This is a genomic window from Shinella yambaruensis, assembly GCF_050859155.1.
GTDB classification, from domain to species: Bacteria; Pseudomonadota; Alphaproteobacteria; order Rhizobiales; family Rhizobiaceae; genus Shinella; species Shinella yambaruensis.
In genome coordinates, this window is the sequence record NZ_CP150638.1 from 1,973,361 (window position 1) to 2,086,190 (window position 112,830).

General features: G+C 64.0%; 110 protein-coding genes, 2 tRNA genes and 3 pseudogenes (2 of these 115 running past the window's edge). 53 read left to right on the forward strand and 62 right to left on the reverse strand.

Annotated elements, in window-relative coordinates; all coding sequences use genetic code 11:
- From WMC41_RS09775 to WMC41_RS09785, 3 genes are all read left to right on the forward strand, one after another.
- On the forward strand, nt 1-323 hold the 3' end of the coding sequence (locus WMC41_RS09775) for a catalase (protein WP_432348319.1). Its footprint begins 1,795 nt before the window's first position; 323 of the gene's 2,118 nt are visible here — the last part of the coding sequence; its start codon lies off the left edge, out of view; the stop codon is at nt 321-323.
- Nucleotides 324-725: 402 nt separating this feature from the next.
- Complete coding sequence (locus WMC41_RS09780) at nt 726-998, forward strand: helix-turn-helix domain-containing protein (RefSeq protein WP_432347886.1); 273 nt, start codon at nt 726-728, stop codon at nt 996-998.
- Nucleotides 995-1,291 (forward strand): hypothetical protein, encoded by a 297-nt coding sequence (locus WMC41_RS09785; protein WP_432347887.1) that lies wholly within the window; start codon nt 995-997, stop codon nt 1,289-1,291. Before WMC41_RS09780 ends, WMC41_RS09785 begins: the two co-directional genes overlap by 4 nt.
- A gap of 19 nt (nt 1,292-1,310) precedes the next feature.
- Here the strand turns inward: WMC41_RS09785 and WMC41_RS09790 are convergent, their stop codons facing one another.
- Nucleotides 1,311-1,772 carry a hypothetical protein gene (locus tag WMC41_RS09790; protein WP_432347888.1) on the reverse strand — a complete coding sequence of 154 codons (462 nt, stop codon included), beginning with the start codon at nt 1,770-1,772 and terminating at the stop codon, nt 1,311-1,313.
- Between WMC41_RS09790 and WMC41_RS09795 the strand changes: the two genes are divergently transcribed.
- Nucleotides 1,752-2,021, forward strand: coding sequence for a hypothetical protein (locus tag WMC41_RS09795; RefSeq protein WP_432347889.1), 270 nt, complete (start codon nt 1,752-1,754; stop codon nt 2,019-2,021). The genes WMC41_RS09790 and WMC41_RS09795 overlap by 21 nt on opposite strands.
- Nucleotides 1,996-3,585, forward strand: a complete 1,590-nt coding sequence (locus WMC41_RS09800) for an AAA family ATPase (protein ID WP_432347890.1) — start codon at nt 1,996-1,998, stop codon at nt 3,583-3,585. The genes WMC41_RS09795 and WMC41_RS09800 overlap by 26 nt, the downstream gene beginning before the upstream one ends.
- A 135-nt stretch (nt 3,586-3,720) precedes the next feature.
- Here the strand turns inward: WMC41_RS09800 and WMC41_RS09805 are convergent, their stop codons facing one another.
- Together WMC41_RS09805 and WMC41_RS09810 are read right to left on the reverse strand one after the other, a co-directional pair.
- Complete coding sequence (locus tag WMC41_RS09805; RefSeq protein WP_432347891.1) at nt 3,721-5,097, reverse strand: hypothetical protein; 1,377 nt, start codon at nt 5,095-5,097, stop codon at nt 3,721-3,723.
- 97 nt (nt 5,098-5,194) lie between these two features.
- Nucleotides 5,195-5,419 carry a DUF2934 domain-containing protein gene (locus tag WMC41_RS09810; RefSeq protein WP_432347892.1) on the reverse strand — a complete coding sequence of 75 codons (225 nt, stop codon included), beginning with the start codon at nt 5,417-5,419 and terminating at the stop codon, nt 5,195-5,197.
- 208 nt (nt 5,420-5,627) lie between these two features.
- On the opposite strand from WMC41_RS09810, the gene WMC41_RS09815 reads away from it, so the two are divergent.
- From WMC41_RS09815 to tnpC, 10 genes and pseudogenes are all read left to right on the forward strand, one after another.
- Nucleotides 5,628-6,428 carry a hypothetical protein gene (locus tag WMC41_RS09815; RefSeq protein ID WP_432347893.1) on the forward strand — a complete coding sequence of 267 codons (801 nt, stop codon included), beginning with the start codon at nt 5,628-5,630 and terminating at the stop codon, nt 6,426-6,428.
- Between the two features lie 249 nt (nt 6,429-6,677).
- Entirely contained in the window at nt 6,678-7,145 is a 468-nt protein-coding gene (locus tag WMC41_RS09820) for a hypothetical protein (protein WP_432347895.1), read from the forward strand.
- Complete coding sequence (locus WMC41_RS09825) at nt 7,146-8,069, forward strand: hypothetical protein (RefSeq protein ID WP_432347896.1); 924 nt, start codon at nt 7,146-7,148, stop codon at nt 8,067-8,069. It begins immediately after the preceding gene.
- The gene (locus WMC41_RS09830; protein ID WP_432347897.1) at nt 8,062-8,487 is read left to right on the forward strand and encodes a hypothetical protein; all 426 of its coding nucleotides are present in this window, start codon (nt 8,062-8,064) and stop codon (nt 8,485-8,487) included. The genes WMC41_RS09825 and WMC41_RS09830 overlap by 8 nt, the downstream gene beginning before the upstream one ends.
- A 126-nt stretch (nt 8,488-8,613) precedes the next feature.
- Complete coding sequence (locus tag WMC41_RS09835; RefSeq protein WP_288083408.1) at nt 8,614-8,799, forward strand: hypothetical protein; 186 nt, start codon at nt 8,614-8,616, stop codon at nt 8,797-8,799.
- A 99-nt stretch (nt 8,800-8,898) separates the two neighbouring features.
- On the forward strand, nt 8,899-9,081 hold the full coding sequence (locus WMC41_RS09840) for a hypothetical protein (protein WP_432347899.1): 183 nt from the start codon (nt 8,899-8,901) through the stop codon (nt 9,079-9,081).
- 140 nt (nt 9,082-9,221) lie between these two features.
- The gene (locus WMC41_RS09845; protein WP_432347901.1) at nt 9,222-9,671 is read left to right on the forward strand and encodes a hypothetical protein; all 450 of its coding nucleotides are present in this window, start codon (nt 9,222-9,224) and stop codon (nt 9,669-9,671) included.
- A 65-nt stretch (nt 9,672-9,736) separates the two neighbouring features.
- Nucleotides 9,737-10,138, forward strand: a complete 402-nt coding sequence (locus WMC41_RS09850; RefSeq protein WP_288081970.1) for a transposase — start codon at nt 9,737-9,739, stop codon at nt 10,136-10,138.
- Nucleotides 10,135-10,479, forward strand: coding sequence for an IS66 family insertion sequence element accessory protein TnpB (gene tnpB / locus WMC41_RS09855; protein ID WP_109462507.1), 345 nt, complete (start codon nt 10,135-10,137; stop codon nt 10,477-10,479). Before WMC41_RS09850 ends, tnpB begins: the two co-directional genes overlap by 4 nt.
- Before the next feature lie 75 nt (nt 10,480-10,554).
- Nucleotides 10,555-12,069: pseudogene (tnpC, locus tag WMC41_RS09860) on the forward strand (IS66 family transposase); the annotation flags it as partial.
- A gap of 140 nt (nt 12,070-12,209) precedes the next feature.
- Here tnpC and WMC41_RS09865 read toward each other — a convergent pair.
- The 3 genes from WMC41_RS09865 to WMC41_RS09875 are packed head-to-tail and all read right to left on the reverse strand — an operon-like array spanning nt 12,210 to nt 15,369.
- Nucleotides 12,210-13,211, reverse strand: a complete 1,002-nt coding sequence (locus tag WMC41_RS09865; RefSeq protein ID WP_432344164.1) for a tyrosine-type recombinase/integrase — start codon at nt 13,209-13,211, stop codon at nt 12,210-12,212.
- Nucleotides 13,208-14,131, reverse strand: coding sequence for a tyrosine-type recombinase/integrase (locus tag WMC41_RS09870; protein ID WP_432344161.1), 924 nt, complete (start codon nt 14,129-14,131; stop codon nt 13,208-13,210). Before WMC41_RS09870 ends, WMC41_RS09865 begins: the two co-directional genes overlap by 4 nt.
- On the reverse strand, nt 14,128-15,369 hold the full coding sequence (locus WMC41_RS09875) for a site-specific integrase (protein WP_432344158.1): 1,242 nt from the start codon (nt 15,367-15,369) through the stop codon (nt 14,128-14,130). Before WMC41_RS09875 ends, WMC41_RS09870 begins: the two co-directional genes overlap by 4 nt.
- Before the next feature lie 124 nt (nt 15,370-15,493).
- Between WMC41_RS09875 and WMC41_RS09880 the strand changes: the two are divergent.
- From WMC41_RS09880 to WMC41_RS09890, 3 genes and pseudogenes are all read left to right on the forward strand, one after another.
- Nucleotides 15,494-15,625: pseudogene (locus tag WMC41_RS09880) on the forward strand (transposase domain-containing protein); the annotation flags it as partial.
- 73 nt (nt 15,626-15,698) lie between these two features.
- A complete protein-coding gene (locus WMC41_RS09885) occupies nt 15,699-15,854 on the forward strand; it encodes a hypothetical protein (RefSeq protein WP_432347903.1) in 156 nt (51 codons plus the stop codon).
- A gap of 454 nt (nt 15,855-16,308) precedes the next feature.
- Nucleotides 16,309-18,657 (forward strand): SGNH/GDSL hydrolase family protein, encoded by a 2,349-nt coding sequence (locus WMC41_RS09890; RefSeq protein ID WP_432347905.1) that lies wholly within the window; start codon nt 16,309-16,311, stop codon nt 18,655-18,657.
- Between the two features lie 15 nt (nt 18,658-18,672).
- Here the strand turns inward: WMC41_RS09890 and WMC41_RS09895 are convergent, their stop codons facing one another.
- Nucleotides 18,673-19,041, reverse strand: a complete 369-nt coding sequence (locus WMC41_RS09895; RefSeq protein WP_432347907.1) for a hypothetical protein — start codon at nt 19,039-19,041, stop codon at nt 18,673-18,675.
- Between the two features lie 71 nt (nt 19,042-19,112).
- Between WMC41_RS09895 and WMC41_RS09900 the strand changes: the two genes are divergently transcribed.
- The 5 genes from WMC41_RS09900 to WMC41_RS09920 all read left to right on the forward strand — a co-directional run bounded on the left by WMC41_RS09900 (nt 19,113) and on the right by WMC41_RS09920 (nt 23,052).
- Nucleotides 19,113-19,280, forward strand: coding sequence for a hypothetical protein (locus WMC41_RS09900; protein ID WP_432347909.1), 168 nt, complete (start codon nt 19,113-19,115; stop codon nt 19,278-19,280).
- Nucleotides 19,281-19,940: 660 nt separating this feature from the next.
- Nucleotides 19,941-20,480 (forward strand): hypothetical protein, encoded by a 540-nt coding sequence (locus WMC41_RS09905; RefSeq protein ID WP_432347910.1) that lies wholly within the window; start codon nt 19,941-19,943, stop codon nt 20,478-20,480.
- Between the two features lie 213 nt (nt 20,481-20,693).
- Nucleotides 20,694-21,754, forward strand: a protein-coding gene (locus WMC41_RS09910; protein WP_432347912.1) for an IS630 family transposase whose coding sequence is annotated in 2 segments (ribosomal slippage) — nt 20,694-21,186 and nt 21,186-21,754 — 1,062 coding nt in all. Because the reading frame shifts where the segments join, the coding sequence is not laid out codon by codon here.
- 172 nt (nt 21,755-21,926) lie between these two features.
- Nucleotides 21,927-22,403, forward strand: a complete 477-nt coding sequence (locus WMC41_RS09915) for a GNAT family N-acetyltransferase (protein ID WP_432347913.1) — start codon at nt 21,927-21,929, stop codon at nt 22,401-22,403.
- 13 nt (nt 22,404-22,416) lie between these two features.
- On the forward strand, nt 22,417-23,052 hold the full coding sequence (locus WMC41_RS09920; RefSeq protein WP_432347914.1) for a hypothetical protein: 636 nt from the start codon (nt 22,417-22,419) through the stop codon (nt 23,050-23,052).
- Between the two features lie 63 nt (nt 23,053-23,115).
- Here WMC41_RS09920 and WMC41_RS09925 read toward each other — a convergent pair whose 3' ends face one another.
- A complete protein-coding gene (locus tag WMC41_RS09925; protein WP_432347916.1) occupies nt 23,116-23,301 on the reverse strand; it encodes a hypothetical protein in 186 nt (61 codons plus the stop codon).
- 214 nt (nt 23,302-23,515) lie between these two features.
- On the opposite strand from WMC41_RS09925, the gene WMC41_RS09930 reads away from it, so the two are divergent.
- Nucleotides 23,516-24,576, forward strand: a protein-coding gene (locus WMC41_RS09930) for an IS630 family transposase (RefSeq protein WP_432347912.1) whose coding sequence is annotated in 2 segments (ribosomal slippage) — nt 23,516-24,008 and nt 24,008-24,576 — 1,062 coding nt in all. Because the reading frame shifts where the segments join, the coding sequence is not laid out codon by codon here.
- A gap of 47 nt (nt 24,577-24,623) precedes the next feature.
- Nucleotides 24,624-25,730, forward strand: a pseudogene (locus WMC41_RS09935) (IS3 family transposase).
- Between the two features lie 446 nt (nt 25,731-26,176).
- Here the strand turns inward: WMC41_RS09935 and WMC41_RS09940 are convergent.
- Together WMC41_RS09940 and WMC41_RS09945 are read right to left on the reverse strand one after the other, a co-directional pair.
- Complete coding sequence (locus tag WMC41_RS09940; protein ID WP_432347918.1) at nt 26,177-26,353, reverse strand: hypothetical protein; 177 nt, start codon at nt 26,351-26,353, stop codon at nt 26,177-26,179.
- On the reverse strand, nt 26,350-26,664 hold the full coding sequence (locus WMC41_RS09945; RefSeq protein WP_432347920.1) for a hypothetical protein: 315 nt from the start codon (nt 26,662-26,664) through the stop codon (nt 26,350-26,352). The genes WMC41_RS09940 and WMC41_RS09945 overlap by 4 nt, the downstream gene beginning before the upstream one ends.
- Before the next feature lie 110 nt (nt 26,665-26,774).
- On the opposite strand from WMC41_RS09945, the gene WMC41_RS09950 reads away from it, so the two are divergent.
- The 3 genes from WMC41_RS09950 (at nt 26,775) to WMC41_RS09960 (ending at nt 27,873) form a co-directional block, all read left to right on the forward strand.
- A complete protein-coding gene (locus tag WMC41_RS09950; protein WP_432347922.1) occupies nt 26,775-27,002 on the forward strand; it encodes a transcriptional regulator in 228 nt (75 codons plus the stop codon).
- Nucleotides 26,999-27,475: a helix-turn-helix transcriptional regulator gene (locus WMC41_RS09955; RefSeq protein WP_432347924.1), complete on the forward strand. Its 477-nt coding sequence runs from the start codon at nt 26,999-27,001 to the stop codon at nt 27,473-27,475. Before WMC41_RS09950 ends, WMC41_RS09955 begins: the two co-directional genes overlap by 4 nt.
- A 194-nt stretch (nt 27,476-27,669) precedes the next feature.
- Complete coding sequence (locus WMC41_RS09960) at nt 27,670-27,873, forward strand: CsbD family protein (protein WP_244769569.1); 204 nt, start codon at nt 27,670-27,672, stop codon at nt 27,871-27,873.
- Nucleotides 27,874-27,922: 49 nt separating this feature from the next.
- Here WMC41_RS09960 and WMC41_RS09965 read toward each other — a convergent pair whose 3' ends face one another.
- Nucleotides 27,923-28,108, reverse strand: coding sequence for a hypothetical protein (locus WMC41_RS09965; RefSeq protein ID WP_432347925.1), 186 nt, complete (start codon nt 28,106-28,108; stop codon nt 27,923-27,925).
- 190 nt (nt 28,109-28,298) lie between these two features.
- Between WMC41_RS09965 and WMC41_RS09970 the strand changes: the two genes are divergently transcribed.
- On the forward strand, nt 28,299-28,487 hold the full coding sequence (locus WMC41_RS09970; RefSeq protein WP_432347927.1) for a DUF2934 domain-containing protein: 189 nt from the start codon (nt 28,299-28,301) through the stop codon (nt 28,485-28,487).
- A 93-nt stretch (nt 28,488-28,580) separates the two neighbouring features.
- On the opposite strand, the gene WMC41_RS09975 is transcribed toward WMC41_RS09970, so the two are convergent.
- Both WMC41_RS09975 and WMC41_RS09980 read right to left on the reverse strand, forming a co-directional pair.
- A complete protein-coding gene (locus tag WMC41_RS09975; RefSeq protein ID WP_432347929.1) occupies nt 28,581-29,819 on the reverse strand; it encodes a tyrosine-type recombinase/integrase in 1,239 nt (412 codons plus the stop codon).
- A gap of 178 nt (nt 29,820-29,997) precedes the next feature.
- Nucleotides 29,998-30,087: transfer RNA gene (locus WMC41_RS09980), tRNA-Ser, on the reverse strand.
- A 392-nt stretch (nt 30,088-30,479) separates the two neighbouring features.
- Between WMC41_RS09980 and WMC41_RS09985 the strand changes: the two genes are divergently transcribed.
- The 5 genes from WMC41_RS09985 to ybaL all read left to right on the forward strand — a co-directional run bounded on the left by WMC41_RS09985 (nt 30,480) and on the right by ybaL (nt 33,990).
- Nucleotides 30,480-30,692, forward strand: a complete 213-nt coding sequence (locus WMC41_RS09985) for a hypothetical protein (protein WP_244765368.1) — start codon at nt 30,480-30,482, stop codon at nt 30,690-30,692.
- A gap of 190 nt (nt 30,693-30,882) precedes the next feature.
- The gene (locus WMC41_RS09990) at nt 30,883-31,407 is read left to right on the forward strand and encodes a DUF992 domain-containing protein (RefSeq protein ID WP_244765367.1); all 525 of its coding nucleotides are present in this window, start codon (nt 30,883-30,885) and stop codon (nt 31,405-31,407) included.
- Between the two features lie 82 nt (nt 31,408-31,489).
- Nucleotides 31,490-31,753, forward strand: a complete 264-nt coding sequence (locus WMC41_RS09995; protein WP_244765366.1) for a hypothetical protein — start codon at nt 31,490-31,492, stop codon at nt 31,751-31,753.
- A 25-nt stretch (nt 31,754-31,778) separates the two neighbouring features.
- Nucleotides 31,779-32,126, forward strand: coding sequence for a hypothetical protein (locus WMC41_RS10000; protein ID WP_244765365.1), 348 nt, complete (start codon nt 31,779-31,781; stop codon nt 32,124-32,126).
- Nucleotides 32,127-32,205: 79 nt separating this feature from the next.
- A complete protein-coding gene (gene ybaL, locus WMC41_RS10005; RefSeq protein ID WP_432347932.1) occupies nt 32,206-33,990 on the forward strand; it encodes a YbaL family putative K(+) efflux transporter in 1,785 nt (594 codons plus the stop codon).
- Between the two features lie 39 nt (nt 33,991-34,029).
- On the opposite strand, the gene WMC41_RS10010 is transcribed toward ybaL, so the two are convergent.
- The 7 genes from WMC41_RS10010 to pcsA form a co-directional block, all read right to left on the reverse strand.
- Nucleotides 34,030-34,737 carry a FadR/GntR family transcriptional regulator gene (locus tag WMC41_RS10010; protein WP_432348321.1) on the reverse strand — a complete coding sequence of 236 codons (708 nt, stop codon included), beginning with the start codon at nt 34,735-34,737 and terminating at the stop codon, nt 34,030-34,032.
- A gap of 303 nt (nt 34,738-35,040) precedes the next feature.
- Nucleotides 35,041-36,111, reverse strand: coding sequence for a BMP family ABC transporter substrate-binding protein (locus tag WMC41_RS10015; protein WP_244765362.1), 1,071 nt, complete (start codon nt 36,109-36,111; stop codon nt 35,041-35,043).
- Nucleotides 36,112-36,162: 51 nt separating this feature from the next.
- Nucleotides 36,163-37,083, reverse strand: a complete 921-nt coding sequence (locus WMC41_RS10020) for an ABC transporter permease (protein ID WP_432347935.1) — start codon at nt 37,081-37,083, stop codon at nt 36,163-36,165.
- Entirely contained in the window at nt 37,083-38,177 is a 1,095-nt protein-coding gene (locus WMC41_RS10025; RefSeq protein WP_272805555.1) for an ABC transporter permease, read from the reverse strand. Before WMC41_RS10025 ends, WMC41_RS10020 begins: the two co-directional genes overlap by 1 nt.
- Nucleotides 38,167-39,738, reverse strand: a complete 1,572-nt coding sequence (locus tag WMC41_RS10030) for an ABC transporter ATP-binding protein (RefSeq protein ID WP_432347937.1) — start codon at nt 39,736-39,738, stop codon at nt 38,167-38,169. The genes WMC41_RS10025 and WMC41_RS10030 overlap by 11 nt, the downstream gene beginning before the upstream one ends.
- A gap of 48 nt (nt 39,739-39,786) precedes the next feature.
- Nucleotides 39,787-40,758 carry a quinone oxidoreductase family protein gene (locus tag WMC41_RS10035; RefSeq protein ID WP_432347939.1) on the reverse strand — a complete coding sequence of 324 codons (972 nt, stop codon included), beginning with the start codon at nt 40,756-40,758 and terminating at the stop codon, nt 39,787-39,789.
- Nucleotides 40,759-40,782: 24 nt separating this feature from the next.
- Nucleotides 40,783-41,505 carry a phosphatidylcholine synthase gene (pcsA, locus tag WMC41_RS10040; protein WP_244765358.1) on the reverse strand — a complete coding sequence of 241 codons (723 nt, stop codon included), beginning with the start codon at nt 41,503-41,505 and terminating at the stop codon, nt 40,783-40,785.
- 242 nt (nt 41,506-41,747) lie between these two features.
- On the opposite strand from pcsA, the gene WMC41_RS10045 reads away from it, so the two are divergent.
- Nucleotides 41,748-42,956 carry a UbiH/UbiF family hydroxylase gene (locus WMC41_RS10045; protein WP_432347941.1) on the forward strand — a complete coding sequence of 403 codons (1,209 nt, stop codon included), beginning with the start codon at nt 41,748-41,750 and terminating at the stop codon, nt 42,954-42,956.
- On the opposite strand, the gene WMC41_RS10050 is transcribed toward WMC41_RS10045, so the two are convergent.
- Together WMC41_RS10050 and WMC41_RS10055 are read right to left on the reverse strand one after the other, a co-directional pair.
- Nucleotides 42,924-43,886: an AEC family transporter gene (locus WMC41_RS10050; protein WP_432347943.1), complete on the reverse strand. Its 963-nt coding sequence runs from the start codon at nt 43,884-43,886 to the stop codon at nt 42,924-42,926. The two genes, WMC41_RS10045 and WMC41_RS10050, sit on opposite strands and share 33 nt — an antisense overlap.
- Nucleotides 43,887-44,027: 141 nt before the next feature.
- Nucleotides 44,028-44,777 (reverse strand): cytochrome c biogenesis CcdA family protein, encoded by a 750-nt coding sequence (locus WMC41_RS10055; RefSeq protein ID WP_064330188.1) that lies wholly within the window; start codon nt 44,775-44,777, stop codon nt 44,028-44,030.
- Nucleotides 44,778-45,006: 229 nt separating this feature from the next.
- Here WMC41_RS10055 and WMC41_RS10060 point away from each other — a divergent pair.
- A tRNA-Lys gene (locus WMC41_RS10060) sits at nt 45,007-45,082 on the forward strand.
- 58 nt (nt 45,083-45,140) lie between these two features.
- Nucleotides 45,141-45,539 carry a hypothetical protein gene (locus tag WMC41_RS10065; protein WP_432347945.1) on the forward strand — a complete coding sequence of 133 codons (399 nt, stop codon included), beginning with the start codon at nt 45,141-45,143 and terminating at the stop codon, nt 45,537-45,539.
- A 217-nt stretch (nt 45,540-45,756) separates the two neighbouring features.
- Here the strand turns inward: WMC41_RS10065 and WMC41_RS10070 are convergent, their stop codons facing one another.
- From WMC41_RS10070 to WMC41_RS10095, 6 genes are all read right to left on the reverse strand, one after another.
- Nucleotides 45,757-47,310, reverse strand: a complete 1,554-nt coding sequence (locus tag WMC41_RS10070) for a caspase family protein (RefSeq protein ID WP_432347946.1) — start codon at nt 47,308-47,310, stop codon at nt 45,757-45,759.
- A complete protein-coding gene (locus WMC41_RS10075) occupies nt 47,310-48,992 on the reverse strand; it encodes a caspase family protein (RefSeq protein ID WP_432347948.1) in 1,683 nt (560 codons plus the stop codon). Before WMC41_RS10075 ends, WMC41_RS10070 begins: the two co-directional genes overlap by 1 nt.
- Complete coding sequence (locus WMC41_RS10080; RefSeq protein ID WP_432347950.1) at nt 48,989-49,882, reverse strand: OmpA family protein; 894 nt, start codon at nt 49,880-49,882, stop codon at nt 48,989-48,991. The genes WMC41_RS10075 and WMC41_RS10080 overlap by 4 nt, the downstream gene beginning before the upstream one ends.
- Nucleotides 49,883-49,949: 67 nt before the next feature.
- Nucleotides 49,950-53,297, reverse strand: coding sequence for a c-type cytochrome (locus tag WMC41_RS10085; protein WP_432347952.1), 3,348 nt, complete (start codon nt 53,295-53,297; stop codon nt 49,950-49,952).
- A 105-nt stretch (nt 53,298-53,402) separates the two neighbouring features.
- On the reverse strand, nt 53,403-54,662 hold the full coding sequence (locus WMC41_RS10090; protein WP_244765350.1) for a ferredoxin reductase family protein: 1,260 nt from the start codon (nt 54,660-54,662) through the stop codon (nt 53,403-53,405).
- A 239-nt stretch (nt 54,663-54,901) separates the two neighbouring features.
- Nucleotides 54,902-55,123 (reverse strand): hypothetical protein, encoded by a 222-nt coding sequence (locus WMC41_RS10095; RefSeq protein WP_288077692.1) that lies wholly within the window; start codon nt 55,121-55,123, stop codon nt 54,902-54,904.
- A 186-nt stretch (nt 55,124-55,309) separates the two neighbouring features.
- On the opposite strand from WMC41_RS10095, the gene WMC41_RS10100 reads away from it, so the two are divergent.
- Both WMC41_RS10100 and WMC41_RS10105 read left to right on the forward strand, forming a co-directional pair.
- Nucleotides 55,310-56,665, forward strand: coding sequence for a M10 family metallopeptidase (locus WMC41_RS10100; protein WP_244765348.1), 1,356 nt, complete (start codon nt 55,310-55,312; stop codon nt 56,663-56,665).
- A gap of 150 nt (nt 56,666-56,815) precedes the next feature.
- Nucleotides 56,816-57,436 (forward strand): GntR family transcriptional regulator, encoded by a 621-nt coding sequence (locus tag WMC41_RS10105; protein WP_432347955.1) that lies wholly within the window; start codon nt 56,816-56,818, stop codon nt 57,434-57,436.
- A gap of 53 nt (nt 57,437-57,489) precedes the next feature.
- Here WMC41_RS10105 and WMC41_RS10110 read toward each other — a convergent pair whose 3' ends face one another.
- The 5 genes from WMC41_RS10110 to cysG all read right to left on the reverse strand — a co-directional run bounded on the left by WMC41_RS10110 (nt 57,490) and on the right by cysG (nt 62,471).
- Nucleotides 57,490-58,305, reverse strand: coding sequence for a ferredoxin--NADP reductase (locus tag WMC41_RS10110; protein ID WP_272805599.1), 816 nt, complete (start codon nt 58,303-58,305; stop codon nt 57,490-57,492).
- A gap of 212 nt (nt 58,306-58,517) precedes the next feature.
- Nucleotides 58,518-59,018 carry a DUF934 domain-containing protein gene (locus tag WMC41_RS10115; protein ID WP_244765345.1) on the reverse strand — a complete coding sequence of 167 codons (501 nt, stop codon included), beginning with the start codon at nt 59,016-59,018 and terminating at the stop codon, nt 58,518-58,520.
- Between the two features lie 11 nt (nt 59,019-59,029).
- Nucleotides 59,030-60,703, reverse strand: a complete 1,674-nt coding sequence (locus tag WMC41_RS10120) for a nitrite/sulfite reductase (protein WP_432347958.1) — start codon at nt 60,701-60,703, stop codon at nt 59,030-59,032.
- Nucleotides 60,704-60,712: 9 nt separating this feature from the next.
- On the reverse strand, nt 60,713-61,030 hold the full coding sequence (locus WMC41_RS10125) for a DUF2849 domain-containing protein (RefSeq protein ID WP_288077696.1): 318 nt from the start codon (nt 61,028-61,030) through the stop codon (nt 60,713-60,715).
- 1 nt (nt 61,031) lies between these two features.
- A complete protein-coding gene (cysG, locus tag WMC41_RS10130; protein WP_432347960.1) occupies nt 61,032-62,471 on the reverse strand; it encodes a siroheme synthase CysG in 1,440 nt (479 codons plus the stop codon).
- A gap of 197 nt (nt 62,472-62,668) precedes the next feature.
- On the opposite strand from cysG, the gene WMC41_RS10135 reads away from it, so the two are divergent.
- Both WMC41_RS10135 and mazG read left to right on the forward strand, forming a co-directional pair.
- Entirely contained in the window at nt 62,669-63,256 is a 588-nt protein-coding gene (locus WMC41_RS10135; RefSeq protein WP_432347962.1) for a nucleoside deaminase, read from the forward strand.
- 8 nt (nt 63,257-63,264) lie between these two features.
- Complete coding sequence (mazG, locus tag WMC41_RS10140) at nt 63,265-64,101, forward strand: nucleoside triphosphate pyrophosphohydrolase (protein WP_432347964.1); 837 nt, start codon at nt 63,265-63,267, stop codon at nt 64,099-64,101.
- Between the two features lie 188 nt (nt 64,102-64,289).
- On the opposite strand, the gene hflX is transcribed toward mazG, so the two are convergent.
- From hflX to dusB, 9 genes are all read right to left on the reverse strand, one after another.
- Nucleotides 64,290-65,612, reverse strand: coding sequence for a GTPase HflX (gene hflX / locus WMC41_RS10145; protein WP_244765339.1), 1,323 nt, complete (start codon nt 65,610-65,612; stop codon nt 64,290-64,292).
- Between the two features lie 77 nt (nt 65,613-65,689).
- Nucleotides 65,690-65,932, reverse strand: a complete 243-nt coding sequence (gene hfq, locus WMC41_RS10150) for an RNA chaperone Hfq (RefSeq protein ID WP_023514954.1) — start codon at nt 65,930-65,932, stop codon at nt 65,690-65,692.
- A gap of 97 nt (nt 65,933-66,029) precedes the next feature.
- Complete coding sequence (locus tag WMC41_RS10155; protein WP_432347967.1) at nt 66,030-66,893, reverse strand: D-amino-acid transaminase; 864 nt, start codon at nt 66,891-66,893, stop codon at nt 66,030-66,032.
- A 38-nt stretch (nt 66,894-66,931) separates the two neighbouring features.
- On the reverse strand, nt 66,932-68,308 hold the full coding sequence (gene trkA / locus WMC41_RS10160; protein ID WP_244765337.1) for a Trk system potassium transporter TrkA: 1,377 nt from the start codon (nt 68,306-68,308) through the stop codon (nt 66,932-66,934).
- Nucleotides 68,309-68,338: 30 nt separating this feature from the next.
- Nucleotides 68,339-69,703: a sigma-54-dependent transcriptional regulator gene (locus WMC41_RS10165; RefSeq protein ID WP_288077708.1), complete on the reverse strand. Its 1,365-nt coding sequence runs from the start codon at nt 69,701-69,703 to the stop codon at nt 68,339-68,341.
- A complete protein-coding gene (locus tag WMC41_RS10170; RefSeq protein ID WP_244765335.1) occupies nt 69,693-71,966 on the reverse strand; it encodes a sensor histidine kinase NtrY-like in 2,274 nt (757 codons plus the stop codon). Before WMC41_RS10170 ends, WMC41_RS10165 begins: the two co-directional genes overlap by 11 nt.
- 207 nt (nt 71,967-72,173) lie before the next feature.
- Nucleotides 72,174-73,628, reverse strand: a complete 1,455-nt coding sequence (gene ntrC, locus WMC41_RS10175) for a nitrogen regulation protein NR(I) (protein WP_244765334.1) — start codon at nt 73,626-73,628, stop codon at nt 72,174-72,176.
- The gene (locus WMC41_RS10180; RefSeq protein WP_432347970.1) at nt 73,628-74,776 is read right to left on the reverse strand and encodes a two-component system sensor histidine kinase NtrB; all 1,149 of its coding nucleotides are present in this window, start codon (nt 74,774-74,776) and stop codon (nt 73,628-73,630) included. The genes ntrC and WMC41_RS10180 overlap by 1 nt, the downstream gene beginning before the upstream one ends.
- Nucleotides 74,773-75,798: a tRNA dihydrouridine synthase DusB gene (gene dusB, locus WMC41_RS10185; RefSeq protein ID WP_432347972.1), complete on the reverse strand. Its 1,026-nt coding sequence runs from the start codon at nt 75,796-75,798 to the stop codon at nt 74,773-74,775. Before dusB ends, WMC41_RS10180 begins: the two co-directional genes overlap by 4 nt.
- A gap of 146 nt (nt 75,799-75,944) precedes the next feature.
- Between dusB and WMC41_RS10190 the strand changes: the two genes are divergently transcribed.
- Nucleotides 75,945-77,156, forward strand: coding sequence for a bifunctional 2-C-methyl-D-erythritol 4-phosphate cytidylyltransferase/2-C-methyl-D-erythritol 2,4-cyclodiphosphate synthase (locus WMC41_RS10190; protein ID WP_432347974.1), 1,212 nt, complete (start codon nt 75,945-75,947; stop codon nt 77,154-77,156).
- Nucleotides 77,153-77,656, forward strand: coding sequence for a CinA family protein (locus tag WMC41_RS10195; RefSeq protein WP_272805610.1), 504 nt, complete (start codon nt 77,153-77,155; stop codon nt 77,654-77,656). Before WMC41_RS10190 ends, WMC41_RS10195 begins: the two co-directional genes overlap by 4 nt.
- A gap of 1 nt (nt 77,657) precedes the next feature.
- Here WMC41_RS10195 and WMC41_RS10200 read toward each other — a convergent pair whose 3' ends face one another.
- The 14 genes from WMC41_RS10200 to cckA form a co-directional block, all read right to left on the reverse strand.
- Nucleotides 77,658-78,497 carry a hypothetical protein gene (locus tag WMC41_RS10200; RefSeq protein ID WP_432347977.1) on the reverse strand — a complete coding sequence of 280 codons (840 nt, stop codon included), beginning with the start codon at nt 78,495-78,497 and terminating at the stop codon, nt 77,658-77,660.
- Between the two features lie 81 nt (nt 78,498-78,578).
- Nucleotides 78,579-79,028, reverse strand: coding sequence for a type II toxin-antitoxin system RatA family toxin (locus tag WMC41_RS10205; protein WP_244765328.1), 450 nt, complete (start codon nt 79,026-79,028; stop codon nt 78,579-78,581).
- Nucleotides 79,029-79,037: 9 nt separating this feature from the next.
- A complete protein-coding gene (locus tag WMC41_RS10210; RefSeq protein ID WP_432347979.1) occupies nt 79,038-79,604 on the reverse strand; it encodes an AAA family ATPase in 567 nt (188 codons plus the stop codon).
- 180 nt (nt 79,605-79,784) lie between these two features.
- Nucleotides 79,785-80,846 (reverse strand): phytanoyl-CoA dioxygenase family protein, encoded by a 1,062-nt coding sequence (locus tag WMC41_RS10215; protein WP_432347981.1) that lies wholly within the window; start codon nt 80,844-80,846, stop codon nt 79,785-79,787.
- Between the two features lie 58 nt (nt 80,847-80,904).
- Nucleotides 80,905-81,882: a lipoyl synthase gene (gene lipA, locus WMC41_RS10220; RefSeq protein ID WP_432347983.1), complete on the reverse strand. Its 978-nt coding sequence runs from the start codon at nt 81,880-81,882 to the stop codon at nt 80,905-80,907.
- Between the two features lie 218 nt (nt 81,883-82,100).
- The gene (gene lpdA / locus WMC41_RS10225) at nt 82,101-83,546 is read right to left on the reverse strand and encodes a dihydrolipoyl dehydrogenase (RefSeq protein ID WP_432347985.1); all 1,446 of its coding nucleotides are present in this window, start codon (nt 83,544-83,546) and stop codon (nt 82,101-82,103) included.
- 88 nt (nt 83,547-83,634) lie between these two features.
- The gene (locus WMC41_RS10230) at nt 83,635-83,895 is read right to left on the reverse strand and encodes a YdcH family protein (protein WP_244765323.1); all 261 of its coding nucleotides are present in this window, start codon (nt 83,893-83,895) and stop codon (nt 83,635-83,637) included.
- A gap of 66 nt (nt 83,896-83,961) precedes the next feature.
- Nucleotides 83,962-84,603 carry an SGNH/GDSL hydrolase family protein gene (locus WMC41_RS10235; RefSeq protein WP_244765322.1) on the reverse strand — a complete coding sequence of 214 codons (642 nt, stop codon included), beginning with the start codon at nt 84,601-84,603 and terminating at the stop codon, nt 83,962-83,964.
- Nucleotides 84,600-85,040 carry an endonuclease domain-containing protein gene (locus WMC41_RS10240; RefSeq protein ID WP_432347987.1) on the reverse strand — a complete coding sequence of 147 codons (441 nt, stop codon included), beginning with the start codon at nt 85,038-85,040 and terminating at the stop codon, nt 84,600-84,602. The genes WMC41_RS10235 and WMC41_RS10240 overlap by 4 nt, the downstream gene beginning before the upstream one ends.
- An 80-nt stretch (nt 85,041-85,120) precedes the next feature.
- Entirely contained in the window at nt 85,121-86,479 is a 1,359-nt protein-coding gene (locus tag WMC41_RS10245) for a pyruvate dehydrogenase complex dihydrolipoamide acetyltransferase (protein WP_432347989.1), read from the reverse strand.
- A 15-nt stretch (nt 86,480-86,494) separates the two neighbouring features.
- Entirely contained in the window at nt 86,495-87,892 is a 1,398-nt protein-coding gene (locus WMC41_RS10250) for a pyruvate dehydrogenase complex E1 component subunit beta (protein ID WP_432347991.1), read from the reverse strand.
- Between the two features lie 17 nt (nt 87,893-87,909).
- A complete protein-coding gene (gene pdhA / locus WMC41_RS10255) occupies nt 87,910-88,956 on the reverse strand; it encodes a pyruvate dehydrogenase (acetyl-transferring) E1 component subunit alpha (RefSeq protein WP_244765318.1) in 1,047 nt (348 codons plus the stop codon).
- Between the two features lie 149 nt (nt 88,957-89,105).
- Nucleotides 89,106-89,414, reverse strand: a complete 309-nt coding sequence (locus WMC41_RS10260; RefSeq protein ID WP_244765317.1) for an FtsB family cell division protein — start codon at nt 89,412-89,414, stop codon at nt 89,106-89,108.
- A gap of 324 nt (nt 89,415-89,738) precedes the next feature.
- Nucleotides 89,739-92,357, reverse strand: coding sequence for a cell cycle histidine kinase CckA (gene cckA / locus WMC41_RS10265; RefSeq protein WP_432347993.1), 2,619 nt, complete (start codon nt 92,355-92,357; stop codon nt 89,739-89,741).
- Between the two features lie 298 nt (nt 92,358-92,655).
- On the opposite strand from cckA, the gene WMC41_RS10270 reads away from it, so the two are divergent.
- The gene (locus tag WMC41_RS10270) at nt 92,656-93,657 is read left to right on the forward strand and encodes a flagellar biosynthetic protein FliO (protein ID WP_432347995.1); all 1,002 of its coding nucleotides are present in this window, start codon (nt 92,656-92,658) and stop codon (nt 93,655-93,657) included.
- A gap of 176 nt (nt 93,658-93,833) precedes the next feature.
- Here WMC41_RS10270 and dksA read toward each other — a convergent pair whose 3' ends face one another.
- A complete protein-coding gene (dksA, locus tag WMC41_RS10275) occupies nt 93,834-94,253 on the reverse strand; it encodes an RNA polymerase-binding protein DksA (protein ID WP_064330228.1) in 420 nt (139 codons plus the stop codon).
- Nucleotides 94,254-94,614: 361 nt separating this feature from the next.
- Between dksA and WMC41_RS10280 the strand changes: the two genes are divergently transcribed.
- The 5 genes from WMC41_RS10280 to WMC41_RS10300 all read left to right on the forward strand — a co-directional run bounded on the left by WMC41_RS10280 (nt 94,615) and on the right by WMC41_RS10300 (nt 100,624).
- A complete protein-coding gene (locus tag WMC41_RS10280) occupies nt 94,615-96,585 on the forward strand; it encodes a putative bifunctional diguanylate cyclase/phosphodiesterase (protein WP_338341908.1) in 1,971 nt (656 codons plus the stop codon).
- 73 nt (nt 96,586-96,658) lie between these two features.
- Nucleotides 96,659-97,183 (forward strand): SixA phosphatase family protein, encoded by a 525-nt coding sequence (locus WMC41_RS10285; protein ID WP_244769669.1) that lies wholly within the window; start codon nt 96,659-96,661, stop codon nt 97,181-97,183.
- A 158-nt stretch (nt 97,184-97,341) separates the two neighbouring features.
- On the forward strand, nt 97,342-98,817 hold the full coding sequence (locus WMC41_RS10290; RefSeq protein ID WP_432347998.1) for a YcjX family protein: 1,476 nt from the start codon (nt 97,342-97,344) through the stop codon (nt 98,815-98,817).
- On the forward strand, nt 98,814-99,875 hold the full coding sequence (locus tag WMC41_RS10295) for a YcjF family protein (protein ID WP_432347999.1): 1,062 nt from the start codon (nt 98,814-98,816) through the stop codon (nt 99,873-99,875). The genes WMC41_RS10290 and WMC41_RS10295 overlap by 4 nt, the downstream gene beginning before the upstream one ends.
- Nucleotides 99,876-100,075: 200 nt before the next feature.
- Nucleotides 100,076-100,624, forward strand: coding sequence for a hypothetical protein (locus WMC41_RS10300; protein WP_432348001.1), 549 nt, complete (start codon nt 100,076-100,078; stop codon nt 100,622-100,624).
- On the opposite strand, the gene folK is transcribed toward WMC41_RS10300, so the two are convergent.
- The 3 genes from folK to folP are packed head-to-tail and all read right to left on the reverse strand — an operon-like array spanning nt 100,617 to nt 102,389.
- Entirely contained in the window at nt 100,617-101,135 is a 519-nt protein-coding gene (gene folK / locus WMC41_RS10305) for a 2-amino-4-hydroxy-6-hydroxymethyldihydropteridine diphosphokinase (protein ID WP_432348002.1), read from the reverse strand. The genes WMC41_RS10300 and folK overlap by 8 nt on opposite strands.
- Nucleotides 101,125-101,493, reverse strand: a complete 369-nt coding sequence (gene folB / locus WMC41_RS10310) for a dihydroneopterin aldolase (protein ID WP_133035251.1) — start codon at nt 101,491-101,493, stop codon at nt 101,125-101,127. Before folB ends, folK begins: the two co-directional genes overlap by 11 nt.
- A 23-nt stretch (nt 101,494-101,516) precedes the next feature.
- Nucleotides 101,517-102,389, reverse strand: a complete 873-nt coding sequence (gene folP, locus WMC41_RS10315) for a dihydropteroate synthase (protein WP_432348004.1) — start codon at nt 102,387-102,389, stop codon at nt 101,517-101,519.
- A gap of 238 nt (nt 102,390-102,627) precedes the next feature.
- Here folP and WMC41_RS10320 point away from each other — a divergent pair, with 238 nt between their 5' ends.
- Nucleotides 102,628-103,239 (forward strand): DUF922 domain-containing Zn-dependent protease, encoded by a 612-nt coding sequence (locus WMC41_RS10320; protein WP_432348006.1) that lies wholly within the window; start codon nt 102,628-102,630, stop codon nt 103,237-103,239.
- Nucleotides 103,240-103,676: 437 nt separating this feature from the next.
- On the opposite strand, the gene WMC41_RS10325 is transcribed toward WMC41_RS10320, so the two are convergent.
- Nucleotides 103,677-103,997: a 2Fe-2S iron-sulfur cluster-binding protein gene (locus WMC41_RS10325; protein WP_023512203.1), complete on the reverse strand. Its 321-nt coding sequence runs from the start codon at nt 103,995-103,997 to the stop codon at nt 103,677-103,679.
- Nucleotides 103,998-104,321: 324 nt separating this feature from the next.
- Entirely contained in the window at nt 104,322-104,690 is a 369-nt protein-coding gene (locus tag WMC41_RS10330) for an Hpt domain-containing protein (RefSeq protein WP_272805624.1), read from the reverse strand.
- A gap of 54 nt (nt 104,691-104,744) precedes the next feature.
- Here WMC41_RS10330 and WMC41_RS10335 point away from each other — a divergent pair, with 54 nt between their 5' ends.
- The 3 genes from WMC41_RS10335 to WMC41_RS10345 form a co-directional block, all read left to right on the forward strand.
- A complete protein-coding gene (locus tag WMC41_RS10335; protein ID WP_432348009.1) occupies nt 104,745-105,086 on the forward strand; it encodes a hypothetical protein in 342 nt (113 codons plus the stop codon).
- A gap of 133 nt (nt 105,087-105,219) precedes the next feature.
- Nucleotides 105,220-111,936: a kinesin gene (locus tag WMC41_RS10340; protein WP_432348011.1), complete on the forward strand. Its 6,717-nt coding sequence runs from the start codon at nt 105,220-105,222 to the stop codon at nt 111,934-111,936.
- A 204-nt stretch (nt 111,937-112,140) separates the two neighbouring features.
- Nucleotides 112,141-112,830, forward strand: the 5' portion of a protein-coding gene (locus WMC41_RS10345) for a Tim44 domain-containing protein (RefSeq protein ID WP_432348012.1). The gene runs 282 nt beyond the window's last position; only the first 690 of its 972 coding nucleotides appear in the window; its start codon is at nt 112,141-112,143; its stop codon lies beyond the right edge, outside the window.

Below are 112,830 nucleotides of genomic sequence, written 5' to 3' on the forward strand. Positions count from 1 at the left end.
GCAAGCCGCTAGCCGCTCAGCAAATGATCGATGGCGGTCCTTCCGTGCTCTACGACGCGGTGGTCGTGCTGGCATCGGAGGAAGGCGCAGGCGATCTCCTCAAGGAGGCGGCAGCACGCGATTTCGTTGCGGACGCCTTCGCCCATTGCAAGTTCATCGGCTACACCAAGCCCGCCTTTCCGCTCCTGGAAATGGCCGGCGCTGCCGACTTGCTGGATGAAGGAACTGTCGAGATCGACGGCACCGATGCCGTCGCCGGCTTCCTGAAAGGTCTCGGCGCTCTGCGCGTCTGGGCAAGAGAGCCTTCGGTCAAGCTTCCCTGAAAGCGAAGGAAGCCCCGGTTTTGCCGGGGCTTCTCTCATCTGCTGGCAGCGGCGACAAGCAAAAGAAGGCCGCTGCCGTAGCCGCGCGATCATCTGTCCTATGCCTTTGCGCTGGTGTCCATGGCCGCTGCGATGGAAATAACCGACGGTCGCATGAGAAGGGCAGCATAGAAAATCAAAAAATTCTCAATGAAAACAAAGCGCATTGGCGGAAGAGGTGTCTGTCACACCAATACACCTAACCATTGATATATCCTAGCTATTTATTCTCCGATTTATTGAAATACCCCAAAAAATACTCCTAGAAACAAATCTTAGGATATGGAAAAGCACGGTAATTTTCGGAGGGGATTGACAAAAATGTCAAATAGACATATAGTCCGACTCCATTTCAAATAAGAAATGGGTACGCATACAAATCTACGGCTTTCCGTGAACCCTGTCAACCCCCTCGGAGGAAAAATATGGAAGCAGCTAACGACAACCAGCCGGGAGAACTTCTCATGGGCGCCGGCGCACGCCAGACACCTCGGCTTGAGCGCCAGGCAAATCTATCGCCTCGTCTATAACGACGATATCCCGACGTTCAAATTGGGCGGAGCGGTCGCAGCTCGTCGAAGCACTCTCGCCCGCTGGCTCACCGAGAAAGAGTCCGCCGCAAGGGCTGCAGCATGAGTTCCGTCGAGATCACGAACTTCCGCCCAACCGCCGAAGTCAACCTTATCGATCTGAACGCCCTCTTCGACCTGAGGCTCCCAAACGGCACGTTCCTTCGCAATGTCGGAATCGCGGATGACGGCACTTGGATCCGCTTCTCCGGCATCCCCGACGATACCCCCTGGCGAGAAGAAATCATCAGCGCGGCTGGTTATTGGATGCGGCGTCATCGGCGAGACCACGAGAACGCCGAAGCAGCCGCCCGCCTAGTCGCCCCTCAGCCCACGCGGCTCCTGACCGTCAGAGGCTAGCACTCGAACATCCCCAACATCATTTAGACCGCCTCACCGGCGGCATGGAGGAATTATGCTCAAAGAAGATCAGCACGACATGACCATCACCGAGATCATTGAATTCGGGAAAACCGAGCTTTGCGACCTCTATCGGGGGGCGGTAGTCCTCGGCGGCAATGACGGATGCCCCTACGAGGTCTAGCATGATTATGGCAACGCCAACGTCAGCTACTGGGAAACTCACGAGGAAGCGAGAGCCGAGGCGGCCCGGTTGTGGCTGGCGGGAGAAGCCTCTCACATCAACGACTTTATCGTGAAGCGTGCCGGGGGGCTTATTGCCGAGTACGCGCAGGAACTCGAAGAGCGAATTTCCGCTGTGGAATAAGAACTGCGGGAAAAGCGCGCCGCCTAACCCCACAACCCGCATCACCATCACCCCGCCGGCGCTTGTCGGCGGGGTAAATCCTATGGGAGACAAATGCAGATCCTTGATTTCCAACTCATCGACGAGCCTTCCGGCAGGCATCGCGCCGCCGCGGTGTTCGACCTCCAGTTAACCCCAGAATGCAGGTTGTACGGCCTGAGGCTGCTACGCATGGCGGACGGCCGTCTGCTGACGTTCGCGCCGCAATCGGGATACCGGCGCGTCGCCACCTTCGCGGCCCCGCTGGCGTCCGAGATCACGATACTCGCAACCGACAAACTGAGGGCGATGACGGCCAATGGCACCAATTACCAAGCAGCTTGATACCAACATCGAAGAACTGCGGGGAATGCCTCCCCCGCTTAGTAACCCGGCCCCAGACAGCCATGAGAAGATTGTTTTCGGCGTTTATGACCGTCTGCTCGACCACGGCCATGCTACGGTGAACGTCGTTCTGGCGCCGGCGCTGCCGGACGGATCACCGGACTTTGGACACGCCGACCCCACCAATCTGGAGATGCTGCCGGGCGACATCTGGCCAGACAATCCGCAGGACGCGAAGCGCGTCAGTATCGTAGTTGACGAAATCGACGGCTGCGATCCAGCAACGTCCATGCTGGTATTCTTCAGCGACTTCGGGGATCCCTTCATGGAGCAGATCGCAGGCCCAGAGGTCGACGGTGACATCGCCATGCGCATCATCGGCCGCGATATCGGCGCCGCGCCCGCAATCGCAAGCGCACCCACGCCGTTGTCGGAATCGATGGCTAAGCTGCGGGAAGAACTATTCCCGCCCGTCGCGGCGAATGACAACGTGCCGGGCGCGCTCCGTCTGGTCAACCCCGCCGACTGGTTCGGCCGCCCCGTTCCGACACGGGAATGGTACGCTGAGGACCTCATCCCGAGCCGCCAAGTCACGATTGTCAATGGGGACGGCGGCGTCGGGAAATCGCTTTTGTCGCTCCAGATTGCCGCGGCTGGCGCAATGCGTGTCGACACGCTGGAGATAGGTCCGGCAGCCGGCCGCGTGCTCTACGTTGGCGCGGAAGACGAAGAGGAGGAATTCTGGCGTCGGCTCGAGGACATCACCGTGGCCCACGGCCGAAGCCTTCGGGACCTGTCCGACTTTCGGTTAGTTCCGCTCGCTGATCGGGATGCGCTTCTTCTCGTTCCAGACCGCGCAGGCAATATGAGGCCGACGCCGTTGATGGAAAAGGTGATTGAGGCCGCCGCCGAATTCCACCCACGGCTCATCATGCTCGACACGGCGGCCGACCTTTACGGCGGCGACGAAATCAAGCGCGGCCAGGTCCGGCAATTCATCAGCGCCCTTCGGCAGATCGCAATCGGGTTTGATTGCGCCGTGGTGCTTCTGGCTCACCCGTCGCTTCAGGGCATGCAATCCGGCACGGGGTCATCGGGATCGACGGCGTGGAACAACAGTGTCCGCAGCCGCCTCTACCTCACGGCCGACAAGGATGACCCGGACCTCCGCATCCTGTCCACGGTGAAGGCAAACTATGGCCGGAAGGGCGGCGAGATCAAGCTGCGCTGGAAGGATGGGGCATTTGTGTTGGATGACGGGAAACCAACGGCGGCATCGGTGATGGTTCAAACACAAGCCGAACGCGTGTTCCGCGATGCTCTATCCGCTATCAATCGGACTGGCGACCGCGTCGCTCGAACCAAGGGAGTGAACTATGCACCGAAGATTATCGCAGCGCGGCCAGAAGGCGCCGGCGTCACTGTGAAAGCGCTCGAGGTCGCCATGCATGCGATGCTTTCATCCGGTGAGGTAAAGGTCGTGATGGAAGGTCCGCCGTCAAAGTCACGTCAGCGGCTCGTGCTGGCTTCGGAAGATTTCGGTTCCGACAGGCACGCCGCGTAGGCTACCACCCCCGTTCCACCCTACTACCACCCCTATACCACCCCCCTTGTTCCTTCCACCCCCTATAACCCCCTGGGGGGTGGAACACCCACCCCAGGCTGGAACCGGGGTGGAATTCCACTCCCTATTGGGAACTCATTGTTCGTCGACTTCGGGTTCTTTAGGTTTCTTGGCGGACTTACTGGACGCAGCCGCGGACCCAATTGCAGCCGCGGCTACTACCGGGGCGGCGACCGCTGTGACGTCCTTCGTCGGTATAAGCGCGAAGATCTTATCTGTTATGCCAGGTATTCCCTCAAGGCTCTTCCGGATCGATGGATTGCTTAGGAGTTCCTGGAGCGGGGAGCTGTGGGTCTCCTTGTCCATCAGACGGATAGGCGCTTCCTCGAGGCGATCTAGCGCGGATGAGAACAGGCGTGCCTGAAGCGATGGGTCGATCTCAACAGCTTCCTTGCGATAGCCCTCATAGGCCTTCGACACCGCGGCTTTAAAAGCGTAGTCTTCTGCTAGTCTGAGCGTCACCGCACTTTGTTTCGTAGACAGCCATGCGAACCAGATCGGCCCACCTACGCCAAAGATGGTTAGAACGACATTCATCCACACTAAATGGGCTGGGCTATCGTTCTTTAATTGTGTCTGAAGGGCGGCAACGCGATCTGCTCCGATTACGAAAGCCGCCACTAGGGCGCCAATTAGTCCGATAACCCACGCCAAACCAATCCAAGACAGATCCGTTTTTCTTTTTTCGAAGGCATTCGCTAAGCCAACGCCAGTTGACCCTCTTAGTGCCTGCTCACTTCTGGAAATCAGCCGATCGGCCTTGATTTCAGCATCTGAAATCCGGTCCATCGCATGCACCGCATCGTCCTTGGAATTATTGATGCTCGCTACCAGTTTTTGCGCCTGCTCAAGAAGTTTGGCTGCCTGCTCACCGATCTCCTTAACTTCATCGCGTTTTGCGGCGAGTTCCTCAAGGTCTTCTGGAAGTTGCTCAGCCGCAGCATGTGCGGCTTCAATATCTGCAATTTTACGATCTACGTCTATCGATCTTGGCTCTAGCCTAGCCAGTGTTGCCTCTAGCGCGCGAAGCCTTCTTGCGAGATCTCTGGGAATTAGGCTTTTATCTTCGACGTCCTCCCAATCAAGCGGCACTGGCGCTTTCGCTTCGCTTGGGAGCCGCTCGTTGACCATTTGCAAGAGGTTCATCAACCCACCAATGACGATGTCGGCATCATTAGCGAGGTGATTGAACTGTAGAGTGGAAACTGCAGGGACGAGAGCGCTTAGGAACTGTTCAAGGTTGTTCTTTTTGACATCATGGTCGCTAAGCGCTCGAACACGGTTAGCTGTGTAATTAATGTAGTCGTACACAAACAAAATCGAATACGATGGTAAGTAGCCCTGAATTTGATTTAATGGGCCTTCTTCCGTCCACCCTTGGCTATTGAACTGCGTGCTAATCCTCTCACGCAAGCCAATGATGTGATCTGCGATTTCCCCGACAGCCGGCATAAGCCCCTCCACATGCTAGAGGGTAACAATATGTCGCCGAGTTGTGGGAGCACAACTAAAGTTTGCAGAGGTTGGCAGCGGATCCGTAAATTTCGCCCTAAACTCGCTTCCCTCCGCCAACCTTCATCACCGACTCCGGCTTCTCCCGCTCGACCTCGCGACGCGCAGCGGCGTCCGGGGTGTCCTCTTCAAGAACTGGATCGGTCTGGGCTATCTCAGCTTCAGCTTGAAGCCAGAATTCAGCGCCATCTCCGCCGGGAGAACCTGCCGCTTCCCACAATTCGAAGGCTCGGCGTCTAATTCGGTCTTCACGATTGTCCATGGGGCACCTCCGGCGCTCATAACGTGGTGGTGTGATTTTGGTTCCGCGCATCCGTTTTTGATCGCGATCATACTTTTTCTATTTTGTCAATAGAAAAAGTATGACAAATTTGTAAAAAGCATCTATATTTAGAATCAAGCTCGCCGCACGACGGCACATGCGCAAGACCCGGAACGGGCGGCGCCTCTATCCTTGGGAACTCCTGTCTATGACTAATCAGATGGCGTTCGCTCGAACGAGCGTTCCTACTACACTCCGCACCGCATCCGCCCGGAACGCCGCGGAACGCTACGCCACGGAGCTCATAGCCGCCAACGACAACGCGCCGCCGAAAGGCCGCGAACCCGTCTACCGCGGCGGTCGTCCAGCATTCAACTGGGCTGCCAAGCAGGATGAGTATGGGGCGGCCTGCCTATGGATGATCGCCCGCCAGCGGCTCCCAGTATCCTTGGTCGCGGCCAACGACAACGAACCGATGCGGGGCGGCCTCGATGTCAGGCGCAACGGCACGGCCCGCGGCAAGTCAAAGGTGAAGACGAACTTGGGCAAGCACCTTGATCTTCCCGCCGTGATCCCACGCCTTGGCGACGCCGAGCCAGTGCCTGCGGAGCCGTGCGGCTACACTCGCGTTGACATGCGACCGCAGAACGATGTGCGCAAGCTTTCCGACCGCTTCCAGTCTTTCGGTGCCTGCGCAGATGCCGTCGGCGAAGGCGCCATCTTTCTGGGCGCGGAGAGTGGGCTAGGCACACCGCGACCAGGGAAGTCGAAGGGTTCGCCGCTGAAGGCGGAGGAGGCGGACTTTGGGGCTCCTCCGGCAGATGTCGACTACGTGCTCGAACTGCTGCTCGCCGGCGAGAACGTGGCCGGGATCGGCAAGGCCTTCGGTGCGCAAGGCCGGTATCAAGACAAGAAGGGCGCGAAGCTTATGAAGACAGCTATGGCTTGGGCCAAGGCGCAAGTCGGCGAAAGCAATTTCCGCGCTGATGTTACAAATCGCGTAGCTTAGCGAAGCTACGAAGTAGAAGTAGCAAGTGCAGCCCGGCCCCAGCGCCGGGCTTTTCATTTCCACATCGCCGCGTGTCCTTCCTTCCGGCGCGATCTCCCCGTGTGCGCGCCATCGCGCACCGGGCCAGCTTCCCCAATTCGCGGTTCTGGACGTCCCGCGGATTCTGACCGTCCGCCTTCACTTGGCCGCAGGCGGACGGTCATTTTTTAAAGCTTTCATTCCCCAACATCCAAAAATTCAGGATCGCCCATGCGCCTCCATGAAGTCGCGCAACTCATTGCGCACCACCTCCGCCGCGGCCCCGGCCGCATCCAGACCGTAGCCGCCCGCCTGCAGGATGCCGGGCTTCTTTCGAAAACCGAGGGCAGCCGTCGCTACCCTGAAAGCGCTACCCGCGACGAGATCGTCAATTTGTTTGTCGCGGCCATCACCGAAACCAGCCTCGGCGGCGCCGCGGCAACCACGTCAACGTTTGCGGCCCTGACCGACCCCGAAGGCACCCGGTTCGACCACGCGGTGGCCGACCTCCTGTTCCGTGACGATGTTCCCGCCTCCGACGTCGCGGCTCACATCGATCCGCCGGCCGCCACCATCGCAATCGCCGGCCAGGTCGTCGTGTTCGGCGCAGACGAGCCCGCCAGCGGGGCAATCTCGGCCAGATTCGTCGACGCCCACACCATCGCAGCACTGCGTGCTGATCTGAAAAAGGAATCCTAAATGTCGAAACTAGCCAAGCTGTTCGGTGGCCGCCAGTCCTCCACCGACATTGCCAGCGCAATCACCCGCGCCCACGCCGAACTCGAGGCTGCGGAAGCCGCTGTAGTGGCGGCAGAAACAGCATATGACGATGGTCTGCTCACGCTTGATAAGGCTGCACTCCGCAAGCTGCTGGATACCAAGGTCGAGGCTGGGATAGAAATCGATCAGATCCGTGCGAGGCTGGCTAAGCTGGAACGGGAGCACGAAAAGGCCCTCGAAGCCGAAGCCGAGTCCGAGCGCCAGGCGGCCTATGATCGCGCCAAGGAACTGGTGGAAGCGGCCCGCAAGAAACTGCCCTCGTACGAAAAGTCAGCCCTGCAAATCCGCGACGTGCTCCGCTCGATCGCCGAGGCAGACATGGCTGTCGAATTGGCTAACGAGAGCCTGCCGGCCGGTGCCGCTCGTCTTGAGAAGGCTGAGGACATCCGCAGCACCCGACAGCTATATCGCGAAGACCTGAAGCACGAGACTGTCGAACTCTGGGCAGGCATCGGCGACCAGCGCACGCCGATTCCGGATCACATGCAGCGTCAGGTTAACCCGGACGCAAGGCCACGCGCCGGCGTTGCCTCGAATGGGGAAGTTGCCTTCACCGGCCGGGTGCGCACTGATGGCGGTGGCGTGCTGGAGGTCGTCAAGCGGCGGTTCATTCGAACCAAATACCTGCCCGACCGTAGCGGCTGGCATGCGCCAAGTCTCGCTGCTTCCGTTGAACTCCCCCCGTTGGACGCCGGGTCGTCGCCGTTCTGGTCGGCAGTTTCGTATCCTCCGAACTCCATCCTGGCGGCTCTCGACAAGCCATTGCTGCGACGGCCGGATGAGGGTGAACGCACCCCGGAATACTTATACTCGCTCGCCCCGAAGGAGACATTGAATGTCTGATGATGACCGTCGGAAGCAGATGGTCGCGGCTGCTGCCGTGGCTATGGCACGCCGGAATGTCGCCAAGGCCGCGTTGTTGTTCGGGGAGCGGCAAGTTGCCGCTCCTGCGCCTGCTGCCACCGTACCAACGCCTGCGCCAGTCACGGCGCGGAATGACGTCCTCGTGAAAGAAGCGGCACGCCGTCGTGCCGAGCGGGAGGCGGCCGAAGCGGCTGAAACCAAGGCGACCATGGCGCGTGTGGTCGCCCGCATGAACGGGACGGAGACGAAAGACCCCAGCCGCTTGTCCCATGGTTGGTCGAAGGTCGTCGCCGACTTCAACAAGCGGAACGGCTCCGCAGCCGCGGAAGACAAACCGGCGGAGCTCACGGGCTGGGCGAAGGTCATCGCCAAAATGAACGCCCGCGGCGGCCGGTAGCCCCCCCAAGGACAGGGACCGTGCCCCTTCCTGACCGCCAAGCGGTCACGCAGGCCTCGGCCCTGAGCGATTGCACCCTCAAAAAAGGGGGTAACACTGCGGGCAGGTAACAGAACGGAGCGGATTGTGACCGTTACCTACATGAATCAAAGCGAATACGCGGAATACCAGCACGTTAGCCGCAAGACAGTAACTATCTGGAAACAAAAGGGGTTGCTGATTGCAGATGCCTCTGGCCGCGTGAACGTTGCCGCGACCGACGCTCGTCTGCGCGGTCATTTCGGGCTGTTACCCCGTAACAGAAAACCCTGATCCAGGTGCCCGCAACGCGGACACTGCGGACACCTGCACCCACAAACATCATCCCATCATCGCCCGGCCCCTGCGCTGGGCTTTTCATCGGAGACCGTTTTGACCAACGAACCAAGCTGGCAGCTCACCGCTGGCCAAGATGATGACGGCGACGCCTTCGTGGAGGCGCTGATCAAATTCGACGACTCCAGTGTCGTCATCACGGTAGTCGCGCCCAACATGCCAACGGCCGCCTCGCGGCTGTTATCGATCATCGGTGGCATCTCTCAAGACGGCTGCTGATTCAGCGATCCCGGTACTATCGCGTCAATAGAAGAAAGCTTTCCTCGCCAAAGGGTTCCAGTGTCCGGCACGCCGTCGTGCCGAGCGAGTGGACCACGAGCCGCCGCTATGGGCGGAAGGATGAGAATTAGGAACACAACATGTTAAAATTCGAAATCCACGGCGACGGCCTTCGCCTCTTCACCAAGGCAACGGCGGCCCTTAAATCTCCACGCAAAGCCGGGCAAGTCTTCAGCCGAGCGATCAACGAAACCGGACGCATAGGGGGCACGGCCGCTGGCCGTGCCCTTGCCGTTCAGACCGGTCTTCGGAAGCAAACCACTTTGAAGGCCGTGCGCCGGAACGTCACGAAATCCACGCCTTCGACTCTGACTTATGTCATCCACGGTCAGGGTGGGGACATCAGCCTGAAGCACTTCAAACCGCGTGAGACCCAACGCGGCGTGAGTGCCGCTCCTCGCGGCGTTCGGCAGGTCTTCCCGTCCAGCTTTATGAAAGCCGGGTGGTGGCCGAAGCGCGTCGCCAAGCCGAACTGGAACGGCCAGGTCTTCGTGCGAGCTAACACCGACGGCTATTCCGTAAGCGTGTAGGCGATCCCACGTAGCGCGTTTGTTCGCGGAAGCTCATTTTCTGCATGAATCATGCGGAGAGTCATATGAGCGACAAGGTGAATCAGGTCCGGACATTCGAAGTTTTGACGGCAACGCCGTCGCGACGTTCGCCGCGGCATTGGTCTGATGACGAGAAAGCGCGGCTTGTGGCGGAAGCTTTTTCGCCCGGAGGGACGGTTGCGGAGGTTGCGCGCGCCTATGAACTGGACGTGTCGCAACTTTATGCGTGGCGCAGGAAGGCGCTTTCCATGGGGACGATGGCGCCATTGACGGTGCCATTGGGCGGTCGAACCATGATGGAAAGCGAGCCGGCGAAGTTCACGCGCTTTGAGGTGAGCGGCGGCGCGACGGTGGAGATTGTGGTTGGCGATATCGTCATCCGGGTACGCGGCGATATCGATCCGGATCAGTTGGCGGGCATTATCGGCGCGGTGCGCAAGGCATGATCGCTTCCGGCGTTGTGGTTTACGTGTCTTGCCAACCGGTCGACTTCCGCAAGGGAGCCGCATCGTTGATGGCGTTGGTGCGGGATGGCGGCCTCGACCCGTTCAATGGCGCGCTTTACGTCTTCCGGTCGAAACGGGCGGACCGTGTCCGCATTGTCTGGTGGGACGGCAGCGGGGTCTGCCTCTATTCAAAAACCCTGGAAGAGAGCAGCTTCTGCTGGCCGGGCATATCGGCGGCGCGGGTGCGTCTCGACCATTCGCAACTGATGGCGCTTCTGGCCGGAATGGATTGGAAAAAGATCCGTCCAGCCAAGGTCCGGCGACCGCTGCTGACGGGCTGATACCGGCCTGCGGCAAGATGAATCATGTCGCGGGAACGCTTGGGAAAACGGCCGCTTTTGTGCTCTATTCCTCCCATGGTTTTGCCTGTTTCCGAATTGCCAGATGACGTCGATGCGCTGAAGGCGATGGTCCTGGCGATGGCGCGCGAGCAGGCGGCAAACGAGGCGCGGATAGCGGTTACAGAAGCTCGGCTCGTCACCTCCGAGGCAGAGGTTATCCGGTTGCAGGCGGTCGAGGCGGCGGCCAACGAGCGGATCGCCAACCTCACGACGATCATGAAGGTCCTGCAGCGCACGCAGAATGGCACGCGGTCCGAGCGATTGCACCTGGCCGTCAATGACGAGCAGGTGTCCTTTGCCTTCGAGGAGGTCGAGACGGGTCTTTCGGCGATCCAGTGCGAGCTTGATCGCGCTGCCGGGGACAAGCCGAAGCGTGCGCCGCGTCCGCGCAAGGGCTTTGCCGCTCACCTCGAACGCATTGAGGAGATCATCGAACCGGAAATCCCTGCTGAATGCGAGGGTCTGGAAAAGGTGCTGATCGGCGAGGACCGCTCCGAACGGCTGGATGTCGTGCCGCCGAAGTTCCGGGTCATCGTGACGCGCCGCCCCAAATACGCTTTCCGGGGGCGTGACGGCGTGATCCAGGCTCTGGCACCGGCGCGCATCATCGAAGGCGGCCTGCCGACGGAGCGGCTGCTGGCCTATATCGCGGTCTCCAAATACGGCGACGGCCTTCCGCTTTACCGGCAGGAAGCGATCTATCTGCGCGATGGCGTCGAGATTAGCCGGAACTTGATGGCGCAATGGATGGGGAATCTGGGCTTCGAGCTTCAGATATGCGCCGACTACATCCTGGAGCGCGTCAAGGAAGGCGAGAGGGTCTTTGCCGACGAAACGACGTTACCCACCCTTGCGCCCGGTTCGGGCAAGACCATGAAAGCCTGGCTTTGGGCTTACGCACGCGATGATCGGCCCTATGGCGGAACCAGCCCGCCGATGGTCGCCTATCGCTTCGAAGACAGCCGAGGTGCGCAGTGCGTGGCGCGGCATCTCGTTGGCTTCAATGGTATCCTGCAAGTCGATGGATACACGGCCTACACCAGCCTGGCCAAGACGCGGGCCAAAGGCGGCAACAACGAGACGATCCAACTCGCAGGCTGCTGGGCGCATCTGAGGCGCAAGTTTTACGACCTGCACATCACCGGGGTCTCGCAGGCCGCGACGGATACGGTCGTCGCCATGAGCGCGCTATGGAAGGTCGAGGATGAGGTTCGCGGCAGGGACGCCGATACCAGAGCGACGCTGCGACAGCAAAAGTCCGCAGTCATTGTCACCGGCCTCTTCGATCTGTGGGAGAGAGAGCTGCGCAAAATCTCCGGGAAATCCAAGACCGCCGATGCGATCCGCTATGCGCTCTCCCGGCGGGACGCGCTGGAGCAGTTCCTGGCGGACGGCCGTGTCGAAATCGACTCCAATATCGTCGAACGCGCGATCAGGCCTCAAACAATCACGAGAAAAAATAGTCTATTCGCCGGCAGCGAAGGTGGTGGACGCACCTGGGCGACATTGGCCACTCTCCTTCAGACGGCCTTATGCCGCGCGCGGCATAAGCAGGTTTATGCCGACCGGCGAACTATGCCGAATGCCTCTTCTGATAGGAACGGTCCATGGCGCGTTCCCGGCAGGTTCGGCCGGATGCCGGTGGTTGACACTCGGCATAGTTCTCATGCTCAGAGGGCGTTCAGGAATTCCAGAAGCCGGTCGTTTGGTCGAAATCGCTCGGCCTTAGCGCGTTCGTACGGCTTCAGCTTTGCGAGTGCAGATTCCTTCAGTTCAAGATGTGCATGAAGATAGGTCAGGGTTGTTTCCATCGCTTCATGGCCCAGCCACAGGGCAATAACCGAGCAGTCGACGCCAGCCTGTAGCAACTCCATGGCGGCGGAGTGCCGCAAGACATGGGGCGAGACCCGCTTTGAGCGAAGGGAGATGCAGTGCTCACGTGCTTTGGCGACATATTTGTTCAGCAGTGCCTGCACGCCGTCAGCGCTGAGCTTGCCACCGTGCATGTTCGGAAAGAGCGCCGTTGCGCTTCGCTTTCTGGGCTCGTTGAGCCAGTGACGAAGGGCTTGCCGTGCAACCTTTGTGAGCGGCGTACATCGCTCTTTGCGGCCCTTGCCAACGCATCGCACATGCGCGCCCTGGCCGAGCATTACGGAGTCTCGGTCCAGGTCGACAATCTCCGAGACCCGCAATCCGGTTTGCGCGGCCAACAATAGCAGAGTGTAATCGCGGCGTCCCAGCCACGTGCTTCGATCCGTGCAGTCCAGGATCGCTTCAATCTCGGGCCTGGTTAGAAACTGAAGCTGCCGCTTGTCACATCGCTTGCTGGGGATCGCGAGCACACGCTGAATATGGGCGCTATGTGTGGGCTCCTCGAACGCTGCATACCGGAAGAAGGATCGGATGGCTGTGAGGCGGAGATTCCGGGTCCTCACTGAGGCGGATCTCTTCGTCTCAAGGTCCTCCAGGAATGCGCCGATGAAGGGAGCGTCCAAATCCCGCAGCGTCAACTGGGATGGGGATCTCCCAAGGCGCGTCTGTGCGAACGCAAACAGGAGCCTGAAGGTGTCGCGATAGGAGGCGATGGTGTTAGAACTTACACCTCGATGCTTCATAAGCCGATCTGTGAACCACCGCTCGATCAGCACGGCCAAGTCGTTCGTGCGTCTCATGACCGAGCCTCCCAACGCTTATCCAATCGCCGGACCGCATGGTTCATCAGTTCCGGCGCGGCGGACAGGTACCAGTAGGTGTCGCGAACATTGGTATGGCCGAGAAAGGTCGAGAGAACCGGCAGTTCGCGTTCCACATCTTCGCCAGCCCGATGCCAGTTGATCAGGGTCTGGACGGCGAAACGGTGACGAAGATCATGAATCCGTGGGCCATTGCGATTCCCCTCCTGCCGTAATCCGATTTGCCGGGATAATCGCCAGAACACGCGGTGCACGTATTGATGCAGCAATCTGCCGCCCTGTTCGGCGACGAAGAAATAGGGACTGCGCGGCGTACCAAGGTGTGCATCGCGTCGGGCGGCATAGTCTGAAAGGATGGCGATTGTCGTGGCATGTAGCGGCACTAGCCGTGACTTACCAAACTTAGTCTCTCGAATGGTGAGGATGCCCTGGTCGAGATCAACGTCGGTCCGGAGCAGGCCGAGCGCTTCGGAATGGCGCAGCCCGGTCACCGCTATCAATCCGAACAGGCAGTTATATGTCCATCGCCGAAGGGCGCCGGCCGGCGGCAGCGACAGTGCTGCTGCCAGAAGCGCCTGAATCTCGACTTCACTATAGATGTAGGGCTTTGTGCGCCGTGCCGGCGGTACAGCGTCGCTTGGTAGTACTTCCGTCAGAGGATCGAAATGAGCCAGGTGCTGGGCAAAGCAGCGCACGTCAACCAGGCGGACGGACCAACTCGGCTGCCGGCCCATTGAGGTGACCCACTCCATTGCAAGGTCTGTCGTGATGGTCTCGGCGCCGCGGGCTTCCATGAAAGCGACGAACTCCGACAATCGTTTTGCCGGACCGTCATATTTGTATCCCAGCCCTTGGCGCATGCCGACGTAGCGCTCAAGCGCGGTGCGAAGCCGGCTCATTGGGCACCTCCCGGCCAGGGCAGGCTCAGTTCACGCAGCTTCTCGATATCGAGCTTGGCATAGATCCTTGTACTGTCGATGCTTCGATGGCGGAGCAGTTGGCCGATCTCGGCAAAGCTGGCGCCTGACCGCAAAAGGTCGGTCGCGAGGCTGTGGCGGAAAAGATGGGCACCGTGATGCGCATAGCCGTCAATGCCTGCCCGTTCGAGTGCCTGCTTCGCGATCATCGTGATGGCGCAGCCGGACGCAAAACCCACGTGCGGCGCAAGAGTTCGCAAGAAAACTCGCCGACATGCCGAAGCGGGCCGCCCATGCCGGATATAAGCGACGATAGCTGTTCCGACGTCATGACGTAGCGGCATAGTCGCTTGCCGTCGCCCCTTTCCATGTACGAGGATCGTGCCGCACTGCCAGTCGATATCATCGAGATTGAGGGTGGCAACTTCGCTGGCGCGCAAACCGAGCTTGGCAAGGATCATCAGAACCGCATAGTCCCGATGACCCATTGCCGTCGTCCGATCACAGGCATCAAGAACCTTCTGGACCTTCTCTGGCGGTAGGAATGTTGGAAGGCCGGCAAGTCGCCAGCGGCGGATGGACGGCACGCAATCGGCCAACGCCGTCGAAATGAAGCCCTTCAGATGCAAGTAACGCAGAAAGGCACGCACGACTCCGCACATTGCCTTGCCGCTGTCGGCGGAGCCATCGAGCGCATGTCGTTCGACATACCCGATGACAATCTCCGGGGTGAGCGCTTCAAACCCGTCTGCGCCGGCAGGACAGACCTCCCGCAGAAATCGATATGACAGCAGCTTGTGGCTTTCCACCGTCGAGGCAGCGAGTCCTCTCTCATTCGACAAATATACCGCGAATACATCGATAATCTGCTCGTGCTCTGTACGCTCAACCGGGAGGGCAGTTGGTATTAAGCGCTCTTCCCGTAGCGCGGAGAGTAAGCGTCGGAGCGCTGATCGGTCGCCCGTGTCAGGGCTCCAGTGTTCGAAACGATGCTCAAGAAAACGATCGACATGAGCTTCGCTTAAATCCTGCGGATGATGTCCATTGCCAACATACCAGTCCATCAGGTCTCGAAACAGGCTCAGCGAGCGCCGCGTGCAGTGCCGACCCAAACCTTCGTTTGACATCTTGGTGGCGTAAACGCGCGCAAACTCCCGATATGGACCGTGGACCAGCTTCCGATACAGTGCGCTGCGCTTCAAATAGTCACTTGCGATCATATGTCCTCTCCTTCGCGTCAATTACGACGGAGAGACCCTAAGCTATGCCGCTGGGGTTACCGCTATGTTACAGAAAACGTTGGCAAAAGTTTGCTTAATCGGCATAGTTCGCCGGTCGGCATAAACCTGCAAAATGAACAGCGTTGATCCGCTCGCCTGGCTCTGCCAAACCTTGACCCGCATCGCTCAAGGCTGGCCCGCGTCTGACATCGAAGCCCTCATGCCCTGGAACTTCAGGTCCGACGCCATCGGCTGACCGCTTACGCTATTCCTACAACTACACGAAGAACAATCCGTTCGTGTTGTCCGGACAGCAGAAGCGTGAACGCATGGGAACGAAGTTCGAGAAACAGAAATCCGGCGTGTTCATCCCGGTGGAAATGCTGCGTGGTGAGGTGGCCAAGGTCTGGGACCAAACAGCGGAGCGGCTCGAGCCGCGGGTGATCCACCACATCAATCGGATGACGGGCGGGTTGTTCACCTGAGCGGGGCGCGTTCGGGCGCTGCCTGTGGGTTGCCGTCGACGGACTAGGTGCACGCGCCTAGCCTAGAAATTGAATGAGAGCTGATCCGGGTGAGACCGCCAGTGAGCACGCACATGCTCAAGGCGATTAAACCGTCGACGGACATACGCCCGCACTCTCACGAACTTCGACTTCAACATGCGGTTCATGTCGTCGTCCCCTTCCGCTTCTTAGTGGGTGAGAGCCCACCACTCCAGGCCACGATATCGTGGCACCGTGCCCGTGCCGAGTAAGATGCAAGGATCCCAGAAACGAAAGTAGCCGACGGCAACCCGCTGCAACGGTTGCCGATTCGCGCCCTGATTGTCTAGAGCGTGAGCACAATCCACAGCAATCCACAAGGCGAGCCCAGGTACAACTGGCTCCTCGGCCATCTCGGCCCGCTTCCGGCGAGCTTTTTCTTTTCGGAGATTCCATGAATCAGCACCTTCCAACCCGCGTAACTCAACTCCCGATTGCCGACAGTGTCGAAAACCTCGAGGTCTTCGGCCTCAAGGAGGGCCGCACCCACCGTCTCCGCAAGGGCGGCTTTCAGGCTTACGTCAACGACGAGACTGCCCGCCGTGTTGAGGCTGGCGTTGCGCCGTTCCTGGATCTTCTGGCGCAGAAACCGAATGCCGATGCGCTGGCAGACGTAGCGACGTCCGGCAGCTATGTCGATCTGACGAACAGACCAGCACTCGGCACGGCGGCTTCGCAAAATGTCGAAGACTTCCCCAGCCACTCGGACCTGGGTTCGCTTGCTGCGGCAGTGTCCATCGGCACAAAGAACTTCGACACGCTGGCGCTCGCCAATGCCGCCATCGGGGATATTGCCGAAGGCGGCGGCGTGAACATTCTGGCCGACGGCTCCAACAACGGGTTTTACGTCAAGGAGTCTGGCGCGCTCGTTAAGAAGAGCAATGCCAGCTTGACCGGCATGGCGTCTGATATCTCGACTCATACGGCGTCCATCGCTCGGCTTGATCTCGCCGTGCAGGGCGCAGCGCCGAACGTCTTTGCGAACGGCAATCTTGCGGCAGATGGCGCACCGCCGGTCTGGTTTGACAGCCTGCTCAGCACCAATCAGACGTTCGCGTCCACGATTGTGACGACGACGAACCCGGTCTTGGCGGCTCTCGGCATCACGCGAGCGCTCGACGTATCGGCCAACGCGGAAACCGTCGGCCTTACTGGTAATCAGCTGTGCGCCGACGTGCGTCTCCGCGGCGGGCGCATCTACGCGTCAGTGCTCTTGGAATCAGTCACAGGGGGATGGGACCTCGGCTCCAACGGCGAACCGCGCGTCACGTTGCGCTATAGCGACGGCACCCTCGGTAATGTAGTCCTGTCCGCTTATGATAGTCTCGGCAGCAATGTCCGTCGCTACTATGGCACGCTTGCGATCAGTTCCGGCAAAACGGCATATCGCGTGGAAGTAGGCGCCGTTTTTGGTCGACCGCGGGCGGACGCTTTTCGGGCAACCGGTTTCTGGGCCTCGCATTTTTTCACGACCGCGCCGACGATCACAGACACAGCCTATCCCAACTGGTCGCAGGCAGCATATCGCTACCCGTCGGCTCTTGATGCGCGCGTCTCGGTTCTGGAGCGCCCAACCACCTTGGCGCGGCTGCGGTACGCTCTCTATGATGACTTCCGCTCGGTCAATATCTGCCTCTTTGGTGATTCCAAGGTTTGGGGATTGGGCGCTTCCGGCCTATCTCCGTCATCACCGCGCACCGCGCATCTCGACGACCCCCGCAACACCATCGACGCGGCGGTCTCGCCCACATGGGCCAATCTCTTCCTCCGCTACCTCGCGCTGACCTATTGCAGTGGCGCGGTCACAGCTGGAGATCCGGGGGTTGGGTTTGCGCGCAAATGGGCCATCGGCGACGTCTGCTATGACAATGAGCGCTTCAAGGTCCGCGACCGCCGCACCGGCAGCCCCAGACCAAAGAATGTTTTTGCGTTTGCGGCCGGGCCGCTCCTGCTGCGGGTGCTCGATCTTCCGCCAGTCTCTGGAGCGACGGATGATGCGCTGTACTTCGAGTTCACGGGAGACGCATTCAAGATTCGGTTGGCGACCATTTCCACCGACCCGGCGGCCACATATACCGTCGAGATCGATGGCACTGTCGTAGGGGTCTACAACGCTTATTCGTCCCCCTCCGCATGGGGGGCGGAACAGATGATCTCAACAGCCTTCGGGCGACACAAGGTGCGGCTCTGGAACAACGCGACAATCCAAGGCCTGCGGCTGGAGGCGATCCTCCATCATCGCCGTATCCAGGTGCGCAACCAGGGGATCATCGGCACGCAGTCGCAACAGTGGCTGCCAACTGACACGACCTACAATCTCTATCCCGGAATCCTGGACGAAGATGAGTTTGTCATCGGTCAGATCGGCACGAATGACCGCGCAACCACGACCTCTCCCTTGCGCATCAACGCGGGGCAGCGGACCCGCGATAGCCTCAAAACTATCGGCTCGCATCTTGCCGGGCGAGGGAAGCACCTCATCCTGATGACACCGACGCGCGCGACCACCGATTGGCCGGATGCACCCAACATGTCCTTTGACACGCAGGAATTGGCGATGGCCATCAGACAGGCGGCCGGCGACCTCGGCGTGTCCTGCATCGACAATTACGCGATGAGTACGTTCGATCCGGCAGGCGGCTATCTCTCCGATGGGCTGCACGACAACGATAACGGCCATCGCGGGACCTTCCGCAACATCATCACTAGCTTGGGGCTGGTTGGGTTACCGGTACTATCTTAGTCGACCGTAACGGGTTTACTCGCGCGATGATTGGGAGGCGACCATGGTCGCCTCCTGTTCGGCTTCATTTGAGAAGTATCCGAACGTTTCAATAATCTTTCCCTTGAAGAGCAGGGCGGCGCTGCATGCCGCTTCGCCACCAGGGAGTGTGAATTCTCCGGCTGCAAGCTTCGCCTCGATATCGATAATCCCCTTCAACGGCAAGTCTGCGGTTTGACGTGTCTCTTGGCTGCCTACGCGTAGCACTAGCACGACCTCATCCTCCTTCTCATTGAGTGAGGCCAGAATGGCAGCGGTGTCGGCAGAGTCAAATTCAATCGCACCTACGCGAGCGCACTGAGACTTGTTGCCGCAAAAAGCCTCGGCGAGCGCCCTATCGCTCAACCGGGTCTCTCGGCGCGCAGGCATCTAGCCGTCCGCTTTTAACCCCTCACACACACATCAAGGACATCATCATGCTACAGAACCTCGTCTGGATTCTCGACATAGACGGCACGCCGATCGACTTCGGGCCGCCCTACGCGCAGGACGACGTCGGCGACGACAACGCGTCCGACGAGCAAGAGCCCGCCCGCCCTACGGCTGCCGCCGGCAACATCACGGCAACCCCGCAAACACCCTGAAACGCAGGCTTTTGCAGGGCAACGTTGCCGAGCTTTTTGAGCCTGTGGGTGGCCGCCCGCCGGGAGTTTCGACCCGCATCGGCTGTTTTTTGGCTGGAAAGGGACCCGACCCGGAGGGGGGCGCCGGATCGGCGAGCGCTAGCGGTCAGTGCTGGCCGGCCGTGCCTGCGCTCTGATCTCCTCCGCCAGATGGCGAAGGCCGGCGATGATGTCGTCTAGGGTCAGCGGATCGGTGCGCCTGGGGAGACCAGAGCGGCGCCGTTGTCTGCGCTCATGGAAGCCGAACTGCTGAGGGTGGCGGTGGCCATGAATCAAACCGGAAGCATTGCCCTTGATTGTTAGAATGAGTTCAATGACGCCATTGCGATCAACTCTAAATGGTAGTATCACGGCGGCATACTTACTATCGCACTTAGGGACGGCAATGGCAGATATTTCCCACCGACTGAAGATTAAGTATGGTCTCGGATCTGATCCGGGTCCTCGTCTTGTGCAGCAGTGGCACGAGCTAACGTTGTCGTATCTTCGCGAGGGCCGTGATAGCGAAGTGGCGGGCGACCTGGCTGCGAGACGTTTGTTCGTGGATTACAGAACAAGGGCTTTTGCATCCGAGGCAGATACAATCGAAACGCTGTTGCAGCAGGCTGGCAAGAAGTAGAAATGATCTCGGGAGATCTCGCTGATTTTCTCAACTACATCGGCACCGACGGACCAAAATTCCTTGTCGGAGGCATCTTCGGATTCATTGTATCGAGGTTCACCCTCTCCAAAGCCGAAAAGATTGCCTCGGATCAAAAGAAATATGAGAATGCCGACAAGCATGCGGCGAGGCGAATTGAAAAATATAACGAATTTCATCATGCTCTTCAAGCATATTGTGAAAAATCGGATGGGTTTAACCTGGACGATTTCTTTTCTATCTCAAAAGCGGGAGACAATTATTTCAACGAACTTCGACTTATAGCCGACGCTATAATGCAGGACAGAATTCCCGCAAATATGCGCGACAATACATTTGTACCAGATATCATGAGTGCGCTATCAAAAAATATTCCACTATACTATGACACACTTCACAAAATCGCGAAAAAGGTCAAGGCGCCGTATACTGGAAAGTTTGAGGCAAAAAACTACGCGAGCATGATTCACGTCATCGAAAAATACGGGAAAAGTCAGGAACTTGCTCCGATTGGATCATAAGTGAAAGACGTTGATGGGCTTGCCACATATCAATTCGGAAAATTAACGATGCCTTCTTCCTGATGTAAGCTTTAGCGATTTCGACAAGTATAGCGACGCTGAAGCCGCCTACCTTTGCCGCTGCGGCTTTATACGCCGCCTTGCTGACCTCGACTCTTTGGCCTTCCCAAAACGCGGTGAATCTGAATCTCTGGTGCAAACCGGAGGTCTGCGATGCGATCAGGGATTTCATTACGGGTGGATTTTGATGGAGACGGTCTGCGGCGGCTGGCGCGGCAGACGAAGGATGCCGCTCAGGCGCGCCGTCTGTTGGCACTCGCCTCGATCTACGATGGAGGCTCGCGTTCCGATGCCGCGCGCCTCGGCAGCGTCACGCTCCAAATCGTCCGGGACTGGGTCATGCGGTTCAACGAACATGGTCCCCAAGGCCTGATCAATGGCAAGGCTCCGGGTCCGCAATCGCGGTTGAACCATCAGCAGCGTGCGGCCTTGGCGCAAGCAATCGAGCGTGGGCCGACACCCTATCTCGACGGCGTTGTTCGTTGGCGTCTGTGCGATCTGGCGCAATGGCTTTGGGAAGAATTTCGCGTTTCGGTGAGCGAGCAAACGCTGAGCCGTGAAGTACGGGCCATGGGCTATCGCAAGCTGGCTGTCCGACCCAAACATCACGCGCAAGACCCTCAAGCCATTGAGGATTTTAAAAAAGCTTCCCGGCCGCAGTGGCAGAGATTGCTGCCGGAGCGGCCCGAGGAAAACGCATAGAGATTTGGTTTCAGGATGAGGCCCGTATCGGGCAAAAGAACAAGATCACCCGCCGATGGGCCAGGCGTGGAACACGGCCTTCAGCACCGCACGATCAGCGCACAAGATCGGCCTACATCTTCGGCGCAATCTGCCCGAAGCGCGGCAAGGCGGCGGCGCTAGTCATGCCATGGTGCGACACCTACGCAATGACCCAGCATCTGGCCGAAATCGCCCGTCACGTCGATGCCGACGCGCACGCTATCCTCATTATGGATCAGGCAGGCTGGCACATGTCCAACAATCTCGTCGTGCCCGAAAACATCACCATTCTGCCACTCCCGCCGAAATCGCCGGAACTGAACCCGGTCGAAAACCTCTGGCATTTCATGCGCGACAACTGGCTATCAAACCGCGTGTTCAAATCATACGACGACATCGTCGATCATTGCTGCGATGCTTGGCGGAAGCTCGAAAGCCAGCCATGGCGCATCATGTCGATCGGGCGCAGAGAATGGGCGAATGGGTTCTAATCAGTGAGGGGCCGTATTAGTCTGGTCCCGCGCGCCTGGATCTCGGACTGAATTGAGAAAGTCGTGACCCGCAGGATCGCATCAATGAATGGTTTTGTTATAGCCAAAAAAACTACTTGCAATTGAGCGGTTCTTAATATTGAATAAAGCTCCCAAGCTTAGGGAGGACGAGATGCAGTTAATCGTTCGTGAGGCTGACGCTTCTGACTTAGAATACGCCTGGAGTTTGTATCAGCCGTTTATCGTTCAACACATATTTCCGCGCCGCTCCCAATTTCAGGTATCGACTGCCGATGAATGGTCGGCAGCAGAAGGAATTAAGTTTCCGGAGTCGATAAAGAGCACAGAAGTTTACATTATACTTGTGGACGACGCCCGAGTGGGTTGGTGCAATATCGTTAAAATCAACAACAGAATAGTAATACAGAATATTTTTATTGACGAAGAGTGGAAGAGCAAAGGAATTGCTCAGCGCCTCTTCGATGAAATGATTCCTCAATGGAAGTCGGAAAAACGAGTTGTCGAAGTACCGGTGCTGCTGGGTACTCCATACAGCGATCTGATCGCCGGGGCGTTAGAGGCCATTGGCTTCACTGCCGCGGAAGAGGATGGTCTGGTGCGAAGCATGATTGCAAATTGGTCAAAGTAGAGGAGAGACCTACATGCAGATCGATGATCCAACTTATGTTTTTCGTCTTGAAGACGTTGAAGTGGAAACGCTGAGGCGAGCAGCAGAAGATAGAGGACTTCCATTCGATGCTTCCAGACGTGACTACACGACGAGCGAACTTTCCAAGTACGGTATGGTTCGTGAGTCTTACAACTCTCCAGAATTGCGAAAATTCGGTGTCGAACCGAATAAAGTAGTTACATGCTTCGACGAGTGCTCGGATCTCGCCAGGGATCACCTCTTAGTCGACGCGCCTTTTGCGACTGGCATAAGAAAATGGCAGCTTCCCATCGACATTGTTGAATGGCGAGCGTTCATGACGGAGTTCCCCCCGAACTCCTTCGTTTCGCCGCACGTTCATCCCGAAAACACAGTGGACGAGCCTGGCGGTAGCCTTCGAACAGTTTTGAAGGGGGCGATTGAGTATGCTGGCCGAACTTTCGGACCGGGCGACTGGTTCTTTATTCCAAACGGGATCCCGTATTCCTTCAAAACTGATGCGAAGCGAGACACAGTTGTGATGTACAGTTACGCTTTCTTCGCGGCGGGAAAAGGTAATCGCTTCTCGCATCCTATCGATATCGCTCATCACCACAAGCGCGCAGAGGAAAACCTTGAAGTCGCGTAAGCAATTCGGGCATTGGCGACGCCCTATAACAGAGTCGTGATACTCGCGGCTCTGTTACAAACATTAGACCTCATCTTCAGGAGGCCTCTCGTTCAGCTCGATTTGAACAAGGTCGTCGCCTCGGGATTTCACTCGATAGAATTCGAGAGGCGTGCCATTGAGCGTGGCGCCAAAGGTGATTTCCACGTGGTCGCGGTATTCCCGCAACATTGCTCTGAGTTCCCCCACCGTAATGGTCGACACGATCATCTCTCCCTCTAAGTCGCACCACCATCGCACCACGCCGCAGGGTTGTCGAGGTGGGTAAGGCCTATTTCGGGCATACCCCGTGACGCTATTTTGCGTGACGTGCTCCCCTGGAATGTCCTCGGTTTGAGGTTATACGCCGCCTTGCTGACCTCGACTCTTTGGCCTTCCCAAAACGCGGTGAATCTGAATCTCTGGTGCAAACCGGAGGTCTGCGATGCGATCAGGGATTTCATTACGGGTGGATTTTGATGGAGACGGTCTGCGGCGGCTGGCGCGGCAGACGAAGGATGCCGCTCAGGCGCGCCGTCTGTTGGCACTCGCCTCGATCTACGATGGAGGCTCGCGTTCCGATGCCGCGCGCCTCGGCAGCGTCACGCTCCAAATCGTCCGGGACTGGGTCATGCGGTTCAACGAACATGGTCCCCAAGGCCTGATCAATGGCAAGGCTCCGGGTCCGCAATCGCGGTTGAACCATCAGCAGCGTGCGGCCTTGGCGCAAGCAATCGAGCGTGGGCCGACACCCTATCTCGACGGCGTTGTTCGTTGGCGTCTGTGCGATCTGGCGCAATGGCTTTGGGAAGAATTTCGCGTTTCGGTGAGCGAGCAAACGCTGAGCCGTGAAGTACGGGCCATGGGCTATCGCAAGCTGGCTGTCCGACCCAAACATCACGCGCAAGACCCTCAAGCCATTGAGGATTTTAAAAAAGCTTCCCGGCCGCAGTGGCAGAGATTGCTGCCGGAGCGGCCCGAGGAAAACGCATAGAGATTTGGTTTCAGGATGAGGCCCGTATCGGGCAAAAGAACAAGATCACCCGCCGATGGGCCAGGCGTGGAACACGGCCTTCAGCACCGCACGATCAGCGCACAAGATCGGCCTACATCTTCGGCGCAATCTGCCCGAAGCGCGGCAAGGCGGCGGCGCTAGTCATGCCATGGTGCGACACCTACGCAATGACCCAGCATCTGGCCGAAATCGCCCGTCACGTCGATGCCGACGCGCACGCTATCCTCATTATGGATCAGGCAGGCTGGCACATGTCCAACAATCTCGTCGTGCCCGAAAACATCACCATTCTGCCACTCCCGCCGAAATCGCCGGAACTGAACCCGGTCGAAAACCTCTGGCATTTCATGCGCGACAACTGGCTATCAAACCGCGTGTTCAAATCATACGACGACATCGTCGATCATTGCTGCGATGCTTGGCGGAAGCTCGAAAGCCAGCCATGGCGCATCATGTCGATCGGGCGCAGAGAATGGGCGAATGGGTTCTAATCAGTGAGGGGCCGTATTAGTCTGTTCTCCGGAGATGGAGACAGAGAATGAAGCGATCCCGTTTCAGCGACGAGCAGATCATTGGCATTTTGAAGGAGCACCAGGCCGGTTTGTCGGTCGTTGAGCTGTGCCGCAAATACGGGGTCAGCGATGCGACCTTCTACAAGTGGCGCTCGAAGTATGGCGGCATGGACGTGCCGGAGGCCAAACGCCTGAAGGCTCTTGAAGATGAGAATGCCAAGCTGAAGCGCCTCCTGGCCGAAGCGATGCTCGATGTATCGACGCTGAAGGAAATGCTCGGAAAAAACTTCTGAAGCCCGGCTCAAGGAGAAACGCCGTGAACTGGGCTATGAGGGAGAAAGGTTATTCACAGCGCCGTGCTTGCGGTCTTGTTGACATCGCTCCGCGCGTCTTTCGCTATCGATCGACGCGGGGCGATGATGTCGCGATCCGCACGAGGCTAAAAGAACGGGCCAGCCAAAGGCGTCGCTTCGGCTATCGTCGCCTGCATATCCTGCTCAGGCGGGAAGGCGTCGAGATCGACTGGAAGAAGCTGTATAGGCTTTACAAGGAGGAGCGGCTGACCGTGCGCAAGCGCGGCGGTCGCAAAAGAGCGCTGGGAACGCGAGCGCCGATGGCAATCCCACAGGGACCGAACCAGCGCTGGAGCCTGGACTTCGTCTCGGATGCGCTGGTCGATGGCAGGCGCTTTCGTGTCCTTTGTGTCCTCGATGACTTCAGTCGCGAGTGCCTTGCCACCGTGGTCGACAACTCGCTGTCCGGCGAGCGTGTCGGTCGCGAGTTGGACGGGATCGCCCTCAGGACCGGCTATCCCTGCATGATCGTCTCGGATAACGGAGCTAACCTCGAACGCCATCCTCAAATGGCAGCAGGACCATGCTGTAGAGTGGCATTACATCGCGCCGGGTAAGCCAATGCAAAACGGCTTCGTGGAGAGCTTCAACGGGCGAATGCGCGATGAATGCCTCAACGAGCACCTGTTCACCAGCTACCGCCATGCGAGGGAGATTATCGAAGATTGGAGAACCGACTATAACCTGAACCGCCCGCATACCAGCCTCGACGGTCTGACCCCTTATGAGTTTGCAACCCGGTCCAAACAGGACCAAAACCTGAACAGAGCTAACTTATAAACGCGGACATTCAGGGGAGCACGTCACGCGTTATGGTTTGAAATCAAAGGGATGGCGCTTGCTGCTACAAGATAAGCAGCAAGCCTTTGAAAACAGTCGGTCGATTTTTCGGCGGTCCGCGCAGACGCCGCCAAGAGAAAGACTGCCCGCCAGTGATGGCGAGCGGCTTGGCCGGCTGGTGTTCCAGGGTTTACGCATGGCGATCGGCCGGCTGAAGACCGGATGGGAGCGCCCCGTCTTGTGCGGGCGACGGTGGTGATGGGCGCTCCCCGGTGTGCGAAACAGTGGGTGCCGCCGGCGACGTGTTCAAGCGCCGCGGCGACGCCCGACGCCCCGTGTTCACGCGAGGCGCCACCTCCTCTCGGAGGATAAAGACCCCGCGCAGCCTATGGGCGCGCTGGGGCAAAGGCCAGCAGCAACATGCGGCGGAACGGCTGGCGGAAAGATCACGGATACTTAACACCGCTCGCAATCATCGGCACATATTCCGGCGCGATCGTCATGACCCGCAGGTCGTCCTTGTAGAGATCGACGCCGAGCCCGTGCTCGTTGTGCTTGGCGGTGTAGCTGTCGCGGCCGATGAAGACTGTGGAGCCTTCTGGATACCAATCGCGCCAGCTCATGCCGTCACCCCCACGGCCGCCAGAACCTTCGCCGCGCGCGTCGACGGCTTCGGAACCTTGCGCCAGTCTACGCCCGTCGGGAAATGGAAGCTCTTCGCGAAGGTGTTGCAGGGGGTGAAATCGCGGGTGGGATCGAGGTCCGGAAACAGTTCAAGCTGGAGGATGCGCGCTTCCATCCGCAGCCATTCGAGGTAGGCATATCGTGGGTCGTCGCGCATGAGGTCGTGTGCGTCGGCAATGGGTCTTCTCGGCAGAAGCCGGCGGGGTTCGAGCCTTCTGTCTGTGATGGAGTCGTGCGTCGTAGTCGCCATTGCTGGTGGTCTCCTGTTGCCTTGGAATTGATTACACTTTATGGGTAATCGAATACACGGGAGGAGTCAACACCTCTGGCGTATAAATTTGCACTTTAGGGGTATTTTTAGTGATAACGGGCGCGCAGGTGCGAGGGGCACGCGGAATTCTCAAGCTTGATCAGCGGGCGCTGGCCGAAAAAGCGAGCGTCTCCGTTGAGACGATCAAGCGGTTAGAAAAAATTGATGGGCCGCTGCTGACCGCCACGGGTACGACTCTCCACGCGATCCAGACAGCCCTCGAGTCAGTCGGCATTGAATTTATCGAAGGCGGCGTCAGGAAGAGGAATGTAGAATGACCGAACCGCCTCGCCTGATCGGCCGCGCTGAGGCCGCCGCCTACTGCGGAATTACACCCACATGCTTTTCAATGTGGGTGTCGTCACACAAAATGCCGCCAGCAATACCCGGCACACGAAAATGGGACAAACGCGCGATCGACGCAAAGCTTGACGAGATCAGTGGGCTATCCACAAAGACAGTGAGCGGCGAAACGGATCTGCAGAAATGGCGGAGGAAGCGCGACGAACGCAACGAAGACCCTGATCGCCCAAAGCACGGTTTGGACAAGCGCGCCGCTGAGACGCTCGTTGCCATGTCATACAACACCGAGCTGAAAACGCTCGACGTACTACCCGGTGTGGGACCAGCCACTATGAGGGTGCTCGTAAGCAAAGGCTTAGTGAATGAGGAGCCGGATGGGCAGTTTCTGATCACAGAAGCCGGCCACGCGGAGGCGGTCCGAATACTGGCTAAAATGATGCATCGGTAAGGCAGGCAGGACCCATCGACATTATCCCGCGCTCGCCCAGCAACGGGGCGGTGGCTTTTTTATGCCCTGTTGGCGTGCCTAAAGGCCGGGATGCCCGTAGAGCCGCTACCGCCGGTTTGGTATCCGCCATGCGACGGATCAATTCCTCCATTCGCGCATTTCATATCCATCAACATCCTAAAAAGGAGAAGAACATGGACTGGAACCGCGTCGAAGGAAACTGGAAGCAGATCAAGGGCAAGATCAAGGAGCAATGGGGCAAGCTTACCGACGACGATCTGGACGTCATCGACGGCAAACGCGACCAACTCGAAGGCAAGATCCAGGAGCGGTACGGCTATGAAAAGGATCGTGCGACGCAGGACGTTGACGACTGGTATAAGCGCCAGACCTGGTAAGTCGCATTGAGAGGGCCGCCAGATAGTCGCTGTCTGGCGGCCCTCTTATTTAGCGCTGCTTTTCGCCGGCACTCTTGCCGTCAGAGCTTTTTGAGCGCTCCTCGAAGCGCTCCGCGCCCTTGGCGAGATCAGAACCCTTCTCGGCCTCAATTGCGCGCTCTTCGGCCCGTGCGGCCTTGTGGAGGCCTCGGGCGCCTTCTTTGCCCTTCTCGGTGGGTGCATTCTCAATTGCCATTTGACGTCCTCCTGTGGGGCAGAGGGAACGGGCTGCGGCCCGGTGATGTTCCGGCCGACAGGAACAAGATTGAAGGCGAAACGTTTCGCCTCGAACACAAACGGAGAGCCATCGTGAACAACATAATTTATCTCGTCGGCCTGGTCGTGGTCGTTATCGCTGTCCTGTCGTTCTTTGGGCTGGGCTGACAATGCAGGACGAACGCGAAAGACGGATCAAGGCGAGGGCCTTTGAGCTATGGCAGCGTGAAGGCTCGCTGGACGGCAGATCGCTAGGCCATTGGCTTCAGGCGGAGCGTGAGATCCAGGAGGAGGAAGAAGCCGAAGCGGCGAGTCGGGATGTGGTTAGCTTGGCCGCCTCGGTTAATCCGAGGCATTGAAGGCGAAGTGCCCTGCTCCGCGTAAGCAGGTCGATCATATTCGGGGAAAGCTGCTGCGGAGAAGGGCGAGACGGCACCCCAGGCGTGCCTCGCCTACCGCCTCTTCCCAAGAAGCAAATCCGCCGCCGGCACCAGATCAGCACCGATCAAGTCCGCCCATTCCTGCGCGAGCTCCTTGCGGCGCTCGAGATGCAGCGCGCGGTTATAGGCTCCCTCGACCTTCTCCTTCGGGACGTGCGCCAGCATAAGGTCAATCACGGCCCGGTCGGATGGGAAGCGCTCGTTCATGACGGACGAGAACGTCGATCGGAATCCGTGCGGAACGTGATGTCCATGATACCCCGCCCGTTTGAGCAAATACCCCATGGCGTTCTCAGACATTGGCTTATGCGAGTGTCGAGCGTTCGGGAAGGCAAACACGCCACGGCCGGATAACTGCCGCAGGGCGGCGATCGCGTCGATGGCCTGCCGGGATAGCGGGACGATATGGTCCCTCGCCTCATCGTCCTTGTGGTGAAGGCGGAGCTTCATTCTTTCGGCCGGAATCTGCCAAAGCGGGTTGGTCTCCACATCTGCCCACTCCATCCAGGGTGTGGTCGCAAGCGTGCCGGGACGCACAGCCGTGAGGGCGAGAATCCGCAGCGCTAGTTTGGTGACGGGGTGCGCTGTCTCCGCGTCGACCTTTGCCAGCATGTCTTTTGCCTCGCTCAGGTCCGTAATGGCGGGCTGACGTCCTCGCTTTATTGGAGCCATCGCCTTTTGGACTGTTGCGGCAGGATCGCCGTCCGCCCTCCCCGTGGCAATGGCGTACACGAACACGGCGCTCAACCTTTGTCTGATGCGCCGTGCGGTGTCCTTGGCGCCCCTACCCTCAATCGGTCGCAAAGACGCTATGACGTCGGCGGCGGTGACGTCACGAATTTGAACCTCGCCGAGGACTGGGAAGATCTCCTTTTCCAAACTGGTTATGACGTCGTCGGCGTGCCGCGCAACCCACTGCGGCTTGTTGAGATCAAACCATTCGCGCGTGATCGCCTCGAGCGTGGTGGCCGTGTCGGTGGCGACTTGCTTTCGCAGTTTCTTCGTGAGGCTCGGATCCTTGTGCTGCCGAAGCATTTCCTTCGCTTCGTCGCGAGCCTTCCGGGCATTGAGCAGCGAAACTGTGGGATAAGGTCCAATAGACAGCAGCTTCTCCTTGCCGCCGAAGGAATATTTGAAGCGCCAGAGCTTGCCGCCAGATGGAGAGACGAAGAGATGCAGCCCGCCGCCGTCGGCGATCTTGAATGGCTTTTCCCTGGGCTTCTCATTTCGCACCTTCAGGTCGGTCAGCATGGCGATACCCTAAATACCCCGTTTCCTGAAAAGGATACCCCGGATCATACCCCGTTTCCAGCGGGGTATAGCGTGACAACCGGCGGCAAAGGACGGCAAAGCCAGCCAACGACAGAAAGGTTTTATCCAATCATCTCAATATATTACGGTAGTTTTCGGTAAAGCGAGGTAAGGAAATTGGCGGAAGAGGTGGGATTCGAACCCACGGTAGACTCTCGCCTACGCCGGTTTTCAAGACCGGTTCCTTAAACCACTCGGACACTCTTCCATCTGAAACGGCGATGCCCCTCCGGTGTCGGAAAAGCTGCGAAAGCCGGTTTTCGGCCGGTTCGCCACCCCTGCAGGCGATGCCGGCTTTTTAGCAGCTTTGGACGCATCGTCAACGTGCGAGCATGCGGTCGGAAAAAGACTTCGTCACGGCACCTTGTTTTGAACACAATGCCTGCCTATATACCCCTCATCGGCATTGCTGATGAGCGCTGGAAAGCTTCTGCCGCTCGCAATTGCCGCCATCACCTGATGCCTTTGACCACGGATGTACTGGCACTGGTGAAAAGGGTGATGATGAGGAAGGTCGGTGCGTTTTCGCCCCGGCCTTTTTTGTTGCCGGAACAATACCCGGCGGGAGAGGTTTCGTTCCGACACCAGAGGAGACTGGCCATGGAACAGACACCCACCGCAAGGCTGGCAGCCGAATATATGCGCCTCGGCGGCGGCCGGCGCGCGAAGATCGACGACAACCTCGTCGGCACGCGTCAGTGGACACACGATACGCCGGCAGCCGAAGCGTTCTGGAACGAACATATCGCCCCGCTGGACGAAAGGCGCCGCGACGAGGTGATCACCCACCTGCCGACGATCAATCGCGTATAGGGCGCCTGCATGCCTCCTGCTGTGATCGAAAAGCCGCGCCCGGCACACACCGTGCGGGCCGGCCGGCGCAATGTGTTATCAAACCGTTACCTGCCCACACTCCGCCACGATCTTCTCCATGAGATGGCCTGCGGCCGGGAACCAATGCACCGGATTCGCCATTATCGTGCCAGTTAGAAGGAGTGCACAGATGAACAAGAAGCTTGGAACTGTCCTTGCGCTGGGCCTTGCGCAGGCTTTTGCAACAACCGCTGGCGCGGCAGACATGGTTATCCGCGAGGAGGCGCCGGCCTATGTCGAGCGCGGCGATCGCGATGGCGTGAAGATCGGCATGCTGACCTGCGATGTCGGCGGCGGCGTCGGCTATGTGCTCGGCTCGGCCAAGAGCGTCGATTGCGTCTTCTCCTCCACGCGCGGCGAGCAGGATGCCTATAGCGGCGTCATCCGCAAGATGGGCGTCGATGTCGGCTTCACCACGCAGGGCCGCATCGTCTGGGCGGTCTTCGCACCGACGGCCGGCTACCATCAGGGCTCGCTCGGCGGCCTCTACCAGGGCGCGACGGCGGAGGCGACGCTCGGCTTCGGCGTCGGCACCAATGTGCTCGTCGGCGGCACCTCCGGCTCGATCCACCTGCAGACGGTCAGCGTTAGCGGCCAGATCGGCCTGAACCTTGCAGCCACCGGCACGTCAGTGACCCTCACGCCGCAAGGCTGATCCAGGAAACGGGCGGCTTCGGCCGCCCTTTTCTTTTGCCCCGTTCCGGCCTTCTGCTAGAATTGCACGGGAGGAGTCTTTCATGATCCGCATTGCCCTCGCCTCTTTCGCCGCGCTCTTCCTTGCCGCCTGCACGACCGGCACGCCGCGGGCCGTCGAACCCATTCCCGGCAGCATCACCTATGGCGGCCAGCCGCGCACGAAACTCACCAAGGCGCCGATCGGCAGCACGTTCGAACACACGTTCATCGACCGGTATGGCCGCCCCGTGGTGGAGACCTACCGCATCCAGCCGGATCGCTCGCTCCTCCTCATCCACCGCTACACGCGAATCGAGTATTTCTGAGGTGACGCAGGCCATGGAGACGACAATGCTGGAAAGCACCGATATCGAACTGGAAGACGAACGGCTGAGGCAGCTCGACATCCTGGCGCAGGAGCGCGCCATGACGCCGGCAGAACTGCTGTCGCATTATTCGTCCGGCTCCTTCGGCTTCCATGAGGCGGTGCATACCGCATCCATCGTGCTCGACCTCGTCGACGACCAGCTTCTCCATCACCCCGCCATCGCCGGCAATGACGAATGGTTCCGCCTCGCCGCCCGCGCGAGCGAGGCCCTGTTCAACCTCTACCAGTCGATGGGGGCGGCCCAGCTTGCCACCCGCGCGGCGGACGAGGGCAAGCGGCCGGAAGAACTGAACGCCAGCAACGACGATTGACGGTTTTCCCGCCTTGCGCGACGGGGCCGGCGGCCCTACCCTATCCTCTTGAATTCCCATGGATTAAGGATGGACGCGCTTGCCCCATGCGACGCCGCTGATCGCAACCCTCGTTGCCGGTATCTCCCTCGCCTTCCTGGCGGGCCTGGTCGCACATCGTTTCCGTCTGCCGCCGATCGCCGGTTATCTCCTCGCCGGCGTGTTCATCGGCCCCTTCACCCCGGGATTCGTCGCCGACCAGAAGCTGGCGAACGAACTGGCGGAAATCGGCGTCATCCTGCTGATGTTCGGCGTAGGCCTGCATTTCTCGCTGAAGGACCTCCTGTCGGTGCGGGCGATCGCCATACCGGGCGCCATCGGCCAGATCGCCGTTGCGACCGTGTTCGGCCTGCTGGTCGCGCTGGCCATGGGGTGGTCTGCCGGCAGCGGCTTCGTCTTTGGCCTGTCGCTCTCCGTCGCCAGCACCGTGGTGCTGCTGCGCGCCCTGCAGGAGCGCCGCATGGTGGAGACGGAAAGGGGCCGGATCGCGGTCGGCTGGCTGATCGTCGAGGACCTCGTGATGGTGCTCACCCTCGTGCTGCTGCCGCCGCTCGCCGGCGTGCTGGGCGGCACGGCGCAGACCGCCGATGTCGACCCGGACCTGACGCGGGCGCTCGGCATCGGCGCGGTCTGGACCGCGGTGGGCATGACGGCGCTCAAGGTCTCGGCCTTCATCGCGCTGATGCTCGTCGTCGGCCGCAAGGTCATTCCGATGATCCTGCACTACGTGGCGCATACGGGCTCGCGCGAGCTGTTCCGCCTGTCCGTGCTCGCCATCGCGCTCGGCGTCGCCTACGGCTCGGCCAAGCTGTTCGGCGTCTCCTTCGCGCTCGGCGCCTTCTTTGCCGGCATGGTGCTGGCCGAATCGCAGCTCAGCCAGCAGGCGGCGCGCGAGACGCTGCCGCTGCGCGATGCCTTCGCGGTGCTCTTCTTCGTCTCCGTCGGCATGCTGTTCAACCCGGTCAACCTGATCGAGCGGCCGCTGGCGATCCTCGCGACCTTCGTCACCATCGTCTTCATCAAGTCGGCCGCCGCCTATCTCATCGTCAAGGCCTTCGGCTATCCGCGCACCATCGCGCTGGCCATTGCCGCAAGCCTCGCGCAGATCGGCGAATTCTCCTTCATCCTCGTCGTGCTCGGGGTCGGCCTCGATCTCCTGCCGGCGGTGGCGCAGGATCTCGTCGTGGCGGGCGCGCTGTTCTCGATCCTGGTCAATCCGCTGCTCTTCATGGCGGTCGATCATTACGGCGCCAAGCTCGATGCCGCAGAAACACAGGAACCGGAGGGCAGCCCCGATGCGGCGCCCCAACCGGAGGACCCCGCCGAGGACGGGCCGGAGCCGACGACACTCAACGACCATGCGATCGTCGTCGGCTACGGCCGGGTCGGCAGACGCATCGTCGAGCGGCTGCGCGCCGCCGGCATGCCGGTGCTGGTCATCGAGGAGCGGGCCGGGGTGGCCGCCGCCCTGCGGGAAAGCGGCGCCGAGGCGATCGGCGAACCGGCGGGCGGGCGCGGCGTGCTGGCGCAGGCCAACATCACCGGCGCGCGCTGGTTCGTGACGGCCATACCGGATGCCTTTGCGGCCGGCACGCTGATCGAGCAGGCGCGCTCGGCCAATGGCGCGATCCGCATCGTGGCGCGCGCGACGTCCGAGGCCGAGGCCGAGCACCTTCGCCAGTTCGGCGCCAACCACATCGTCATCGCCAAGGAGGAGGTCGCCGCGGCCATGGCCGACCGGCTGCTCGCCGGGGAGGCGCGCAAGGCGCCGGACGAGGACGGCGCGCAAGGCGAGCTCAACCTCGCCGCGCCATCGCCGATCTGACGGGCGCACGCCTTCACGAAGCAACCCGCTGGAACGGCGCTATTTCCCCTCGCGCAGCGCCTGCACGACGCGCTCGCGCCCGACCTTGATGACGTTCTCCATCGCCCGGCGCGCGCCGTCCTCGTCCCGCTTGTCGATCTCCTCGACGATGCGGATGTGGCTCGTCGAGACATCGCCGATCTTGCCGCGGTCGGCGGCCGGGGACGAGAGCTTGAAGGCGCCCACGAGGCCCGCCTCGATGAGGCTGCCCAGCGTGCGCAGGAAAGGATTGCGCGAGGCCTCGAGCACGGAGAGATGGAACTTCAGGTCGGCCATGGCCAGCGTCTCCGCCGTGTGCTCCGGATCGCCCATGGCGACGGCAAGGCGCATCATCTGGCTGATATCGGCCTCCGTCGCATGGCGCGCCGCCAGCGCCGCCGCCTGCGGCTCGAAGGCAAGGCGCACTTCGGACAGGTGCAGCAGGAAATCCTCGTTGACGCCGACGGCGAAGTACCAGGTGAGGATATCGCTGTCGAAGAGGTTCCACTGGATGTTCGGCGTCACGCGCGTGCCGATGCGCGCGCGCGGCACGACGAGGCCCTTGGCGGCGAGCGTCTTCATCGCCTCGCGCAGCACCGTGCGGGAGACCTTGAAGCGGGCGGCAAGCTCGGCATCGCCCGGCAAGGTGGCGCCGACGGGATACTCGCCCGCGATGATCGCCCTTCCCAACTCGTTGACGACCTGCGCGTGGCTGGTACGCGTGTTCATCCCGCTGATGACGGTTTCAAGCAAACCCCTGCGCAACGACGTCCCCTCCTCCGCCAAGGACCACCCATTCTGGTCCAAAGCCATCCGGCAGGTATAGAGCGCGCCGCCGATTCCGCAAAGGCCGATCGTGTCATCACGCCTTCACAAACGAAAAGGCGCCCCTTGCGGGGGCGCCTTTCGTGCCGTCATGGGCCGGAGCGTCTCCGCTTTTCTCCGAATAGCGAAAACGCTCCCACCTTTCGTCTTGCCGCAATTGCGAACGCAAACCGCTTCGCGCTTTTGCCGGAATTGCTCTTGCCGGGCTTACTTCGGCAGCTGGTCGTCGACGCCGGCGATGTAGAAGTTCATGCCGAGCAGCGTGCCGTCGTCGGAAACTGCGCCGTCCGCCAGCCAGTCCGAACCGTCCTGCTTCTTGATCGGGCCGGTGAAGGGGTGCAGCTCGCCGGAGCGGATCTTGGCTTCCGCCTCTTCCGCCAGCTTCTTCACGTCGTCGGGCATGTTGGTGTAGGGCGCCATGGTGAGGATACCGTCCTTGAGGCCGTCCCAGACCTGCTCCGACTTCCAGGTGCCGTCGAGAACCGCCTGGGTGCGCTTGATGTAGTAGGCGCCCCAGGTGTCGACGATGGCGGTGAGCTGGGTGTTCGGGCCGGCGGCGATCATGTCGGAGGCCTGGCCGAAGGCCTTGATGCCGCGCTCGGAGGCGACCTGCATCGGCGCGGTCGTGTCCGTGTGCTGGGTCAGGATATCCACGCCCTGGTCGATCAGCGCCTTGGCGGCGTCGGCTTCCTTGCCCGGGTCGAACCAGGTGTTGGCCCAGATGACCTTGACCTTGAAGTCCGGGTTGATCGACTGCGCGCCGTGCACGAAGGAATTGATGCCCATCACAACTTCCGGGATCGGGAAGGAGGCGATGTAGCCGGCGACGCCCTTTTCCGAGATCTTCGCGGCGATCAGGCCCTGGATGTAGCGGCCTTCATAGAAGCGCGCATTGTAGGTGGCGACGTTTTCGGCCGACTTGAAGCCGGTCGCATGCTCGAACTTCACGTCCGGGAACTTTGCGGCGACCTTGACCGTGGCGTCCATGAAGCCGAAGGAGGTGGTGAAGACCAGCGCGCAGCCGGAACGGGCCATGCGCTCGATCGCACGCTCGGCGTCCGGGCCTTCCGGCACGTTTTCGAGGAAGGGCGTTTCGATCTTGTCGCCGAAATGGTCCTGGAGCGCCTGGCGGCCGATATCGTGCGCCTGGGTCCAGCCGCCGTCGGTCTTGGAGCCGACATAGATGAAGCAGATCTTCGTCTTGTCCTGGGCGCTGGCGGCAGCGGCAAAGCCGAGGACGGCTGCCGAGGTTGCGAGAGCGAGAATGATTTTCTTCATTTTATCCTCTGTAGGTTATCAGGAGTGGTTTTCCCGTCTTCTTGTTCTTGGTCACCGGTCGGGCACGAACGGTTTTCCGAGCGAGGCAGGCGTATTGATCAGCGTCATCCGCCGATTGTGCGATATCAGGATGAGGACGACAACCGTGGCGATGTAGGGAAGCGCCGACAGGAACTGCGAGGGGATGCCGATGCCGAGCGCCTGGGCGTGCAGCTGGCTGATCGAGACCGCGCCGAAGAGATAGCCGCCCGCCAGCAGCCGCCAGGGCCGCCAGGAGGCGAAGACGACGAGCGCGAGCGCAATCCAGCCGCGCCCGGCGGACATGTTCTCCACCCATTGCGGCGTATAGACCAGCGAGAGCTGCGCGCCGGCAAGGCCCGCGCAGGCGCCGCCGAACATGACGGCGAGGTAGCGCGTGCGGATGACATGGATGCCGAGCGCATGGGCGGAGGCGTGGCTGTCGCCGATCGCCCGCACCTTCAGGCCCGCGCGGCTGCGGAACAGGAACCAGTTGACGCCGAAGACGAGCGCGATCGACAGGTAGAAGATGATGTCCTGCTTGAAGAGCAGCGGACCGAAAAAGGGAATGTCCGACAGCAGTGGGATCGCGATCGGCTGGAGCTTGATGCCCGACATGCCGACATAGGGCTCGCCGATCTGGCCGGAAATGCCGAGGCCGAGAATGGTGAGCGCAAGGCCGGTCGCCACCTGGTTGGCGACGAGCGTCAAAGTCAGGAAGCCGAAGAGCAGCGAGAACAGCGCGCCGCAGGCAATGCCGGCGAGGACGCCGATATAGGGCGAGCCGGTCGCCTGCGTCACCGCGAAGGCGAGCACTGCCCCCATGACCATCATGCCCTCGACGCCGAGATTGAGCACGCCCGCCCGCTCGCTGACGAGCTCGCCGAGGGAGGCCAGCACTAGCGGCGTTGCCGCGGTGATGACGGTGAGAAGGATCGCTTCGATGATACCCATCAGTGCGCTCCCCCTTCGCTGGACTGCCCAAGCCGGGAGAAGACCAGCCGGATCTTGTACTGGATGAGCGTGTCGCAGGAGAGCACGAAGAACAGGAGCAGCCCCTGGAAGACGCGCGTCACCTTGTCGGAGACGCTGAGCGTGAGCTGCACCGCCTCGCCGCCCACATAGGTCAGCGCCAGGAAGAGGCCGGCGGCGATGATGCCGAGCGGATTGAGGCGGCCGAGGAAGGCGACGATGATCGCGGTGAAGCCGTAGCCGGGCGAGATGATCGGCTGCAGCTTGCCGATCGTGCCGCTGACCTCGGAAATGCCGGCAAGGCCGGCGAGCGCGCCGGACAGCAGCATCGAGAACCAGATCATGCGCTTCGACGAGAAGCCGGCGAAGCGCCCTGCCCGCTCCGACTGGCCGAGCACGGTGATCTCGAACCCCTTCAGCGTGTAGCGCATCATGAGCCAGAGGCCGACGGCCGCAATGATGGCGAAGGCAAAGCCGAGATTGGCCCTTCCCGAGGCGATGAGCTCGGGAAGGATCGCTTCCGGCGCGAAATCGCGCGTCACCGGGAAATTGTAGGCGTCCGGGCTGCGCCAGGGGCCGCGCACCAGCCAGTCGAGGAAGAGCTGGGCGATATAGACCAGCATCAGGCTCGTCAGGATCTCGTTGGTGTTCATGTGCGCCTTGAGGAAGGCGGGAATGGCGGCATAGAGCGCACCGCCGATCATGCCGAAGACCAGCATCAGCGGCAGGACGAGCGGCGAATGCCAGTCATGGAAGACGACGGGCACGATGGCGCCGGCAATGGCGCCCATGATGAACTGGCCCTCGGCGCCGATGTTCCAGTTGTTCGAGCGGTAGCAGATCGAAAGGCCGGCGCCGATGAGGATCAGCGGCGCGGCCTTGATGGCGATCTCGTGCAGCGACCAGATGTCGAGCAGCGGCTCGATGAAGAAGGAGTAGAGCGCGGAGACCGGGTCCTTGCCGATCAGCGCGAACATGATGCCGCCGGCGATCACCGTCAGACCGAGCGCGAGGAAGGGCGAGAGGATGGAGTAGAGCGTCGAGGGATTGGCGCGCTTTTCCAGTTCAATGCGCATGGGCCACCTCGCCGTCCGTCTTGCCGTACATGCCGCCCATCAGGAGGCCGATCTTCTCGCGGGTCAGCGCGTGCGCCGGATAGGCGTCGGACAGCCGCCCCTCGCTGATGACGGCGATCTCGGTCGCGACCTCGAAGATCTCGTCGAGGTCCTGGCTGATGACCAGCACGGCCGAGCCCGCCTTCGCGAGATCGACGAGCGCCTGGCGGATGCGGCTTGCCGCGCCCGCATCGACGCCCCAGGTCGGCTGGTTGACGATCAGCACGGCCGGCTGGCGGTCGAGTTCGCGCCCGACGATGTATTTCTGCAGGTTGCCGCCGGAGAGCGAGCCGGCCGCCGGGTTCTCGCCGCTCTTGCGCACGTCCATCGTCTCGGAAATGCGCTTCGAGGCGATGCGCACGACCGCATGGCGGATGACGCCGAGCACGCCGCCGGCAAGGAACGTCTTGCGGTCCGACTGGTTGCGCGCCAGGACGAGATTGTCGGAGAGCGGCAGCGCCGGCACGGCGGCATGGCCGTGGCGCTCCTCCGGCACGAAACCGGCGCCCATCAGGCGGCGCGCCGTGATGCCGAGATTGCCGGCCGCCTTGCCGCGGATGGAGACGGCGGCGGCTTCCGGCACCGGATATTCGCCCGAGAGCGCGTCGAACAGCTCGCCCTGGCCGTTGCCGGCAACGCCGGCGATCGCCAGAACCTCGCCGCCGCGCACCTTCAGACAGACATTCTTCAGCGCGACGGCGAAGGGGGTGCGCGCGGGAACGCTTAGGTGCCGGGCTTCGAGCAGCACGTCGCCCTTCGTGTTGGTGCCGGCCGCCGTCACCGAGGCGACGTCGCTGCCGACCATCATGCGCGCCAGCGAGGCCGGCGTTTCCTGGCGCGGATCGCAGGCGCCGGTCACCTTGCCGTGGCGCAGCACCGTGGCGCGGTCGCAGATGCGCTGCACCTCTTCGAGGCGGTGGCTGATATAGAGCACCGAGCGCCCCTCGGCCTTCAGCTTGGCCAGCGTCTCGAACAGCCGGTCGGCCTCCTGCGGCGTCAGCACGGAGGTCGGCTCGTCGAGGATGATCAGCTCCGGGTTCTGCAGCAGCGCGCGCACGATCTCGATGCGCTGGCGCTCGCCGACCGAAAGGTCCGCGACATGCGCCTTCGGATCGAGCGGCAGGCCGTAGAGATGGGACAGGCGCGAGGCCTCCTCCGCCACCTTGGAGAGCGAGATGCCGGGGCTCAGCGACAGGGCGATGTTCTCGGCGACCGTCAGCGCCTCGAACAGCGAAAAGTGTTGGAAAACCATGCCGATGCCAAGGCGGCGGGCAGCGCCCGGGCTCGGGATGCGCACGGGCTCGCCCTTCCACAGGATCTGTCCGCTGGTCGGCGCCAGAACGCCGAAGAGCATCTTGACGAGGGTGGATTTACCGGCGCCGTTCTCGCCCAGCAGCGCGTGGATTTCGCCCGGCTGGATATCGAGATCGATGGCGTTACACGCGGCAAACGAACCAAATAGCTTTGTCAGGCTGCGGACAGCCAGCAACGGACTGCCCCCGGACGCTCCAACGGCTGACACTCTTCCCCTCTTTCCTGCAAACCCATCCTGCCGCCCGTTCGGGTCGTGTCAGGGAATGAGCAGCGTCGTTCCACTCGTTTTTCTTGCTTCCAGATCCGTGTGCGCGCGTCCCGCCTCGGCCAACGGATAAGTCTGATGAATATTGATACGCACTTTGTTGCTTTGCACAACATCAAAGAGCGAGTTTGCACATGCATCCAGCGCCTCGCGCGTGGCGATATAGGCAAAGAGCGTCGGGCGCGTGGCGTAGAGCGAGCCCTTCTGCGAGAGCAGGCCCATGTTGAAGGCCTCGACCGGGCCGGAGGAATTGCCGAAGCTGACGAAGAGGCCGCGCGGCTTCAGGCAGTCCAGCGATTGCGGGAACGTGTCCTTGCCGACGGAATCGTAGACGACGTCGACGCCCGCCCCGCCCGTCAGCTCGCGAACGCGCGCGACGAAGTCTTCCTTCGTGTAGTCGATGACATGGTCGTAGCCATTCGCCAGCGCAAGCGCGACCTTCGCCTGCGACCCCGCCGTGCCGATGACCGTCGCGCCGAGCGCCTTCGCCCATTGCCCGGCAATCAGCCCGACGCCGCCGGCCGCCGCGTGGAACAGCAGCACCGTGCCCGGCTTCACCTGATAGGTCTGGAGCAGAAGGTATTGCGCCGTCATGCCCTTCAGCATCATCGCCGCCGCCGTTTCGAGCGATATGCCGTCAGGCACCTTCACCAGATGTTTCGTGGCGACGTTGCGCTCGGCGGCATAGGCGCCGTCCGCGGAGGCATAGGCGACGCGGTCGCCGACGGCGAAATCCGTCACGCCCTCACCGAGCGCGGTGACCGTGCCAGCCCCCTCCTTGCCGGGAATGAACGGCGGGTCGGCCTTGTAGAGCCCCGTGCGGAAATAGACGTCGATGAAATTGAGCCCGACGGCCGCCTGCCTGATCTGCACCTCGCCCGGGCCCGGCGCATCCAGCGGCACGTCCTCGAGCTTCAAAACCTCCGGTCCGCCGAGACTGCGGACGACGATCGCCTTGGTCATCGAAAATCCTCCAGATTGTTGTTTCTACCGGCCGAGATTGGGAAACACCTGCAGCACGGCCCCGACGACATAGAGATAGATCCCCGTCGCCACCACGCCCCAGACCACCCAGGCCGGCGTATCGAAATGCAGGAGCAGCGCATAGCCGCCGAGCAGCGCCCAGAGGAAGAAGACGGCAAGGTTCAGCGCCCGCAGCCGCTGGACGCGCACCGGATGCAGGAAGTTGATCGGCATGAAGGTGAGGAAGACGGAGACGAAGACGATGATCGACGCCGTCAGCTCGCTCGCCTGGATGACGAACAGCGTGAACACCACCATGTTCCAGACGACCGGGAAACCGGAGAAGAAATATTCGTCCGTCTTCATGCCCATGTCGGCATAATAGATGGCGCTCGACACGACGATGGCGCCCGCGGCCACGAAGGACCAGGGCTCGCCGATCATGCCGCTCTGGTAGAGCGCAAAGGCGGGCAAAAGCACGTAGGTCACATAGTCGATGACATTGTCCAGCGTATCGCCGGACCAGTTCGGCAGCACTTCCTTGACCCGCACCTTGCGGGCGATCGGCCCGTCGATGCCGTCGACGAGCAGTGCCAGGCCAAGCCACCAGAACATGTCGACGAAACGGTGCTCGCCCGCGGCCACCACGCCGAGAAAGGCGAGGAAGGAGCCGGACGCCGTCAGGATATGGACGGAAAAGGCACGGATCTCCGCGTAGGGTACGCGTTTGTAGTTGAAAAACTTCATGGCCCTTCGCAGTCCATCCCTGGGGTTTTCATCGGCGGCGCGCCGACATGCCCTCTTACGCGGTCACTGCCCGTAATATGCATTGATTGCCCGGCATCGCCAGTGCAAATCGGCCACCCGTCCGGCGACTTGGCGCCCTGCGCCGATTCATCCCATGGAAATTGCCTCTTTGCCGGCCTAGATTCTGCCGGTAGAAGCGACCCCGATCCTGTGGGTAACGCTTGCCGCTTCGGAGGTCGGTCATGAGGCAATTCGATATCGCGGTCGTCGGCGCCGGCCTTGCCGGCAGCCTCGCGGCGCTGGCGCTCGCCGATTCGGGCGCAAGCGTCGCGCTGATCGCCCCGCCCGCCCGCGCAAATGACGGCCGCACCACGGCGCTGATGGACCAGTCCATCGCCTTCCTCAAGACGCTCGGCCTGTGGGAGGAGATCGCCCGCCATGCGGCCGCGCTCGAAACCATGCAGATCCTCGACGGCACGGCGCGCCTGCTGCGCGCCCCGCCCGTCGCCTTCCGCTCCAGCGAGGTCGGGCTGGAGGCCTTTGGCTATAATATCCCGAACGCGCCCTTCCTTGCGGTGCTGGACGCCCGCATCGCGGCGACCGGCAATATCGTGCGGATCGAGAGCGGCGTGACGGCCTCCAATGCCTTCGAGGAAGGCGTCGAGCTGACGCTCGAGGATGGCGGACGCGTCCTAGCCGGCCTCGTCGCCGGTGCCGACGGCCGGAAATCGAAGATCCGCGAGAGCGCCGGCATCGGCGTCAAGGCCTGGTCCTATCCGCAGGCCGCCCTCGTGCTCAATTTCTCGCACGAACGGCCGCACGGCAATGTCTCGACGGAGTTCCACACCGAGAGCGGCCCCTTCACGCAGGTTCCCCTGCCCGGCCGGCGCTCCAGCCTCGTCTGGGTGCTGCCGCCGAAGGAGGCGGCGCGCCTCGGCGACCTGTCCGCCGCCGATCTTGGCCACGCGGTCGAGGCACGCATGCAATCCATGCTCGGCAAGGTCACCGTCGAGGGCGCGGCGCAGCGTTTCCCGCTCTCCGGCATGACGGCCGAGCGGTTCGGCAAGGGCCGCATCGTGCTCCTCGGCGAAGCCGCCCATGCCTTCCCGCCGATCGGCGCGCAGGGCCTCAATCTCAGCCTGCGCGACATCATGGCCTTGAAGGAACTCGTCCAGGGGGCGGCACCGGCGAACGACGCGGGGATCGGCGAGCGCTTCGACCGCAGGCGGCAGGCGGACATCCGCTCGCGCACGCTCAGCGTCGACCTGCTCAACCGCTCGCTCCTCTCCGATTTCCTGCCCGTGCAGTTCCTGCGCTCGGCCGGCCTGCACCTGCTCTCCGCCCTCGGCCCCTTGCGCAGCATCGTCATGCGCGAAGGCATCGAGCCGCTCGGCTCGCTGAAGGCCTTTCGCGACGGCCTACGGGAACGGGTCGCCCGGAAGCAGGCCTGACTTGATGAGATAGAGCAGGATCGTCACCGTCGCGACGGACAGCACCGTCGTGATGAGGATGGTCGCCGACGCCCGCTCCTGCCACACGCCGTATTGCTGGCCGATGACGAAGACGTTGGTCGCCGTCGGCAGGGCGGCAAGCAGCACCGCGGTGAAGACCCAGACCGGATCGAAGTTGCCCGCAAGTCCGAGCACCAGATACATGGCGACCGGCAGCAGCAGGAGTTTTGCCGGCACGATGTAGCCGATCTCCACCGGTACCCGCTTTAAGGGCCGGAGCGCCAGCGTGACGCCCATGGCAAAGAGCGCGCAGGGCGCCGCCGCCTGCGCCAGGTAGTCGATCAGCCGCTGCAGCGGCGCCGGCGGCTCGAAGCCGGCAAAGGCCGCGCCGAAGCCGGCCGCCGTCGCGATGATGAAGGGATGGGTGACGATCTTGCGCAGCACCCCGGCGGCAATCTTGAGCGCCGGCTGCTTCTCCCCGCCGGCAAGCGCCATCAGCGCCGGCGCGACCATGAAATGCAGCATGTTCTCGAAGCAGAAGACCAGCGCCACCGGTACCGCCGCCGGCTCGCCGAAGGCGAGCAGCGCCAGGCCCGGCCCCATATAGCCGATATTGCCGTAGGCCGCCGCCAGCCCCTGGATCGTCGCCTCGCCTATCGACGCCCGCCGCAGCCAGAGCCCGATCGCGAAGATCAGGCCGAAGACCAGGTAGGTCGCGCTGATATTGGCGAGGATGAAGTCGATGCGCGTCAATTGCTCGATCGGCGTCTTGGCCACCAGCTTGAAGAACAGCGCGGGCAGCGCGATGTAGATGATGAAGGTGTTGAGCCAGCCGAGCGCCTCGACCGGCTGGCGCGTGATGCGGGCAACCACGTAGCCGAGGAAAATCATGCCGAAGAACGGCAGCACCAGTCCGATGATGTCAGCCATGGGCCGAAGCCTGCTCCCGCTTGCCTGGGGCATGTCGCGCAAGAGCGTGCGGCTGCTCTCTGCGACATGCGAAAAATCGAGGGGCCTGACGCGTGACGGCGCGAATCCAGTGGGATCGCGGTGCCTCAGGCCTCGTCCCGACTAGCCGATTTGCGAGAGAATGGGAAACGTTTGCTGGAACCAGATGGCGACGGTGCTGATATAGCCGAAGATGAAGGCAAGGCCGGTGAGGACGAGCAGAACGCCCATCACCTTCTCCACCGTGCCGAGGTGGCGGCGGAAACGCATGAGGAAGCGCATGAAGGCGCCGGAAAAGCCGGCCGCGATCCAGAACGGCACCGCAAGTCCCAGAGAGTAGATCGCAAGCAGGACGGCCCCGTCGCCCACCGTCTCGCGCGCCGCGGCGACGCCGAGGATCGCCCCCAGCACCGGCCCGATGCAGGGCGTCCAGCCGAAGGCGAAGGCAAGGCCCATGATGTAGGCGCCGGACGCCGTCGCCGGCTTGCCGCCGCCCTGGAAGCGCGCCTCGCGGGCAAAAAGCCCGATCCGCAGCACGCCGAGGAAATGCAGGCCCATCAGGATGATGATGACGCCGCCGACCTGCGCGAGAATGTCGAGATGCCGGCGCAGCACCATGCCGATCGTCGAGGCCCCGGCCCCGAGCGCCACGAAGACCGTGGCGAAACCGAGCGTGAAGCAGAAGGCCGCCAGGAGAACGGCCCCGCGCGTCTCGCGCCGCACCGCCACCGCATCCCCGCCCTTGAACTGCTCGACGGAAATGCCGGCCATGTAACAGAGATAGGGCGGAACGAGCGGCAAGACGCAGGGCGACAGGAACGAGAGGGCCCCGGCAAGAAGCGCGCTCAACAGGGAAATATCGGCGATCGACAAAGAACTACTCCGCAGCGGCGGTGAAAGGCGGCCAGGCCCGAAACCGGCCATGCCCGCCCCTCCAATGGCGCTTCCTAGTATCCGCCGAAACCCTCTCCTGCCAATCACCTTTTGGAGAACGCGGCGAAATGCAGCAAAAGCTGTTTTTCGCCGCATTTTCCGGGTTGACCCGGCAAATCCTCCTGCCTATGTTCCGCGCACTTCCGCGGGGCGCCTTCGCACCGCCAGGGAGCGCGTAGCTCAGCCGGTAGAGCAACTGACTTTTAATCAGTAGGTCCAGGGTTCGAATCCCTGCGCGCTCACCAAAAAATCAAAGGCTTAGCCTTTGAAATCAGCCTAAACGGGCTAAAATGACCCTCACACATGCCGCGTACAGTCTCGCAGCGCCACGAATACGCGTTGCTGCGGATTGCATCGACCATGGTCGAAGAGCGCAGGGAGGCCGTCATGGACATGGAGCTGTTCATTTTTCTGGTTCTGGTTGTCGTTTTCGCAGGCGGCGCAGGCCTCGTGATCGGCGGCGCACGATGGATCGTTTCGCACCTGGTCGGATTCGCCGACGAAGGACATGCCCACAGGCTGGCCCGCGCCCTTGGCAAACCCGCAAGCAAAGAAACGCAGATGCAGGGGTTGAGGAAGGGATTGATTTTGACGTCGGCCGGAGCCGCCCTCATGCTGGCTGGCTACTACGGTCTGAATGCCTTCACCGCATCCGAAAAAGAGGCGCGGCAACCAAGCGCAAAGCTACCCGACTCGTTTTGAAGCCAGCCATGCCGACACGAATGCGTCGATCTGGACGCTTCGATCTGCAAAAGCCTCGACGCGGATGCTTTCCCCCTTAATCGACCCGGGCCCTGTCGGGCAGGCCACTGGGCGCGACCTCCCCAAGTCGCGCAAAGCATGAGGTGACCGGCCGCAACTCCCGCTCTTCCGATCGCGCATATTATGAGCGGCTGGCAGGCCGCCGTCGGAGGTGCTGTCAGTAAACCGCGTATTTCAGAAGCCCGAGCGACCAGTTGACGCTTCGGTTTTCCGTGTCGCGGGTCCAGGTCTGCTGCAGCGTGCCGGCAATGTCGGCGATAGTGGTGCGGGCGTCGAGTTCCTTGGTCAGGCCGTAGTCGTTGGGGGCGACCTTGGTGAGGTCGACGTCGTCGGCGATGACGATGGCGACCAGCACGTTTTCGCTCGGGCCTTCCGCTTCGAAATCGAAGCCGTAATAATCGTCCGGAATGGTGAGCGGGGTGTTGGCGGAGAGCGGCGTGATCTTCTGGGCCGCCTCGTTCGGGAAGATCTGGGTCGCCTTGCCCTCCCTGTCGACGTCGTAGAGGATGAGGTGCCCGCCCGTGCTGCTGGTCACGGTGATGCGGAAGACGTCGCCGTTCTTCAGGCTGTCGGAGGAGAGCGCCACCTTGACGTCGCCGGTCTCGGCCTTGCCGAGGATATCGCCGACGGCATCCACCGGGTCGGCGGCGACATAGGCGGTCTGCTGGGTGTTCTCGACCTTCACCTCCTCGACCTTGCCGTAGTCGGGCGTCTGCTGCTGGGTGTCGCCGCCCGTCTGCGGCTGCTGGTATTGCTGGGCGGTGGCGTCGGCGGTCGGCGTTACGGCGCTGGCGCCGAGCAGGGCGTAGTTGACCTCCAGCTGCGGGTCGAGGCTCTGGCACTGGGTCTGCGCGGCGCAATAGGTCTGCGATTGCTTCTTCACATATTCGAGCAGTTCGGCATTGGAGACGATGCCGTTGCCGTTGCTGTCGCCCGCGGCGATCTCGTGGCCGTTCACATAGGAAAGCGTGAAGACGCCGTGGCGCTCGTCCGGCGGCAGGCGCGTGTCGTCCCAGGCGACCTGATAGGAGGAGGCGGCGCTCCAGGCCTCCACGCCGTTCTGCTTGGCGATTTCGGGCTTGTCGACCACCGCGACGTCGATGCGCAGGCCGCGCGTCTTGACCGCCTCCACCGGCTTGGCGAAGGGGCGCGGCAGGAAGCGCGCGCTTTCCAGCACCTCGCCGACCTTGGGCGAGAGCGAGCGCGAGATCGTGCCCGAATGGCAGGCGTCGATGACGATGGAGACGGCGCGGTCCTTGAGCTTGGCGAGCATCGCGTCGATCTCGTCGTCGAGAATGACATTGGTCCAGTCGCCGTCGCCGGCGGCGATGTCGAAGGTGGACAGCGCCTCGTCCAGCCCGTCCTCCTCGTCGCCGTTCTGGTCCTTCACCTGAAGGCCGTGGCCGGAGAAGTAGAAATAGACGCGGTCGCCGGGCTGGGTCCCGGCGATGAGCCATTCGTCGATGCTGGCGAGAATGGCGGCCCGGGTCGCATCCTTGTCGCGCAGGACGCGGATCGATTCGGGGGCGAACCCCTGCTTCTCCTTGAGCAGCTTCTCGATCAGCGGCACGTCGTTCTTCGGGCCTTCGAGGAACATCTTCTCGGGCAGCGTGGCATAGGTGCCGATGCCGATCAGAAGCGCCCGGTCGGCCGCCTTGGCGCCGGAAACGAGGCAGAGCGAGAGGAGAAGAGCGGCGGCGTAACGGATCATCAGAGCGTTTCCCGCGTGTAGAGGGGTTGGATGGCGACGCTCGCCTCCTTGCCGTCGAGCCGGGTCAGCAGCGCCTTCAGCAGGGTTTCGGACGTCACGGCCTTGTCGGCGAGCACCGCGCCGATCGCGTCGACCGGTTCCGCGGTCCAGATCGTGATCAGGTGATCGGCGCCGAAGGGCTTGACCACCTCGACATCCGTCAGCTTGAACTGCGAGCTGGCCGTGCCGGCCACCTGCATGTCGAGGAACTGCACCTCACCCGTATTGGCGAGGTTGAAGACCAGCATGTTCGGATAGCGGCCGGGCGGGGCGTCGAAGCGCAGGCGGTTTCCGGCGGCGTAGATGTCCTTCGCCGGCGTGAGCGAGACGGAACCGGGGTTCTGGCTTGCGAGCGCCTTCAGGAAGTCGAGCAGCACATATTTGTCGACCACAGCCTGGATGCGGTCCGCCCCGACATTCTCCGCCGCCACGTCGCCGTTCGGGGTGTAGAAGACGCCGCCCGCCACATCCCAGCGATAGGGCGTGCCGGAGCCGTCGGCGTTCTTCGGCCTGTCGGCGGTGCCGTCGATCTGGAGCGCGATGCTGCCCGTCCAGCCGAGCTCCCTGGCCGGCTTGATGGCCTTCGGCGTGGTCGCGGCGCCGCCGGTATCGGAGGTGTCCGTCGCCGCCACCGTGGCGGTCTCGACCGGAATGCCGCGCGTCAGCCGCACGACGACCTCGCCCTCCGAGCGCGCCACCTGCGGCATGAAGTTCGGCACCTGCAAGGCTTCCGAGCGGTTCTTCACGTTGGAGAAGATATAGTCTTCCAGCTCGATGCGGGTGATGACGCCGTCGCCGTCGCGGTCGGCGCTGCCTTCCACGGCGCGGGCGAAACTCCAGCTGAGCGCGCCGCGCGGCTCGCCGTCGATGATGACCTCCGGCGTCGGCTGGCTTTCGAGCGAGGCGGCGAGCACCGTGACCTGCTTGAAATCGATCTCCTTGAGGTTGGCGCCGGCCAGCGCCTCCTGCGAGGGCGGCGCGAGCTTGACCGTGACGGCCGGCGCCAGCCGGCTCTTGCCGGTGACGGAACGGCTCATGCCGCCGGAAAAGCAGCTGTCGGACACGAAGAGCACATGCACGCCCTTGCTTTCCGCCTCGCCGAACCAGGCGTTCATCTCGTTGTCCACGATGATCTCGTTCGAGGTTTCCGCATAGCGGTTGCGATCGAAGCCCGGCAACTGGAGGAATTCGTCGAGCCCGTCGGCCTCGTCGCCGGCGACCAGTTCGGGCATCTGCGCGCCGTGGCCGGCATAGGTGAAGATGATCGTATCGCCCGCCACCGCCTCAGCGACCATGTCGGTCCAGGCCTTGCGGATATCGTCCTTGCGCGCCTCGGCATTGGTGAATTTCCGCACCGTGAAGCCCGCCGCGCTCATCGCGCGATAGACGTCCTCCGCATCGCGCACCGCGCCGTCGAGGCTGACATCGTTGGGATACTGGTCGATCCCGACGACGAGCGCATGGGTCTGCGCGGCCCGGGCCGGAAGCGGCATTGCGGCGGCAAGGCAGAGCGCAAGAGCGGTTCCGGCAAAAGCGCGAAGCAGCCTTGCGCCGGCAGGTGCGCCAACACAAGATGGCAGGGCGCTCTCGCCTTTCGGGGAAAAGCGGAAAGGCTCCAGCAGGCGGGGCAGCATCCTGGTCATTCCACGTCCACTTCCACCCGGCGGTGCAGCTGGTTCAGCGTCTCCGTGTCATAGGCGCTGGCGTCGTCCGGCTTGAAGGGCTGGTCCTCGCCCTTACCTACCACGGTGATCGTGCCGGCATAACCGTTGCTGGAGAGATAGCTCTTCAGCGTCTCGGCACGCGCGACGGACAGCTTGTAGTTGGCGTCCGCCGAGCCGACGGGATCGGTATGGCCGATCAGCGTGATCGATGTGGGCTTGACCGCCTTCAGGCATTCGGCGAGGTCCTTCGCCGCCTCGATGCCCTCCGGCGTGAAGTCCGCCGTGCCGAAGACGTAGCGCACGGGCGTCGACTTCTTCTTGATCTTCACGCCGCGGAAGGAGACCTTGCAGCCGCCGCGCATGGCGAGCTGCACCGGCCGCGGCGCCGCAAGGCGCATTTCGCTGGCGAGCTTGTCGAGGCGCAGGATGTATTGCTCGTCCGGCGCCATCCAGTCCGGCGTCAGCGTCTCGTTCGAGCCGTCCTCCAGGGCGAGCTGGTAGAAGCGGGCCGCCTGTTCGTAATCCTTGCGCTCGCGCGCGAGGTCGCCCAGCGCATCCAGCACCTGCCAGGGGCCGCCATACTGGCGCTGCAGGTCTTCCAGCGCCTGCCGGTGGTCGGAAAGCTTTCCGCCGGCGCCGACAGCGGCGACGATGCGGTTGAAGGTGACGAGCGATGCGACGCGGCCGGTGAGCGCGCGCTCGTTGGCGCTGCAATTGGCCGTGCCGGCCGTTTCGGCGAGCGCGTGCGCCTTCTGTTCGTCCCCTGCGTTGAGCGCCTCGACAACGCCGGTAAAGGCGTCGCAGGCCGCGGCAGCCGGAGCCGCTCCGGCCAGTACGAAAAGTGTCGCTGCAAGGGATCGCTTCAGCATTGTCGGTCCAGCCCTCATATCCTCATGGAAGAAACGGACAGGGGCCCGAAGGCCCCTGCCCCATGCATCATTTGATCTCGAACGTCACCATCTGGACGCCGCTTGCCCCGTTGTCCTTCTCGGCCTGCTTGGCGAGATTGATGGCAAGGCCCCGCGTTACCGGCTGTTTCGTGCTTGCGGCCAGTTCCTTGGCTTTTTCGGCCGTCAGCTTCTGGTCGCCAAGGCCGCCGATGCGGCAATAGGCGATCATCGTTTCGCCGGGCGACGGCGAATCGAAGGTGAGGTTGCCCGTGCCCGGCTGCGGGATCAGGCGGCGTTCCCCGGCATTCAGCGTCGTATTGCCGATCATCACGTCCGGAATGATCTCCACGTTGCCGGTATCCTCCACATACATCACCTGCAGCTCGCAGGCATGGTTGGTGCTCAGTTCAAAGGCAAGGTAGTCCCCCACCTTCGCACTTGTCGATGCCACATGGACGGCAAGTTTCACCTTGCTCTCCTTGGCCTTGTCGTCCTGCTTGTACGCCGGCACGACATAGCTCGCGCTCGCGGACTGGTCGCCGCCGGTCGCCTGGCCCTGCGTGCCCGCCTGCTGGTAGGCGTCGTTGCTGGCGGCGGCCTGCTCCTGCTCGGGCTGCTGCTGGTAGGCGTCGTTGTTTGCGACCGCCTGCTCCTGCTTCTGTTCCGGCTGCTGGTAGCCGGTATTGCCTGCCGTGTTCACCGCCCCGTCCGGGTTGACGCCGCGCTTCAGCGGCTCGAGCTGGAGCAGCGGCTGCAGCATGAAGGCATATTGCTCCTCGACCTCGACGCGCGGGATCGTGGCCCCCGCCTCGAGCGTGGCGACCCAGTCGAGGCCGATGCGCAGCGCATTGACGTCGGTGAGGCGGCGGATGTCGGACGAGAACTCCTCCGGCGTCATGTCGAACTCGGCCGCAAGCTGCTCGAAGTTCAGCTCGTCCTCGTACTTGTCGGCGAAGTAGGTGAAGATCTCCGCGCCGCCGGGCGCCTTCAGGCTGGTCTTGCCGCCGCCGGCCGTCGGCTCCGTGATGCCGAGGCGGTCGAGCGCGGCGACGAAGCGATCCGTGTCACGCTTGTAGACCTCGTTCAGCTCCTCCTGCGGCACGTAGATGGCGAGCAGCTCGTCCTGCTGGTCCTTGGAGAACAGCGTCGATGTCTCGATATGCTCGCGGAGCTGGTCGCGCTTCGACAGGATGCCGTCGAAATGGCAGTCGAAGCACGAGCGCGCATTGATGATCTCGACGCCCTTGCCGATCGGCCGCTTGCGGAAGGAGACGATCGCCGTCGGGCCGATGTCGAGCTGGTCGCCCTTGTTGGTCGACAGGTAGTAGCCCTGCATGCCGTTCGGGAGCGAGAAGATCATTTCGCCGCCGTCATGCTCGAAGGGCTGGAGGCCGGCCTTCAGGCGAATGCCCTCCGGACCTGCCGGGAAGCGCTTCAGCACCTGCCGGCCGACGTCGCCGGCGAAGTCGTAGGATTTCCAGTAGTAGCCGCCGAAGGGCATGTCGTGCCGTTCCAGCATGCGGTTGTGGTCGGAAACACCGGACGAACCGTCGGCAAAGCCGGCGCGGACGATGCGGCGGCGCTCGATGTTCTGCTCGACGGGCACGCCGAAACGCTTTTCCAGCTCGGCGATGTTCGTCGGCAGTTTCATGAGGCGGTTATAGACCTTCGGCCGGGCGCCGTTGCTCATGAACCAGTCGACGCGCATGATCGGCAGCTGCGTCTGCGTCGCCTTGGCAAGCGAGTGCAGCTGGGCGTCGCTGACGGGGTCTACGCCGTAGAAATATTCGTTGATCAGGAAGTCGTAGTCCTCCTGGCTCCATTCGAGATCGCGCAGGTCGACGCGCACGAGCAGGCCGTCGGAGCCCTCCACCTCTTCCGGCAGCACCAGCTCCGGCCCGTAGGAGAGCGAGTTGAGCAGCTTCTTGAAGCCGCCGGCCAGCACCCTCATGCGCTTCAGGAAGGTCTCGTGCGATTCGCAGCTCATCATGCCGTTGTACTGGTCGCGATAGCTGAAGTAGCGCATGAACGGCTGGTCGTGCTCGTCGACCCTGGAGATGTCGCGCAGCGCCAGCTCGACGAAGTCGAGATATTTCAGCATCGGCCGCGAGCGCTCGGTCTTCGTGGCGGAGACGGCGGTCGGGATGGCGTCCTTGTTCAGCGAGTTGATCCAGTTGGCAAGGCTCTGCACCTCCGCATCGTCCGGGCGCTTTCCGAGCGGCATGCGCCCGCTCGTGACGCTGGTGTAGAGCAGCGACTTGGCGGCATCGCCGGGAGTCACGAAGGCCGGATTGGCGGCGATCGAGGCAAGGTCGCCCGCCGGGAACGAACCTTGCGAGCTTTCGCCCGGGCCATGGCAGTTGCGGCAATATTTGCCGATGAAGGCATCGGCCGCCGAGGCGAACTCGGCGCTGCCGCCGCCGGCGGTCAGGGCGCTTTCGGCGGTCGCTTCGCTGCAGACCGGCGCGGTGCTGGTCTCGACCGGCGTCACCTTCACCTCGCGGTCGGCGAGGAAGGCGTACATCGCCTGCTTGTCCTCGTCGGAGAGCGTCGAGAGGCCCTGCGCGATGCGGCGCATGACCGGGTCGGACAGCGGCGAACCGGAGAGTTTCTTGCCCTCGTCGATCAGGCCCCTGGTGAAGACCTCGTGCGAGGCAAGGCCGCTCATGCGCGCCTTGGTGATATCGGGCGCGACCGCGCCGGTCAGGCCCTTCTCCCCCTCATAGGCGCGGGCGAGATCGAGGCCATAGGTCGTGGTGCGCGGCGTGTGGCAATCGCCGCAGCCGCCGACATTCTCGACCAGGTAGCGGCCGCGCTCCATCTGCGTCTCCTCGCGCGGCTGGTAGGCCTGCACGGTGAAATGGCTGCGCTTCCAGAGCGTGATCGTCGTCTGGCGGCTGAACGGGAAGGCGATCTCGTGTTCCTTCGAGGCGGCATCGGATTGCGGCAGCGTCTCGATATAGGCCTTGATGTCCAGCACGTCCTCCGGCTTCATGCCGCCATAGGACGTGTACGGCATCACCGGGTAGAGATTGTCGCCGTCCTTCTTGAGCCCGACCATCACGGCGTTCAGGAAGTCCGCATTGGACCAGCCGCCGATGCCGTTGGGATGGGCGGAAATGTTCGGCGCGAAGAACTTGCCGATCGCCGTCTGCATCTCCATGCCGCCGGACAGAAGCTCGGTATTGTCGCCGGAGCCGTGGCAGGCGCCGCAGCCGGCGGCGTTGAACAGGAGCTTGCCGTTTTCCGCATCCGCCTTGTAGGTGCCGAAGGCATCCGGCGCGAACTGGTCGACGGCGAGCGCCCCGGTCGGACAGAATGCCGCCACGGCGAGGCCGAAGGCAGCGGCAAGCCGGGCGCCGGGGCTGAAGAATGATGTCCTGAACATGCGCATGGCTTGTTCCTTTCGCTCCATGGAGCCGGCGCACCGGCTGGAAATGCAATCCTTGAGACACAATTCCGGATGAGAAACCGCCTTGCAGTTTCCCCGGAAACTGTCCTACCGAAACTCGAAACGCTCGAACTCGACGCGGCGCGGCGCCTTGCCGAGTTCTCTCAATCCTTTTTCGATCGCCAGCCTGAGCGGCGGCGGACCGCAGAACCACAGGTCGGCCTCGGCCGGGTTCATGCTGGTGCCGGAGACGAGCTTGGTCGCGTCGAAACGCCCGTCCGTCGCCGAATTGTGCAGCACGAAGTTGAAGTTCTCGAGCTTTTCCGCCTGCGCCCGGAACGTGTCGAGGCCGATCGCCTCGGCCCCGTCGCGCACGCAGTAGACCATGTGGATGTCCTGCCCCTCGTCGCCCTTCAGCCGGCTCGCCATGGCGAGGAACGGCGTGACGCCGATGCCGCCGGCAAGCCAGATCTGCTTCTTGCCGCCGCGCCTGTGGTTGAAATGCCCGTAGCCGCCCTCCAGCGTCAGCGCATCGCCGACCGCCACCGCCTCGCGCAGCGCCTTGGTGTAGTCGCCGAGCGGCTTGATGGCGAAGCGCACCGAGCCGTCGTCCTCGATGCCGGCGATGGTGAAGGGATGCGGCTCGCGCAGGCCCGGCTTGTTGACGCGGAAGAAACCGAACTGGCCGGGCATGGCCCTGAGCTTGCGGCCCGTCGGTTTCGCCGAGATGATCGTCGCCCCGTCATGACGCTCGACATTCACCACCTCGTATCTTCGCGTGCGCAGCCATGGCAGGAGCTGGGTATAGGCGTAGCTGAGGATCCCGAGCGCGGCGAAGAGGTTGAGATAGACCGCCAGCAGCACCGTGCCGTCATAGGGACGCTTGATGAACATCTGGTGGAAGGCGACGAGCACGAAGAGCAGGCCGATGAAGCGGTGCGTGATGCGCCAGTACTGGTAGGGAATCTGGAAGCGCGTCTTCGGGATCACCTTCACCAGGCTGAGGACGAGCAGGAAGACGAAGCCGTAGAAGGCCCATTCGCCCGCCGTCCTGGCGAGCACGTTGAGGCCGCTCGTCACCGACAGGCCCTGGAAATCCGGCGCCACGAAATAGTGCACGAGGATAAGACAGAGCACCGCGATGCCGATCTTGCGGTGGAACTGGTAGATGCGGTCGAGCCCGCCGAACAGCTTCTCGATGAAGGGCGGACGCGTCGCCATGAACTGCGCAATGCCCATGGCAACGAAGGCCATGGAGGAGGCCATCAGGGAGAATGTGGTTCCGGCATTGGTATGGCTGACGGCCGGCACGGCCAGCAAGCCGGCAAAAATGATCAAAAGTGTTGCGACGATGGAACCCGCAGTCAACGTATGCCCCCACAAATTCAACTGGTCCGGTCCGAAATCCAAGGCATGCTGGCAAGGCCCATGACGTTCGTCAACCGCATTCCTCCTATCGACGGGCGGGCACACGGCTTTATTCGGGATGGTTTTTTAGGAACGGGAAATGTCTCGGGACGGCGGGGAGCGCGGCGCCGCGGGCCGGGCACGGATACGAAAAGGGCGCCGTCCGGCGCCCTGCAATGCGTTCCCTATCGCCGGCCCGGCTACCTGGCGAACCGCTTGAGCTCGTCACGCGCCCGGTCGGCGAGCGGGTGGTCCGGATGGCGCGCGATGAACAGTTCCAGCGCCTCGCGCGTGCCCTTCGACTTCAGATTTTCATATTCCGCCTGTACGGCCTTTTCCGGATCGGAGGGTTTCGCCATGATGCCGCCCGTGCCTGCGGGCGCTTCGCCAGCCGCCGCCAGGACAAGACAGGTGCTCGCCACAATAGATATCTTCGATAGCAATTTTAACCTCCGGTCGAATACCATTCGGTAATTATCCGTCCTGTGCTACGGGGCTTCCATCTCACCACGGGAAGCGTGCATGTTTCAAGGGTTCACAGAATCGACCCGAATTGCGGTCTATCCAAGGCACGCCCCACGACATCCAGCATAGCAGGAGAATGCGACATGACAGGTATCGGCAAGACCACCAAGACGATCGGCAAGACCGGCATAACGATGATTGACGGCGTTCTGTCGGGAAATGCCTGGTCGGGCTCGGTGACCTATGCGTTTCCGACCTCTTCCTCCGCCTACACCTATGCAGGCGAACGTGACAACGGCTTCGGCACGATATCCTCGATGCAACAATCGGCTGCCCGCTTCGCACTGGATGCGAGCTTCGGCAACGCGGCGAACAACGGCTTTTCGGTCGAAGGGTTCACCCGCCTCTCCGTTTCGCAGGGAAGCGCGACGAGCTCCAACCTGCGCTTTGCCGAATCGAACGACCCGAGCACGGCCTGGGCCTACTATCCCGGCACGACCGACGGCGACGGCGACCTCTGGTTCGGCCGCTCGTTCGACTACCGCTCGCCCGTCGCCGGCAACTATTCCTGGGCGACCATGCTGCACGAGATCGGCCATGCGCTCGGCCTCAAGCACGGCCATGAGGCGGACGACGGTTTCCCCGCCCTGCCCGCCAGCAAGGATTCGATGGAATATTCCATCATGACCTACCGTTCCAACGTCGGCGGCCCTGCCGACGGCTACAGGAACGGCGAGTTCGACTATGCCCAGACCTACATGATGGCCGACATCGCCGCCCTGCAACGCATGTACGGCGCCGACTTCTCGACCAATTCCGGCAACACGGTCTACAAGTGGAAGCCCGGCAGCGGCGACACGCTCGTCAATGGCAAGGTCGCCATCGATGCCGGCGGCAACCGCATCTTCGCCACCATCTGGGACGGCGGCGGCAAGGACACCTACGACCTCTCCGCCTACAAGACCGGCGTCAGCGTCGACCTTCGCCCCGGCCAGCATTCGAAATTCAGCGATACCCAGCTCGCCCTGCTGAATTTCGAAAGCGATGCCTATGCCCGCGGCAACATCTTCAACGCCCTCCTGTTCAAGGGGGACCAGCGCTCGCTGATCGAGAACGCCAAGGGCGGCAGCGGCAATGACGTGCTGCGCGGCAACCAGGCGAACAACACGCTGCAGGGCAATGCCGGCAACGACAAGCTCTACGGCATGCTCGGCAACGACAAGCTCGACGGCGGCAAGGGCAACGACGTGCTTACCGGCGGCGCGGGCCAGGACGACTTCGTCTTCAAGAAGGGCTACGGCCGCGACACGATCACCGACTTCAAGGACAATGTCGACGATATCGACCTGCGCTCCTACAACTTCTCCAAGGTCGACACCGTGCTCGGCAAGGCTTCGCAGGTCGGCGACGACGTGCATATCAAGCTCTCCGCCACCGACATCCTGATCCTCGACGACTTCAAGCTGAAGGATCTCGACGCGCGCGATTTCCTGCTCTGATTTCCAGCAAGAATCCGAGCGCAGCACAGGCCGGAACCCGGGTTCCGGCCTTTTTTCGTGCCACGTCGTAAGGCTGCTCCTGATATATCAGAACAATGGACATCTGTTTGGGCGCATGCCACGATGTGATATATCAACAGGGAACCCGACATGACGGAAAGCGCGGCCTCGCAAGCCCACCTCGCCTATCTCGCCCTCGAAGGGCTGATCGTCACGCTCAAGCTGAAGCCCGGTTCGCTCGTCACGGAACGCCAGCTCATCGCGCTTGCCGGCCACGGCCGCACGCCGGTGCGCGAGGCGATCCAGAAGCTGGAATGGCAGGGCCTGATCGCCGTGCGCCCGCGGGCCGGCCTGCAGATCACCGCGATCAGGCCCGAGGACCATGCCGAGGTGATGGCGACGCGACGTCAGCTCGAACCGCTTGCCGCCGATCTCGTCGCCCGCCATGCCGGCGAGGCGCATCGCGGCGAGCTCGTCGCCTGCGCGCAGGCGATGACCGCCTGCTCGATCCATTCCGACATGGAAGGCTTCCTTGCTGCCGACAAGGCGTTCGACGAGATCATGGAGGCGGCCTGCCCCAACCGCTTCCTGACGGCCGCCCTCGCCCCGCTGCAGACCCATGCCCGCCGCCTCTGGTTCGCGCGCGCCGACAACCGGCAGATGGACCGCTCGGTGGACCTGCATGTGAAGGTGATCCGCGCCATCCGCAACGCCGACGGCCCGGCCGCCGCCACGGCCATGGCGACCCTCATCGACGATCTCACCGGCTGAAACGAAAAGGGCGGCCCGAAAGCCGCCCCGTCAATCCTCAAGGAACCGTTCGCTCAGTCGACGAAGGCGCGCTCGATGACGAATTCGCCGGGCTTGTTGTTGGCGCCCTCGATGAGGCCCGCCTCTTCCAAAAGCGCCTTGGTTTCCTTCAGCATCGCCGACGAGCCGCAGATCATACCGCGGTCGACCGCCGGGTCGAAATGCGGCACGCCGAGATCGGAGAACATCTTGCCGTTGCGGATGAGGTCGGTGATGCGGCCCTGGAACGGGTAGTCCTCGCGCGTCACGGTCGCATAGTGGCGCAGCTTGTTGCCGACGACTTCCGAAAGGAACTCGTGGTTGCGGATCTCCTCGACGAGGTCGAAGCCGTATTTCAGCTCGGCGACCTCGCGGCAGGTATGCGTCAGGATAACCTCGTCGAACTTCTCGTAGGTTTCCGGATCGCGCATCAGGCTGGCGAAGGGCGCGATGCCCGTGCCGGTCGAGAACATGTAGAGCCGCTTGCCCGGCGTCAGCGCGTCGAGCACCAGCGTGCCGGTCGGCTTCTTGCGCATCAGCACCGTGTCGCCCGGCTTGATCTGCTGGAGATGGGAGGTCAACGGGCCGTCCGGCACCTTGATCGAGAAGAACTCCAGTTCCTCGTCCCAGGAGGGGCTGGCGATCGAATAGGCGCGATAGACGGGCTTGTCGCCGACCATCAGGCCGATCATCGCGAACTCGCCCGAGCGGAAGCGGAAGCTTTCCGGACGCGTCATGCGGAAGCGGAACAGGCGATCCGTATAGTGCTGCACGCTCGTCACCGTCTCGGCGAAAACGCCGGCGGGGATTGCGGAAGCGACAAAATCTTCGGTCTTGGCAGGTGCGTTCATTTCGGGATCGGTCCTGGCTTCGCGTCGAGAAAATTTGACGATAGGCAGATATTACATGTTGAGCGGCAAAGGAAGGTATTCCGTTCCAATGCGCTGATTGGCCGCGCAATAGTTTGCCGTTCGCGCCGATTTTGCGCAAGGCCGGCCGCCCGGCGTTGATCTTGCGCAAACCTGCCATGAAATTGCGGCTATTCGCCGGCCGGCTCCCGCCCTCAGGCCCGCCGGCGCCAGCTGTAGGAACCGACATCCTCGGAGGGACGGGCGGTCGGCTGGTAGTGGTTGTCGATGCCCGGCAGGCGGTTTTCCGCAAGCCGCTTCAGCGCCGTCGCATTGGTGACGGCGAAGCTGTCGATGCCACAGCGCAGCATCAGCGGGATCTGGTCGATCAGCACGTCGCCGACCGCCCTCACCTCGCCCTTGAAGCCGAGGCGCGCGCGCAGCAGCGAGGCATGGCTGAAGGCCCGCCCGTCGCTGAAGGCCGGGAAGGCGACCGCGACCAGCGCGATGCGGTCGAGATGGCCTTCGAGCCTGCGCACGTCGTCCGCCGGGTTGATCAGCACGCCGAGGCCGGTCTCGTCGGTCTCGGAGACCTTTGCAAGGAAATCGCCGAGGCCGAGGATCGCCTTCTCGTTCGAGCCCGCCTTGGTCTCCTCGCTTTCGATCACCCAGGGATCGTCGGTCACGAAACCGGTTTCGTTCCAGATTTTCGTCATCACCGCTCTCCTCAGGCTGCCGCAGCGGTCTTGTCGCCGTAGAGCGCATCCTTGAACGGCTGCGGCCCGACGCGGCGATAGGCCGTCAGGAAGGTCTCGGAGGGATCGAGGCGGAGGCCGAGATAGGTATCGACGATCACCTCGATCGCGTCCGTCACCTTCTCCGGCTCGAAGCCGCGGCCGATGATCTCGCCGATCGACGTGTTCTCGTCGCCGGAGCCGCCGAGCGTGATCTGGTAAAGCTCCTCGCCCTTCTTCTCCACGCCGAGCAGGCCGATATGGCCGACATGGTGGTGGCCGCAGGCATTGATGCAGCCGGAGATCTTGATCTTCAGCTCACCGATCTCGGCCTGGCGCTCGGCCGAGCCGAAGCGGGCGGAGATCTCCTGCGCGACCGGGATCGAGCGGGCATTGGCCAGCGCGCAATAGTCCAGCCCCGGACAGGCGATGATATCCGTGATGAGGCCGGCATTGGCGGTTTCGAGCCCGGCGGCGACGAGGCCGCGATAGATCGGCTCCAGATCGGCCAGCGCCACATGCGGCAGGATGAGGTTCTGCTCGTGGCTGACGCGGATCTCGTCGAAGGCGTATTCCTCCGCGATATCGGCGACCGCCTCCATCTGCGCGTCCGTCGCATCGCCCGGAATGCCGCCGATCGGCTTCAGCGAGATCGTCACGCTGGCATAGTCGGGATGCTTGTGCGGATGCACATTGTGCTGCACCCAGCGGGCAAAGTCGGCATCGGCCTTCTTCCACTGCGCAAGGCTCGCCCAGCCCTCGGCGCGGGAGGCAAGCGCGGGCGGCGCGAAATAGGCGGTGATGGCGGCGATATCCTTCTCCGGCAGCTTCAGCTCGGTGTTCTTCAGTTCGGCGAACTCCACTTCCACCTGCCGCGCCAGTTCCTCCGCACCCGTCTCGTGCACGAGGATCTTGATGCGCGCCTTGTACTTGTTGTCGCGCCGGCCGTGCAGGTTGTACACGCGCATGATCGCGGTCGTATAGGAGAGCAGATCCTCTTCCGGCAGGAAGTCGCGGATCTTCTTGGCGACCATCGGCGTACGGCCCTGCCCGCCGCCGACATAGACGGCAAAGCCGATCTCGCCCGTCTCATTCTTCTTCAGGTGCAGGCCGATGTCGTGCACCTGGATCGCCGCGCGGTCGCGCTCGGCACCGGTAACGGCGATCTTGAACTTGCGCGGCAGGAAGGAGAACTCCGGATGCACGGAGGACCACTGGCGCAGGATTTCCGCATAGGGACGCGGATCGGCGACCTCGTCGGCCGCAGCGCCGGCGAAGTGGTCGGCCGTGACGTTGCGAATGCAGTTGCCCGAGGTCTGCAGCGCATGCATCTCGACCGTCGCGAGATCGGCGAGCGCATCCGGCAGTTCCGACAGCTTCGGCCAGTTGTACTGGATGTTCTGGCGCGTGGTGAAATGGCCGTAGCCGCGGTCGTACTTGCGGGCGATAAAGGCGAGCATGCGCATCTGGCGCGCATTCAGCGTGCCGTAGGGGATCGCAACGCGCAGCATGTAGGCGTGAAGCTGCAGATAGACGCCGTTCATCAGGCGCAACGGCTTGAAGGCATCCTCGGCCAGCTCGCCGGAGAGGCGGCGGCCGACCTGATCGCGGAACTGCTCCACCCGGCTGGAGACAAAGGCGTGATCGAATTCGTCGTAGCGATACATAAACGTTCCTCAGGCGGCCGGTGCGGCCGTCGCAGTCAGGCCGGCATAACCGGCGGCATAGGCAATGGTCGGGCCGGCGGCGCGGATGCGCTCGCGCATGCGCAGCGGCCGCAGCACGCCATCCACCTCTTCGACGTCGACGACGTTCACGTCAACCACCTTGTTGTCGGCGAAAGCCTGCTTGCCGGTCGCCTCCAGCGCATCGACGGCCTCCTTGTGGCGCGCGACGAAGGCGGCCTGGAGCTGTTCGTTCCAGTTGCCGCTCGCATCCAGCCAGACGGAAATGCCGTCGGAAAGGCGGTTGGCTGTCAGAACCTTGTCGGCCATGTCATGCTCCCAATGCTGCTGTGGTTCGGACCGGCTCGCGGACGGCGAGCGGTTCGGAATGTTCGAAATTGGCGCCCGCGACGGCATCGCCGATGATCACCATGACGGGGCCGGTCAGTTCGTCGCGATGCTCGAGGCCTGGCAGGTCCTTCAGCGTGCCGTGCAGCAGCCGCTTTTCCCGCCGGCTGGCATTCTCCACGACGGCGACGGTCGTCTCGGCCGGCAGGCCCGCCTCCATCAGCCGGGCGGCGACGGAAGCCGCAACTGTGCGGCCCATATAGACGGCGACGGTGGCGCCGGAGATCGCAAGCCGCGCCCAATCCGGCAGGACCGAGCCCGTCAGGTCGTGCCCCGTCGTGAAGACGAGCGAGGAGGCGACGCCGCGCAGCGTCAGCGGCAGTTCGAAATCGGCGGCCGCGGCAAAGGCGGAGGTGATGCCGGGCACGACCTCGTAGGTGACGCCGGCCTGGCGGAGCGCCGCCATTTCCTCGCCGGCGCGACCGTAGACCAGCGGATCGCCGGATTTCAGGCGCACGACGCGCTTTCCCGCCTTGCCGAGTTCGACGATGAGGTCGTTGATCTCGTCCTGCGACTTGGAGTGACAGCCCTTGCGCTTGCCGACGGAAAGGCGCTCGGCATCGCGGCGCCCCATGTCGACGATGGCCTGCGGCACGAGCGCATCGAAGACGATGACATCGGCTTCCATCATCACGCGCTGGGCGCGCAGCGTCAGGAGATCTTCCGCGCCCGGGCCGGCGCCGACCAGCCAGACATGGCCGGCGGCGCGGCCCTGCGAGGTCAGGAGCGAATCGGCGGTGCGGTGCGCGAGATCGATATCGCCATTGTTGACGGCGTCGGCCACAGCGCCCTGAAAGAAGCGGCGCCAGAAGACGCGGCGCGTCACGCCGCGCGGCAGGAGGCGGTCGACGGCCTCGCGGTAGCCGTTGGCAAGGCTGGCGAGCCGGCCGAGCGAGGGCGAAAGGATCTGGTCGACCTGCGCGCGAATCATCTGCGCCAGGACGGGGCCTGCGCCCTCCGTGCCGATGGCGACGGCGACGGGCGCGCGGTTGACGAGCGCCGGCGTGAAGAAATCGCAATGGTCCGGCTGGTCGACGGCATTGACCGGAATGCGCAGCGCCCGGGCCGCGGCGGAGATCGCACGGTCGGCGACGGCATCCCCCGTCGCGGCGAAGACGAGCGCCGCATCGGCGATGGCATCGCTGGAGAAGGGCGCGCGCACCAGCTCCAGCCCCTTGTCCGCGATGAAGCGGGCGAAATCGGCCTCCGGCGCCTCGGCGAGCACGACGATCCGGGCATCCGTGTTGAACAGCAGCCGGGCCTTGGCGAAAGCCTCGTCGCCCTCGCCCACGACAACGACCGTCCGGCCGCTGACGCGGAAGAACGCCGGGAATGTCGAAAGCTTCTGATTTGCTGCGGTCATGGTGTGGTCCGGTTGAAGTGTGCGCACTATCGCGAATAATAGCCAGGAACAAAAGAAACAGAAATTCCAATGGCTCCGGGGGCGCGTATTGTTTTGCTCGCACCTCCCGCATTTTGAGCATAAGTCACCGGCCGCCCTTGCCTGTCCACCGCGGCGACCGCTAAGGAGGCATCATCACGCCAACGGGGATTCCCATCATGGACCAGTCCGCCCTCGCAAAGCGCCTCCTCGACGTCATCGAAGCCGATATCCTGCCGCTGACCGCTGAAGGCGTTGCCACTGGCAACAAGGTTTTCGGCGCCGCGATCCTGCAAAAATCCGATCTGTCGCTGGTCATCGCCGAAACGAACAACGAGACGGAAAACCCGCTCTGGCATGGCGAGGTGCACACGCTGAAACGCCTCTACGAGCGCATCGAGAAGCCGGATACCAGGGACTACGTCTTCCTCTCCACGCACGAGCCCTGCTCCATGTGCCTTTCGGCCATCACCTGGGCCGGCTTCGACAATTTCTATTATTTGTTCAGCCACGAGGATTCGCGCGACAGTTTTGCGATCCCGCACGATCTGCGCATCCTCAAGGAGGTCTTCCGGCTCGATCCCGGCGGCTATGCCAGGACGAACGCCTTCTGGCACTCCGCCGCCATCGCCGATCTGATCGCCACGTCCGACGAGCCCGCGAAGGCGGCATTGAAGGCGCAGGACGCAAGGATCCGCGCCGCCTATGACGACCTGTCGGACGCCTACCAGTCCGGCAAGACCGGCAACAACATCCCGCTCAACTGAGAACCGCGATGGAACCGAGCCGCGACATCGAACGCCTGATCGAGATCATGGCCGCCCTGCGCCAGCCCGAGACCGGCTGCCCCTGGGACGTCGTCCAGACCTTCGAGACGATCAAGCCCTACACGATCGAGGAGGCTTACGAGGTCGCCGACGCCATCGAGCGCAACGACATGGACGACCTGTGCGAGGAGCTGGGCGACCTCCTCCTCCAGGTGGTCTTCCATGCCCGCATGGCGCAGGAGCGCGGCGAATTCGACTTCGGCAACGTGGTCGAAGCCGTCACGCGCAAGATGATCCGCCGCCATCCGCACGTCTTCGCCCGCTCGGATGCGGAAACGCCCGAGGCGGTGAAGCTGCAATGGGATGCGATCAAGCAGGCGGAAAAGCGCGAGCGCAAGGAGCGCCGCGCCCGGCGCGGCCTGCCGGAGGATCCGCTCCGCGGCCATCTCGGCTCCGTGCAGCGCTCCTTCCCGGCCCTCGTCGAGGCGCTGAAGCTCCAGGAACGCGCCGCCAAGGTGGGCTTCGACTGGTCCGAGCCGGCGCCGATCCTCGACAAGATCGAGGAGGAGGTCGGCGAGCTGCGCGAGGCGCTGCGCAACGACGACCAGAAGGCCGTCGCCGACGAACTCGGCGACCTCATCTTCGCGCTGGTCAATATCGGCCGCCATGTCGGCGCCGATCCGGAAATGGCCCTGCGCGGCACGAACACGAAGTTCCGCAACCGATTCTCGCATATCGAGGACAGCCTTGCAGCGAATGGCGAAAGCCTCGAAGCAGCGACGCTGGAGCGGATGGAAGCGCTTTGGCAGGCGGCGAAGCGGATCGAGCGGCAGTTGGAGAAATAAAGGGTTCCAAAGCCCCTCATCCCGCTGCCGCGACCTTCTCCCCGCAAGCAGGGAGAAGGGGCAAGACGAAAGGCCTTCCCTTCATCCGAGACGCTTCAGTTTTCGGGAAACCGGTATGGCACCCCCTTTGCCCCGCCTGCGGGGAGAAGGTGCCGGCAGGCGGACGAGGGGCGAGACTCCCGGCGCCTTCAGCGCTCCCAGTCCTCGACCACTCTCTTGCCGCCGACGCCGAGCCGGCGGTCGAGTTCGGCGGCTTCCGTTTCGGTCAGCCGCAGGTCCAGCCGCACAGTGCCGTCTTCCAGATCCTCGCGTCCGTCGACGATCGAATGGTCGTAGACCCAGGGCAGAAGCTGCAGCTGCGTGACCGGTAGAATGACGTCGCGGTCGACCAGCACGCCGGAAAGCCGCTGGTTGATCTCGGAAAGCAGCCTGTCGACGCCCTCGCCGGAAATGGCGGAGACGGCGATGACGTTCGGCTGGCCCTCGGCCTTCTGCACCAGCGCCGCGCGCGCTTCGGGCTCCAGCCGGTCGATCTTGTTCCAGACCTCGAGGATGCGCTCGGCGCCGTCCTTCTCGTCGATGCCGAGATCGGCGAGGATGCGCAGGACGTCCGAGGACTGCGCGCCGTTGTCAGGGTCCGACATGTCGCGCACATGGAGGATCAGGTCCGCCTCCAGCACCTCTTCCAGCGTCGCGCGGAAGGCGGCGACGAGGTGGGTCGGCAGGTCCGAGATGAAGCCCACGGTGTCGGACAGGATGACCGTGCGGCCCTGCGGCAGCTTCATGCGGCGCAGCGTCGGGTCGAGCGTGGCGAAGAGCATGTCCTCGGCCAGAACCCCTGCCCCGGTGATGCGGTTGAACAGCGTCGACTTGCCGGCATTCGTATAGCCGACGAGCGCGACGATCGGATGCGGCACCTTCTTGCGCTTGGAGCGGTGCAGCTGGCGGGTGCGGCGCACCTGCTCCAGCTCGCGCTCCAGCTTGACGATCTTGTCCTGCAGGAGCCGGCGGTCGGCTTCGATCTGCGTTTCGCCCGGGCCGCCCATGAAGCCGGCGCCGCCGCGCTGGCGCTCGAGGTGGGTCCAGCTGCGGACCAGCCGGCCCTTCTGGTAGTTGAGATGGGCGAGCTCGACCTGCAGCGTGCCTTCCTTGGTGGAGGCGCGCCGGCCGAAGATTTCGAGGATGAGGCCCGTGCGGTCGATGACCTTGGCGCCCCACTCCTTTTCGAGGTTGCGCTGCTGCACCGGCGTCAGCGGATGATCGACGATGACGAGGCCGGCATCGTGTTCGTCGAGCGCCGCCTTGATCTCCCCGATCTTGCCGGTGCCGAGCAGCGTGCCGGGCTTCGGCTGGCTGACGGGCACGATGGCCGAATGGGCGACGGTGAGGTCGATGGCGCGCGCAAGGCCCACGGCCTCTTCCAGCCGCGCCTCGTCGGACCGCGTGGTCACCGTGGGATCGGGTTTTCCGCGCGCGGCCTTCAACACCGGCACGATGACGACGGCGCGCATATCGTCCCGGTGCTTTTCAGCCTCCGGAACGATGGAATCCTTGCTTGTATCGGATTTCTTAATGATCTTGGGTCCTGTCAGGAGCCGCTTTCCTCGGTCTCGAACATCTGCAGCGGCTGGCCGGGCATGATGGTCGAGATCGCATGCTTGTACACGAGCTGCGAGTGACCGTCGCGGCGGAGCAGCACACAGAAGTTGTCGAAAGAAGTGACAACCCCGGTCAGCTTGACCCCGTTGATGAGAAAGATCGTCAGGGAAATCTTTTGCTTGCGAACGGTATTAAGAAAAAGATCCTGCAGGTTCTGAGAACGTTCCGCCATCGCGCCGCTTCTTTCTGATTGCCGGCCCTTGAGACCGGTTGACTAAAATAAAATGTCCCCACGCCCGACACGACGTGGCGGACCGTCAATTTTGGTATCAAATCGCGGTCTTCTCCGCAACGGCGAAAAAGGCCTCGCGGATTTTCTGTGCCGTCATGCCGGGATGCCCGTTGGCGATCGTGTGTCCGTCGATCGAAACGACCGGCAGGCAGATCGTCGTCGCCCCGGTCACGAACACTTCCCGCGCCTCCAGCATCTCCGCCACGGAAAACCGGCGTTCCTCGACCGCAAGCCCGAGCGCTGCGGCGACATCCATCAGCGTCGTGCGGGTAATGCCGTTGAGGATGCCATGATCGGCCGGCCGCGTGACGAGCGTTCCCGCCCGGTCGACGATCCAGAGATTCGTCGCGCCGCCCTCCGTGACATTGCCTTCCGCATCCACAAAAATCGCCTCCTGCGCGCCGGCCTCCTTCGCCTGCTGGCGGGCCAGCACGTTCGGCAGCAGGCCGACGGTCTTGATGTCCACCCGCCCCCAGCGGTTGTCGGCGACCGTGGCCGCCCGGACGCCCGAGGCATATCGGGCGGCGTTCACCACCGGGGCAAGGCTTTTCGCCGTGACGACCAGCGTCGGGCGCACTTCCGGCGAGGGAAAGACATGGTCCCGCTTCGCAACGCCGCGCGTCACCTGAAGATAGACCAGGCCATTGGTCACGAGGTTGCGCCGCAGCACCTGCCGCAGGATGCCGATCAGCGCCGCGCGCGGCATCGGCGGGCGGATGCGGATTTCCGCAAGCGACCGGTCGAGCCGGTCGAGATGACGCGACAGATCGACGATATAGCCCTGCTGGACCTGGCAGACCTCATAGACCGCATCGGCAAAGACGAAACCGCGATCCAGGATATGCACCGCCGCGTCGGCATGGCGGACATAACGGCCATTGACATAGGCGATGCGCGGCATGGGGGTTCCTATTTTCAGGTTTGCGGATGCAGACCCGCTCAGAAATACTGGATGCTGACGCGGAAGAGCTGTTCGACATGGCGGACGGCCACCGCGGCAGCGAACAGCACGACGCGGTCCCTCGCCTTGATCTTCGTGCTGCCGTCCGGCCGGATCACCGCATTGTCGCGATAGATCGCGCCGATGCGGATGCCGGGCGGCAACTCGATCTCGCGCAGCGGCCTGCCGACGAGCGGCGAGGTCTCCAGCGCTTCGGCCTCGATCACCTCGGCAGATCCTTTCTGCACCGCATAGACCGAGCGGATGCGCCCCTTGCGGACATGCTGCAGGATGCCGGAGATCGTCACCGCACGCGGATTGATATGCGCGTCGATGCCGAGCGTCTTGGTGAAATCCTGGTACATCGGATCGTTGATCAGCACGAGGTTCTGCTTGCAGCCGAGGCGCTTGGCCATCACGCTGCCGAGAATGTTGATCTGGTCATTGTTGGTCAGCGCGACGATCAGGTCCGCATCCTGGATATCCGCCTGGAGCAGCATCTTCTGGTCGAGCGCCGAACCGTGCAGCACGACCGCATTGCGCAGCTTGTCGGCGATCGCGACGGCCCGCTCGCGATCGCTCTCGATGATCTTCAGCCGCGTCTTCGCCTGGTAGTCCTCGATCGCCCTGGCGACGAAATAGCCGATATTGCCGCCGCCGGCGATGACGATGCGCGCCGCCTCCTGCTCCTCGTGGCCGAACAGCGCCAGCGTGCGCCGGACGTGCCCCTTGTCGCAGACCACATAGGCAAGGTCGCCGGAATGCAGCTGGTCGGTGGAATTCGGCACGAAGAGCTTGCCGTTGGAGAAGATGCCGGTGACGGTGGCGTTGAGGTCGGGGAAGAGTTCGCTGAGCTGCTTCAGCGGCGTCTCGACGACCGGGCAGTCCTCCATGCATTCGATCGCCACCATGACGATGCGGTCGTCGGCAAAGCGCACGACGTCCGTCGCGCCCGGGAAGGAGATGCGCCTCAGCACCATCTTGCCCACCTCCACCTCCGGCGAGATGGTGACGTCGATCGGCATGTTCTCGCGGGAGAAGAGGTCGGAATATTCCGGCGCGAGATAGTTCTGCGAGCGGATGCGGGCGATCTTGGTCGGCACGTTGAACAGCGAGTGGGCCACCTGGCAGGCGACCATGTTGACCTCGTCGAACAGCGTGACGGCGATCAGCATGTCCGCCTGGTCCGCGCCGGCCTTGGCCAGCACCTCCGGATGCGCGCCGTGGCCGACGATGCCGCTGACATCGAGCGTGTCGGTTATGGCGGCGATCAGCGAGGGCTGCGTGTCGATCACCGAAACGTCGTTGCCCTCCTGCGAGAGCCGCTCCGCGATACCGTAGCCGACGCGTCCGGCGCCGCAGATAATGACCTTCATGCCCAAGAATCCCTCAAGTTTCCGAGGGCCTTATACGCCAAGCGACTTCAGTTTGCGATGGAGCGCCGAGCGCTCCATGCCGACGAATTCGGCCGTGCGGGAAATGTTGCCGCCGAAGCGGTTGATCTGGGCGATGAGATAGTCCCGCTCGAACATTTCGCGCGCCTCGCGCAGCGGCAGCGTCATGATGTGCTGGTCGCCCTGCGTGGAGATCTTCGGCAGCATGTCGCCCACTTCCGTCGGCAGCATGTCGGCGGTGATCGGCGTGTCCGGGCCGTCGCTGCGGGCGAGAATCATCAGCCGCTCGATATTGTTCCGCAGCTGCCGGATATTGCCCGGCCAGTCATGCGCCTGCAGCACCGCGAGCGCGTCATCGCCGATCTTGCGCGAGCGGATGCCCGCCTGCTCGCTGATCTGGCGCATGAACATGTCGACGAGGAAGGGGATGTCCTCGCGCCGCTCGGCGAGCGGCGGCACGCGCACGGGCACGACGGCGAGGCGGTGATAGAGGTCCTCGCGAAAACCGCCCTCGGCGATCAGGCTCTCGAGATTGTAGGCGGTGGAGGAGATGATGCGCACGTCCACCTTCACCCGCTTGGAGCCGCCGACGCGCTCGAACTGCTGGTCGACCAGCACGCGCAGGATCTTGTTCTGCGTCTCGCGCGGCATCTCGCCGATCTCGTCGAGATAGAGGATGCCGCCATGCGCCTCTTCGAGCGCCCCGGTCTTGCGCGGCTGGCCGGGCGTTCCTTCCGTGCCGAACAGCGCGACCTCCATGCGCTCCGGCGTGATCGCCGCCGCGTTCAAGACGACGAACGGCCCGTTGGCGCGGCTCGACTTGCGGTGGATCATGCGCGCGACCAGCTCCTTGCCGGAGCCGGAGGGGCCGAGGATCATGATGCGGCTGTTGGTCGGCGAGACCTTCTCGATGTTCTGGCGCAGCTGCGAGACGGCAACCGAGGTGCCGATCAGCTCCACCGGATCGCCAGAACGCTTTTTCAGTTCCGTCACCTCGCGGCGCAGCTTGGAATTCTCCAGCGCCCGCTCGGCGATGAGGATCAGCCGATCCGCCTTGAACGGCTTCTCGATGAAGTCATAGGCGCCGCGGCGGATGGCCGAGACGGCCGTCTCGATATTGCCGTGGCCGGAGATCATCACGACCGGCAGGTCCGGATGGCGGCTCTTGATCTCGTCGAGCAGCGCCAGCCCGTCGAGCTTGCTGCCCTGCATCCAGATGTCGAGGAAGACGAGGCGCGGCATGCGATCGTTGATCGCGGCGAGCGCGCTGTCGCTGTCATAGGCGGTGCGCGTCTCGTGCCCCTCGTCCGAGAGGATGCCGGAGACGATCTCGCGGATGTCCTCCTCGTCGTCCACCACAAGAATATCAGACGCCATGGCTCACTTCCCTGTTCTTCTTGTCCGCATCGACGGCCACCACCGTTTCCTCGTAGGGCAGGATCACCCGGATCATCGCCCCGTGGCCGTTGTCGAAATCCGCGGGGGCATCATGCAGTTCCAGCTGTCCGCCGTGGTCTTCGATGATCTTCTTCACGATGGCGAGGCCGAGCCCCGTGCCCTTCTCGCGCATCGTCATGTAGGGTTCGAGGATCCGGTGCCGGTTCTCCGTCGGCAAACCCTTGCCGTTGTCAATGACATCAACGACGAACCGCCGTCCTGCGTCGTCGGGTGTCGCCCGGACGAGGATCCTGCGCTCCTCGCGCGTCACCTCCGGCGGCAGCGCCTCGATGGCCTCCACCGCATTCTTGATGATGTTGCCGAAGGCCTGGCCGAGCATGCGTGCGTCGAACAGCCCTTCGAGCGGCACTTCGCCGAGATCCTTGCGGAAGACGACATGGGTATTGCCCATCTCTCGCAGGAAGACCGCGTCCTTCAGGATGCTGCGCAGGTCCGAGCGCTCCTTCGTCGGCTTCGGCATGCGCGCGAAGGCGGAGAACTCGTCGACCATGCGGCCGATATCCTCGACCTGGCGCACGATCGTGTCCGTACACTGGTCGAAGACGGCACGGTCCTCCGGGTCGATCTGCTTGCCGTAGCGGCGCCGGATGCGCTCCGCGGAAAGCTGGATCGGCGTCAGCGGGTTCTTGATCTCGTGCGCGATGCGCCGCGCCACGTCCGCCCAGGCGGTGGAGCGCTGGGCGATGACGAGGTCGGTGATATCGTCGATGGTGACGACATAGGATTCCTTGGCATCCTTCGCCTCCTCGCGCGTCACCTGCACGTTCAGCGTCCGCTCCTTGCCGCCGTGCATGATGTTGACCTGCTTGCGGTAATTGTTGCGGTGGCGGGTGGAGCCCTCGGCCAGCACCGCCGCGATCTCCGGCGCCACTTCGGTCAGCGGCTTGCCGATCAGCTCACTGGCGTTGCGCCCGAGCAGGATCTCGGCCGAAAGATTGGCGATGGTCACGCGGCCGTCCTCCTCGACGCCGATGACGGCGGCCGTGACGCCCGAGAGCACCGCCTCGATGAAACGACGGCGATGGTCGACCTCGTCCTTCGCGTCGAGGATCTGCTCCTGCTGCGCGCGAATTTCCGCGATCATCTTGTTGAAGGTGCGCGACAGGTTGCCGACGTCTCCATCGACCGTGCGCACCGGCACGCTGACGTCGAGATTGCCCGAGGCGACGCTGTCGGCGGCGCCGATCAGCTGGCGGATCGGCCGCACGATACGGTCGGCGACGGCAATCGCCGTCCAGATCGCCGCGAGCAGCACGATGAGGGCAAAGCCGAGATAGAGCACGCCGAAGGCGATCTGCAGGGTCGTGCGCCCGGCCTCCAGCGCGCGGTATTCCGCCGTGTTCTCCTCCATCAGCCGCATGGAGCGCATGACCTCGGGATCGACGGTGCGGATCGTGTAGAGGAATGCCTCCGGGATGTTGTCGAGCTTGATGATGGCGCCGACGAGATTGGTGCCGCCCGGCGGGATCAGCGTCGGCTGGCCGGCGGCGGAGGCCTTCAGGGCATCCTCCGGCACGGCCGGCAGCTCGTTTTCGATCTGGATGTTCGCCTGCAGGATCGTCGAACCGTCGGCGCGCAGCAGGAAGGCGCCGAGCATGCCGCGGCCGCGCGCCTGGCGCGTCATCAGATCGATGAAACCGGTGCGGTCGAGGCTGTAGAGCTGGCGGTTGCGGTCGAGGTCGTTCGCCATCGAGGCCGTCTGGCCCTGCAGGTAGCTCGCATTCTCCAGCACATAGGCCTGCGCCACGTTGAGCGAGGAACTGACGATCGACTGTGTGCGGATGGAGAACCAGCGGTCAAGGCCGACGTCGAGCGTGATGGAGGCGAAGATGGCGACGAGCACCGCGGGCGTGATCGCGACGATGGAGAACAGCGCGACAATGCGCACATGCAGGCGCGCGGCGGCGCGGCCGCGGCTGCGCGCGCGCAGGAGCCGCAGGATCTCGCGGCCGATCAGGAACACCAGGCCGACGATGAAGACCGCGTTGATCGCCGCCGAGGCGATGACGACATTGGCTTCCGGCTTGATCGGCGTCAGCCCGAGCAGGATGAACAGCGAGATCGTCGCGGCGACGAGCGCGCCCCCGGCCAGCACAAGGCCCGGCAAAGCGAAGGAGGCACGCCGGTCGCTGCCCGCCGCCTTACCGTTTTCGCCTGAGAGCAGGCTCACGCCTTCCGTCATCTGCCGCATCGCTTCCCCGGCCGGACACCCCGAAGGGAACCGGCGTTCTTCTCGTGTTTTCCGGAGCAGCGCCGATCGCGCGAGGGACCGGCCGCGTCCGCGCCCGTATCCATGACGATCAGGCACGCGCGCCTATTCGGCCGCAAACCCCTCTGTTACCCTCAAGCAACAGATTGTGGCCAAAATGCAACGCCTGCGGCCATCAAGTCAAGCAGAGCGCGAACTTCTGTACACAGATACACCCAGTTCGCGAATTTTCTTGCGCAGCGTGTTGCGGTTGAGGCCGAGCAGGTCGGCCGCCTTGATCTGGTTGCCGCGGGTGGCTGTGAGCGCGGCGAGAATCAGCGGGTACTCCACCTCGGCGAGCACGCGGTCGTAGAGCCCGGTCGGCGGCAGGCCATCGCCGAAGCTGGCGAAATACTGCCGCATATTCTCCTCCACCGCCTGAGAGATGGAGAGCGAGCCGCTGCGCACCGCGGTCTTTTCGATCGGACTGTCCGGGATATCGGCGCGCAGCTCCGTCTCGATGATCTCGCGGGTGATGACGTCCTGCGGATAGAGCGCGGTGAGCCGGCGCACGACGTTTTCCAGCTCGCGCACATTGCCCGGCCAGGGATGCGCCTTCATCAGCTCCAGCGCCTCCTGGTCGAAGCGCTTGGCGTCGAGCCCTTCCTTTTCCGCCTGCTGCACGAAATGGCGCACGAGGTCCGGAATGTCCTCCGCCCGGTCGCGCAGCGGCGGCAGGCGCAGCGGCACGACGTTAAGGCGATAGTAGAGGTCTTCCCGGAAAAGCCCTTGATTTATCGACTGTTTCAGATCCTTGTTGGTCGCCGCGACGATGCGTACGTCGGTGCGGATCGGCGTGCGGCCGCCGACGGTGGTGTATTCGCCCTGCTGGAGCACGCGCAGGAGACGGGTCTGGGCGTCCATCGGCATGTCGCCGATCTCGTCGAGGAACAGCGTGCCGCCCTCCGCCTGTTCGAAACGGCCGGTGGAGCGGTTCTGCGCCCCGGTGAAGGCACCCTTCTCATGGCCGAAGAGCTCCGATTCGATGAGGTCGCGCGGGATCGCCGCCATGTTGATGGCGACGAAGGGGCCGTTGCGGCGCTTGCCGTAGTCGTGCAGCGCGCGGGCGACAAGCTCCTTGCCGGTGCCCGATTCGCCGGTGATCATCAGCGTCAGGTCCGTCTGCATCAGCCGGGCGAGCACGCGGTAGATCTCCTGCATCGCCGCCGAGCGGCCGACGAGCGGCATGCCGTCCTGCGTGTCGTCGTCGAGCCGGGCCGGCTTGCGCTTCGGCTCGGACAGCGCGCGGCCGATGATCGCGATCAGCTCGGTGAGGTCGAAGGGTTTCGGCAGGTAGTCGTAGGCGCCCTTTTCCGAGGCCTTGATCGCCGTCATGAAGGTGTTCTGCGCGCTCATCACGAGCACCGGCAGGTCCGGCCGCGCCTTCTTGATGCGCGGCAGGAGGTCGAAGGCGTTCTCGTCCGGCATCACCACGTCGGTGACGACGATGTCGCCCTCGCCGGCGGCGATCCAGCGCCACAGCGTCGCCGCATTGGAGGTGATGCGCACGTCATAGCCCGCGCGGCTGAGAGCCTGGTTGAGAACCGTGCGGATCGCGGCATCGTCATCGGCAACGAGGACTGTGGCGCCTGTCATCAATCATGTCCTTTGGTCTTGGGAAAGTCGTCGTCTTCGCTGACGCCGCGGGAGGCCGGCATCAGCACGCGGAAGGTGGTCCGGGAGCCCTGGCTGTCGCATTCGACGATGCCGCCATGCCCGCCGATGATCTTCGCCACCAGCGCAAGGCCGAGGCCCGACCCGTTGGTCTTGGTGGTGATGAAGGGATCGAACAGGTGCGGCAGGAGATCCGCCGGCACGCCCGGCCCGTTGTCGTGCACGCAGAATTCCAGCGGCAGCGAAATCTTCTCCCGCGTGCCGGCGACGGAGAGGCGGATGCCCGGGCGGTAGGCGGTCGTCAGCTGGATTTCGCCGTCCGGCCGGTCGCCGATCGCCTCGGAGGCGTTCTTGATGAGGTTGAGGAACACCTGCACCAGCTGGTCGCGATTGGCGAAGACCGGCGGCAGCGACGGGTCGTAGAGCTCGGTGATCTTGATGTTGCGCGCAAAACCCGCCTTGGCGACGATCTTTACATGGTCGAGCACGGAGTGGATGTTGAGCGGCACGCGGTCGACCGGCCGCTCGTCGGAAAACACCTCCATGCGATCGACCAGCGAGACGATTCGGTCCGTCTCGTCGCAGATGAGCCGCGTCAGTGCCCGGTCCTCGTCGCCCACGGACGTTTCGAGAAGCTGCGCGGCGCCGCGGATGCCGGAAAGCGGGTTCTTGATCTCGTGCGCCAGCATGGAGGCGAGCCCCGTCACCGAGCGGGCCGCACCGCGATGGGTAAGCTGTCGGTCGATCTTGTCCGCCATCGAGCGTTCCTGGATGACGACCACCACCGAACCCGGCTCGGTCGTCACGGGCGCAACGTAGATATCGACGAGCTTTTCCGCGCCGAGCCGCGGCGAGCTGAGGTCGACGCGGTATTCGCTGACCGGCGCCTTGCGCTCGCGCACCTGGTCGATCAGCGTCAGGAGCGGGCTGCCGAAGGGAATGAAGGTGGAAATGTCGTGCCGCGCGAGATAGCCGGCGCTCGCCCCGAAGAAGGATTCCGCCTCCCAGTTGGCAAAGGCGATCAGCCCGCCCGCATCGACGAGGATGACCGGGTTCTGGATGGCGTTGAGCACGGCGAGCGCCAGGTCCGGCGCCTTCGCGGCATTGGGGTCCTGGGGCTTGCCCGTCATGCGGCCTCTCCAAGCGTCGGCACCGCGCCGGCGAGCAGCGCCTCGGCCAGTCTGTCGGCAACGAAATCGCTGTCGCGCGCCGTCATGAGCTCGGCCTTGGCCGGGCCGGTGAAGCCGGGAGCGAAACGCTCCAGATACCAGCCGAGATGTTTTCGCGCATGGCGCAGCCCCGCCTCGGCACCGTAGAAATCGAGCATCATGCGATAGTGCTCCACCGCGAGGACGGCGATCTCCGCCGTCGAGGGATGCACGCAGGCGCCGGCCAGCACCGCCGGATGCCACGGCCGGCCCTGCGCCGAGCGCCCAACCATCACCGCATCGGCGCCGGAACGCCGCAGGATGTCTTCGGCATCCTGCGCGGTATCGACATCGCCGTTGGCCACCAGCGGAATGGAGAGCACGTCGCGCACCGCGCGGATCGCGTCCCAATCGGCCCTGCCCTCGTAGAACTGCATGCGCGTGCGCCCGTGCACGGTGATCATCGCCGCTCCCGCCGCCTCGGCGCGGGCCGCGATATGCGGCGCATTGATCGAGCCATGATCCCAGCCGAGCCGCATCTTCACCGTCACCGGCACCTTCACCGTCTTGACGGTCGCCTCGATCAGGCCGAGCGCATGGTCGGGATCGCGCATCAGCGCCGAGCCGGAATAGCCGCCGATCACCTTCTTGGCGGGGCAGCCCATGTTGATGTCGATGATGTCGGCGCCCTCGCCTTCGGCGATCCTCGCCGCCTCGGCCATCCAGTGCGCCTCGCGGCCGGCAAGCTGCACCATGTGGGGCCGGATGCCGCAATTGCGGATGCGCGACCAGCTTTCCCGCGCGTTCAGCGCCAGCTCGCGGCTCGCCACCATCTCCGTCACCACCAGCCCCGCGCCGAAACGCCAGGCGAGATCGCGGAACGGCAGGTCCGTGACGCCGGACATCGGCGCCAGAACCACCCGGTTGCGAAGGCTCCGGCCGCCGACATCGAGCGGCGCTGACAGGGAGGGGATCGTCAAATGCTCATCTTTCAAGCAAGTCATGTCTGTGCACTATTTTTAGCCATTCTTGTCGTTCTTGCCAAGCCGCAATCACATGCCGCCGCAATTTTCCAAAGGACGCTGGAATTGCGCCATCCTTCCGGCTAAACCACCTCAAAACGCTTTGAACCGGGAGGTGCGAGACCGAAATGCTGGCGGAAAATGCGCTATCCTGCGGTGTGGTGATCGTCGCCGCCGGGCGAGGCGAACGGGCCGGCAGCCATGCCGAAGGCCCCAAGCAGTATCGGCGCATCGGCGGAAGGCCGGTCATCTCCCATACGCTCGATCTCTTTGTCAATTGGCCGCACGCCCGGCATATCGTGATCGTGATACACCCCGATGACGCGGCCCTGTTCGAAACGGCCCGCGCCGCCGCCCTTCCCGCCGGGGAGCGCCTCACCGTCGTCCATGGCGGCCCGACGCGCCAGCAGTCCGTGCTGGCCGGCCTGGAAGCCCTTCCGGCCGACGCGGTCAGCCACGTCCTCATCCAGGATGCGGTGCGCCCCTTCGTCGAGCTCGCCATCCTGGAGCGCACCCTCGCCGCCTTCCAGCACGGCGCCCGTGCCGTTCTGCCGGCCGTCGCGGTGGCCGACACGCTGAAGCGGGCGGACGCCAACGGCAATGTCGCCGAGACCGTCTCGCGTTCCGGCCTCTTCGCCGCCCAGACGCCGCAATCCTTCCACCTCGCCACCATCCTGGAGGCCCACCGCCGCGCCAGCGCCTCCGGCCGCACGGATTTCACCGACGACGCCTCGATCGCCGAATGGGCGGGCGTTCGCGTGCATCTCGTCGAAGGCAGCGCCGGCAACGTCAAGCTCACCCTGCAGAAGGATATCGCCATGGCCGACCAGCGCCTTTCCCACGGCCTGCCGGACGTTCGCACCGGCAACGGCTATGACGTGCACCAGCTCGTCGAAGGCGACGGCGTCACGCTCTGCGGCCTCTTCATCGCGCACGACCAGGCGCTCTCCGGCCATTCCGACGCCGACGTCGCGCTGCATGCGCTGACGGACGCGCTGCTCGCCACCTGCGGGGCCGGTGATATCGGTGATCATTTCCCGCCCTCCGATCCGCAATGGAAAGGCGCGGCCTCGCGCATCTTCCTCGAACATGCCGCCGGCATCGTGCGCGCAAAGGGCGGCACGATCATGAACGCCGACGTCTCGCTGATCGCCGAGGCGCCCAAGGTCGGCCCGCACCGCGAGGCGATGCGCCGCAACCTTGCCGATTTCCTCGGCATCTCCATCGACCGCTGCTCGGTCAAGGCGACGACCAACGAGAAGATCGGCTTCATCGGCCGCCGCGAGGGCATCGCCGCCATCGCCACCGCCACCGTCGTCTACGGGGGAACCGACGCATGAGCCTCTGGCCAAAGGACATCGAAGACACTGCACGAAAAATCGTCGCCGATTTCACGGAGCGCGGCCTGTTGATCGCCACCGCCGAATCCTGCACAGCCGGCCTCATCGCCGGCGCGATCACCGAGATATCGGGCTCGTCGAGCGTCTTCGACCGGGGCTTCGTCACCTATTCCAACGAAGCGAAGCGGGAGATGATCGGCGTCGCCAATGCGACGCTGAAGGCGCACGGCGCCGTCTCCCGCCCGACCGCCATCGAGATGGCCGAAGGCGCCATCGGCAATTCCGCCGCGAACATCTCGGTTGCCGTGACGGGCATCGCCGGGCCCGGCGGCGGTTCGGAGGAAAAGCCGGTCGGCCTCGTCCACCTCGCCGCGGCCCGCAGGGGGCATGAAACGCTGCACCGGGAAATGCGCTACGGCGATATCGGCCGCAGCGCCGTGCGCCTTGCGACGGTGCGCACGGCGCTCGAAATGCTGATCGAACTGTCGGAAGCGGACTGAGCTATTTCGCCGCTCCGGGCAGACAGAGCCCGGTGACGTCGAGCAAGGCCTCCATGCGGACCGCCGCGTCGTCCTGCTCCCACCAGGGAACGCCCGTCGCCAGGTATTCCTTGGCCATCCAGGCATCGTTCGTCTCGTGCTCGCGGCGAACGGCGTCCTGATATTCCTTGCCGGCGCGCTTCTCCGCCATGCATGCGGCATAGTCGTCGCCCGCAAGCACGCGGCTGGCATAGATGCCCTCGAAATCCCCCGTGCTGCCGGCCTTGCCGGTCTCGATGTCGGCGACGCGCGCCGCCTGCTCGCGGGAAATGTCGAGGTCGAGGGTCTCGATATAGACCCGTCGTCCCCAGTCCATCTCCTTGTTCGCCGGATCCACCGGCGCGATCTCGTAGATCCGGCTGAGGAGTTTTGCGCCCGCCATCGCCTCGGAGATGACCGCGACGGTGGTGAGCGTGTAGGTGAGGCTTCGCGCCTCGACCTTGCCCGCCAGTTGCCCCAGCGGCTCGAACCTGCGCGTCACCGTCGCCGTCTCGCCGACGGGCACCGCCCTGATGTCCGGCGTCACCGTCTCCTTCCCGTTGAGGAACAGATACATGTTGGCGACGCGGCCGGGCGGAAAATCCTGGTCGCTGTAACGAAGCGGCTCGGGATAGGCGCCGGGACTGCGCGAACGCATGCTCACCTTCAGCCCTTCGGAGAGCCAGTAGTTGCCGGCGATCGGGCGTTTGTCGGCATCGAGCAGCAGCACATAGCTTCCGGGCTTGCGTAACAGCGTCAGGTCGGGCTCCGCGGATGCGCCATCGGCCGCGAATATCGAAGAAGCCAGCACAAGAATGCGCAAGCGCCCTATCGTCACAGCACCCATCGTCCGCCTCCCGGCCGTTGATCCTCGGGTGAATGACGGATGGTCACGCCGTTTTGTTCAGCTGCCGTAGATCGTCGCGGCGCGTTTCTCGAAGGCGTCGGTGAACATGCGGAAGGCGCGATCGAACATCGAGCCCATCAGCGCGCCGAGAATGCGGCTCTTGAATTCGTAGTCGATGAAGAAATGTACGGAGCAACCGCCGCCCGGCGCCGCCTCGAAGCGCCAGCGGTTGTCGAGATAGCGGAACGGCCCGTCGATATATTTGACGTCGATCGCCCGCTCGGCGCGGTTGAGGAGGACCTGGGTGGTGAAGGTCTCGCGGATCGCCTTGTAGCCGACGGTCATGTCGGCGACCAGGAGCTCCTTGCCGTCGCGCTCCTTGCGCGAACGCACGGTCAGCGCCTCGCAGAGCGGCAGGAACTCCGGGTAGCGCTCGACATCGGCGACGAGGTCGTACATCTGTTCTGGTGTGTGGGGAACCGGACGGCGGGTTTCGAACTGGGGCATGGCCGAGAGCTAATATTGCCGCGCGAGGATGGCAAGTAGCCGGCGGTTCTCCGCCTTGGATTTCAACACGCAAACCGGCACATCAGGGCCATATGCCGCAAGCTTCTCATCGATTTCCGGGCTCTCCGTCTTCTCGAAGTTCCAGATATAGGTCAGGAATTCGCGCGTCATCCGCTCCGGGCAACCATCGGCCATCTCCGGCCGCGACCGGCCGCGGAATTTCAGCCAGCGCGAGAGCACGCCGTAAAGCGACGTCCAGCGCGGCGGGCGAAGCCAGAGGACGAGATGCGTGCGCGGCAGGCGCACCGGCAAGGTGCCCGGGCTGGTGCCGTCGATGATCCAGCGCTCCTGCGCCACAATCGCTTGCAGGCGCGCCAGGGCCTCCGCGCGGGGCCGCACCGTCCAGCCCGGCAGCCAGAAGATCTCGCGGTCCATCGAGACATAGGGCAAACCCAGCCGCTCGCCGAGTTTTCGCGCCAGCGTGCTCTTCCCGCTGCCCGAGCAACCGATCACCAGCACGCGGTTCGCCGTCGTCAGCCGTTCGGTGGCCTCCCCGATCGTGATCGAAACAGTCATGGGTTTTCTCATGGACATCCGGCCGTCGGCGGGTTGGCAATCCGTGCCGCACGGCGTTAGAGCATTTCCAGGAAAAGTGCGAAGCGGTTTTCCGTCCGGAAATGCGTTGAAACAAACAGATAGAGCGTTTTCGCGATTCGAAGAAAAGCGGAAACGCTCTAGACGCAGCGAGCGGCAAGATCAAGACGGCGTGTGGTTCGAAGGAATGTCAGGCCGCGGACGGGCCTGGCCGATCGGTCGCCATATCTCACGCTGCAAACCGAGGCGCACAAGCCAATCCTCCAGATACCACCCGATCACCTCCTTGCGTCCGCGTACGAAGGGAATGTGGGCGACATCGAGATTGACGAAGGGCAGGAACGGATTCGGCCTTTGCGATGCGTAGAATTCCACCCGAACGGAACTGCGCGCGGAATAGCCCCGGGCATGGAACCCGAATGTATCGCCGACGACGAGCGTATTGGCCGGCACCGCGAATTTCGTCGGCATGGGCAGATGGAGGCGCTTCACCGCTGACAGCGGGATACGGAAGGAACCGCCGGTCCATCCGCGCGACCCCAGAATGCTCATCCGCTTCTGCCACGCAAGCCGGCGCCGCGTCAGCTTGTGCGAGCCCGCGACATAGGTGAAAGGCCCCTCGTCTGCCGGCACATCGTAGAGGAAATACCAGGCCTTTGCGGTGGAATGGAACGTGTCGGTATGCAGGTCGGTCTGGGGATCCATCTCGCCGGCGCCCTGCGAAGGCGTGCCGAAAATAGTCTGGATGCTCAGCACCGGTTCGACATTAAACCCGCCGACATAACGGATCGGGCCGGTCCATCGTTCACTGTTTAGGAATGCCTTTATCGCGGGGTTTTTCGCCAGGACATCCGGGGTCAGGGGGATACGGCGGGTGACGGCGCGGCCCTCGCGCATTTCGCGTGCAGGTGCCTCCAGCAACTCGACCTCACGGACCAGCGCCCTGAAGTCCTCGTTCGACAAGAGGTTACGGCGCTCAATGAAGCCATTGGCCGCGAAGAAGGATCGTTCGTCCTTCGTGACGAGATGGCGAAGCCGCTTTCGGCGCCAGCCCGCAATTCTGGCGGCGGTTTTCACCCGCCAGACGTGAAGGCCCTTGCGGTTCAGTCGCTCGCTTCCGAGGATCGGGTTGCGGAACTCCTTGTTTCCCGAAAGGATCTGCAAAGCGTGAATGGGCGCCAGGAGGATATTCCTGATCCTGGCGAGAACGCTGCCTTTGCTCATCCGGTCCTCCACGGTCAAAGCGGCAATGTAGCAGCCGGATCGTGCTGGCCAAGGACTTTTACTCGGCGGCGATGGAGAGCTTTCTTTCTCGCGCAGCCCTCAGCCGGGCGAAGTCGTCGCCGGCATGGTGCGAGGAGCGGGTCAGCGGGCTGGAGGAGACCATCAGGAAGCCCTTGGTATAGGCGACCGTCTCATAGGACTTGAACTCCTCCGGCGTCACGAAGCGGTCGACCTTGTGGTGCTTGCGGGTCGGCTGCAGGTACTGGCCGATGGTCAGGAAGTCCACATCGGCGGTCCTGAGGTCGTCCATCAGCTGGAGCACTTCGTTGCGCTCCTCGCCGAGGCCCACCATGATGCCCGACTTGGTGAACATGGTCGGGTCCAGCTCCTTCACGCGCTGCAACAGGCGCACGGAGTGGAAGTAGCGCGCGCCGGGGCGCACCGTGAGATAGTTGCCCGGCACGGTCTCCATGTTGTGGTTGAAGACGTCCGGCTTGGCCGCGACGACGCGCTCCAGCGCGCCCGGCTTCTTGAGGAAGTCCGGCGTCAGGATCTCGATCGTCGTCGCGGGGGAAGCCGCGCGGATCGCCCAGATCACCTTCTCGAAGTGCTCCGCGCCGCCATCGGCAAGGTCGTCGCGGTCGACGGATGTGATGACGACATGCGACAGGCCCATCTGCCGGACGGCCTTGGCGACGTTTTCCGGCTCTTCCATGTCGAGTGCATTCGGCTTGCCCGTCGCCACGTTGCAGAAGGCGCAGGCGCGGGTACAGATCTCGCCCATGATCATGAAGGTGGCGTGCTTCTTGTCCCAGCACTCGCCGATATTCGGGCAGCCCGCCTCCTCGCACACCGTCACCAGCTTGTGCGAGCGCACGAGGTCGCGCGTTTCCTGGTAGCCCTTGGAAACCGGCGCCTTGACGCGGATCCATTCCGGCTTGCGCAGCACTTCCGTATCCGGCCGATGGGCCTTTTCCGGATGGCGCACCCGCGGAGCGTTGGGATCAAGATTGGTGCGGTCGAGAATGGTGACCATGTCGATTCCACTTTCTAGCAGGCTTCTGCGCCTGTCTTGCGGACCCGAAATTTCGAGCCAGCCTTATCTGCGGCAGGCTCGGGCTGCTGTCAAACCTCGCCCCACCCCCTCCGACGCTTATGGATGGCCGGGTCAAGCCCGACCATGACGAAAGAGAGGTTCGCGGCATTTTTCCGAGAGTCTGAGCCCGCCTCATGTGGAGGCGGGCCTTAGCACGTTCAAGCGTTCAGTGCACGCCCATAGGCATCGAGCACGCTTTCCTTCAGCGTTTCCGAAATGGTCGGGTGCGGGAAGATCGTGTGCATCAGCTCCTCCTCGGTCGTCTCGAGGTTCATGGCGATAACGAAGCCCTGGATGAGCTCGGTCACTTCCGCCCCGACGAGGTGGGCGCCCAGAAGTTCGCCCGTCTTCTTGTCGAAGATCGTCTTGACGAGGCCCTGGTCCTCGCCGAGCGCGATGGCCTTGCCGTTGGCGACGAAGGGGAAGCGGCCGACGCGGATGTCGCGGCCCTGCTCCTTGGCCTTCGCTTCCGTCAGGCCCACGGAGGCGACCTGCGGATGGCAATAGGTGCAGCCCGGGATCTTCGCCTTGTCCATCGGATGCACGTTCGGCAGGCCGGCGATCTTCTCGATGCAGATGACGGCCTCGTGCTCGGCCTTGTGGGCGAGCATGGGGGGACCTGCGACGTCGCCGATCGCATAGATGCCCGGCACGTTCGTCTTGCCGTAGCCGTCGATGGCGATGAAGCCGCGGTCGGTCTTCACGCCGAGCGCCTCGAGGCCGATATTCTCGATGTTCGCCTGCACGCCGACAGCCGAGATCATGCGGTCGGCGGTGATCTTCTCGACCTTGCCGTCCTTCATCTCGACATGGGCGGTGACAGAGTTGGCGCCCTTCTCCACCTTCACGACCTTGGCCTCCAGATGGATCTTCATGCCCTGCTTCTCGAACTGCTTCTTGGCGAGCGCCGAGATTTCCGCATCCTCGACCGGCATCACCGTCTTCATCACCTCGACGACCGTCACATCGACGCCGAGCGTGCGATAGAAGGAGGCGAACTCGATGCCGATGGCGCCCGAGCCCATGACGAGCAGCGACTTCGGCATTTCCTCCGGCTTCATCGCTTCAAAGTAGGTCCAGATCAGCTTGCCGTCCGGCTCGATGCCCGGCAGCGCGCGCGGACGGGCGCCGGTGGCGATCACGATATGCTTGGCCTTGTAGGTGCCCTCGGGCAGGACGTTCTTCGGCAGCGGCGCCTGCGGCTGCTGGATCGCCTTGCTCGTCTTGGAGACGACGATCTCGCCGGGCTTGGTGATCTTGGCCTCGCCCCAGATGATGTCGACCTTGTTCTTCTTCATCAGGAAGCCGACGCCGCCGTTCATGCGGCTTGCGATGCCGCGCGAGCGGGCGACGATCGCCTTCAGGTCCGGCGTCACCGTGCCCTCGATCTTCACGCCGTAATCGCCCGGATGCTGGGCATAGTGGAAGATCTCGGCCGAGCGCAGCAGCGCCTTGGTCGGGATGCAGCCCCAGTTGGAGCAGATGCCGGCGAGATGCTCGCGCTCGACGATGGCCGTCTTCAGGCCCAATTGCGCCGCGCGGATCGCGGCGATGTACCCGCCCGGTCCCGAACCGATAACGATGACGTCGTAGGCATTCGACATGAGCGCTTCCACTCCTCTGTTGTTCTTCTGCGCCCGCGGTCGGCTGACGCCGCCGCGGCCTTGACGAGGAGCGGAAGCACTCCGCCCCTCAGGGAAGCTCTTCGACCTTTTCCGGCCGCGTCAGCATCCCGTAGATTTCATCCTTGAGCCGCATCCGCGCCTTCCGCATGTCGGCCATGTGGACGTCGGCGACGGGCTCGATATCCGTCTCGGCGCGGTGGATCGCGAGATTCACCGCCTGGTATTCCTCGGAAATCCGGTGGAAGTGGCCATCGACCTCGCGCAGGTGGCGGATCTTGGCCAGATGCTCCGGAAATTCCTCTGCCAGTTGGTGCGGGGTGTTCGGCATGTCCATCTCCTTCTTCTGATGATGGTGACAGCCTAGCGCGCCCGCGCCTTCCCTCCTTGATCCCGGTCAAAGCCCGAGCATCATGCGCGCGACCGGTTCCAGCCCCTTGCCGATCGCCCGCGTGTTCCGCGCGTCGAGATGCACGCCGTCGAGCGGCGTCGTCTCGGCCACCGAGCCCGCATCGAAAAAGCCGCAGCCGCGCTCGTCCGCCAGGTCCGCATAGAGCGTCGCCAGCATCGCCGATTGCTCCACGCCGCCGGCGAACATGGCCGCGAAGGCGGTGTTCGCCGTTTCGCAGAGCGGCGGCGGCGAGACGATCAGTACCTCCGGCCCCTCCGCCGCGTCGAACGACCAGGCGTGGTGGCGCACCAGCTCCACCAGCCGCTCCATGCCCTGCACCGCACCGAAGGCCGTGCCGCAGATGGCGGGCTTCATGTCGTTGGCGCCGAGGAACAAGATCACGAGGTCGATCGGGTCGTGGCTGTGCAGGATCGTCGGCAGGATGCGCGCACCGTTGCGGTCGCAATCGGCCAGATGGTCGTCATAGGCGGTGGTGCGGCCGTTGAGGCCCTCCGCGATCACGGCGACACCGGGCCCGAGGGCCTTGGCGAGCACGCTCGGCCAGCGATCCTCGAAGGCGTGCCGGTCGAGCGTTTCCGCATTGTAGCCCCAGGTCAGGCTGTCGCCGTAGCAGAGAATGGTTTTCACAGCATCCCCCCGGAATATTCCACTCCCCCTTGCGGGGAGGGGTCAGGGGTGGGGGTGGTTCCGCGGAGTTCCATGGCGATCCTTCCAAGGACAGACATCATATCCAGCATCACTTCGCGGTTCTGGAAACGAATGACGCGAAAATTCTGTTCACGAAAATAAGCCTCCCGTTCGAGATCCCGTCTTTTCCGTCCCGCATCGGCATGGATTTCACCGTCGACCTCGATAACGAGCCTCCTGCCCAGACATACGAAATCCGCGACGTAACGACCGATTGGCACTTGTCGACGGAAATGAGTTCCCGGAATGCCCGGCAATTCCTTGCGAAGCGCGGCCCAAAGGCGGCGTTCCGCATCCGTCATCGAGCGGCGAAGGCGCGGCGCGTTCATCGCCGCTTCACGACTGGGCGGATTCGATTTTTCGCGATTCCAGACCATGTTCACCGTTCCTGCCCCAATCGGCACCCCCACCCGTCCGCTACGCGGACACCCTCCCCGCAAGGGGGAGGGAAAGCGTCTCAGACCAGCATCCCCATCGGGTTCTCGATATAGCGCTTGAAGGCCCCGAGCAGCTCGGCGCCGAGCGCGCCGTCGACGCAGCGGTGGTCGGTGGAGAGGGTGACCGTCATCGCGTTGACGATGACCATCTCCCCCTTCTTGACCACGACCCGCTCCGTGCCCGCGCCGACTGCCAGGATCGTCGCATGCGGCGGGTTGACGACGGCGGCGAAGTTCGAGACGCCCATCATGCCCATGTTGGAGACCGCGGTCGTGCCGCCCTGGTACTCCTCGGGCTTCAGCTTGCGTTCCTTGGCGCGCTTGCCGAGGTCCTTCATCTCGTTGGAGATGGCCGACAGGGTCTTCAGTTCCGCCTTGCGGATGATCGGCGTGATCAGGCCGCCCGGAATGGAGACGGCGACGCCGACATCCGCATGCTTGTGCTTGACCATGTTCGTATCGGTCCACGAGACGTTGGCGTCCGGCACGTCGCGCAGCGCGAGCGCCATGGCCTTGATCACCATGTCGTTGACCGACAGCTTGTAGGCCGGCTTGTCTTCCCTGCGCGGCGCCGAATCGTTGAGCTGGGCGCGCAGCGCCAGCAGCGCGTCGAGCTCCACGTCGACCGACACGTAGAAGTGCGGGATCGTCTGCTTGGATTCCTGCAGGCGCTTGGCGATGGTCTTGCGCATGCCGTCATGCGGCACGAGTTCGTAGGAGCCCTCGTCGAAGAGCTTCAGCACGGCATCGTCCGACATGCCCTTCGGCGCGGCGGCCGGGGCGGCGGATGCGGCAGCAGCCGGCGCTGCGGCGGCAGCGGGCTTGGCACCGCCGGAGGCCGCAGCCTTCTCGACGTCGCTCTTGACCACGCGGCCGTGCGGGCCGGATCCGGAAACCGCCGAAATGTCGATGCCGGCCTCCTTGGCGAGACGGCGGGCAAGCGGCGAGGAGAACACGCGGTTGCCGTCCTTGGCCGGAGCCGGGCCTGCGGATGCGGTGGCAGCCGGGGCCGCAGCAGCCGGCTTTTCCGCGTCCTTCGGCGCCTCGGCCTTGGTTTCGGCCGGCTTGGCTTCGGCGGGCTTGGCGTCCGCCTTGGGCGCCGAACCGCCGCCGGCAGCGGCGGCGCTCACATCCTCGCCATCGGCGGCGAGGATGGCGATCAGGCTGTTGACCTTCACGCCTTCCGTGCCGGCGGGAACGACGATCTTGGCGACCGTGCCCTCGTCGACGGCCTCGACCTCCATCGTCGCCTTGTCGGTCTCGATCTCGGCGATGACGTCACCGGATTTCACGGTGTCGCCTTCCTTGACCAGCCACTTGGCGAGGTTGCCCTCCTCCATGGTGGGCGAGAGGGCGGGCATCGTAATGTTGATCGGCATTTCGGCGCCCTCCCCTTATTTGTAGCAGACGGTTTTGACCGCCTGGACGACTTCGCCGACATTCGGCAGCGCCAGCTTTTCGAGATTGGCGGCATAGGGCATCGGAACGTCCTTGCCGGCGATCGTCAGGATCGGCGCATCGAGATAGTCGAAGGCCTGCTGCATGACGCGGGTCGCGATCTCGGTGCCGACGGAGGACTGCGGATAGCCCTCCTCGACGACGACGAGGCGGCCGGTCTTCTTGACGGATTCGATGATCGTCGGCAGGTCCATCGGGCGGATGGTGCGAAGGTCGATCAATTCGACGTCGATGCCGTCCTTCTCCAGTTCCGCGATCGCCTTGATGGCATAGGTCATGCCGATGCCGAAGGAGACGACGGTGGCGTCGTTGCCCTTCTTGTGCACGCGCGCCTTGCCGATCGGCAGCACGAAATCGTCCATCTTCGGCACGTCGAAGCTCTGGCCGTAGAGGATTTCGTTTTCGAGGAAGATGACCGGGTTCGGATCGCGGATGGCCGCCTTCAGGAGCCCCTTCGCATCGGCCGCCGTGTAGGGCATGACCACCTTGAGGCCCGGAATATGGCTGTACCAGGCGGCATAGCACTGCGAGTGCTGCGCGGCGACGCGCGCCGCCGCGCCGTTCGGGCCGCGGAAGACGATCGGCGCGCCCATCTGGCCGCCGGACATGTAGAGCGTCTTGGCGGCGGAGTTGATGATCTGGTCGATCGCCTGCATGGCGAAGTTGAAGGTCATGAACTCGACGATCGGCTTGAGGCCCGTCATCGCCGCGCCGACGCCGACGCCGGCAAAGCCGTGCTCGGTGATCGGGGTGTCGATGACGCGGCGGGCGCCGAATTCCTGCAAGAGGCCCTGCGTGACCTTGTAGGCGCCCTGGTATTCGGCGACTTCCTCGCCCATGACGAAGACGTCCTCGTCGCGGCGCATCTCTTCCGCCATGGCGTCGCGCAGCGCCTCGCGCACGGTGGTCGATACCATTTCGGTGCCGGCCGGGATATCCGGATCGGGGGCGACTTCGCCCTTCGGCTGCGCCGGAACCGGTGCGGCGGCGGAGCCCTGCTGGGTCGGCTTTTCCGCCTCTTCCACCTTCGGGCCGGCGGCCTCGGCCTGCTTTTCGGCAGCCTTCGGCACAGCCATGGCATCGGCGCTCTCGCCGTCCTGCAGGAGCACGGCGATCGCCGTGTTCACCTTGACGCCCTCGGTGCCGGCGGCGATCAGGATCTTGCCGATCACGCCTTCGTCGACGGCCTCGACTTCCATCGTCGCCTTGTCGGTTTCGATTTCGGCGATCACGTCGCCGGACTTGACGGCGTCACCCTCGTTCTTGACCCACTTGGAGAGCGTGCCCTCCTCCATGGTCGGAGACAGGGCGGGCATGAGAATCTCGATTGGCATTGGTGTCCCTCCCCGGATTACAGCAGGATGTCGGTGTAGAGTTCGGATGCATCCGGCTCCGGATCGGCCTGCGCGAAATCGGCGCTGTCGGCGACGATGTCACGGACGTCCTTGTCGATCTGCTTGAGGTCGTCCTCGCTTGCCCATTTGTTTTCCAGAAGGCGGGCGCGCACCTGCTCGATCGGGTCGTGCTCGGACCGCATCTTCTGCACCTCGTCCTTCGAGCGGTACTTCGCCGGGTCGGACATGGAGTGGCCGCGGTAGCGGTAGGTCTGCATTTCGAGGATGATCGGGCCCTTGCCGGAGCGGCAGTGCTCGACGGCCTCGTCGGCAGCGGCCTTGACCGCGCGCACATCCATGCCGTCGACCTGGAAGCCCGGAATGTTGAAGGACGCGCCGCGCTGCGAGAAGTCCGTCTGGGCCGAGGCGCGCGAGACGGCGGTGCCCATGGCGTAGCGGTTGTTCTCGATGATGTAGATGACCGGCAGCTTCCAGAGGGAAGCCATGTTGAAGCTTTCGTAGACCTGGCCCTGGTTCGCCGCGCCGTCGCCGAAATAGGCGAGCGAGACATTGTCGTTGCCGCGGTACTTGTTGGCGAAGGCGAGGCCCGTGCCGAGCGAGACCTGCGCACCGACGATGCCGTGGCCGCCGTAGAAATGCTTCTCCTTGGAGAACATGTGCATGGAGCCGCCCTTGCCCTTGGAAAGGCCGCCGCGGCGTCCGGTCAGCTCCGCCATCACGCCGCGCGCGCTCATGCCGCAGGCGAGCATGTGGCCATGGTCGCGATAGCCGGTGATGACCTGGTCACCCTCCTTCAGCGCCAGTTGCATGCCGACGACGACCGCTTCCTGGCCGATGTAAAGGTGACAGAAGCCGCCGATGAAGCCCATGCCATAGAGCTGGCCGGCCTTTTCCTCGAAACGCCGGATCAGCAGCATCTCGCGGTAGGCATGAAGATCGTCTTCCTTGGAGAATTCGGCAATCGTGCCGCCGGTGAAGTCTTTCTTTGCAGGCTTTGCCGCGGTTTTGCGGCTGGACGTGGACGCGGTTTTACGCGGAGCCATTCGTTCCTCCCTATGTTTGCCTCTTGAAGGAAACCATAGGGGAGAAAGCCCGCCTCAGCAATGCCATAAATGCATGGCTTATATTCTTTCCAAACCACTGATTAGTAAGGCAGATTTACGATTAACCAGATTTCGGTTAATCGACTTTCTCAGTGGAAAATCACGATTTCGTCGGCTCTGGACATGTTGAGATAGGAGCGTGCCTTTTCGTCGAGCATGTCGCGCTCGAGCGAGCCGTCGCTCATCAGGGCCACCTCTTTTTCCAGGGTCTGGCGCTGCCGCACGAGGACGTCCAGACGCGCCTGGCGCGTCACTCTCTGCCGTTCGAACTCCTCCATCCCCCTGAGACCGAAGTCGCCATGGACGGAATGATAGCCGAAGTAGGAAAGGAATGCGACTGTAATTACCGGCAGAGCCAGCCGGCCGAATTTCCGCTTCTTATGGTGTTTGGTCCACATGCAAGGCAGCCCCGATACGCAATACGGGTTCGACACTAGCGGCAAGCGGTTAACCGACCATTGACCATGATCGACGGGCAAGGAAAAAACCGCATCTGCCGATGCGTTCAGCTTGATGACAAACTCGCTCCCAATACTCCGTCATCCTCGGGCTTGACCCGAGGATCCATTCTTTTCAACGGTTTGTGGATGGTCGGGTCAAGCCCGACCATGACGAAGGAAAGGTTTGCGGACGTTGTCAGCGGCTTGGCCGCATCCGCCGACGCGGTCTTCATTTTTCTTGCGTGGCTCTGCCCCGAGGGCGTACGGCGAGCGGGAAGGCGCTCAGGCGTCGAGCATTTCCCGCACGGCCTCGGCGAGCTGCTTCAGCGAGAAGGGCTTCGGCAGAAAGCCGAACTTGGCGTCCGCCGGCAGGTTGCGGGCGAAGGCGTCCTCCGCATAGCCGGAGACGAAGATGAACTTGAGGTCCGGATAGGACTTGCGCAGCTCGCGCAGCAGCGACGGGCCGTCCATCTCGGGCATGACCACGTCGGAGACGACGATGTCGACGGCGCCGTTCAGCTCCTCCATGATGTCGAGCGCTTCCACGCCGGAACCGGCCTCGTGCACGGTATAGCCGCGCGTCTCCAGCATGCGCTTGCCGCCGCGGCGCACGGCTTCCTCGTCCTCGACGAGCAGCACCACGGCCGAACCGCCGGTAAGGTCGCGCGGCTCCTTGTCCGCCGCCTGCGTGGCCACGGCCGCCGGCTGGCCGTCCGTCTGCGGCAGCGCGCGCGGATCGCCGGTCGCCTCCGCCGGCACCGCCTCTTCGGTGTGGCGCGGCATGAGGATGCGGAAGGTCGTGCCCCGGCCGACCTCGGAATCGAGATAGATGTAGCCGCCGGACTGCTTGACGATGCCGTAGACCATGGAGAGGCCGAGCCCGGTGCCCTTGCCGACCTCCTTCGTCGTGAAGAAGGGCTCGAAGATCTTGTCGATGATCTCGGGCGGAATGCCGGTGCCCTGGTCGGCCACTTCCACTTCCACATAGTCGCCCGGCGGCAGGTCGCGCAGGTTCCGCGCCGCCGCCTCCTCGGCCTCCACATTGCGGGTGCGGAAGATGATCGTGCCGCCCTCCGGCATGGCGTCGCGGGCATTTACCGCAAGGTTGATCAGCACCTGCTCGAACTGGCCGAGGTCGGTCTTCACCGGCCAGAGGTCGCGGCCGTATTCGACGTCGATCTTGACGTTGGTTCCGGTCATGCGGTCGACGAGCATGCGCAGGTCGCCGATGACGTCGGTGAGGTTCAGCACCGTCGGGCGCATCGTCTGCTTGCGCGAGAAGGCGAGCAGCTGGCGCACCAGCACGGCCGCCCGGTTGGCATTGCGCTTGATCTCCATGAGATCGGCAAAGCTCGCATCGGACGGGCGGGCGGACAGGAGCAGGTGGTCGGAGGAAAGCAGGATCGCCGTCAGCACGTTGTTGAAGTCGTGCGCGATGCCGCCGGCGAGCGTGCCGACCGCGTTCATCTTCTGCGTCTGCGCCATCTGCGTCTCGAGCGCCTTCTGCTCGGTGATCTCGACGGCATAGACGATGGCCGCCTCCTCCGGCGCCTCGTCGCTCTGGTCGATGACGGCGTTCACATAGAAGCGGAAATGCCGGCCGTCATCGGCCGGGTGCAGCGAATCGAGCGGCGCGATGTCGCCCTGCCGGTCCTTCGCCGCGTCGAGCGCCGATTGCAGGCGCAGGCGGTCCGTCTCGTGCACGATGGTCTCGAGCTTGGCGCCGCGGTCGATGTCGTCGCGCGAGACGACGCCCGAGAAGAGTTTCAGGAACGGCGCATTGGTGCGCAGGATCCGGCCGTCGCCGTCGACCGAGGCGATCGCCATCGGCGTGTTGTTGAAGAAGCGCGTGAAACGCATGGAGGCGATCGAGGCGGACTGGTCGTTCGCGCTGCCTTCCTCGCGCGCGAGAACGATGGTGCGGCTTTCGCCCGGCGCCCCGTCGCGCGTCGTGGAAACGCGGTGCACGATGCGCACCGGCAGGCTCTGGCCGTTGGTCTTGCGCAGGTCGAGGTCGAGCATTTCCGTGCGCTTCAGGCCGGGCTCGGCCTGCACGGACTGGATGAGCGCCAGCCCCTCGCCCGCCACCACCTCGGCGATCGACAGCGAGCCGGGGTGGAACTTGGCCAGGTCGATGCCGAGCCATTCGGCAAGCGTCGCGTTCAGGTAGACGATCTCGCCCTTGCGGCCGGCGGAGAAGAAGCCGGCCGGCGCGTGGTCGAGATAGTCGATGGCGTTCTGCAACTCCTTGAAGAAGCGCTCCTGGTCGTCCCGCTCGGAGGTGATGTTGGAAATCTGCCAGATGTAGAGCGGCTGTTTCGGCTTGTCGCGGTTCGGCAGGATGCGCGCCTTGAGGCGGTACCACTGCGCGCCGGAACCGCCCGAGGCGGCCGGGTTGAGCGACTTGGGGACGCGGAACTCCTCCGCCCCCTCCTTGCCCTCGTGCAGGCCGTTCGTCAGGCGGTAGACGGCCTCGGTCGCGTCGCGATTGCGTGACAGGAGGGTTTCGAGCGTCAGCACCTCGGCCGCGCCATTCGCACCCGTCAGTGCGCCATAGGCGGCATTGGCGTAGACGACGCGGCCCTTGCGGTCGGTGACGACCGTGCCGTCGGGATGGGAATCGAGGAAGGCGCGCGCCAGCTCGTCCGAGCGCGCCGCCTGCGGCATGACCTCGATGAAGCCGATCAGCGCGGAAACGACGAAGAAGATGCCGGCCATGGCGAGGACGCCGAGAACCCCGAGCACGAGCTCGTTGTCGAGCTGGTTCTTGAAGACGATGAACGCCCCGGCCGACGCCGCCAGCACGATCGCGAGCAGCACCACACGCAGCGCCACCGCCGGCCGCACGCCGCGGTCCACGATCGGCACATCATCCCCGTCCGGCCGCTTCATCGTCGTCATCAATCCCTCGTCTGCAACAGTACGGGCCTTGCGCTTGACCCGAACCCGATGCCAGAATCATGTTTATCCGCACGAGGGAAGCGCAAAAAGCCGTCGAGGGAAAGCAAGGCCGCGAATTCACAGGGAATATTCCGGGCCAGGGCATGGCAATTCTCCTAGCCTGCCATACTTGCGCGACGATGACGACGGCAATACGCGCTGGACAACCGGTGCGCCGCGCTTGTAGGAGCCCGGGAAAAGCCGTCAAATGCAGCCCGTCGGCCAACAGGCCAAAGTGCCGAGAAGGAGTGACCGCGCCATGTTCCAGGAGATTCTCGCAGAGAACGGCACGAAGTTCGTCATCGCCGCGGTGGTGGTGCTGCTCGGCCTGCTCTGCCTCGCGCTGGTGCTCTGGATCATCCGGGGCCGCCCCTCCTCGCCTTTCATCCGCGGCGGACGCAATCGCGCGCCGCGCCTTGCCGTGCTCGATGCCGCGGCGATCGACACGCGCCGCCGCCTCGTGCTGGTGCGCCGGGACGACGTGGAACACCTCCTGATGATCGGCGGCCCGACCGACATCGTCATCGAGACGCGCATCGCCCTCGCATCGGCCGAAAGTACCCAGCCCGCCGCCGAAAGGGCCGGGCAGAAGACCGAGCGCGCCGAATCCGCGCCGGTGCGGCACGAAACGCCGGTGAAGACGGCCGAGACCGTAGACGCGGCCCGCACGGCCGCTTCGGCCGGCGCGGTCGCGGCGACCACCGGCACCGTGGAGCGCCGCCCCGCGGCAACCCCGGAGGGCGTCTCGTCCATGGCCAAGGTGCTCTATGCCGGCGACGAAGACGTCGCCCCCCGCACCACCCCGGCGCAGACCGTCGCCCAGCCGGTCCAGACGGCCCAGCAGGCGCAGACGGGCCTCCAGCAGCGCACGCCGGAACGCCGCATCGAGGACGTGCTCGAACAGAACCGCCAGCGTGTCCTGCCGCAATCCATGGCGACGGCGACGGCAACGACCACCGCGCAGGCGACCGCCGGCCAGGCGGTGCAGCGCCCCATCGCCAACCCGACGCTCGCCAAGCCGACATCCCAGCTTGCCGACAATCCGGCCCTCGTCAGCGAATTCGAGAAGATCCTCGAAGCCGAGATGGCCAGCACGGCCGCATCGAGCACCACAGCCCGCACGGCCGCCCAGCCGACGCTCAACCCGACGCAGACCGCCGCAACGATCGGCCACGGGCAAACTCCCGCGAAGAGCCGCGAGGAAACGGAAGCGGAAATGGCGCGCCTGCTCGGCGAAATCGCCGCCAATCGCAAGGCGTAAGGCGGCTCCTTCCCGCTTGTCGCAAGAAAAAAGCCGCTGGAGACACGACGGTTCCAGCGGCTTTGATTTTCGTTTTTCCGGCACCGGGCAGCACGAAGCCTGCCAGCACCGGAAACATCCGGTGTTCGATCACCGCGAACCCTGCCCTCGGACCTCCTCGGATCCGCGGGAAAGGCTTACTCGTCGCGATACACCTTCTCCCGACGCTCGTGGCGCTCCTGCGCCTCGATCGAAAGCGTGGCGATCGGCCGGGCGTCGAGACGCTTGAGGCCAATCGGTTCGCCCGTTTCCTCGCAGTAGCCGTAGGTGCCTTCGTCGAGACGCTGCAGCGCCGCATCGATCTTGGAGATCAGCTTGCGCTGGCGGTCGCGTGCCCGAAGTTCGATGGCACGGTCGGTTTCCGAAGACGCCCGGTCCGCAAGATCCGGATGGTTGGCGCTTTCTTCTGCCAGATGGTCGAGGGTTTCGCGCGCTTCGCGCAGGATATCGTTTTTCCAGGCGTTCAGCTTCGCTCGAAAGTAAGCCCGCTGGTTTGCGTTCATGAATTCATCGTCCTCGTCGAGGACGAAATTGCTAAGATCGATCTTCTCACTCAACGCGATTCTCCTGAAGAACATCTCAAGGCGCGCTGTATATCCCCACGGGTAGCGTGTTTCAAGTGTGCAGGAACTTACCCACGGTTTTTCGCGCATGCCTCTTTTTTGAACCTTGCCAGACGAATATTTCATCAAGATTACAACGGGATGGCGAAACCGGCCACCAACATCCCCGCACTATCGTCGAAAGGGCGCCGGATCGCCTGCCTCTCGTGTCGTCCTGCCGCAAATATAGGCATGGACTCGCGATCAGCTATGGAGGATAGGACGATTTTCTTTCGCGAGCCTGTTCGCCCGCGGATTCAGACTTATTTTAGCAACTCGTGCTTCTCTCTAACCGCAAGGGCAGGAGCACGCATCGATGTTCAGCAGGACGAAGGCCATTCTTTCGATCGAATCCGGCAATCCGGAGCTCGTCCAGGCGCAGCTTGCCGCTTTTACCAAGCAGGTGCCGCTGCTCTACTTCATGCTCGTGACGAATACTGTCGCCCTCACCATCACCCATTTCGGCGCGGCCCCCGCCTATCTCACCCTTTACATTCCCGGCGCACTCTATGCCGTCAGCCTGTTTCGCCTCGTGCACTGGTGGTTCAGCCGAAACCGGCGCTACACCCATGAGGAGGCGGTCGGCCGGCTGCGTTCGACCTATCGCCTGACCGCGCTGCTCGGCGCCGGCTTCTGCGCCTGGTCGCTCAGCCTCTATCCCTATGGCGACGCCTACCAGCAGTCCCATGTCGCCTTCTACATCGCCAACACCGTCGTCGGCTGCATCTTCTGCCTGATGCACCTGCGCGCCGCCGCGCTGGCGCTGACGGCCATCGTGCTCGGGCCGTTCACGGTCTTCTTCGGCACCTCCGGCAATCCGGTCTTCACCGCGCTCGCGCTCAACGTCGCGCTCGTCACCGTCGCCATGGTGTTCATCCTCTTCACCTATTACCGGGATTTCGGCGCCCTCATCCGGTCGCAGAAGGAGCTGACAGCGCGCCAGGCGGAAACCCAGCGCCTCAGCGACGAGAACCATCGCCTCGCCAATCTCGACAGCCTGACCAACCTGCCCAACCGCCGTCAGTTCCGCGCCGAGCTCGAAACGCGGATCGCGCGGGCGGAGAAGAACCGCACGGGCCTTGCCCTCGGCCTGATCGACCTCGACGGTTTCAAGCCGGTCAACGACACGTTCGGCCACGGCATCGGCGACAAGCTGCTCGTCGAGGTCGGCGAGCGGCTCACGGCCTTCGCCGGCCGGGGTCTTTTCCCGGCCCGCCTCGGCGGCGACGAGTTCGGCATCGTCTTCGAGGGCCCGGCCAGCGCGGAGCGGCTCCATGCGCTCGGCGACGAGATCTGCGCCGCGCTTCAGGAACCCTATGTCTTCAACGGCCAGGCGGCGCGGGTTTCCGGTTCGCTCGGCATCTCGATCCTCGGCGAGGCCGGCACCACGGCCGACCGGCTCTTCGACCGCGCCGATTTCGCCCTCTACCTCGCCAAGCAGAATTTTCGCGGCACGACGGTCGTCTTCTCCGCCGAGCACGAGGCCGAGATCAACGAGCAGGGCCGCATCCAGCAGGCGCTGCGCGCCGCCGACTTCGAGAAGGAGATGTACCTCGTCTTCCAGCCGATGGTCGACGCGGACACGAACGGCATTTCCGCCTATGAGGCGCTGGCCCGCTGGGAAAGCCCGGTCCTCGGCACCGTGCCGCCCGGTATCTTCATCCGCGCCGCCGAACGGGCCGGCATCATCGGCCGGCTGACCGAGTTCGTGATGGAGAAGGCGCTGGCGGCGGCGCGGAGCTGGCCGGACCACATCCGCCTTTCCGTCAACCTGTCGACCCGCGACGTCGTCTCCAACAGGACCGTCGATGCGCTTCTCGAGATCATCGCGCAAAGCGGCGTCGATCCCGCCCGCCTCGATATCGAGGTGACGGAGACGGCCGTCATGCGCAACTTCACGCTCGCCGCCGACAATATCCGCCGTTTCGCCGAGCGCGGCATCGGCATTGCGCTCGACGATTTCGGCACCGGCCATTCCAGCCTCAGCTATGTGCACAAGCTGCCGCTCACCAAGATCAAGATCGACCGCGGCTTCATCGTCGACATCGCCACGAACGAACTCAGCCGCAGCATCGTCAAGACGATCGTCGACCTTTCCCGCAACATCGGCTGCGTCTGCGTGGTCGAGGGCATGGAGACCCACGAGCAGGTCGCGGCGCTGCGCGGCCTCGGCTGCCGCATGATGCAGGGCTACTATTTCGCAAGGCCCGAGCGGCTGGAGGACACGCTGGCCTACCGGGCGGCATCCGACACGATCGTGAACACGCCCGCGCGCAAAACCGGTTGATCTTTCCGGCAAGGACGGACATGAAGTCGGAGCGCGGCATGGATCATCTGCCGCAGGCGGATGGAGGACACACTTGGCATCTCTCGGCACGCCGGCCTTCCGGCTCTACATCCTTCGTCACGCCCGCGCCGCCTGGGCCGGGCCCGGCCAGTCGGATTTCGACCGCGCCCTTGACGACGACGGCTTTGCCGAAGCCGAGGTGATCGCCGAGGAGGCGGCCGACCAGGGCTACCGGCCGGACCTCATCATCTCCTCCACCGCCACGCGCTGCCGCCAGACCGCCGAACCCTTCCACCGCTCGGTCAGCGAGGAACTGACGATCGACTATGTCGATTCCCTCTATTCAGGCTCGGTCGATACCTATGCCGAACTCGCCTTCGCGGAGCGGCAGGAGAGCGCCGTGATGATCGTCGGCCACAATCCGATGATCGAGGAATTCTTCCACCGCCTCGTCGGCAAGGAGATCGCCGAGACCGCCGCGCCCTTCGGCTATCCGACGGCAGGCCTCGCCATCCTCGATTTCGACGAGCGCCCGACCGAGGACGATTATCGCGGCGCCTGCCTTGCCGGCTTCATGACGCCGCGCCCGGCGCACTGACGCGCATCGCGATCTTCCCGGCGCACACCTTGATTTTCCGCATCGCATTGGCGCAAAACCGCTACGGACGTGTGCGCGACATGGTTTGAGCGAAAGGGCCGGCCTCTTTTTCCGCCGGATTTCGTTTCCTATATCGCCTTCGATGCTGGAAAGAGACCTTGCCCCCTAGCCTGACCACCCTGACCGACGAAGCCCTGCTCGCGCTCGACGCGCTGACCGGCCGCGCCACCAATCTCGTCAGCCCGTCGATCCGCCTCGGCGTGACGGGCCTGTCGCGCGCCGGCAAGACCGTGTTCATCTCCTCGCTCGTGCACAATCTCCTGAACGGCGGCCGCCTGCCGCTGTTCGAGGCGGGGCGCTCGGGGCGCGTGTCAAAAATCCGGCTGGAGCCGCAGCCGGACGACGCCGTGCCGCGCTTCCAGTACGAGGACCATATCCGCGCGCTGGTCGCCGACCGCCTCTGGCCGGATTCGACGCGCGCCATCTCGCAATTGCGCCTGACGCTCGACTATGAGAGCGCCTCCGGCTGGGGCCGCCTGTTCTCGCCCGGACGGCTGTCGATCGACATCGTCGACTATCCCGGCGAGTGGCTGCTCGACCTGCCGCTGCTCGCCCAGGATTTCCGCGCCTTCAGCGCGAACACCGTGGCGCTGGCGCAGTCCGGCATCCGCGCGGAGCTGGCGCGCGACTGGCTGGCGCTGTCGGCCACCATGGATCCTGCCGCCGAAGCCGAGGAAGCGACGGCGCGCACGCTGGCGGAAGCGTTCACCGCCTACCTGAAGGCCTGCAAATCCGACGAGCGCTCGCTCTCCACCCTGCCGCCCGGCCGTTTCCTGATGCCCGGCGACCTCGAAGGCTCGCCCGCCCTCACCTTCGCGCCGCTGCCGAACCTTCAGGAAGGCCGCCCCGCCAGGGGATCGCTGCATGCCATGATGGAGCGCCGCTACGAGGCCTACAAGACGCATGTGGTGCGCCCGTTCTTCCGCGAGCACTTCGCCCGGCTCGACCGGCAGATCGTGCTGATCGACGCCCTGCAGGCGATCAACCGCGGCGCCGAGGCCGTGCACGACCTGGAACGCGCGCTCGGCGACGTGCTCGATTGTTTCCGCGCCGGCACGAACAGCTTCCTCTCCTCCTTCGTGACACGCCGCATCGACCGCATCGTGATTGCCGCCACCAAGGCCGACCACCTGCACCACGAGAGCCATGCGCGGCTGGAGGCCGTCACCCGCCGCCTCGTCGAGCGCGCCATCGAGCGCATCGGCATGAGCGGCGCCGGCATCGAGGTGATGGCGCTCGCCTCCGTGCGCGCCACCCGCGAGGCGACCGTCAAGCACGACGGCGAGGACCTGCCGGTCATCGTCGGCGTGCCCATGGCCGGCGAGCGGATCAATGGCGAGATTTTTGACGGCGAACGGAAAACAGCCATATTTCCCGGGGACTTGCCGAAGGATCCGGATTCGCTTTTCAAGGAACTTGAATCCCTGCCTGAAGGCGAGGCGCCGCATCTCTTGAACTTCGTGCGCTTCCGCCCGCCGCATATCGAGGAGACGGGCGGCGGCCTGAAGCTCTCCGTGCCGCACATCCGCCTCGACCGCGCGCTGCAATACCTGATCGGAGACCGGCTCGCATGAACGACCGCCCGCGCAAGCCCGCCGCCTTCTCGCTGCCCGCCGGCTCCCCGCAGCCGCCCGAGCGCACGAGGCCCCGTGCTCCCGCCGCCTTCGACGACGCCGTCACGCTGACGCCGGATGCCGAGGATCCCTTCATCGCCACCACCGCCGACCTGCCGGACCTGACGCCGCCGGTCGCAACCCCGCGCAAGCGCCGCCTGACGCTCGGCCGTATCGCCCTCGGCGCGCTCGGGCTCCTCGTCTCGCTCGCCATCGGCCTCTGGGTCGATGCGCTGATCCGCGATCTCTTCAGCCGCAACGACTGGCTCGGCTATCTTGCGGTCGCCGCCGCCGCCATCGCCGTCCTCGCCGTCTTCGGCCTCGTCGCGCGCGAGCTGATCGGCCTTCGCCGCCTCGCCGCCGTGCAGGACCTCAAGCGCGACGTCGCCGAGGCCGCCCTCTCGCCGAGCCCGTCGGTCGGCCGCGCCATCCTCGCCCGCCTCGTGCATCTCGTCGCCGCCCGGCCGCAGACGGCGCGCGGGCGCGCGCGCCTTGCCGAGACCGAAGGCGAGATCATCGACGCGGCCCACCTCGTCGACCTTGCCGAGCGCGAGCTGATGGCGCCGCTCGACCGCGAGGCGCGCGCGCTGATCCTCGGCGCCGCCAAGCGGGTCTCCATCGTCACCGCCGTCAGCCCGCGGGCGCTGGTCGATCTCGGCTATGTCATCTACGAGAGCAGCCGGCTGGTGCGCGGCATGGCGGAGCTCTACGGCGGGCGCCCCGGCAAGATCGGCATGCTGCGGCTGATGCGCGACGTCGTCGCCCATCTCGCCGTCACCGGCTCCATCGCCATGGGCGACAGCCTGGTGCAGCAGGTGCTGGGCCACGGGCTCGCCTCGAAACTCTCCGCCCGGCTCGGCGAAGGCGTCATCAACGGCCTGATGACGGCGCGAATCGGCATCGCCGCCATGGACCTCTGCCGGCCCATGCCCTTCCGCGCGCTGAAACGGCCCGGCATCGGCGATTTCATCGGCGACCTGACGCCGAACATGGCGGGCGGCCGACGCGACGAGGCGTGACCTGCGGCGCCGCGCGTCAATCACGGCGCGCAAAGGACGCTGCAGAACTGTGGGATCGTTGCAACACCCCGGTTTTGCGGGCCTGCACCGCGGGTAAATGACGAAGGGCAAGACGGGCGGAAACCGTCCATTAACCATTTTCGCGCAAATCTCGTCGCACACAAGCAGGCCGGATGGCCGTCGCCCATCAAGGATCGTTCATGTACTCGCGCACTTCTTTGATCGCCCGCGTCTCCGTAGCGGCCTTTCTCGCAGCCGCCGCCGTCGCGCTTCCCGCCTCCGCCGGCCCGCGCGACAAGGCCTTCTTCGAGCAGGTCACCGGCAGCTGGCAGGGCAAGGGCGAGATCGTCGCGGGCAAGTACAAGGGCACCAAGTTCGCCTGCGACCTGACGGGCGACACCACGCCGGCCAAGGGCGCCGGCATCCAGCTTGACGGCTTCTGCCGCGTCGGCGTCTTCAAGCAGCCGATGTCCGCCCTCATCACCCGGTCGGGCGGCACCTACAAGGGCAAGTTCCTCGACGGCGCCGCCGGCAAGGGCCTCGACATCACCTCCGGCCAGGTCAACGGCAACAAGGTGGTCGTCGGCATCAACCGGCAGAAGCTGAACGGGGCGATGATCGCGCGCCTGGAAGGCGACAACAAGATGAACATCACCATCTCGGTGAAGGTCGAGGACAAGATGGTGCCGGTCATCGGCGTCTCGTTCGACCGCAATCTCGACGACATCGCCGTCGGCTCGATCAAGTAGTCTTCCACCATTCCGGTCCGGCGCTCGCCGGCTCGATGCCCGCGACATCCGCATCCGCCAGCCAGGAGGCCACCGTGCGTCCCTCGACCGCGAGGTCGGGCGCCACGTCCGCAAGCGGCATCAGCACGAAGCCGCGCCCCGTCATGCGCGGATGCGGCAGCTCCAGTCGCCCGCCGGATTGCGCCACGCCCTCATAGGTCAGGACATCGATGTCGATGGTGCGTGGACCCCAGCGCTCCTTGCGCTCGCGCTTCATGTCGCGCTCGATGGCAAGGCAGGTGTCGAGCAGCGGCTCGGGCGCGAGCGTCGTCTCGACCAGCGCACAGGCGTTGAAGAACCAGTCCTGGTCGGTCTTTCCCCAGGGCGGCGTGCGGTAGAGCCGCGAGACGGCCGTGACGCGGCAATCGTTCCGCGCGTCCAGCGCCCGCAGCGCCTCGGCCATGGCGCGCACGGGATCGCCGATATTGCCGCCGAGGCCGAGCGCGGCCCGGCGGAAGGGCTCAAACGGCATGATCGACCGTCACCTGCACATGGTCCAGCACGCCGGGCACCGGCGCGTTCGGCTTGCGCACCGTGATGCGCGCACGCGAAATCTGCGGGAAGCGGGCACAGAGCACGGTGGCGATCTCCTGCGCCAGCGCCTCGATGAGATAGCGGCGCTGGCCGGTGACGATCTTCTCGATCTCCTGGAAGGCGACGCCGTAGTCGACGGTCGATTCGATCGCATCGTCGGAGAGCGGGCGCAGCGGCTTGACCTCCAGCTCCGCGTCGACGAAGAACCGCTGGCCGAGGAATTCCTCGGCATCGTGCAGGCCGTGGCGGGCGAAGAAGGCGCAGTTCTTGAGCGTGATCGTGTAGGTGGTGGTCATGGTCTTTCCTGTCTGGCTGCCTGTCAGGCGCGCGCCTCGCGTGCCGTCACCTTGCGCCCCGCGGCAAGCATAGCATCCGCCATCGCCAGCGCATCCCTGTTGATTGCGACATCGTGCACCCTGAAGACCGCCGCGCCGGCGGCCCGCAGCAGCGCGGTGGTGGCGGCCGTGCCGGCATCCCGGCCTTCCGCCTCGCGCCCCGTGACGGCGCCGACGAAGCGCTTGCGCGACGTGCCGGCCAGGATGGGCAGTTCGAAGCCGTAAAGCTCGCCGAAACGCGCCATCAGTTCGAGGTTTTCCTCCGTATCCTTGGCAAAGCCGAAGCCCGGATCGAGCACCATGGCCTCGCGCGCGATGCCCGCGGCCCGGGCGATCTCCAGCGAGCGGCCGAGGAAGAGATACTGGTCCTCCACCACATCCGGCCGCTTCTCGCGGTCACGGCCGGTATGCATGATGCAGAGCCCCGCCCCGGTTTCGGCGGCAACGCCGGCAATGTCGGGTTCGCGCTGCAGGCCGTGCACGTCGTTGACGATATGGGCGCCGGCCGCAACGGCAAGCCGCGCCGTCTCGGCCCGGTAGGTATCGACCGAGATGAGCGCGTCCGTCGTGCCGGCAAGCGCCTCGATGACGGGCAGGATGCGGTCCTGCTCCTCCGCCGCCGACACGGCAACCGCGCCGGGGCGCGTCGATTCCCCGCCGATATCGACGATCTCCGCCCCCTCTTCGAGACAGAGGATGGCCTGCGCCACGGCCTTGTCGGCGCTGTCGAACCGGCCGCCGTCGGAAAAGGAATCCGGCGTCACGTTGACGATCGCCATCAGAATGCCGCGCGGGCCCAGCTCCAGGGACCGGCCATGGGCGAGCGCCCAGCGAAAGGGTTCGAATGGCGAGAACATGGCGGTTTCCTCCCGCAGTCAACGATGGCGCCGCGCGCCGGGGACGCTACGATACGTTAGAATCTCCCCGACACCCTTAGCTTTAAATCAACGGGTTTGAAGTTAAGGGTATCGGGCGGCATCCCGGAAAGGGTGTTGCGCTCGCCGTGCCTATGCCCCAAGCTTGGGGGAAGTTCAACCGGCCCCTTCAGCCGGCCTGTGCATCGGACGATCCGGTGGCGAAAGGAATGCTGACTGAATGACGACCATCGCCCGCCTGATGGCCTTTGCCGCCCTCGCCTGCCTTGCCGTCCCGCCGGCCCGCGCCGAGACCATCACCTCGAAATCCTTCGCCTATTTTTCCGTCGGCGGGCGCACGGCGGCCGAGCTCGACGAGGAGCTGTCGAAACGCGGACCGGTGATGAAGCGCAGCGGCTCGCGCCACCCCGGCGCCACCCGGATCAAATGGGGCGGCTCGGTGACCTATGTGCGCCGCGGCAGCCGCTGCGCCGTCGGCGAGGCGCGGGTGACCCTCTCCACCGAGATCATCCTGCCGCGCTGGAAGAACCGCAAGCGCGCCACCCCGTCGCTCGCGCTCATCTGGGATACGCTTTCGAGCGACATCAAGCGCCATGAGGAGCGCCACGCCGAAATCGCCCGCACCCACGCCCGCAACCTGGAACGCACGCTGAAGACCCTGCGGCCCGAAGCCGATTGCGAGCGCATGCAGGCCCGCGTCGACCGGGCGACGGCCGATGCCGTCTCCAAGCACGATGCCGACCAGGCGCGCTTCGACCGCATCGAATCGAAGAACTTCAACGACCGGATGATGCGCCTCCTGGTGCACCGGCTGAAGAACCGCGCCGAGTAAAGGCGCGCGCTGCAGGCAGGTATTTCCTGGAAGAGCTTCAGTGGAACGGGACCGGGCCAAGGCCCGGGCGCTTTTCCATGCATGAAATGACTGGTTAGTTTTAGCGATAGCGCAATTCCGCAAATCGCCGTATTTTTATACCAACAGTGAACGGGAAGACGATTTTCCTTCCCGAAGTTGCATGAAGCGGTTTGTAACAGGTTCTCCTGGCGCGTCCTTACCAAAGCAGCAGGTGTCTCCTCCCTCTCCTGCCTGCGATGCGCCCTCCTGGCCTCGCTCGTCCTGACCGACCGGCGAGGCTCTTTTTTTGCCCTTCTATTCTTGCGAGCCCCCAGAAACCCGCGATCTTTTCTTCATGCGCGAAGAAGAGACACAAAATGCCGGCCGAACCCGGGTCGGATTCGGCCGCTGCCTCAATCAGTCTGAAGGAAGAGGTGTCAGGCCTGGCGTTCGGGAACGTGGACCACGAGCCCGTCGAGCGCATCCGACATCTTGATCTGACAGGAGAGCCGCGAGGTCGGGCGCACCTCGTAGGCGAAGTCCAGCATGTCCTCTTCCATCGCTTCCGGCGGGCCGACGGTCGCGCTCCAGGCGTCGTCGACATAGACATGACAGGTCGCACAGGCACAGGCGCCGCCGCACTCGGCCTCGATGCCGGGCACGGAGTTGCGCACGGCATTTTCCATGACCGTGGAGCCGTTGGCGACATCCAGTTCGTGGCGCGTGCCGTCGAAGGCGACGATGGTGAGTTTGCTCATGATGGCTTCCGGATCCTCAAGACTGCCCGGGGCGGGCGATGGCGCTGCCCGGGCGGACGAATGAACGGCCGGCGGAAAGGTGGTCGGCCCGCCGGTTTTCCGCGGACGTTTCCAACAAAACCCCTCCCCAGTCAACATCGCGCGCCCGGCAGGTTCCGGATGGTCCGGGTGCGACGCCGGCTTTTCCCGCAGCGCTAAAGCCCGTCGCGCAACGGGCGCGGTGGTTTTGCGGCAGCGACGGGCGGTGAAGCAAGGGCCTGAAGCGCAGGGAGCGGATCTGTCGGATCGCGATGCGCTTCAGGCAGGCGGCAGGACCTGCGGCGATCAGCGGCAGAGTTTCAGGATGAAGTTTTCCGCCTCGACCACGGCGGCGGCGACGCCAGCCAGCGCGATGGCATCGGCCGGATTGTCCTCGAGCGCCGCGGCCGTCTTGCTGACGGCGGTGGCGCCGACGGACTGGGCGGAGCCCTTGAGACGGTGGGCGACCGCGCTCCGCGCCGCGCCTTCCGAGGCCGCCAGTTCCTTCATGCTCGCGCGGGCCTGCCGTGCGAACATCTGCAGCACTTCCAGCTCCAGCCCCTTGTCGCCCATGGTCTGGCGGGCCAGATGTACCAGATCGATCGGCTTTTCCCCGGAATGGGACATGCCGCCTGCATTGTCGGGCGCCTCGAATGCGATGTTGAGCGCTGCCATTTGCCAATATCCTTATAGACGCGGTTTACGCTTGTTTCCTTGTGGTGCACGCAGATGTCGATGCGGGACGGGTGTATTCGCCGCTCCATACAGGGACATGGGACAGCCATTCTGCGCGGCCGGCGCGGCTATCCGATTAAAAGACGGCGCAAAATGGGCATGAATCGCAAACTATGGTTAACGGCTGAAAAATTGCCTTTTTCGCAAGGTTTCCATCGCGATACAGAATCGCCCGATATTAACTTCCTGTTAAGTTTCGGGCGAAGGGAGATGGCAATGAATTGTGTGATACAGGCTAATGTGTCACTACGATACGACCGGATAGTCCCGGTGGATAAGCCGTGGGCGGAGATACACCGCTTCGCCTTTTCGGTCTATCGAGCGAATTTGGAATGAACGGCGGTCCGGACGCTGCTTGCCATGAGGGTATGCAGCAAGACCGGCCACCAACCGGACCGGTTCGAATGCGCCTGAGCAGCGGCAGCGCGCATGAAGCCCGATCCCGGATATGGTAACGAGGCGTAACCGCATGGCGACGAACAAGTCCACCGAGTCGATCGACGACAAGGCCTTCCAGGCCCTTGAAGAAGCATTGAAAATCGACTTTGACGATCTAGCGCCGGAGACGCCCTCGAAGAAGGACGCTTCGGAAGCCCATGTGCCCGAACCAGCTAACAGCGTTCCCAACAAGACGCAGGAAAAACCTGCCAATCGCCCTGCTTCCGGCGAGACCGCACGGGGCCACGGTCCCGAGCAGGCGCCGAAGACGCCTGCCTTCACGCCCGCCAACGACGGCTCCCGCAAGACGCCGGCCGCGATCCTGAAATCGCTGGACGTGCGCTCGGGCCGCGCCTCGATCCGCATGGCCATCCTGATGTCCGTGCTCTGGGTCATCGGCGGTCTCGGCGTCGCCAACCTTCTCTATGCGCCCGAGATCTGGCAGATCCGCTCGGTCGCCGACCTCGTGGCGCTGCCCGGCGCCATCGGCATGGTCGTCGCCATCGTCATGCCGATCATGCTGTTCTTCGCCTTCGCGATCATGATTTCCCGCGCCCAGGAACTGCGCAGCGCCGCCCGTTCCATGGCGGAGGTCGCGCTCCGCCTCTCCGAGCCGGAAACCGTCGCCAGCGACCGCATCATGGCCGTCGGCCAGGCGGTGCGCCGCGAAGTCTCCGCGATGAACGAAGGCATCGAGCGCACCATCGCCCGCGCCACCGAGCTCGAAACCCTCGTGCATTCGGAAGTCAACGCGCTAGAGCGCAGCTATTCCGACAACGAAATGCGCGTGCGCACCCTCGTCCAGGAACTCGGCGCCGAACGCGAGGCCATCGTCAGCCACGCCGAGCGCATCCGCTCTTCCATCTCCGGCGCGCACGAGCAGCTGAAGGACGAGCTGGCAAGCGCCGGCGACAACCTCACCCAGCGCCTCGCCACCTCGGGCGAAGCCTTCGCCTCGATGCTCGACACCCGCGCCGCCATGCTGATGGAAAAATCCGACAGCGCGACGCAGACGATCGGCGCCATGCTGTCGGCGCGTACCGACAGCCTGCTGTCGACGCTCAGCTCGTCCGGCCTCGCGCTCGCCAACGAGTTCGACAGCCGCCTCGACCAGCTCACCAAGACCCTCGATTCCCGCGGTCGCGACCTCCTGCAGCAGTTCGAGACCCGCGCCACCTCGCTCGACACGAACACCGAGAAGCTGAACGCCGCGCTGAACGAGCGCGCCAAGCAGCTCAACGAGACGCTGATCGCCCGCACCCGCGAGATCAGCGAAAGCCTGTCGATCGGCCAGCAGGCCGTCACCGGCGGCCTCGACGACGTTCTCCAGGCGATGAACGCCGCGCTCGACGAGAAGGGCGCGCAGTTCCGCCAGAGCCTCAAGAACGCCGCCGACGACACGGTCATGGACCTCGACCTGCGCACCGGCTTCTTCGACGAGCGCATGCAGGCGACCGTCGGCCGGGTCTCCGGCGCCTTCGACCAGCGCGTGGAAGAGTTCGCCCAGGCCTTCGACCAGCGCGCCGGCTCGCTCGACAGCAAGCTGATGGAAAGCCTCGCGCGCATCAACGAGACGGTCGCCAGCGGCCGCGAGGCGATGGACGGCATCCTCACCTCCAGCATCGAGCGCCTCGGCAGCACGCTCACCGACCAGTCCTTCGCGCTCGCGACCACGCTCGCCACCAGCCAGGAAGTCATCGAAAACGCCGTTTCCGGCCATGCCGACGCCATCTCCAGCGCCGTCAGCGGTGCGCATGAGCGCATGGGCGCGGTCCTGTCGGAAAAGTCCGCGGCCCTGCTCGGCGGTCTCGCCGAGGTGCAGAACCGCATCGAGAGCGGCTTCGGCAGCCGCGCGGATGCGCTGGCGGAAAGCATTTCGGGCAGCGAACGCCGCCTGACGGAGGCGCTGGATTCCCGCGGCTCGGCGATCGCCACCGACATCGAGGCCGCCCAGGCCCGCATGGAAGAGGCGCTCGGCGCCCGCGCCAGCGCGCTGGTGGAGAGCATTTCGGGCAGCGAGCGCCGCCTGACGGAGGCGCTGGATTCCCGCAGCACCGCGATTGCCAGCGGCATCGAGGCCGCCCAGGCCCGCATGGAAGACGCGCTCGGTGCCCGCGCCGACGAGATCTCCTCGACGATCGCCGCCAGCCACAACCGCATCGACGGCGCGCTTTCCGAGCGCACCGCCGCCCTCTCCTCCATGCTGAACGAGACCGGCAGCCAGCTCGAACAGTCCGTCGGCGCGGCCGCCAGCCGGGTCGAAAACGCCCTGACGGGCGCCGCCCGCCAGATCGACGACGCCATCACCGGCCGTACGGCCAATCTCGCATCGGTTCTGTCCAACAGCGCCGGCGCCATGCAGTCCGCGATCGATGCGGCGGCAGACCGCGTCGAGACGGTCCTGTCCGAGGGCAACCAGCAGCTCACGGGCGTCCTGCACGGCCAGGCGGCCGAGTTCGCCGAGGCCTTCTCCGGCCGCGCCGCCAACATCGCCGAACAGCTCTCCGGCCGCGCGTCGGAACTGGCCGGCTCCCTCGTCTCCACCCATGAGCAGATCCGCGCGACGCTCGACGACCGCATCGACGCGATCAACCTCGCCATCAGCGAGGGCCGCAGCCAGCTCGCCGAAACGCTGAACGACCAGGTCGCCACCATCGGCACCTCGATCGCCACCAGCGCCGGCATGCTGGAACTGTCGATGGAGCAGCTCTCGGACCGCGCCTCGACGCTCGCCGGTTCGCTCGTCTCCACCCACGACGAGATCCGCGCGACGCTCGACGACCGCATCGGCGCGATCAACCTCGCCTTCAGCGAGGGGCGCAACCAGCTCGCCGAGACGCTGAACGACCAGGTCGCCTCCGTCGGCACCTCGATCGCCACGAGTGCCGGCATGCTGGAACTGTCGATGGAACAGCTCTCGGGCCGCGCCTCGACGCTCGCCGGTTCGCTCGCCTCCACCCATGACGAGATCCGCGCGACGCTCGACGACCGCATCGACGCGATCAACCTTGCCATCAGCGAGGGCCGCAACCAGCTCGCCGAGACGCTGAACGACCAGGTGACCACGATCGGCACCTCGATCGCCACCAGCGCCGGCATGCTGGAACTGTCGATGGAACAGCACGAGGAGGCCCTGCGCCGCACCATCGACGGCAGCGGCGCCCTGCTCGACCAGCGCGTGCGTGAAAGCGTCGGCGCCGTTGCCGAACGCCTTGTCGAAACCTCCGCGAAGATCGTTCACGCGGCCGACACCTTCGGCAACCGCATGGAACAGACGGTCGACAACGTCGCCAACCGGTTCGACACGACAGGCAGCCGCCTCGAGGAGAATCTCGGCAAGCTGGAAGCCCGCATCGAGCACAGCGTCGATCACGTCTCCGGCCTCGTCGACACCGCCGCCTCGCGTATTTCCGACACGCTGTCGGAACGCCTCACCGACCTCGACCGCATCGGCGGCGACGTCTCGCTGCGCGTCTCCGACGCCCTCTCCCGGCCGATGGCAGAGGTCGAGCGCATCGGCGACGAGACGACGGCGCGCATCGCCGCCGCACTTTCCGGCCGCGTCGGCGACATCGAGCGCCTCAGCGCCAGCGCTGCCGAGCGCATCGACGGCGCCCTCTCCGGCCGCATCGGCGATATCGAGCGCGTCACCGGCGAAGCCGCCGAGCGCATCGACGGCGCGCTGGCAAGCCGCGCCGACCAGATCGCCCGCGTTGCCGGGGAAGCGGCGGACCGCATCGACGACACGCTGATCGCCCGCGCCACCCAGATCGAGATGACGGTCGGCAATGCCGCCGAACGCATCGATGGTGTCCTCGTGGGCCGCGTCGACGAGATCAACCGCGTCGTGGGCCAGGTCGCCGATCGCATCGACGACACGCTGCTGGCCCGCGCGACGCAGATCGAGCTGACGGTCGGCAACGCCGCCGAACGCATCGACGGCGCCCTCGTCGGCCGGGTCGACGAAATCAGCCGCACCGTCGGCGAAGCCGCCGAACGCCTCGAAGGCACGCTCCTCAACCGGGCAAGCCAGATCGAGACGACCGTCAGCAACGCCGCCGAACGCATCGACGGCGCCCTCGTCAACCGCGCCGACGAGATCAGCCGCGCCGTCGGCGAGGCGGCCGAGCGCATCGACGGCACACTGGCGAACCGCGCCGGCGAGATCGCCCGCATCGCCGGGGAAGCGGCCGAACGCATCGACAGCACGCTCACGGCCCGCACCGGCGACATCGAACGCGTCACCGGCGAGGCCGCCGAGCGCATTGCCGGCACGATCGACGAGAAGACCGGCCGCATCGAGGAACGTCTCGGCACGATGGACCGGGCGCTGACCATCGGTCTCGACAACGTCAACCGCACGATCGACGGCAAGGCCGCCGGCCTTGCCGCGACGCTGCGCGATGCCGTTTCGCAAGCCGCCCAGGACATGGATGCCGAAGCGATCCGCTCGGCCCAGTCGCTCGCCAAGACCGGCGAGGAATTCGCCAGCCTCAGCTCCTCGCTGCGCGGCGCGGTTTCCCGCGCGGCCCAGGAAATGGGCGCGGAAGCCCAGCGCGCCGCCGAAAACATCGCCCGTACGGGCGAGGAGTTCGCCGGCAACCTGTCGGCCCGCAACGAAGCCTTCGCCCGCGCCGTCGAGGAAACCACCTCGACCGCCGTCGCCCGCTTCGCCGAGACGGAAAGCCGCCTCGCCGACCAGGCCCAGTCGCTGCGCGCCGGCCTCGGCGACGTCGAGAAGGCGCTGGAAGCGCGCGGCGCCTCCATCCGCTCGACGCTCGACGAGCGCACCCGCGAGCTCAACTCCATGCTGGCAAGCCGCACCGAGGAGCTCGCCCGCCTGATCGACGAGGAGGCCCGCCCCGTCATCGACAGCTATGCCGCCGTCGGCCGGGAGGCTGCCGAGGGCATCGGCGGGGTCGCCCGCGACGCGGCCGAGCGCATCAGCGGCGTTGCCCGCGAAAGCGCCGAACGCCTGCGCAACGAGAACGCCGCGCTCATCAACGCGATCTCCGCCCGCACGGCCGACACGCTCGCCGCCATCACCAGCCGCACGGAAGAAGCCGCCGGCACGATGCGCGAGATCGAAAGCGGCCTTGCGGCCAATGTCGAAAGCCTGATCGCCCGCCTTTCGGAAAGCAACGGCGCGATCGCCGGCATCGTCGACGCGGCGAGCCAGACGCTCGGCGCCATCGACGGCCGCCTGACGAGCACGGCCGAGCGCTTCTCCACCTCCGCCGAGCGCGCGTCCGACATGGTGTCCACCACGTCGCGCCTGCTCGAGGGCAAGGTTGATCGCCTGTCCGACATCTCCGCCGGCACGCTGTCGCAGATCGGCAGCATCGTCGGGCGCTTCGAGGATCATTCGAAGATCCTGTCGCAGGCCTCCGACCTGCTCGCCGCCGCCCAGTCCAACCTCGTCTCGACGCTGGAAGAACGCCAGGATGCGTTGCGTTCGCTCTCTGTCGGCCTCGTGCAGCGCTCGGAAGAGATCGAGAAGACCATGCAGTCGCTCGAAGGCATGGTCGAGGGCGCCTTCAGCCGCGCCGAGGAACGTTCCAACCTCATCGCCGGCAACCTGCGCGGCGGCATCCAGAGCTCGTTCGCCGAAGTCGGCCGCATCCTGAGCGATACCGAGAAGCGCGCCGAGGCCGCCGCCAATTCGCTGCGCGAGCAGCTGATGAAGGCCGGCGAGGAAGCGGGCCAGTCGGTCGAGGGCTCCTTCGCCCGCGCCGAGGAGCGGACCAAGGAAGTGGCGAACCGCCTGCGCGGCAGCGTCGGCGCCTCGCTCTCCGATGTCGATCGCCTGCTCGCCGAGAGCGGCAAGAAGTCCGAAGCCGCCACGACCGTCATGCGCGAGACGCTGCGCGAGGCCGTCGAGGAGGCCGTCGGCAAGTTCTCCGGCGCGACCGAGGAAATCCGCCGCGCCGCCGCCGATATCCGCAAGGAGCTCGACCAGACCCGCGGCGAGCTGAAGCGCGGCGCCTTCGACCTTCCGGAAGAAGCCAAGGAAAACGCCGCCCAGATGCGCCGCGCCGTCAGCGAGCAGATCAAGGCCCTGCAGGACCTGTCCGACATCATCGGCAAGTCCTCCTCCGCGCTGGAAGTCTCCCGCCCGGCGGTGGTCCAGGCCAAGGTCGTCCAGCAGCAGCAGCCGGTGCAGGAAACCCGCGTCGAGCCCCGCCGCGAGGAGCCGGTCCAGCTGCGCGGCAGCCTCGGCCTCGAGCGTGCCGCCGCGGCCACCGTGCCGCAGCCCCTGCCCGCGGAGACCGAGGCCAAGACCGCCGGCGAAGGCGGCTGGATGCGCGACCTCCTGCGCGGCGCCGTCTCGCGCGAGGAAGCCCAGTTCGGCCAGCCGCGCACCGATGGCCAGGCCGCCCGCCCGGACAACCGCAACCCGCGCCATGTCGTCGAATCGCTGAACTCGCTTTCGGTCGATATCGCCCGCGCCATCGATCACGACGCCTCGGTCGACCTGTGGCGCCGCTACCAGCGCGGCGAGCGCGACGTCTTCACGCGCCGCCTCTACACGCTGAAGGGCCAGCAGACCTTCGACGAGATCAAGCGCAAGTACGAGCGCGAGCCGGAATTCCGCACCGCGGTCGACCGCTACATCTCGGACTTCGAGAAGCTGCTCGCCGATGTGGCCCGCAACGACCGCGACAAGGTGATGACGCAGACCTACCTCACCTCGGACACCGGCAAGGTCTACACCATGCTGGCCCATGCGGCAGGCCGCTTCAGCTGAGCGGACCCGACAGCACGGACAAACGGCCGCCCGCAAGGCGGCCGTTTCGCGTTGGGGGCTATGCCCGGCCGCGCCGATAACGCACCTTTGATGGCGCAAACCGTCCCAGGCTGCCGATTTCCGGCCGCCGAACCTTAAAATCCGGGCCTCCAGCCGCTATATCCGGTCCGACGCGCCACAAGGCGCATGGGAAGAGAGACGGAAATGATCTTTATACAAGGCTTTGGACGCATCCTGGCGACGCTTGCGGTCGCGGTGATGGTAATGATGACGGTGGTGGACGTGGCCGAGGCGCGCCGCGCCGGCGGTGGGTTCGGCAGCCGCGGCAGCCGCACCTTCTCGACGCCCTCGACGACGCGCACCGCACCGACGGATGCCCAGCCGATCGACCGCACCATGACGCGCCAGCAGTCGGCCCAGCCCTCCGCCGGCCGCAACGCCACGGCCACCAATCCGCGCCCCGGCCTCTTCGGCGGCTTCGGCGGCACGCTGCTCGGCGGGCTGATGCTCGGCGGCCTCGTCGGCATGCTGCTCGGCCAAGGCCTCGGCGGCGGCATCGGCTTCCTCGGCCTGATCCTGCAGGTGCTGCTGATCGCCGGCGTCTTCCTGTTCCTGCGCCGCATGTTCGCGCAGAAGAACGCGCCCGCCTATGCCGGCGCCGCCCATGCCCGTAACGCCGCGCCGAGCGGCGGCCCGGACTTCAAGATTCCAAGCATCGGCGGCGGCAGCCGCCAGACCGCGCCGCAGCCGAAGGGCAGCGACGAGATCGGCATCAAGCAGGCCGACCTCGAGCAGTTCGAAAGCATGCTGAAGGAGCTGCAGGCGGCCTACGCGGCGGAGGATTTCCGCACGCTGCGCCAGATCACCACGCCGGAGGCGATGTCCTACCTCGCC

Coding starts and splice junctions, on each gene's coding strand:
- WMC41_RS09780 (WP_432347886.1), top strand. CDS start 726: ATGGGTACGCATACAAATCTACGGCTTTCCGTGAACCCTGTCAACCCC.
- WMC41_RS09785 (WP_432347887.1), top strand. CDS start 995: ATGAGTTCCGTCGAGATCACGAACTTCCGCCCAACCGCCGAAGTCAAC.
- WMC41_RS09795 (WP_432347889.1), top strand. CDS start 1,752: ATGCAGATCCTTGATTTCCAACTCATCGACGAGCCTTCCGGCAGGCAT.
- WMC41_RS09800 (WP_432347890.1), top strand. CDS start 1,996: ATGGCACCAATTACCAAGCAGCTTGATACCAACATCGAAGAACTGCGG.
- WMC41_RS09805 (WP_432347891.1), bottom strand. CDS start 5,097: ATGCCGGCTGTCGGGGAAATCGCAGATCACATCATTGGCTTGCGTGAG.
- WMC41_RS09810 (WP_432347892.1), bottom strand. CDS start 5,419: ATGGACAATCGTGAAGACCGAATTAGACGCCGAGCCTTCGAATTGTGG.
- WMC41_RS09815 (WP_432347893.1), top strand. CDS start 5,628: ATGACTAATCAGATGGCGTTCGCTCGAACGAGCGTTCCTACTACACTC.
- WMC41_RS09820 (WP_432347895.1), top strand. CDS start 6,678: ATGCGCCTCCATGAAGTCGCGCAACTCATTGCGCACCACCTCCGCCGC.
- WMC41_RS09825 (WP_432347896.1), top strand. CDS start 7,146: ATGTCGAAACTAGCCAAGCTGTTCGGTGGCCGCCAGTCCTCCACCGAC.
- WMC41_RS09830 (WP_432347897.1), top strand. CDS start 8,062: ATGTCTGATGATGACCGTCGGAAGCAGATGGTCGCGGCTGCTGCCGTG.
- WMC41_RS09845 (WP_432347901.1), top strand. CDS start 9,222: ATGTTAAAATTCGAAATCCACGGCGACGGCCTTCGCCTCTTCACCAAG.
- WMC41_RS09850 (WP_288081970.1), top strand. CDS start 9,737: ATGAGCGACAAGGTGAATCAGGTCCGGACATTCGAAGTTTTGACGGCA.
- tnpB (WP_109462507.1), top strand. CDS start 10,135: ATGATCGCTTCCGGCGTTGTGGTTTACGTGTCTTGCCAACCGGTCGAC.
- WMC41_RS09865 (WP_432344164.1), bottom strand. CDS start 13,211: ATGAGACGCACGAACGACTTGGCCGTGCTGATCGAGCGGTGGTTCACA.
- WMC41_RS09870 (WP_432344161.1), bottom strand. CDS start 14,131: ATGAGCCGGCTTCGCACCGCGCTTGAGCGCTACGTCGGCATGCGCCAA.
- WMC41_RS09875 (WP_432344158.1), bottom strand. CDS start 15,369: ATGATCGCAAGTGACTATTTGAAGCGCAGCGCACTGTATCGGAAGCTG.
- WMC41_RS09885 (WP_432347903.1), top strand. CDS start 15,699: ATGGGAACGAAGTTCGAGAAACAGAAATCCGGCGTGTTCATCCCGGTG.
- WMC41_RS09890 (WP_432347905.1), top strand. CDS start 16,309: ATGAATCAGCACCTTCCAACCCGCGTAACTCAACTCCCGATTGCCGAC.
- WMC41_RS09900 (WP_432347909.1), top strand. CDS start 19,113: ATGCTACAGAACCTCGTCTGGATTCTCGACATAGACGGCACGCCGATC.
- WMC41_RS09905 (WP_432347910.1), top strand. CDS start 19,941: ATGATCTCGGGAGATCTCGCTGATTTTCTCAACTACATCGGCACCGAC.
- WMC41_RS09915 (WP_432347913.1), top strand. CDS start 21,927: ATGCAGTTAATCGTTCGTGAGGCTGACGCTTCTGACTTAGAATACGCC.
- WMC41_RS09920 (WP_432347914.1), top strand. CDS start 22,417: ATGCAGATCGATGATCCAACTTATGTTTTTCGTCTTGAAGACGTTGAA.
- WMC41_RS09925 (WP_432347916.1), bottom strand. CDS start 23,301: ATGATCGTGTCGACCATTACGGTGGGGGAACTCAGAGCAATGTTGCGG.
- WMC41_RS09940 (WP_432347918.1), bottom strand. CDS start 26,353: ATGAGCTGGCGCGATTGGTATCCAGAAGGCTCCACAGTCTTCATCGGC.
- WMC41_RS09945 (WP_432347920.1), bottom strand. CDS start 26,664: ATGGCGACTACGACGCACGACTCCATCACAGACAGAAGGCTCGAACCC.
- WMC41_RS09955 (WP_432347924.1), top strand. CDS start 26,999: ATGACCGAACCGCCTCGCCTGATCGGCCGCGCTGAGGCCGCCGCCTAC.
- WMC41_RS09960 (WP_244769569.1), top strand. CDS start 27,670: ATGGACTGGAACCGCGTCGAAGGAAACTGGAAGCAGATCAAGGGCAAG.
- WMC41_RS09965 (WP_432347925.1), bottom strand. CDS start 28,108: ATGGCAATTGAGAATGCACCCACCGAGAAGGGCAAAGAAGGCGCCCGA.
- WMC41_RS09970 (WP_432347927.1), top strand. CDS start 28,299: ATGCAGGACGAACGCGAAAGACGGATCAAGGCGAGGGCCTTTGAGCTA.
- WMC41_RS09975 (WP_432347929.1), bottom strand. CDS start 29,819: ATGCTGACCGACCTGAAGGTGCGAAATGAGAAGCCCAGGGAAAAGCCA.
- WMC41_RS09985 (WP_244765368.1), top strand. CDS start 30,480: ATGGAACAGACACCCACCGCAAGGCTGGCAGCCGAATATATGCGCCTC.
- WMC41_RS09990 (WP_244765367.1), top strand. CDS start 30,883: ATGAACAAGAAGCTTGGAACTGTCCTTGCGCTGGGCCTTGCGCAGGCT.
- WMC41_RS09995 (WP_244765366.1), top strand. CDS start 31,490: ATGATCCGCATTGCCCTCGCCTCTTTCGCCGCGCTCTTCCTTGCCGCC.
- WMC41_RS10000 (WP_244765365.1), top strand. CDS start 31,779: ATGCTGGAAAGCACCGATATCGAACTGGAAGACGAACGGCTGAGGCAG.
- WMC41_RS10010 (WP_432348321.1), bottom strand. CDS start 34,737: ATGAACACGCGTACCAGCCACGCGCAGGTCGTCAACGAGTTGGGAAGG.
- WMC41_RS10015 (WP_244765362.1), bottom strand. CDS start 36,111: ATGAAGAAAATCATTCTCGCTCTCGCAACCTCGGCAGCCGTCCTCGGC.
- WMC41_RS10020 (WP_432347935.1), bottom strand. CDS start 37,083: ATGGGTATCATCGAAGCGATCCTTCTCACCGTCATCACCGCGGCAACG.
- WMC41_RS10025 (WP_272805555.1), bottom strand. CDS start 38,177: ATGCGCATTGAACTGGAAAAGCGCGCCAATCCCTCGACGCTCTACTCC.
- WMC41_RS10035 (WP_432347939.1), bottom strand. CDS start 40,758: ATGACCAAGGCGATCGTCGTCCGCAGTCTCGGCGGACCGGAGGTTTTG.
- pcsA (WP_244765358.1), bottom strand. CDS start 41,505: ATGAAGTTTTTCAACTACAAACGCGTACCCTACGCGGAGATCCGTGCC.
- WMC41_RS10045 (WP_432347941.1), top strand. CDS start 41,748: ATGAGGCAATTCGATATCGCGGTCGTCGGCGCCGGCCTTGCCGGCAGC.
- WMC41_RS10050 (WP_432347943.1), bottom strand. CDS start 43,886: ATGGCTGACATCATCGGACTGGTGCTGCCGTTCTTCGGCATGATTTTC.
- WMC41_RS10065 (WP_432347945.1), top strand. CDS start 45,141: ATGCCGCGTACAGTCTCGCAGCGCCACGAATACGCGTTGCTGCGGATT.
- WMC41_RS10070 (WP_432347946.1), bottom strand. CDS start 47,310: ATGATCCGTTACGCCGCCGCTCTTCTCCTCTCGCTCTGCCTCGTTTCC.
- WMC41_RS10075 (WP_432347948.1), bottom strand. CDS start 48,992: ATGACCAGGATGCTGCCCCGCCTGCTGGAGCCTTTCCGCTTTTCCCCG.
- WMC41_RS10080 (WP_432347950.1), bottom strand. CDS start 49,882: ATGCTGAAGCGATCCCTTGCAGCGACACTTTTCGTACTGGCCGGAGCG.
- WMC41_RS10085 (WP_432347952.1), bottom strand. CDS start 53,297: ATGCGCATGTTCAGGACATCATTCTTCAGCCCCGGCGCCCGGCTTGCC.
- WMC41_RS10100 (WP_244765348.1), top strand. CDS start 55,310: ATGACAGGTATCGGCAAGACCACCAAGACGATCGGCAAGACCGGCATA.
- WMC41_RS10105 (WP_432347955.1), top strand. CDS start 56,816: ATGACGGAAAGCGCGGCCTCGCAAGCCCACCTCGCCTATCTCGCCCTC.
- WMC41_RS10110 (WP_272805599.1), bottom strand. CDS start 58,305: ATGAACGCACCTGCCAAGACCGAAGATTTTGTCGCTTCCGCAATCCCC.
- WMC41_RS10115 (WP_244765345.1), bottom strand. CDS start 59,018: ATGACGAAAATCTGGAACGAAACCGGTTTCGTGACCGACGATCCCTGG.
- WMC41_RS10120 (WP_432347958.1), bottom strand. CDS start 60,703: ATGTATCGCTACGACGAATTCGATCACGCCTTTGTCTCCAGCCGGGTG.
- WMC41_RS10125 (WP_288077696.1), bottom strand. CDS start 61,030: ATGGCCGACAAGGTTCTGACAGCCAACCGCCTTTCCGACGGCATTTCC.
- cysG (WP_432347960.1), bottom strand. CDS start 62,471: ATGACCGCAGCAAATCAGAAGCTTTCGACATTCCCGGCGTTCTTCCGC.
- WMC41_RS10135 (WP_432347962.1), top strand. CDS start 62,669: ATGGACCAGTCCGCCCTCGCAAAGCGCCTCCTCGACGTCATCGAAGCC.
- mazG (WP_432347964.1), top strand. CDS start 63,265: ATGGAACCGAGCCGCGACATCGAACGCCTGATCGAGATCATGGCCGCC.
- hflX (WP_244765339.1), bottom strand. CDS start 65,612: ATGCGCGCCGTCGTCATCGTGCCGGTGTTGAAGGCCGCGCGCGGAAAA.
- hfq (WP_023514954.1), bottom strand. CDS start 65,932: ATGGCGGAACGTTCTCAGAACCTGCAGGATCTTTTTCTTAATACCGTT.
- WMC41_RS10155 (WP_432347967.1), bottom strand. CDS start 66,893: ATGCCGCGCATCGCCTATGTCAATGGCCGTTATGTCCGCCATGCCGAC.
- trkA (WP_244765337.1), bottom strand. CDS start 68,308: ATGAAGGTCATTATCTGCGGCGCCGGACGCGTCGGCTACGGTATCGCG.
- WMC41_RS10165 (WP_288077708.1), bottom strand. CDS start 69,703: ATGGCGTCTGATATTCTTGTGGTGGACGACGAGGAGGACATCCGCGAG.
- WMC41_RS10170 (WP_244765335.1), bottom strand. CDS start 71,966: ATGACGGAAGGCGTGAGCCTGCTCTCAGGCGAAAACGGTAAGGCGGCG.
- ntrC (WP_244765334.1), bottom strand. CDS start 73,628: ATGACAGGCGCCACAGTCCTCGTTGCCGATGACGATGCCGCGATCCGC.
- WMC41_RS10180 (WP_432347970.1), bottom strand. CDS start 74,776: ATGACGGGCAAGCCCCAGGACCCCAATGCCGCGAAGGCGCCGGACCTG.
- dusB (WP_432347972.1), bottom strand. CDS start 75,798: ATGACTTGCTTGAAAGATGAGCATTTGACGATCCCCTCCCTGTCAGCG.
- WMC41_RS10190 (WP_432347974.1), top strand. CDS start 75,945: ATGCTGGCGGAAAATGCGCTATCCTGCGGTGTGGTGATCGTCGCCGCC.
- WMC41_RS10195 (WP_272805610.1), top strand. CDS start 77,153: ATGAGCCTCTGGCCAAAGGACATCGAAGACACTGCACGAAAAATCGTC.
- WMC41_RS10205 (WP_244765328.1), bottom strand. CDS start 79,028: ATGCCCCAGTTCGAAACCCGCCGTCCGGTTCCCCACACACCAGAACAG.
- WMC41_RS10210 (WP_432347979.1), bottom strand. CDS start 79,604: ATGACTGTTTCGATCACGATCGGGGAGGCCACCGAACGGCTGACGACG.
- WMC41_RS10215 (WP_432347981.1), bottom strand. CDS start 80,846: ATGAGCAAAGGCAGCGTTCTCGCCAGGATCAGGAATATCCTCCTGGCG.
- lipA (WP_432347983.1), bottom strand. CDS start 81,882: ATGGTCACCATTCTCGACCGCACCAATCTTGATCCCAACGCTCCGCGG.
- lpdA (WP_432347985.1), bottom strand. CDS start 83,546: ATGTCGAATGCCTACGACGTCATCGTTATCGGTTCGGGACCGGGCGGG.
- WMC41_RS10230 (WP_244765323.1), bottom strand. CDS start 83,895: ATGCCGAACACCCCGCACCAACTGGCAGAGGAATTTCCGGAGCATCTG.
- WMC41_RS10240 (WP_432347987.1), bottom strand. CDS start 85,040: ATGGTCTGGAATCGCGAAAAATCGAATCCGCCCAGTCGTGAAGCGGCG.
- WMC41_RS10245 (WP_432347989.1), bottom strand. CDS start 86,479: ATGCCGATCAACATTACGATGCCCGCCCTCTCGCCCACCATGGAGGAG.
- WMC41_RS10250 (WP_432347991.1), bottom strand. CDS start 87,892: ATGCCAATCGAGATTCTCATGCCCGCCCTGTCTCCGACCATGGAGGAG.
- pdhA (WP_244765318.1), bottom strand. CDS start 88,956: ATGGCTCCGCGTAAAACCGCGTCCACGTCCAGCCGCAAAACCGCGGCA.
- WMC41_RS10260 (WP_244765317.1), bottom strand. CDS start 89,414: ATGTGGACCAAACACCATAAGAAGCGGAAATTCGGCCGGCTGGCTCTG.
- cckA (WP_432347993.1), bottom strand. CDS start 92,357: ATGACGACGATGAAGCGGCCGGACGGGGATGATGTGCCGATCGTGGAC.
- WMC41_RS10270 (WP_432347995.1), top strand. CDS start 92,656: ATGTTCCAGGAGATTCTCGCAGAGAACGGCACGAAGTTCGTCATCGCC.
- WMC41_RS10280 (WP_338341908.1), top strand. CDS start 94,615: ATGTTCAGCAGGACGAAGGCCATTCTTTCGATCGAATCCGGCAATCCG.
- WMC41_RS10295 (WP_432347999.1), top strand. CDS start 98,814: ATGAACGACCGCCCGCGCAAGCCCGCCGCCTTCTCGCTGCCCGCCGGC.
- WMC41_RS10300 (WP_432348001.1), top strand. CDS start 100,076: ATGTACTCGCGCACTTCTTTGATCGCCCGCGTCTCCGTAGCGGCCTTT.
- folK (WP_432348002.1), bottom strand. CDS start 101,135: ATGCCGTTTGAGCCCTTCCGCCGGGCCGCGCTCGGCCTCGGCGGCAAT.
- folB (WP_133035251.1), bottom strand. CDS start 101,493: ATGACCACCACCTACACGATCACGCTCAAGAACTGCGCCTTCTTCGCC.
- folP (WP_432348004.1), bottom strand. CDS start 102,389: ATGTTCTCGCCATTCGAACCCTTTCGCTGGGCGCTCGCCCATGGCCGG.
- WMC41_RS10320 (WP_432348006.1), top strand. CDS start 102,628: ATGACGACCATCGCCCGCCTGATGGCCTTTGCCGCCCTCGCCTGCCTT.
- WMC41_RS10325 (WP_023512203.1), bottom strand. CDS start 103,997: ATGAGCAAACTCACCATCGTCGCCTTCGACGGCACGCGCCACGAACTG.
- WMC41_RS10330 (WP_272805624.1), bottom strand. CDS start 104,690: ATGGCAGCGCTCAACATCGCATTCGAGGCGCCCGACAATGCAGGCGGC.
- WMC41_RS10335 (WP_432348009.1), top strand. CDS start 104,745: ATGTCGATGCGGGACGGGTGTATTCGCCGCTCCATACAGGGACATGGG.
- WMC41_RS10340 (WP_432348011.1), top strand. CDS start 105,220: ATGGCGACGAACAAGTCCACCGAGTCGATCGACGACAAGGCCTTCCAG.